Origin of the sequence: Buttiauxella sp. A111 (assembly GCF_014189855.1) — a bacterium.
In the GTDB taxonomy this organism is placed as follows: Bacteria; Pseudomonadota; Gammaproteobacteria; order Enterobacterales; family Enterobacteriaceae; genus Buttiauxella; species Buttiauxella selenatireducens.
Genome location: NZ_BJFN01000003.1, coordinates 57672 through 169751, shown reverse-complemented (window position 1 = coordinate 169751; position 112080 = coordinate 57672). Strand labels below are relative to the sequence as shown.

General features: G+C 50.3%; 124 protein-coding genes and 1 riboswitch (2 of these 125 running past the window's edge). Of the genes, 74 read left to right on the top strand and 50 right to left on the bottom strand.

Annotation, left to right across the window (positions count from 1 at the left end; all coding sequences use genetic code 11):
• From bioF to BSPA111_RS10115, 5 genes are all read left to right on the top strand, one after another.
• Window positions 1-239, top strand: the 3' portion of a protein-coding gene (gene bioF, locus BSPA111_RS10135) for an 8-amino-7-oxononanoate synthase (protein ID WP_183271046.1). Its footprint begins 913 nt before the window's first position; the window shows 239 of its 1152 coding nt (coding positions 914-1152); the start codon falls outside the window, past its left edge; it ends in the stop codon at window positions 237-239.
• A complete protein-coding gene (gene bioC, locus BSPA111_RS10130) occupies window positions 223-981 on the top strand; it encodes a malonyl-ACP O-methyltransferase BioC (protein WP_183271045.1) in 759 nt (252 codons plus the stop codon). Before bioF ends, bioC begins: the two co-directional genes overlap by 17 nt.
• Window positions 974-1657, top strand: coding sequence for a dethiobiotin synthase (gene bioD / locus BSPA111_RS10125; RefSeq protein ID WP_183271044.1), 684 nt, complete (start codon window positions 974-976; stop codon window positions 1655-1657). The genes bioC and bioD overlap by 8 nt, the downstream gene beginning before the upstream one ends.
• Window positions 1658-1828: 171 nt before the next feature.
• Window positions 1829-2092, top strand: a complete 264-nt coding sequence (locus tag BSPA111_RS10120; RefSeq protein WP_183271043.1) for a hypothetical protein — start codon at window positions 1829-1831, stop codon at window positions 2090-2092.
• A 17-nt stretch (window positions 2093-2109) separates the two neighbouring features.
• Window positions 2110-2628: an AlpA family transcriptional regulator gene (locus BSPA111_RS10115; protein ID WP_183271042.1), complete on the top strand. Its 519-nt coding sequence runs from the start codon at window positions 2110-2112 to the stop codon at window positions 2626-2628.
• Window positions 2629-2672: 44 nt separating this feature from the next.
• Here the strand turns inward: BSPA111_RS10115 and BSPA111_RS10110 are convergent, their stop codons facing one another.
• Window positions 2673-3383, bottom strand: coding sequence for an ABC transporter ATP-binding protein (locus BSPA111_RS10110; RefSeq protein ID WP_183271041.1), 711 nt, complete (start codon window positions 3381-3383; stop codon window positions 2673-2675).
• 816 nt (window positions 3384-4199) lie between these two features.
• Here BSPA111_RS10110 and uvrB point away from each other — a divergent pair.
• Window positions 4200-6215 carry an excinuclease ABC subunit UvrB gene (gene uvrB / locus BSPA111_RS10105; RefSeq protein WP_183271040.1) on the top strand — a complete coding sequence of 672 codons (2016 nt, stop codon included), beginning with the start codon at window positions 4200-4202 and terminating at the stop codon, window positions 6213-6215.
• A gap of 57 nt (window positions 6216-6272) precedes the next feature.
• Here the strand turns inward: uvrB and yvcK are convergent, their stop codons facing one another.
• Complete coding sequence (gene yvcK, locus BSPA111_RS10100) at window positions 6273-7181, bottom strand: uridine diphosphate-N-acetylglucosamine-binding protein YvcK (RefSeq protein ID WP_183271039.1); 909 nt, start codon at window positions 7179-7181, stop codon at window positions 6273-6275.
• Between the two features lie 205 nt (window positions 7182-7386).
• Window positions 7387-7515, top strand: a riboswitch (molybdenum cofactor riboswitch).
• Between yvcK and moaA the strand changes: the two genes are divergently transcribed.
• The 6 genes from moaA to BSPA111_RS10070 all read left to right on the top strand — a co-directional run bounded on the left by moaA (window position 7503) and on the right by BSPA111_RS10070 (window position 11051).
• Window positions 7503-8492, top strand: a complete 990-nt coding sequence (moaA, locus tag BSPA111_RS10095; protein WP_183271038.1) for a GTP 3',8-cyclase MoaA — start codon at window positions 7503-7505, stop codon at window positions 8490-8492. Its footprint overlaps the riboswitch before it by 13 nt.
• Window positions 8493-8546: 54 nt before the next feature.
• Window positions 8547-9059, top strand: a complete 513-nt coding sequence (moaB, locus tag BSPA111_RS10090) for a molybdenum cofactor biosynthesis protein B (RefSeq protein WP_183271037.1) — start codon at window positions 8547-8549, stop codon at window positions 9057-9059.
• Between the two features lie 3 nt (window positions 9060-9062).
• Window positions 9063-9560, top strand: coding sequence for a cyclic pyranopterin monophosphate synthase MoaC (gene moaC / locus BSPA111_RS10085; protein WP_183271036.1), 498 nt, complete (start codon window positions 9063-9065; stop codon window positions 9558-9560).
• The gene (moaD, locus tag BSPA111_RS10080; RefSeq protein WP_183271035.1) at window positions 9553-9798 is read left to right on the top strand and encodes a molybdopterin synthase sulfur carrier subunit; all 246 of its coding nucleotides are present in this window, start codon (window positions 9553-9555) and stop codon (window positions 9796-9798) included. Before moaC ends, moaD begins: the two co-directional genes overlap by 8 nt.
• A 1-nt stretch (window position 9799) precedes the next feature.
• Entirely contained in the window at window positions 9800-10252 is a 453-nt protein-coding gene (gene moaE / locus BSPA111_RS10075; protein WP_183271034.1) for a molybdopterin synthase catalytic subunit MoaE, read from the top strand.
• Between the two features lie 88 nt (window positions 10253-10340).
• A complete protein-coding gene (locus BSPA111_RS10070; RefSeq protein ID WP_034456535.1) occupies window positions 10341-11051 on the top strand; it encodes a Bax inhibitor-1/YccA family protein in 711 nt (236 codons plus the stop codon).
• Window positions 11052-11181: 130 nt separating this feature from the next.
• Here the strand turns inward: BSPA111_RS10070 and BSPA111_RS10065 are convergent, their stop codons facing one another.
• The 3 genes from BSPA111_RS10065 to BSPA111_RS10055 are packed head-to-tail and all read right to left on the bottom strand — an operon-like array spanning window position 11182 to window position 14130.
• Window positions 11182-12141, bottom strand: coding sequence for a lysylphosphatidylglycerol synthase domain-containing protein (locus BSPA111_RS10065; protein ID WP_183271033.1), 960 nt, complete (start codon window positions 12139-12141; stop codon window positions 11182-11184).
• Between the two features lie 7 nt (window positions 12142-12148).
• The gene (gene clsB, locus BSPA111_RS10060) at window positions 12149-13375 is read right to left on the bottom strand and encodes a cardiolipin synthase ClsB (RefSeq protein ID WP_183271032.1); all 1227 of its coding nucleotides are present in this window, start codon (window positions 13373-13375) and stop codon (window positions 12149-12151) included.
• Window positions 13372-14130: an endonuclease/exonuclease/phosphatase family protein gene (locus tag BSPA111_RS10055; protein ID WP_183271031.1), complete on the bottom strand. Its 759-nt coding sequence runs from the start codon at window positions 14128-14130 to the stop codon at window positions 13372-13374. The genes clsB and BSPA111_RS10055 overlap by 4 nt, the downstream gene beginning before the upstream one ends.
• Before the next feature lie 132 nt (window positions 14131-14262).
• Between BSPA111_RS10055 and BSPA111_RS10050 the strand changes: the two genes are divergently transcribed.
• Window positions 14263-14664: a YbhQ family protein gene (locus BSPA111_RS10050; protein ID WP_183271030.1), complete on the top strand. Its 402-nt coding sequence runs from the start codon at window positions 14263-14265 to the stop codon at window positions 14662-14664.
• Window positions 14665-14752: 88 nt separating this feature from the next.
• Here the strand turns inward: BSPA111_RS10050 and BSPA111_RS10045 are convergent, their stop codons facing one another.
• From BSPA111_RS10045 to cecR, 5 genes are read right to left on the bottom strand one after another with little or no spacing between them, the layout of a single operon-like run.
• Window positions 14753-15859 (bottom strand): ABC transporter permease, encoded by a 1107-nt coding sequence (locus tag BSPA111_RS10045; protein ID WP_183271029.1) that lies wholly within the window; start codon window positions 15857-15859, stop codon window positions 14753-14755.
• 8 nt (window positions 15860-15867) lie between these two features.
• Window positions 15868-17007 carry an ABC transporter permease gene (locus tag BSPA111_RS10040; RefSeq protein ID WP_183271028.1) on the bottom strand — a complete coding sequence of 380 codons (1140 nt, stop codon included), beginning with the start codon at window positions 17005-17007 and terminating at the stop codon, window positions 15868-15870.
• Entirely contained in the window at window positions 16994-18742 is a 1749-nt protein-coding gene (locus BSPA111_RS10035; RefSeq protein ID WP_183271027.1) for an ATP-binding cassette domain-containing protein, read from the bottom strand. The genes BSPA111_RS10040 and BSPA111_RS10035 overlap by 14 nt, the downstream gene beginning before the upstream one ends.
• A complete protein-coding gene (gene hlyD, locus BSPA111_RS10030; protein ID WP_183271026.1) occupies window positions 18735-19733 on the bottom strand; it encodes a secretion protein HlyD in 999 nt (332 codons plus the stop codon). The genes BSPA111_RS10035 and hlyD overlap by 8 nt, the downstream gene beginning before the upstream one ends.
• Window positions 19723-20418 (bottom strand): transcriptional regulator CecR, encoded by a 696-nt coding sequence (gene cecR, locus BSPA111_RS10025; RefSeq protein ID WP_183271025.1) that lies wholly within the window; start codon window positions 20416-20418, stop codon window positions 19723-19725. Before cecR ends, hlyD begins: the two co-directional genes overlap by 11 nt.
• A gap of 252 nt (window positions 20419-20670) precedes the next feature.
• Between cecR and rhlE the strand changes: the two genes are divergently transcribed.
• The 5 genes from rhlE (at window position 20671) to BSPA111_RS10000 (ending at window position 27707) form a co-directional block, all read left to right on the top strand.
• Window positions 20671-22041, top strand: a complete 1371-nt coding sequence (rhlE, locus tag BSPA111_RS10020; RefSeq protein WP_183271024.1) for an ATP-dependent RNA helicase RhlE — start codon at window positions 20671-20673, stop codon at window positions 22039-22041.
• Between the two features lie 155 nt (window positions 22042-22196).
• Window positions 22197-23129, top strand: coding sequence for a tRNA dihydrouridine(16) synthase DusC (dusC, locus tag BSPA111_RS10015; protein ID WP_183271023.1), 933 nt, complete (start codon window positions 22197-22199; stop codon window positions 23127-23129).
• Window positions 23130-23288: 159 nt separating this feature from the next.
• Window positions 23289-24137: a BglG family transcription antiterminator LicT gene (gene licT, locus BSPA111_RS10010; RefSeq protein WP_183271022.1), complete on the top strand. Its 849-nt coding sequence runs from the start codon at window positions 23289-23291 to the stop codon at window positions 24135-24137.
• 300 nt (window positions 24138-24437) lie between these two features.
• Entirely contained in the window at window positions 24438-26297 is a 1860-nt protein-coding gene (gene bglF, locus BSPA111_RS10005; protein WP_183271021.1) for a PTS beta-glucoside transporter subunit IIABC, read from the top strand.
• A 15-nt stretch (window positions 26298-26312) separates the two neighbouring features.
• The gene (locus BSPA111_RS10000) at window positions 26313-27707 is read left to right on the top strand and encodes a glycoside hydrolase family 1 protein (RefSeq protein ID WP_183271020.1); all 1395 of its coding nucleotides are present in this window, start codon (window positions 26313-26315) and stop codon (window positions 27705-27707) included.
• Window positions 27708-27879: 172 nt separating this feature from the next.
• Here the strand turns inward: BSPA111_RS10000 and BSPA111_RS09995 are convergent, their stop codons facing one another.
• The 3 genes from BSPA111_RS09995 to BSPA111_RS09985 all read right to left on the bottom strand — a co-directional run bounded on the left by BSPA111_RS09995 (window position 27880) and on the right by BSPA111_RS09985 (window position 29874).
• On the bottom strand, window positions 27880-28794 hold the full coding sequence (locus tag BSPA111_RS09995) for a LysR family transcriptional regulator (protein WP_183271019.1): 915 nt from the start codon (window positions 28792-28794) through the stop codon (window positions 27880-27882).
• 151 nt (window positions 28795-28945) lie between these two features.
• Window positions 28946-29029, bottom strand: coding sequence for a small membrane protein YohP (gene yohP / locus BSPA111_RS09990; protein ID WP_072009412.1), 84 nt, complete (start codon window positions 29027-29029; stop codon window positions 28946-28948).
• Window positions 29030-29136: 107 nt separating this feature from the next.
• Window positions 29137-29874 (bottom strand): bifunctional 2-polyprenyl-6-hydroxyphenol methylase/3-demethylubiquinol 3-O-methyltransferase UbiG, encoded by a 738-nt coding sequence (locus tag BSPA111_RS09985; RefSeq protein ID WP_183271018.1) that lies wholly within the window; start codon window positions 29872-29874, stop codon window positions 29137-29139.
• 241 nt (window positions 29875-30115) lie between these two features.
• Here BSPA111_RS09985 and mdtQ point away from each other — a divergent pair, with 241 nt between their 5' ends.
• Entirely contained in the window at window positions 30116-31561 is a 1446-nt protein-coding gene (mdtQ, locus tag BSPA111_RS09980; RefSeq protein ID WP_183271017.1) for a multidrug resistance outer membrane protein MdtQ, read from the top strand.
• A 64-nt stretch (window positions 31562-31625) separates the two neighbouring features.
• Window positions 31626-32399, top strand: a complete 774-nt coding sequence (locus BSPA111_RS09975; protein WP_183271016.1) for an SDR family oxidoreductase — start codon at window positions 31626-31628, stop codon at window positions 32397-32399.
• A gap of 2 nt (window positions 32400-32401) precedes the next feature.
• Here BSPA111_RS09975 and BSPA111_RS09970 read toward each other — a convergent pair whose 3' ends face one another.
• Entirely contained in the window at window positions 32402-32965 is a 564-nt protein-coding gene (locus tag BSPA111_RS09970) for a DedA family protein (protein ID WP_183271015.1), read from the bottom strand.
• Between the two features lie 108 nt (window positions 32966-33073).
• Here BSPA111_RS09970 and BSPA111_RS09965 point away from each other — a divergent pair, with 108 nt between their 5' ends.
• Window positions 33074-33661 carry a Yip1 family protein gene (locus BSPA111_RS09965; RefSeq protein ID WP_183271014.1) on the top strand — a complete coding sequence of 196 codons (588 nt, stop codon included), beginning with the start codon at window positions 33074-33076 and terminating at the stop codon, window positions 33659-33661.
• A gap of 141 nt (window positions 33662-33802) precedes the next feature.
• Window positions 33803-34744 (top strand): D-alanyl-D-alanine endopeptidase, encoded by a 942-nt coding sequence (gene pbpG, locus BSPA111_RS09960; RefSeq protein WP_183271013.1) that lies wholly within the window; start codon window positions 33803-33805, stop codon window positions 34742-34744.
• Between the two features lie 87 nt (window positions 34745-34831).
• Here pbpG and BSPA111_RS09955 read toward each other — a convergent pair whose 3' ends face one another.
• Both BSPA111_RS09955 and dld read right to left on the bottom strand, forming a co-directional pair.
• Entirely contained in the window at window positions 34832-35383 is a 552-nt protein-coding gene (locus tag BSPA111_RS09955; RefSeq protein ID WP_183271012.1) for a GNAT family N-acetyltransferase, read from the bottom strand.
• Between the two features lie 120 nt (window positions 35384-35503).
• On the bottom strand, window positions 35504-37228 hold the full coding sequence (gene dld / locus BSPA111_RS09950) for a D-lactate dehydrogenase (protein ID WP_183271011.1): 1725 nt from the start codon (window positions 37226-37228) through the stop codon (window positions 35504-35506).
• 193 nt (window positions 37229-37421) lie between these two features.
• Between dld and bglX the strand changes: the two genes are divergently transcribed.
• From bglX to BSPA111_RS09925, 5 genes are all read left to right on the top strand, one after another.
• The gene (bglX, locus tag BSPA111_RS09945; RefSeq protein WP_183271429.1) at window positions 37422-39719 is read left to right on the top strand and encodes a beta-glucosidase BglX; all 2298 of its coding nucleotides are present in this window, start codon (window positions 37422-37424) and stop codon (window positions 39717-39719) included.
• A 152-nt stretch (window positions 39720-39871) separates the two neighbouring features.
• Window positions 39872-40783, top strand: coding sequence for an ABC transporter substrate-binding protein (locus BSPA111_RS09940; RefSeq protein ID WP_183271010.1), 912 nt, complete (start codon window positions 39872-39874; stop codon window positions 40781-40783).
• A gap of 13 nt (window positions 40784-40796) precedes the next feature.
• Window positions 40797-41954 (top strand): ABC transporter permease, encoded by a 1158-nt coding sequence (locus BSPA111_RS09935; protein WP_304502622.1) that lies wholly within the window; start codon window positions 40797-40799, stop codon window positions 41952-41954.
• The gene (locus tag BSPA111_RS09930) at window positions 41951-42910 is read left to right on the top strand and encodes an ABC transporter ATP-binding protein (protein ID WP_183271008.1); all 960 of its coding nucleotides are present in this window, start codon (window positions 41951-41953) and stop codon (window positions 42908-42910) included. The genes BSPA111_RS09935 and BSPA111_RS09930 overlap by 4 nt, the downstream gene beginning before the upstream one ends.
• Complete coding sequence (locus tag BSPA111_RS09925; RefSeq protein ID WP_183271007.1) at window positions 42894-43625, top strand: ABC transporter permease; 732 nt, start codon at window positions 42894-42896, stop codon at window positions 43623-43625. Before BSPA111_RS09930 ends, BSPA111_RS09925 begins: the two co-directional genes overlap by 17 nt.
• Here the strand turns inward: BSPA111_RS09925 and BSPA111_RS22670 are convergent.
• The 3 genes from BSPA111_RS22670 to BSPA111_RS09915 all read right to left on the bottom strand — a co-directional run bounded on the left by BSPA111_RS22670 (window position 43606) and on the right by BSPA111_RS09915 (window position 45867).
• On the bottom strand, window positions 43606-43713 hold the full coding sequence (locus BSPA111_RS22670) for a membrane protein (RefSeq protein WP_034494204.1): 108 nt from the start codon (window positions 43711-43713) through the stop codon (window positions 43606-43608). The genes BSPA111_RS09925 and BSPA111_RS22670 overlap by 20 nt on opposite strands.
• Before the next feature lie 74 nt (window positions 43714-43787).
• Window positions 43788-44543, bottom strand: coding sequence for a MerR family transcriptional regulator (locus tag BSPA111_RS09920; RefSeq protein ID WP_183271006.1), 756 nt, complete (start codon window positions 44541-44543; stop codon window positions 43788-43790).
• A gap of 202 nt (window positions 44544-44745) precedes the next feature.
• The gene (locus BSPA111_RS09915; RefSeq protein WP_183271005.1) at window positions 44746-45867 is read right to left on the bottom strand and encodes a cupin domain-containing protein; all 1122 of its coding nucleotides are present in this window, start codon (window positions 45865-45867) and stop codon (window positions 44746-44748) included.
• Window positions 45868-46033: 166 nt separating this feature from the next.
• On the opposite strand from BSPA111_RS09915, the gene dinG reads away from it, so the two are divergent.
• Window positions 46034-48196 carry an ATP-dependent DNA helicase DinG gene (gene dinG / locus BSPA111_RS09910; RefSeq protein WP_183271004.1) on the top strand — a complete coding sequence of 721 codons (2163 nt, stop codon included), beginning with the start codon at window positions 46034-46036 and terminating at the stop codon, window positions 48194-48196.
• Between the two features lie 14 nt (window positions 48197-48210).
• The gene (ybiB, locus tag BSPA111_RS09905; RefSeq protein WP_183271003.1) at window positions 48211-49179 is read left to right on the top strand and encodes a DNA-binding protein YbiB; all 969 of its coding nucleotides are present in this window, start codon (window positions 48211-48213) and stop codon (window positions 49177-49179) included.
• A 133-nt stretch (window positions 49180-49312) separates the two neighbouring features.
• Here ybiB and ybiJ read toward each other — a convergent pair whose 3' ends face one another.
• Window positions 49313-49573, bottom strand: a complete 261-nt coding sequence (gene ybiJ / locus BSPA111_RS09900) for a DUF1471 family protein YbiJ (RefSeq protein ID WP_183271002.1) — start codon at window positions 49571-49573, stop codon at window positions 49313-49315.
• A 361-nt stretch (window positions 49574-49934) separates the two neighbouring features.
• Here ybiJ and BSPA111_RS09895 point away from each other — a divergent pair, with 361 nt between their 5' ends.
• Window positions 49935-50756 (top strand): helix-turn-helix domain-containing protein, encoded by an 822-nt coding sequence (locus BSPA111_RS09895; protein WP_183271001.1) that lies wholly within the window; start codon window positions 49935-49937, stop codon window positions 50754-50756.
• Between the two features lie 121 nt (window positions 50757-50877).
• On the opposite strand, the gene BSPA111_RS09890 is transcribed toward BSPA111_RS09895, so the two are convergent.
• From BSPA111_RS09890 to BSPA111_RS09850, 9 genes are all read right to left on the bottom strand, one after another.
• On the bottom strand, window positions 50878-51183 hold the full coding sequence (locus BSPA111_RS09890) for a PTS sugar transporter subunit IIB (protein ID WP_183271000.1): 306 nt from the start codon (window positions 51181-51183) through the stop codon (window positions 50878-50880).
• Window positions 51158-52627, bottom strand: coding sequence for a leucyl aminopeptidase (locus tag BSPA111_RS09885; protein ID WP_183270999.1), 1470 nt, complete (start codon window positions 52625-52627; stop codon window positions 51158-51160). The genes BSPA111_RS09890 and BSPA111_RS09885 overlap by 26 nt, the downstream gene beginning before the upstream one ends.
• Entirely contained in the window at window positions 52624-53592 is a 969-nt protein-coding gene (locus BSPA111_RS09880) for a N(4)-(beta-N-acetylglucosaminyl)-L-asparaginase (RefSeq protein WP_183270998.1), read from the bottom strand. Before BSPA111_RS09880 ends, BSPA111_RS09885 begins: the two co-directional genes overlap by 4 nt.
• 7 nt (window positions 53593-53599) lie before the next feature.
• Window positions 53600-54907: a PTS cellobiose transporter subunit IIC gene (gene celB, locus BSPA111_RS09875; RefSeq protein ID WP_183270997.1), complete on the bottom strand. Its 1308-nt coding sequence runs from the start codon at window positions 54905-54907 to the stop codon at window positions 53600-53602.
• 161 nt (window positions 54908-55068) lie between these two features.
• A complete protein-coding gene (locus tag BSPA111_RS09870) occupies window positions 55069-56370 on the bottom strand; it encodes a TRAP transporter large permease (protein WP_183270996.1) in 1302 nt (433 codons plus the stop codon).
• Window positions 56370-56867, bottom strand: a complete 498-nt coding sequence (locus tag BSPA111_RS09865; RefSeq protein WP_183270995.1) for a TRAP transporter small permease — start codon at window positions 56865-56867, stop codon at window positions 56370-56372. The genes BSPA111_RS09870 and BSPA111_RS09865 overlap by 1 nt, the downstream gene beginning before the upstream one ends.
• An 86-nt stretch (window positions 56868-56953) precedes the next feature.
• Complete coding sequence (locus BSPA111_RS09860; protein WP_183270994.1) at window positions 56954-57940, bottom strand: TRAP transporter substrate-binding protein; 987 nt, start codon at window positions 57938-57940, stop codon at window positions 56954-56956.
• Window positions 57941-58302: 362 nt separating this feature from the next.
• The gene (gene mcbA / locus BSPA111_RS09855) at window positions 58303-58563 is read right to left on the bottom strand and encodes a DUF1471 family periplasmic protein McbA (protein WP_183270993.1); all 261 of its coding nucleotides are present in this window, start codon (window positions 58561-58563) and stop codon (window positions 58303-58305) included.
• Window positions 58564-58740: 177 nt separating this feature from the next.
• Window positions 58741-59367 carry a flavin reductase family protein gene (locus tag BSPA111_RS09850; RefSeq protein WP_183270992.1) on the bottom strand — a complete coding sequence of 209 codons (627 nt, stop codon included), beginning with the start codon at window positions 59365-59367 and terminating at the stop codon, window positions 58741-58743.
• A gap of 90 nt (window positions 59368-59457) precedes the next feature.
• Here BSPA111_RS09850 and rlmF point away from each other — a divergent pair, with 90 nt between their 5' ends.
• Window positions 59458-60405 carry a 23S rRNA (adenine(1618)-N(6))-methyltransferase RlmF gene (gene rlmF / locus BSPA111_RS09845; protein ID WP_183270991.1) on the top strand — a complete coding sequence of 316 codons (948 nt, stop codon included), beginning with the start codon at window positions 59458-59460 and terminating at the stop codon, window positions 60403-60405.
• Window positions 60406-60569: 164 nt separating this feature from the next.
• Here the strand turns inward: rlmF and glnQ are convergent, their stop codons facing one another.
• The 5 genes from glnQ to rhtA all read right to left on the bottom strand — a co-directional run bounded on the left by glnQ (window position 60570) and on the right by rhtA (window position 65059).
• Window positions 60570-61292 (bottom strand): glutamine ABC transporter ATP-binding protein GlnQ, encoded by a 723-nt coding sequence (gene glnQ, locus BSPA111_RS09840; RefSeq protein WP_183270990.1) that lies wholly within the window; start codon window positions 61290-61292, stop codon window positions 60570-60572.
• Window positions 61289-61948 (bottom strand): glutamine ABC transporter permease GlnP, encoded by a 660-nt coding sequence (glnP, locus tag BSPA111_RS09835; RefSeq protein WP_183270989.1) that lies wholly within the window; start codon window positions 61946-61948, stop codon window positions 61289-61291. Before glnP ends, glnQ begins: the two co-directional genes overlap by 4 nt.
• Before the next feature lie 203 nt (window positions 61949-62151).
• On the bottom strand, window positions 62152-62898 hold the full coding sequence (gene glnH, locus BSPA111_RS09830; protein WP_183270988.1) for a glutamine ABC transporter substrate-binding protein GlnH: 747 nt from the start codon (window positions 62896-62898) through the stop codon (window positions 62152-62154).
• A 364-nt stretch (window positions 62899-63262) separates the two neighbouring features.
• Window positions 63263-63766, bottom strand: coding sequence for a DNA starvation/stationary phase protection protein Dps (dps, locus tag BSPA111_RS09825; protein ID WP_183270987.1), 504 nt, complete (start codon window positions 63764-63766; stop codon window positions 63263-63265).
• Window positions 63767-64171: 405 nt separating this feature from the next.
• Entirely contained in the window at window positions 64172-65059 is an 888-nt protein-coding gene (gene rhtA / locus BSPA111_RS09820) for a threonine/homoserine exporter RhtA (RefSeq protein WP_183270986.1), read from the bottom strand.
• Window positions 65060-65428: 369 nt separating this feature from the next.
• On the opposite strand from rhtA, the gene ompX reads away from it, so the two are divergent.
• Window positions 65429-65935: an outer membrane protein OmpX gene (gene ompX / locus BSPA111_RS09815; RefSeq protein ID WP_183270985.1), complete on the top strand. Its 507-nt coding sequence runs from the start codon at window positions 65429-65431 to the stop codon at window positions 65933-65935.
• A gap of 68 nt (window positions 65936-66003) precedes the next feature.
• On the opposite strand, the gene BSPA111_RS09810 is transcribed toward ompX, so the two are convergent.
• From BSPA111_RS09810 to BSPA111_RS09795, 4 genes are all read right to left on the bottom strand, one after another.
• Complete coding sequence (locus BSPA111_RS09810) at window positions 66004-67590, bottom strand: phosphoethanolamine transferase (RefSeq protein ID WP_183270984.1); 1587 nt, start codon at window positions 67588-67590, stop codon at window positions 66004-66006.
• A gap of 319 nt (window positions 67591-67909) precedes the next feature.
• Window positions 67910-68038 (bottom strand): manganase accumulation protein MntS, encoded by a 129-nt coding sequence (gene mntS, locus BSPA111_RS09805; protein ID WP_183270983.1) that lies wholly within the window; start codon window positions 68036-68038, stop codon window positions 67910-67912.
• A gap of 172 nt (window positions 68039-68210) precedes the next feature.
• Window positions 68211-69251 carry a tyrosine-type recombinase/integrase gene (locus tag BSPA111_RS09800; protein WP_183270982.1) on the bottom strand — a complete coding sequence of 347 codons (1041 nt, stop codon included), beginning with the start codon at window positions 69249-69251 and terminating at the stop codon, window positions 68211-68213.
• An 8-nt stretch (window positions 69252-69259) separates the two neighbouring features.
• On the bottom strand, window positions 69260-69841 hold the full coding sequence (locus BSPA111_RS09795) for a phage repressor protein CI (protein WP_183270981.1): 582 nt from the start codon (window positions 69839-69841) through the stop codon (window positions 69260-69262).
• Window positions 69842-69987: 146 nt separating this feature from the next.
• Between BSPA111_RS09795 and BSPA111_RS09790 the strand changes: the two genes are divergently transcribed.
• Genes BSPA111_RS09790 through BSPA111_RS09775 form a run of 4 tightly spaced genes read left to right on the top strand, consistent with a single transcriptional unit; the run spans window position 69988 to window position 71147 of the window.
• The gene (locus tag BSPA111_RS09790; RefSeq protein ID WP_183270980.1) at window positions 69988-70209 is read left to right on the top strand and encodes a regulator; all 222 of its coding nucleotides are present in this window, start codon (window positions 69988-69990) and stop codon (window positions 70207-70209) included.
• A gap of 30 nt (window positions 70210-70239) precedes the next feature.
• Window positions 70240-70743, top strand: a complete 504-nt coding sequence (locus BSPA111_RS09785) for a phage regulatory CII family protein (protein WP_183270979.1) — start codon at window positions 70240-70242, stop codon at window positions 70741-70743.
• Between the two features lie 9 nt (window positions 70744-70752).
• Window positions 70753-70950, top strand: a complete 198-nt coding sequence (locus BSPA111_RS09780; RefSeq protein WP_183270978.1) for a phage filamentation protein Fil family protein — start codon at window positions 70753-70755, stop codon at window positions 70948-70950.
• Window positions 70947-71147 carry a hypothetical protein gene (locus tag BSPA111_RS09775; RefSeq protein WP_255459257.1) on the top strand — a complete coding sequence of 67 codons (201 nt, stop codon included), beginning with the start codon at window positions 70947-70949 and terminating at the stop codon, window positions 71145-71147. Before BSPA111_RS09780 ends, BSPA111_RS09775 begins: the two co-directional genes overlap by 4 nt.
• 8 nt (window positions 71148-71155) lie before the next feature.
• Here BSPA111_RS09775 and BSPA111_RS09770 read toward each other — a convergent pair whose 3' ends face one another.
• Window positions 71156-71407 (bottom strand): hypothetical protein, encoded by a 252-nt coding sequence (locus BSPA111_RS09770; RefSeq protein ID WP_183270976.1) that lies wholly within the window; start codon window positions 71405-71407, stop codon window positions 71156-71158.
• Between the two features lie 113 nt (window positions 71408-71520).
• Between BSPA111_RS09770 and BSPA111_RS09765 the strand changes: the two genes are divergently transcribed.
• From BSPA111_RS09765 to BSPA111_RS09740, 6 genes are all read left to right on the top strand, one after another.
• Window positions 71521-71901 carry a hypothetical protein gene (locus BSPA111_RS09765; protein WP_183270975.1) on the top strand — a complete coding sequence of 127 codons (381 nt, stop codon included), beginning with the start codon at window positions 71521-71523 and terminating at the stop codon, window positions 71899-71901.
• A 10-nt stretch (window positions 71902-71911) separates the two neighbouring features.
• Window positions 71912-72319 carry a hypothetical protein gene (locus BSPA111_RS09760; RefSeq protein ID WP_183270974.1) on the top strand — a complete coding sequence of 136 codons (408 nt, stop codon included), beginning with the start codon at window positions 71912-71914 and terminating at the stop codon, window positions 72317-72319.
• A 79-nt stretch (window positions 72320-72398) separates the two neighbouring features.
• Window positions 72399-72629 (top strand): DUF2732 family protein, encoded by a 231-nt coding sequence (locus BSPA111_RS09755; protein ID WP_183270973.1) that lies wholly within the window; start codon window positions 72399-72401, stop codon window positions 72627-72629.
• Complete coding sequence (locus tag BSPA111_RS09750) at window positions 72620-73435, top strand: Dam family site-specific DNA-(adenine-N6)-methyltransferase (RefSeq protein ID WP_183270972.1); 816 nt, start codon at window positions 72620-72622, stop codon at window positions 73433-73435. The genes BSPA111_RS09755 and BSPA111_RS09750 overlap by 10 nt, the downstream gene beginning before the upstream one ends.
• Window positions 73428-73652 (top strand): hypothetical protein, encoded by a 225-nt coding sequence (locus BSPA111_RS09745; RefSeq protein WP_183270971.1) that lies wholly within the window; start codon window positions 73428-73430, stop codon window positions 73650-73652. Before BSPA111_RS09750 ends, BSPA111_RS09745 begins: the two co-directional genes overlap by 8 nt.
• 13 nt (window positions 73653-73665) lie before the next feature.
• Entirely contained in the window at window positions 73666-75678 is a 2013-nt protein-coding gene (locus tag BSPA111_RS09740) for a replication endonuclease (protein WP_183271428.1), read from the top strand.
• 85 nt (window positions 75679-75763) lie between these two features.
• Here the strand turns inward: BSPA111_RS09740 and BSPA111_RS09735 are convergent, their stop codons facing one another.
• On the bottom strand, window positions 75764-76801 hold the full coding sequence (locus tag BSPA111_RS09735) for a DUF2806 domain-containing protein (RefSeq protein WP_183270970.1): 1038 nt from the start codon (window positions 76799-76801) through the stop codon (window positions 75764-75766).
• A 279-nt stretch (window positions 76802-77080) separates the two neighbouring features.
• Between BSPA111_RS09735 and BSPA111_RS09730 the strand changes: the two genes are divergently transcribed.
• A complete protein-coding gene (locus BSPA111_RS09730) occupies window positions 77081-77293 on the top strand; it encodes a hypothetical protein (RefSeq protein ID WP_183270969.1) in 213 nt (70 codons plus the stop codon).
• Here the strand turns inward: BSPA111_RS09730 and BSPA111_RS09725 are convergent.
• Genes BSPA111_RS09725 through BSPA111_RS09715 form a run of 3 tightly spaced genes read right to left on the bottom strand, consistent with a single transcriptional unit; the run spans window position 77267 to window position 80384 of the window.
• Window positions 77267-77590, bottom strand: a complete 324-nt coding sequence (locus tag BSPA111_RS09725; RefSeq protein ID WP_183270968.1) for an ogr/Delta-like zinc finger family protein — start codon at window positions 77588-77590, stop codon at window positions 77267-77269. The two genes, BSPA111_RS09730 and BSPA111_RS09725, sit on opposite strands and share 27 nt — an antisense overlap.
• Window positions 77587-78618 (bottom strand): phage portal protein, encoded by a 1032-nt coding sequence (locus BSPA111_RS09720; protein WP_183270967.1) that lies wholly within the window; start codon window positions 78616-78618, stop codon window positions 77587-77589. Before BSPA111_RS09720 ends, BSPA111_RS09725 begins: the two co-directional genes overlap by 4 nt.
• Complete coding sequence (locus tag BSPA111_RS09715) at window positions 78615-80384, bottom strand: terminase large subunit domain-containing protein (protein ID WP_183270966.1); 1770 nt, start codon at window positions 80382-80384, stop codon at window positions 78615-78617. The genes BSPA111_RS09720 and BSPA111_RS09715 overlap by 4 nt, the downstream gene beginning before the upstream one ends.
• Window positions 80385-80548: 164 nt before the next feature.
• Here BSPA111_RS09715 and BSPA111_RS09710 point away from each other — a divergent pair, with 164 nt between their 5' ends.
• The 24 genes from BSPA111_RS09710 to BSPA111_RS09605 all read left to right on the top strand — a co-directional run bounded on the left by BSPA111_RS09710 (window position 80549) and on the right by BSPA111_RS09605 (window position 98780).
• Complete coding sequence (locus BSPA111_RS09710) at window positions 80549-81370, top strand: GPO family capsid scaffolding protein (protein ID WP_183270965.1); 822 nt, start codon at window positions 80549-80551, stop codon at window positions 81368-81370.
• 66 nt (window positions 81371-81436) lie between these two features.
• Window positions 81437-82456 carry a phage major capsid protein, P2 family gene (locus BSPA111_RS09705; protein ID WP_183270964.1) on the top strand — a complete coding sequence of 340 codons (1020 nt, stop codon included), beginning with the start codon at window positions 81437-81439 and terminating at the stop codon, window positions 82454-82456.
• A gap of 3 nt (window positions 82457-82459) precedes the next feature.
• Complete coding sequence (gene gpM / locus BSPA111_RS09700) at window positions 82460-83161, top strand: phage terminase small subunit (RefSeq protein ID WP_183270963.1); 702 nt, start codon at window positions 82460-82462, stop codon at window positions 83159-83161.
• A 97-nt stretch (window positions 83162-83258) separates the two neighbouring features.
• Window positions 83259-83711, top strand: coding sequence for a head completion/stabilization protein (locus BSPA111_RS09695; protein ID WP_183270962.1), 453 nt, complete (start codon window positions 83259-83261; stop codon window positions 83709-83711).
• On the top strand, window positions 83708-84211 hold the full coding sequence (locus BSPA111_RS09690; RefSeq protein WP_183270961.1) for a phage tail protein: 504 nt from the start codon (window positions 83708-83710) through the stop codon (window positions 84209-84211). The genes BSPA111_RS09695 and BSPA111_RS09690 overlap by 4 nt, the downstream gene beginning before the upstream one ends.
• Window positions 84211-84918 (top strand): hypothetical protein, encoded by a 708-nt coding sequence (locus BSPA111_RS09685; protein ID WP_183270960.1) that lies wholly within the window; start codon window positions 84211-84213, stop codon window positions 84916-84918. Before BSPA111_RS09690 ends, BSPA111_RS09685 begins: the two co-directional genes overlap by 1 nt.
• Window positions 84915-86042, top strand: a complete 1128-nt coding sequence (locus BSPA111_RS09680; RefSeq protein ID WP_183270959.1) for a DUF2586 domain-containing protein — start codon at window positions 84915-84917, stop codon at window positions 86040-86042. Before BSPA111_RS09685 ends, BSPA111_RS09680 begins: the two co-directional genes overlap by 4 nt.
• Window positions 86039-86494 (top strand): phage protein, encoded by a 456-nt coding sequence (locus tag BSPA111_RS09675; protein WP_183270958.1) that lies wholly within the window; start codon window positions 86039-86041, stop codon window positions 86492-86494. Before BSPA111_RS09680 ends, BSPA111_RS09675 begins: the two co-directional genes overlap by 4 nt.
• Before the next feature lie 9 nt (window positions 86495-86503).
• Window positions 86504-86734, top strand: a complete 231-nt coding sequence (locus BSPA111_RS09670) for a phage holin family protein (protein WP_183270957.1) — start codon at window positions 86504-86506, stop codon at window positions 86732-86734.
• A gap of 59 nt (window positions 86735-86793) precedes the next feature.
• The gene (locus BSPA111_RS09665; protein WP_183270956.1) at window positions 86794-87135 is read left to right on the top strand and encodes a M15 family metallopeptidase; all 342 of its coding nucleotides are present in this window, start codon (window positions 86794-86796) and stop codon (window positions 87133-87135) included.
• Complete coding sequence (locus tag BSPA111_RS09660) at window positions 87135-87512, top strand: hypothetical protein (protein ID WP_183270955.1); 378 nt, start codon at window positions 87135-87137, stop codon at window positions 87510-87512. Before BSPA111_RS09665 ends, BSPA111_RS09660 begins: the two co-directional genes overlap by 1 nt.
• Window positions 87439-87627, top strand: a complete 189-nt coding sequence (locus BSPA111_RS22665; RefSeq protein ID WP_255459256.1) for a hypothetical protein — start codon at window positions 87439-87441, stop codon at window positions 87625-87627. The genes BSPA111_RS09660 and BSPA111_RS22665 overlap by 74 nt, the downstream gene beginning before the upstream one ends.
• A complete protein-coding gene (locus BSPA111_RS09655) occupies window positions 87614-87871 on the top strand; it encodes a putative phage tail assembly chaperone (protein WP_183270954.1) in 258 nt (85 codons plus the stop codon). The genes BSPA111_RS22665 and BSPA111_RS09655 overlap by 14 nt, the downstream gene beginning before the upstream one ends.
• Before the next feature lie 17 nt (window positions 87872-87888).
• Window positions 87889-88062, top strand: a complete 174-nt coding sequence (locus BSPA111_RS22820) for a hypothetical protein (RefSeq protein WP_373925635.1) — start codon at window positions 87889-87891, stop codon at window positions 88060-88062.
• Complete coding sequence (locus BSPA111_RS09650) at window positions 88059-90227, top strand: phage tail tape measure protein (RefSeq protein ID WP_183270953.1); 2169 nt, start codon at window positions 88059-88061, stop codon at window positions 90225-90227. The genes BSPA111_RS22820 and BSPA111_RS09650 overlap by 4 nt, the downstream gene beginning before the upstream one ends.
• A complete protein-coding gene (locus tag BSPA111_RS09645; protein WP_183270952.1) occupies window positions 90224-90553 on the top strand; it encodes a DUF2590 family protein in 330 nt (109 codons plus the stop codon). The genes BSPA111_RS09650 and BSPA111_RS09645 overlap by 4 nt, the downstream gene beginning before the upstream one ends.
• Window positions 90550-91734: a baseplate J/gp47 family protein gene (locus BSPA111_RS09640; RefSeq protein WP_183270950.1), complete on the top strand. Its 1185-nt coding sequence runs from the start codon at window positions 90550-90552 to the stop codon at window positions 91732-91734. Before BSPA111_RS09645 ends, BSPA111_RS09640 begins: the two co-directional genes overlap by 4 nt.
• Window positions 91727-92326, top strand: a complete 600-nt coding sequence (locus tag BSPA111_RS09635) for a hypothetical protein (RefSeq protein WP_183270948.1) — start codon at window positions 91727-91729, stop codon at window positions 92324-92326. The genes BSPA111_RS09640 and BSPA111_RS09635 overlap by 8 nt, the downstream gene beginning before the upstream one ends.
• 2 nt (window positions 92327-92328) lie before the next feature.
• Window positions 92329-94722 carry a phage tail protein gene (locus BSPA111_RS22660; protein ID WP_183270947.1) on the top strand — a complete coding sequence of 798 codons (2394 nt, stop codon included), beginning with the start codon at window positions 92329-92331 and terminating at the stop codon, window positions 94720-94722.
• A 12-nt stretch (window positions 94723-94734) separates the two neighbouring features.
• A complete protein-coding gene (locus tag BSPA111_RS09625; RefSeq protein WP_183270945.1) occupies window positions 94735-95265 on the top strand; it encodes a tail fiber assembly protein in 531 nt (176 codons plus the stop codon).
• Window positions 95255-95980 (top strand): hypothetical protein, encoded by a 726-nt coding sequence (locus BSPA111_RS09620; protein ID WP_183270944.1) that lies wholly within the window; start codon window positions 95255-95257, stop codon window positions 95978-95980. The genes BSPA111_RS09625 and BSPA111_RS09620 overlap by 11 nt, the downstream gene beginning before the upstream one ends.
• Entirely contained in the window at window positions 95952-96497 is a 546-nt protein-coding gene (locus tag BSPA111_RS09615; protein WP_183270943.1) for a hypothetical protein, read from the top strand. Before BSPA111_RS09620 ends, BSPA111_RS09615 begins: the two co-directional genes overlap by 29 nt.
• A gap of 3 nt (window positions 96498-96500) precedes the next feature.
• Window positions 96501-98177 carry a hypothetical protein gene (locus tag BSPA111_RS09610; RefSeq protein WP_183270942.1) on the top strand — a complete coding sequence of 559 codons (1677 nt, stop codon included), beginning with the start codon at window positions 96501-96503 and terminating at the stop codon, window positions 98175-98177.
• A 111-nt stretch (window positions 98178-98288) separates the two neighbouring features.
• On the top strand, window positions 98289-98780 hold the full coding sequence (locus BSPA111_RS09605; protein WP_183270941.1) for a hypothetical protein: 492 nt from the start codon (window positions 98289-98291) through the stop codon (window positions 98778-98780).
• Between the two features lie 517 nt (window positions 98781-99297).
• On the opposite strand, the gene BSPA111_RS09600 is transcribed toward BSPA111_RS09605, so the two are convergent.
• Complete coding sequence (locus BSPA111_RS09600) at window positions 99298-99522, bottom strand: hypothetical protein (protein WP_183270940.1); 225 nt, start codon at window positions 99520-99522, stop codon at window positions 99298-99300.
• Window positions 99523-99753: 231 nt separating this feature from the next.
• Complete coding sequence (locus tag BSPA111_RS09595; RefSeq protein ID WP_183270939.1) at window positions 99754-101154, bottom strand: PIN domain-containing protein; 1401 nt, start codon at window positions 101152-101154, stop codon at window positions 99754-99756.
• A 363-nt stretch (window positions 101155-101517) separates the two neighbouring features.
• On the opposite strand from BSPA111_RS09595, the gene mntR reads away from it, so the two are divergent.
• Together mntR and BSPA111_RS09585 are read left to right on the top strand one after the other, a co-directional pair.
• The gene (gene mntR / locus BSPA111_RS09590; RefSeq protein ID WP_183270937.1) at window positions 101518-101985 is read left to right on the top strand and encodes a manganese-binding transcriptional regulator MntR; all 468 of its coding nucleotides are present in this window, start codon (window positions 101518-101520) and stop codon (window positions 101983-101985) included.
• Window positions 101986-101987: 2 nt separating this feature from the next.
• The gene (locus BSPA111_RS09585) at window positions 101988-103106 is read left to right on the top strand and encodes an SLC13 family permease (RefSeq protein WP_183270936.1); all 1119 of its coding nucleotides are present in this window, start codon (window positions 101988-101990) and stop codon (window positions 103104-103106) included.
• A 37-nt stretch (window positions 103107-103143) separates the two neighbouring features.
• On the opposite strand, the gene BSPA111_RS09580 is transcribed toward BSPA111_RS09585, so the two are convergent.
• Complete coding sequence (locus BSPA111_RS09580) at window positions 103144-103959, bottom strand: Cof-type HAD-IIB family hydrolase (protein ID WP_183270934.1); 816 nt, start codon at window positions 103957-103959, stop codon at window positions 103144-103146.
• Window positions 103956-105179, bottom strand: coding sequence for an MFS transporter (locus BSPA111_RS09575; RefSeq protein WP_183270933.1), 1224 nt, complete (start codon window positions 105177-105179; stop codon window positions 103956-103958). Before BSPA111_RS09575 ends, BSPA111_RS09580 begins: the two co-directional genes overlap by 4 nt.
• Window positions 105180-105285: 106 nt before the next feature.
• Between BSPA111_RS09575 and BSPA111_RS09570 the strand changes: the two genes are divergently transcribed.
• Together BSPA111_RS09570 and BSPA111_RS09565 are read left to right on the top strand one after the other, a co-directional pair.
• Complete coding sequence (locus BSPA111_RS09570; RefSeq protein WP_183270932.1) at window positions 105286-105831, top strand: TetR/AcrR family transcriptional regulator; 546 nt, start codon at window positions 105286-105288, stop codon at window positions 105829-105831.
• Between the two features lie 158 nt (window positions 105832-105989).
• Window positions 105990-107225: a hypothetical protein gene (locus tag BSPA111_RS09565; protein WP_183270931.1), complete on the top strand. Its 1236-nt coding sequence runs from the start codon at window positions 105990-105992 to the stop codon at window positions 107223-107225.
• A 107-nt stretch (window positions 107226-107332) separates the two neighbouring features.
• Here BSPA111_RS09565 and BSPA111_RS09560 read toward each other — a convergent pair whose 3' ends face one another.
• Complete coding sequence (locus BSPA111_RS09560; protein WP_183270930.1) at window positions 107333-108130, bottom strand: SDR family NAD(P)-dependent oxidoreductase; 798 nt, start codon at window positions 108128-108130, stop codon at window positions 107333-107335.
• Window positions 108131-108422: 292 nt separating this feature from the next.
• A complete protein-coding gene (locus BSPA111_RS09555; RefSeq protein WP_183270929.1) occupies window positions 108423-110105 on the bottom strand; it encodes an aspartate:alanine antiporter in 1683 nt (560 codons plus the stop codon).
• A gap of 299 nt (window positions 110106-110404) precedes the next feature.
• Between BSPA111_RS09555 and BSPA111_RS09550 the strand changes: the two genes are divergently transcribed.
• The gene (locus BSPA111_RS09550) at window positions 110405-110767 is read left to right on the top strand and encodes an inner membrane protein YbjM (RefSeq protein ID WP_183270928.1); all 363 of its coding nucleotides are present in this window, start codon (window positions 110405-110407) and stop codon (window positions 110765-110767) included.
• A gap of 39 nt (window positions 110768-110806) precedes the next feature.
• Here the strand turns inward: BSPA111_RS09550 and BSPA111_RS09545 are convergent, their stop codons facing one another.
• Window positions 110807-111079: a GrxA family glutaredoxin gene (locus tag BSPA111_RS09545; RefSeq protein ID WP_034456459.1), complete on the bottom strand. Its 273-nt coding sequence runs from the start codon at window positions 111077-111079 to the stop codon at window positions 110807-110809.
• 282 nt (window positions 111080-111361) lie between these two features.
• Between BSPA111_RS09545 and BSPA111_RS09540 the strand changes: the two genes are divergently transcribed.
• Together BSPA111_RS09540 and nfsA are read left to right on the top strand one after the other, a co-directional pair.
• The gene (locus tag BSPA111_RS09540; RefSeq protein ID WP_183270926.1) at window positions 111362-111661 is read left to right on the top strand and encodes a YbjC family protein; all 300 of its coding nucleotides are present in this window, start codon (window positions 111362-111364) and stop codon (window positions 111659-111661) included.
• Window positions 111645-112080, top strand: partial view of an oxygen-insensitive NADPH nitroreductase gene (gene nfsA / locus BSPA111_RS09535; protein WP_183270925.1) — the 5' portion only. It continues 287 nt past the right edge of the window; 436 of the gene's 723 nt are visible here — the first part of the coding sequence; its start codon is at window positions 111645-111647; its stop codon lies beyond the right edge, outside the window. The genes BSPA111_RS09540 and nfsA overlap by 17 nt, the downstream gene beginning before the upstream one ends.

The following is a 112080-nucleotide window of genomic DNA, read 5'->3' as shown; positions in this document are numbered from 1 at the left end:
AAAAGTTACCGCTGAAATTAATGGCCTCGCAAACGGCTATCCAGCCAGTGATTGTCGGTGAGAATCAGGCGGCGGTGAACCTTGCTGCCACGCTGCGCGAGCGCGGATTTTGGCTGACGGCAATTCGCCCACCCACGGTGCCACCCGGCACGGCGCGGCTGCGTGTGACGCTGACTGCAAGCCATACCCGCGAGGATATCGACCTGCTTCTGGAGGCGCTGTATGACGCAACACGTTAACAAAGCTGCCGTCGCGGCGGCATTTGGACGCGCGGCAACCACCTATGACAGTCACGCCGAATTGCAACGCACCAGTGGTGAATTGCTTGCCGACATGCTTGAAGGACGACGCATCGCTACGATGCTGGATGCGGGATGTGGCACTGGCTGGTACAGCCGCGCATGGCGCAAAAAAGGCTGCTATGTGACCGCGTTGGATCTCTCACCTGACATGCTGAATTATGCTGCACAACAGGAGTCGGCAGATGGTTATCTCGAAGGTGATATCGAGGCAATCGCACTGCCCGATGGGCAAGTGGATTTAGCCTGGAGTAATCTGGCTGTGCAGTGGTGCAATGATTTACGCAGTGGTTTGAGTGAACTTTACCGCGTCACTCGCCCTGGCGGTTGCGTGGCATTTACCACGCTTGCTGCGGATTCACTAAGCGAACTTCATACCGCGTGGCATGCGGTGGATGAACGCTCTCATGCGAATCAGTTTCTCTCGTTTGAGCAGATTCAGAATGCTTGCGGAGGTTGGCGTTGTTCCCTGCAAGTCCACGAGATTAGCCAGTCCTACGTCAGCGTAATGAGCGCCATGCACTCGCTAAAAGGCATTGGAGCAACGCATCTGCATGATGGACGCAAAGCGTCATTGATGACCCGCCAACAATTACAAAAATTAAGTCTCGCCTGGCCACAAAAAGAGGGGCAATTCCCCCTGACCTGGCAGCTCGTTTGTGGAGTAATAGAACGTGATTAAAAGATGGTTTGTGACCGGAACCGATACCGAAGTGGGTAAAACTGTCGCCAGTTGTGCATTGCTGCAAGCCGCAACGCTCGCGGGTTACCGCACTGCGGGCTATAAACCGGTGGCCTCTGGCAGCGAAATGACGGCAGCAGGTATTCGTAACAGCGATGCGCTTGCATTGCAGCGCAATAGCAGCGCCACATTAGTCTATGAACAGGTCAATCCGTTTGCCTTTCTGGAGCCGACATCACCGCATATTGTGAGCGCGTTAGAAGATCGACCTATCAAGTTTTCGCAGCTATCAGCAGGGCTTGAAGCGCTCTCTTCACACGCTGACTGGTTACAGGTTGAAGGGGCGGGAGGCTGGTTTACACCACTTTCACAGACCGCTACTTTCGCCGATTGGGTTATCCAGGAGCAGTTGCCCGTCATTCTGGTTGTTGGGGTGAAACTGGGCTGCATTAACCATGCAATGCTTACTGCTCATGCGGTGAAAAATGCAGGCCTGCATCTGGTGGGTTGGATTGCCAATGACGTTCAGCCAACGGGGAAACGCCACGCAGAATACATCGCCACGTTGCGCGATGTGTTACACGCCCCCATGTTGGGTGAAATTCCGTTTTGCCCGCAACTTAGCGAGCAAACGGCGCTCGGTCACTATCTGGATATTTCTCTTCTTTCTGCATAACTCGCAGATCTTTTGATCATTTCTGCAACGCCCGGAAAATATTTCGGGCGCGCTTCCTGATGCGTTCAATTGTCCATTCTTCCGCTTGAACATTAAACCGAAGCGAGTAAATTACTTTTAAATTTATGTTGTCACATGACAACTTTTTTGCGAGTATGCTCAGGAGGTTTTATGACACGGCGTTTACACCCGAATAAGGATATCGAAGCCGCATTAAGCTATGCCGAGTGCCAGGGCTGGCAAGTGCGTCCTGGCGGTGCGCACTGTTGGGGGAGGATGTATTGCCCCTGGAATAACAAAGCCTGTCGCTGCGGTGAGTTTTGTATTAGTTGCATATGGAGCTCGCCACGTAGTGCTTATAACCACGCCAGGCAAATACGTCGTGTCGTCGATAACTGTAGCCAACAAGGCATTCCGCCCACCATCAGACATTGAGTTTCAAGGAGCAGAACATGTCAGAATTTAGTTTCACATTGATTTTTACCTTGCCAGAAAAAGGCCAGGATCCCGCAGAATGGGTAGAGGCGTTAGGCGCACAAGGCTGTGATGACGCACTGGTTGGTGTGGGAGTGACCGGGCGCATAGCGCTGAATTTCACCCGCGAAGCGCAAGAGGCAAGGCTGGCCGTGGTGTCCGCCATCAAAGACGTAAAGCGAATTATTCCAAGTGCAGTATTGGTCGAAGTGATGCCCGATTTAGTTGGGCTAACGGATATTGCCGAACTGCTGGGATTTTCACGCCAGTATATGCGTAAAGTGATGGTCAGTCGGGAGGCATTCCCTCAACCCGTGCATGACGGGAAAACCGCTATCTGGCATCTGGAACCGGTGTTACGTTGGATGCGCGAAGCTGGGGTGTCGAAAGTCCCTTTGCCGCTGGTGGAGCTCTCCGCCGTGACACGACAATGCAATTTACAACGGGAACTTGCCGATCTCGATAAAACTGTACAGAAGCAGTTAGGGCAGTTGTGACGGCAAAACCGGACTTTCCATTCTTGCCGTCGGTTGGCTCGCCATCATGGGTCAATCCAACTGGAAACCAGTTTGTCATCTAACTGTGCGACATGACCTTGAGCGACGTTACGTCCACGGTGGAGCAAGCAGAAGCGGTCGGCTACACGGCGAATAAAGGGCAACCGTTGTTCGACCAACAGGACAGTCAGCCCAAAGTCACGGCTTAGCCGCCGAATAATATTACCGAGATCATGAATAAAACGCTGACCGCTACCGAAAGTGGGTTCATCGAGAATCAGCAGTTTTGGTTCGGTCACTAGCGCCCTTGCTAATGCCAGTTGCTGCTGAAGGTCGCCCGACAACTCGCCTGCGCGCACGTGGCGCAAGTTGTAAAGTTCAGGAAACAGTTCATAGATCATGGATGGGATAGCGCGTGGCCGTTCACGGGCCGCCAGCAGTGCAATTTGCAGGTTTTCCTCAACGCTCAGCTGGGAAAATATCCGCCGGTCCTGGGCGACGTAACTCATCCCGAGCGCCGCTCTGCCTTCAATCGGTTGCGTCAGTAAATCTTGTGGAGGGTGGCCAGCCTCAAGCCAGGTCATACTGCCACTCTGAACAGGCAAGTAACCGGTGATGCAGTTAACCAACGTCGTTTTACCCATCCCAGGTGCACCCAGCACACAGGTGCATTGGCCTGGTGTCAGCTCAAGATCCAGATTCCACAGAATATGACTTTCACCATAAAACTGATTAACAGCTCGCAGACTCAACATCGATACTCTCCTTCGGACAGGGTTAAGAACGCGCATTAACATCCGCTATGCGATCCAGGACGAGTAAAACAGTGCAATTCCCTTGCCACTAACCTTTTTGCGCGCTGGAACATTGCAACTTTGGGAAAAGGCTCATGAAAAAGGTTGAGGAAAGTTTCGCCATCTACAACTCGAAAAGCCGAATGCACTGTGTCAGTGCCTGGCCGTAGATAGGTTTGGTGCAATGTCTTCGGGCTGCTCCATGAGAATGCGCAATTCGTGAGCAAGATCATAAGAAATTGCGTGCCTTTAGCAGGTAAAAAAGGGGTGAAAATAATGCTGAAAAATATTTTTTGGGGCCGGCACAGAGATTTTAGGGTTTTTTGCGGTCTGCGCTGCAAAAGGGCTGAGAGCAGTTATCCACTATTCCTGTGGATAACCATGTGCATTAGAGTTAGAAAACTTGCGGTAAGCGAGGGCTGGCGCGGGTTACGCATGAATTGGCGCGAAACCAGACTTTTACAAATAGCTGTTTAAAATTAACGAGTTGAATAAAATCAATCGCTGCAATGAAAGTGCATCAGATGTTCCTTACGCTTTTATGACACTGCTTGACAATTGTTAAAAGGTAAAAAAATCTGGGGATAACCATTTAGGTCAGCTGAAATCGCTGAAAGAGGAATGTTTTACCTCCAAACCAGACGGCAGCGAGAGGCGATATCATAAACAACAGTGCAAGGAACTGGTTTTTCATCCAGTATCTTTTTCTGGCAAAATTTCCTGTGCCGAGTAAAATTATCCTCCGGCCCGCTCGTTTCTTCATCAGGTAGCCTCTTCATGAGTAAAGCGTTCAAATTAAATTCAGCCTTCAAACCTTCTGGCGATCAGCCCGAAGCCATACGTCGCCTTGAAGAGGGTCTACAAGACGGGCTTGCCCATCAGACGTTATTAGGTGTGACGGGCTCCGGTAAGACCTTTACCGTGGCGAATGTGATTGCTGATTTGCAACGCCCTACGATGGTGCTGGCGCCGAACAAAACCCTTGCGGCACAGTTGTACGGCGAGATGAAAGAGTTCTTTCCTGATAACGCGGTCGAGTTTTTTGTCTCGTATTACGATTACTACCAGCCAGAAGCCTACGTTCCGAGTTCCGATACGTTTATCGAAAAAGACTCATCGGTGAATGAGCATATCGAACAGATGCGTCTGTCTGCGACCAAAGCATTACTGGAAAGGCGCGATGTGATCGTGGTGGCTTCAGTGTCAGCGATTTACGGCCTGGGCGACCCAGATCTCTACCTGAAAATGATGCTGCATCTCACCAAAGGGATGATCATCGATCAGCGTTCTATTTTGCGCCGTTTGACCGAACTGCAATACACCCGTAATGACCAGGCTTTCCAGCGCGGGACTTTCCGCGTTCGCGGCGAAGTCATCGACATCTTCCCGGCAGAGTCGGATGATTTAGCGCTACGTGTGGAGCTGTTTGATGAAGAAGTGGAACGGCTTTCGTTGTTTGACCCACTGACCGGGCAGATAGACCAGGTTATTCAACGTTTCACCGTTTATCCAAAATCGCATTACGTCACGCCGCGTGAACGTATTGTGCAAGCCATGGAAGAGATAAAGGTTGAACTGGCAGACCGCAGAAAGGTCCTGCTGGCAAACAACAAATTACTTGAAGAACAGCGACTCACTCAGCGTACTCAGTTTGATTTAGAGATGATGAATGAGTTGGGCTACTGCTCGGGCGTTGAAAACTACTCGCGGTTCTTGTCTGGCCGTGGCCCTGGTGAGCCACCTCCAACACTTTTCGATTACCTGCCCGCAGATGGCCTGCTGGTGGTCGATGAATCACACGTCACCATTCCGCAAATTGGCGGGATGTATCGCGGCGACCGGGCGCGTAAAGAGACGCTGGTGGAATATGGCTTCCGTTTACCTTCAGCGCTGGATAACCGTCCGCTGAAATTTGAAGAGTTTGAAGCGCTTGCTCCGCAAACGATTTATGTCTCAGCAACGCCGAGCAACTATGAGCTAGAAAAGTCTGGAGGCGATGTTGTCGACCAGGTTGTCAGGCCAACCGGCTTGCTGGATCCGATTATCGAAGTGCGTCCTGTTGCGACTCAGGTTGACGACCTGCTTTCTGAAATTCGCAAACGCGTTGAAATTAACGAACGTGTTTTGGTCACCACTCTGACCAAGCGTATGGCCGAGGACTTAACTGAGTATCTGGAAGAGCATGGTGAGCGGGTGCGCTATCTGCACTCCGATATTGATACCGTTGAGCGTATGGAAATCATCCGTGATTTGCGCCTTGGCGAGTTCGACGTGCTGGTGGGCATTAACTTACTCCGAGAGGGGTTGGATATGCCTGAAGTGTCGCTGGTGGCGATTCTGGATGCTGATAAAGAAGGTTTCCTGCGTTCTGAGCGTTCACTCATTCAGACGATTGGCCGTGCGGCACGTAACATCAACGGTAAAGCCATTTTGTATGGTGACAAAATCACACCTTCTATGGCGAAGGCGATTGGTGAAACGGAGCGTCGCCGTGAGAAACAGCAGCGTTACAACGAAGAAAATGGCATTACACCGCAAGGGCTGAATAAAAAGGTCGTGGACATCCTTCAGCTTGGCGAAGGGATGGCGAAAACCAAAGGCCGTATGAAGAGCAAAGCGCGCAGCGTGATTGAAGATGATGAAATTATTCTGACTCCTAAAGCCCTACAGCAGAAAATTCATCAGTTGGAAGGGAAAATGCTGGAGCATGCGCAGAATCTGGAATTTGAAGAAGCTGCGCAGGTGCGCGATCAATTGCATCAACTACGGCAGTTATTTATTGCGGCGTCGTAATTATAAGCCATGAGGTGAGGGCGGGTAAGTCTGGTTTACCCGCCACGTATGAATTGTTTAACCGAGCTGCTGAATGGCTTTTTCCAGCGCCTGGCGAAGCAATTGCCGGTCGTGGCGATAACGAATATCACAAGCTTCCAGCGGTTCCTGAATCACGACCCGGTCGGTGATTTCGGAAACATCTACCTGGGGGCCAACCACCACGGCATCAATGATGCGCTTACCAACACGCTGCTCCATAATGTCCAGCGTTTGCCCAAGCGACAGGCTTGCGGCGGCGGTGCTTAACTCTTTTCCAAGATTACCGATAAACACCACTGGGGCAGGGGTGCGGCGCAGCGCCTGATCCATATCTTCCAGCAACAGTAATGGCATCAAACTGGTATAGAAACTGCCAGGGCCAATCAGAATCAAATCTGCTTCGGCAATCGCCTGTACAGCTTCACGAGTGGCATGGGCTTTCGGGTATAACGATAACTCCTGCGGCGGCGATGAAAGCTGATCAATATTCACCTCACCGTAAATAAAATGGCCGTCTGCATCTGTTGCCATTAAATCAACCGGTTGTTCGGACATCGGGATCAGAAACGCATCCACCTTAAGCAGGTTACGAATGAGATTTATGGCTTCCAAAGGGCGTACGCTCAGATGGTCTAGCGCCTTTAACATCAGATTTCCAAGGTTATGCCCTGAAAGCTCGCCATTACCGCCAAAACGATACTCAAACATCGCTGAAGCCACGCTCTGTTCAGTAATTAACTGATTTAAACAGTTGCGCATATCGCCCCAGGCAATGCCGCCTTCAGAGCGACGAATTCGCCCTGTAGAACCGCCATTGTCCGTGGTGGTCACAATGCCAGTTAAACGTGAGCCTAAAGAGGAGAGGGATGACATAACCCTGCCCAGACCGTGTCCACCGCCGAGAGCAACCACTCGGTCCAAATCAGCAAACGTACGATTGCGCATAACTATTCCTAATGACGAACTATCGAAATAAGGTAGCGTAAAAGATCTAAAAATACGATTCAGGCTCAAACGATAATGATGTATATCAATGCAAAAGTTCACTTTTCGCGTAGTCTGTTGCGAAATTGAGCAATTAGTTCGTTATGTATGTAATTATACAGCGAAAGCGGCTATGGCGAATAATGTCATCACGCGCTACTATCGCTCTAACACACACTAAGCCTCTGGACCTAAGTCGAAAGATACGGTGCTTTGGCCGTGACCTTGAGTCACCAGGGTGCAGAAAGAAATGCCTGCATCTCCCGTATTTGGAAGGTGTACATGGCTACCCAACTTACCGACGCTTACGCTCGTAAGTTTTTTTATCTGCGTCTGTCTATTACCGACGTTTGCAATTTTCGTTGCAACTATTGTCTGCCGGATGGCTACAAGCCTCACGGTGTGGCAAATAAAAGTTTCCTCAACGTCGATGAAATTCGCCGCGTCACGCGCGCATTTGCCGCCCTCGGTACTGAAAAAGTACGCCTGACGGGAGGCGAACCCTCTTTACGTAAAGATTTCACTGACATCATCGCTGCCGTGCGTGAAAACCCTGGCATCCGCCAGATTGCCATGACAACCAATGGCTATCGCCTTGCGCGTGATATCCAGCAATGGCGTGATGCGGGTCTTACCGCGGTCAATGTCAGCGTTGATAGCCTCGATGCTCGCCAGTTCCACGCCATTACCGGGCAAGATAAATTCCGCCAGGTGATGGACGGCATTGACGCTGCATTCACCGCCGGATTTGAGCGCGTAAAAGTAAATACCGTGCTGATGCGTGGGGTGAATCACCACGAACTCGATACCTTCCTTGCGTGGATAAAACCACGTCCTATCCAGTTGCGTTTCATCGAGCTGATGGAAACCGGCGACGGCGGCGAATTGTTCCGCAAACACCACGTTTCAGGAAAAACCATCCGCGACCAGTTGTTGGCTCGTGGTTGGGTTCATCAGCTTCGCAGCCGCAGCGATGGCCCCGCGCAAGTCTTTTGCCATCCGGATTATCAGGGCGAAATCGGCCTTATCATGCCGTATGAGAAAGACTTTTGTGCCAGTTGTAATCGCCTGCGCGTTTCGTCAGTCGGTAATCTGCATCTGTGTTTGTTTGGCGACCACGGCATTTCATTGCGTGATTTGCTGGCGGATGACGGGCAAATCGACGAGCTTGAAGCGCGTATTGCCGAAGCGTTGACGCAAAAAAAACAGACCCATTTCCTGCATGACGGTGAAACCGGCATCACCCAGAACCTGTCCTATATTGGTGGGTAAAGTGGCGGGTTGAACCAATTAAACGGGTAAAACCAGATAAAAAGGAAAATACCAATGAGCCAGGTGAGCAGTGAATTTATTCCGGTGCATATCGCCATTCTGACTGTTTCAAGCCGCCGCGGTGAAGACGACGATACCTCAGGTCACTATTTACGTGAAGCCGCGACTGACGCGGGTCACAAAGTGGTCGCCAAAGCGATTGTGAAAGAAAACCGCTACGCCATTCGCGCGCAAGTTTCCCAATGGATTGCTGATGACGAAGTGCAGGTGGTGCTCATCAACGGAGGGACCGGTTTTACCGATGGTGACCAGGCTCCTGAAGCGCTGTTGCCACTGTTTGACCGCGAAATAGAAGGCTTTGGCGAAATCTTCCGCATGCTCTCTTTTGAAGAGATCGGTACATCGACGCTGCAATCTCGGGCACTGGCCGGTGTCGCAAATCGCACCCTGATTTTCGCTATGCCCGGCTCCACTAAGGCATGTCATACCGCATGGGAAAATATTATCCAGCCACAACTGGATGCCCGCGTGCGCCCTTGTAATTTCCATCCACATCTCAAGAAATAAACTATGTCGCAACTGACTCATATTAATGCCGCTGGCGAAGCGCACATGGTTGATGTCTCCGCCAAAGCTGAAACCGTGCGTGAAGCGCGTGCCGAAGCGTTTATCACCATGCAAGCCGAAACGTTAGCGATGATTATTGAAGGCAGTCATCACAAAGGTGATGTATTTGCCACGGCGCGAATCGCCGGGATTCAGGCGGCTAAGCGCACCTGGGATTTGATTCCACTTTGCCACCCGCTGATGCTCAGCAAAGTCGAAGTGAATTTGGCCGCTGAGCCTGAGCATAATCGCGTACGCATCGAATCTGTCTGCCGCCTGACCGGTAAAACCGGCGTTGAGATGGAAGCGCTAACCGCCGCGTCGGTAGCGGCGTTAACCATCTACGATATGTGCAAAGCGGTGCAGAAAGACATGGTAATTGGCCCGGTGCGCCTGCTTGCCAAAAGCGGCGGTAAATCAGGTGACTTTAAGGCGCAGAGCAAGGTGGGCAGCAATGATTAACGTCCTGTTTTTTGCCCAGGTGCGCGAACTGGTTGATTGCGATCGTCTGCAACTCGATGCCACGTTCAGCGATGTCGAACAATTGCGTCAAAATCTGGCAGCCAAAAGCGAGCGCTGGGCACTGGCACTGGAGTCCGGCAAACTGCTGGCGGCGGTCAATCAGACGTTGGTGAGCTTTGACCATCCCCTTAACGATGGCGATGAAATAGCGTTCTTTCCGCCAGTCACCGGAGGCTGAAATGGAAAACACACGAATCCGCGTCAGCCATGAAAACTTTAACGTCGGTGATGAGTACCAGTGGCTCGCGCAATGTGATGAAGACGGTGCCGTTGTGACGTTTACCGGCAAAGTGCGTAATCACAATCTTGGCGATAGCGTCAGCGCATTAACACTTGAGCACTATCCAGGAATGACAGAAAAAGCGTTGGCAGAAATTGTCGAGGAAGCCCGCAAGCGCTGGCCACTACAACGTGTCAGTGTGATTCACCGTATTGGCGAGTTGTGGCCAGGAGATGAAATTGTGTTTGTTGGGGTGACTGGCGCGCATCGCAGTTCCGCGTTTGATTCCGCACAATTCATTATGGATTATCTGAAAACCAAAGCCCCATTCTGGAAGCGCGAAGCCACCACTGACGGCGATCGTTGGGTCGAAGCGCGCGATACCGACAAACAGGCGGCGAAACGCTGGTAACAGGCACCCTGTTGGAGTTGTGTTAATCTTAAACATGGTAGGCTGTAAAGCCTGAAATCAGGTTAACGTAATACAAAGAGGAAGCATCATGGATCGATTCCCACGTTCCAATGACACTATTGTCCAGCAAGCGCGCACGGGTTTGCAGGCATATATGGCACAAGTTTATGGTTGGATGACCTGCGGCCTGTTACTGACGGCATTTGTCGCCTGGTATGCTGCGAATACGCCAGCTGTGATGGAATTCGTCTTTTCCAGCAAAATCACTTTCTTCGGGTTGATCATCGTGCAGTTGGGGTTGGTGTTTGTGCTCTCCGGCATGGTGCATAAACTCAGCGCGGGTATGGCAACCAGCTTGTTTATGTTGTACTCGGCACTCACTGGCTTGACGCTTTCCAGCATTTTTATCGTCTACACCTATTCATCCATCGCCAGTACGTTTGTGGTTGCAGGCGGGATGTTCGGTGCCATGAGCCTGTATGGCTACACCACCAAGCGCGACCTGAGCGGCTTTGGCAATATGCTGTTTATGGCGCTGATTGGTATTGTGTTGGCTTCATTGGTGAACATGTGGCTCAAAAGCACGGCGCTGATGTGGGCGGTGACATATATCGGCGTAATCGTATTTGTCGGTCTGACGGCTTATGACACGCAAAAGCTGAAAAACATTGGCGAGCAAATTGATACCCGTGATACGCAAACCATGCGCAAATATTCCATTCTTGGTGCGCTGACGCTGTATCTCGACTTCATCAACCTGTTCCTGATGCTGTTGCGTATTTTCGGCAACCGCCGTTAATTTTTGTCGCCCTCATCCCGGCCTTCTCCCCCAGGAGAAGGGGAAAGCTGAACAGCCTCTCTCCCTCAGGAGAAGGGGAAAGCTGAACAACCCCCTCTCCCTCAGGGAGAGGGCTGGGGTGAGGGTTGTTTTACCCGAGTCTTTCCACATTTTTCACCCGCATCTTCTTCGCTCGACTCTCCAGCCATAAATAGCAAACCAACGCCAGCAGCAGCGGGGCAATAAAGTAGAGCAAACGGTAAGCCAGAAGTGCGGCAATAATAGTGCCATTCTTGATATGCTCGCCTGCCAGTAAAGCGATAAATACCGCCTCCAGCACGCCAATTCCCGCAGGAATATGCACAATCACTCCGGCAATACTGCTCACCAAAAGCACACCTAAAACGAAGAAATAATGAATTTCCTGGCCCAGCAACAGCCAGATAATTGCGCCCATCACCATCCAGTTGGCACTTGAAATAGCCAGTTGAATCAGAGCAAATTTAAACGACGGCAGCACCAGACGCTGGCCTTTTATCGTCATGTGACGATGCTTTGCAAAGGCACAAAACCACAAATAAACCGCAATAAACGCCAGCAGTACGCCACCTAAAATCCGCAGCGTTGTCTCATCGATGTACCAGTGAGGCGGTAATTGCACTACACCCACGGTAAAAATCACGCCCGCCAGCAGAATGTAACCCAGCCAGTTAGTTGAAATGCTTAACGAAAAGATGCGAGTAATGGTCGCGCTGGGCAGGCCGAGACGCGAATAAAGCCGGTAGCGCATTCCAATACCACCCACCCAGGTACTGAGCGTCAGGTTGAAGGCATAACAGATAAACGACACCAGCATGACTTGCCGCTTTGCTAATTTATGCCCGCAGTACGCGCGTGCTAACAGATCGTAACAGCCATAAATCAGGTAACTCAGAATAACCAGACCGACCGCGCTAAACAGTGCCGTACGGTTGTAGTTGCGAATCACCTGCCAAACTTCCTGCCAGTCTACTTTCGTTGCATACACGACCAGCAACACAATGACGGCAACGAAAAACAGCCAGGTGAGGACTTTTTTTGCTTTTCGCCATTTAGGATGCGAGTGCGACATTAATATTTCACTCCGTCTCAACCCGGTCCTGGGTTTCGAGTTGTGGCTGTTCTGGCGGCATCACTTGCGCAAGTTTTGCTTTATGTGCGGGAAGCCAGCCAACCATTGCCGGGAAGTGGCGCAAAAAGTGGAACGCCAGCACGCTTTTACCCAGATTCCACCATGTACGTTTGGGGATCATCGACTCATCAACCGGTTTGCAGTCCTGCGCAATCAGGCCGTTAAGATTTTGACTGAGCGCCTCATTGAAATTTCGATCATAAATAATCAGATTGGCTTCCAGATTGAGGGACAAACTCAGCGGATCAAGATTGCTGGAACCGACCGTTGCCCAGTGGTCGTCCATCAGCGCCACTTTGCCGTGCAGCGGACGCCGCTGATATTCATAAATTTTCACGCCCGAACGCACCAGATAGTTGTACAGCAGACGTGCGCCTACTTTGACAATCGGCATATCCGGTTCGCCCTGCACAATCAGTTGTACTAAAACGCCTCGGCGTGAAGCCTTGCGCATGGCATGTAACAGGCGATATCCCGGGAAAAAATAGGCGTTGGCGATAATCACCTCACGCTTCGCTTTGCTGAGCATTTTCAGGTAGTAGCGTTCGATATCATCGCGATGCTGGTTGTTGTCGCGCCAGACGAACAGGGCTTGCGCTTCACCTGGCGTGAGGTTTTCCTGGGCTGGATTGCGATGACGCCGCCACCAGCGGCGCTTAACGTCGTGCCCTGGCAGATTGGAAATAACGTACTGATAAATATCCTCCACCACAGGGCCTTCGACTTTGACGGAATAATCCTGCTTGGCTTCTGGGCCGTAATCACTCATTTGTTCTGCGGAGTAGTTAATGCCGCCGACAAACGCAACGGTGCCGTCGACCACCACGATTTTGCGGTGCATACGGCGGAACAGGTTGGTGCGCATGCCAAAGAGTAATGGGCGAGGGTCGTAGTAGCGGAACTTCACACCCGCGGTGGTCAGTTGGCTGACAAATTCGTCACTTAAATCGGGTGAGCCATAGCCATCGAGCAACACTTCTACGCTCACGCCACGAGAAGCGGCAGTCAGTATCACTTCATGTAGCTTTCGCCCAACATCATCTTCAAACCAAATAAATGTCTCAAGAATCACTTTGCTACGCGCATTGCTGATGGCGTCAAACACCTCAGGGAAAAACTGATCGCCGTTTTCGAGTAACGAAATACGGTTGCCATCGCGCCAGTTATTTTTCATATATGAATCTCCACGGCTAATGGCGCATGGTCGGATAGATGCCGCCAATGCTGTAACGGGAGGGCTGTCGGGGCGCTGGCAGAGGCATTTTTAACGTAAATCCTGTCCAGCCGAAGCACGGGGAAACGGGCCGGGAAGGTACGTGCCGGGCGACCCTGTGCGCGGGTAAATACTTCATCTAACCCGGTTTGCTTGAGCTGATGGGTTGCGCGTTGTTGCCAGTCATTGAAATCACCGGCCACCACTACAGGCTCTCCTTCCGGGAGTTCATTCACCAGTTGGCAAAGCATGTTGAGTTGCGACTGGCGGTGGGCGTCACGTAAGCCGAGATGCACACAAATGACATGCGCACGAATGTTCGCGCCAGGAAGGTTTATCTGGCAGTGCAGCATGCCGCGTTTTTCATGACCTTCGACCGAGATATCGCGGTTGACGAAATGGCTGATGGGGAAACGTGACAACACCGCATTACCGTGATGGCCTTCGGGGTAAACCGCATTGCGGCCATAAGCAAATTCACTCCACATGCTATCCGCGAGGAATTCGTAATGGCTGCTTTCCGGCCAGTTTTCTACCCGCAGGGAGTGTGCTTCGTGGGCGCCCATCACTTCCTGCAAGCAGACAATATCGGCGGAAACGGCGCGTACCGCATCGCGCAGCTCCGGCAAAATGAAACGCCGATTGAGCGCGGTGAAGCCTTTGTGTGTGTTAATTGTGAGCACTTTAAAAGAAAAGTGCTGAGTCTTATTACCCATGCTTCTCCCGGCATTGTTAACATCCCGATGAAAATAAAGTGTAGTCTCTGTCACAAATAGGTGTCGGGTTACGGAATTTTCCGCATACTGCGGTACTCTGAAGGATAGGAAATAGTGGCCAGGAGAGAAATAATGAAATGGCAACAACGCGTACAAGTGAAAACAGGCCTGAGCTGCTGGCAAATTATGCTGCATCTTTCTGTGCTTTGTGCGCTGCTCGTTGGCTGGAAAACCGCCACCCTCATACCGGTCGGCATCGGGTTATGTTTGCTGTATATCGCGACAGTTATCCTGATGTTTGCCCTGCAAGGTGTTCGCACAGGGCGCTTACGTGATATTGGTGATTTTCTTGAAGAGCTGACTACCACCTGGTATTTCGGTTCAGCGATGATTGCGTTGTGGCTGCTGTCACGCGTCGTCGAAAATAAATTCCTTATTGCAGGCGCCGGGCTTGCGATGATTGCAGGCCCGATTATCTATTCGCTGCTTACCAAAGATATGCCCAAAACAATTCGAGTTGCAGGAAGGCGGTGACGCAGTGAGTCCCCAGGAGCTTACTTGAGTAAGTGACTGGGGTGAGCGAGTAAAGCCAACGCACATGCAACTTGAAGGGTGACGGGCATCAGGCAATTTTGCGACGAAACATCCAATACGCCGCTGAACCCGTGGTGGCTGCTATGACCAATAGTGGCCACACACTTCCCCAGACAATATCAAAACTCGCGTTCTTCAAATAAATCTGCTTGGTGATGTCGGTGAAATGCCGAATCGGGTTCACCCACGTCAGGTTTTGCAACCATACCGGCATGTTCTCGACGGGCGATACATAACCCGAGAGCAAAATGGCCGGCATCATAAAGACAAACACGCCGATAAACGCCTGCTGCTGCGTTGAGCAGAGCGCCGAAATCAATAAACCAAAGCCTACCAATGACAAACCGTAAATCAGCATCGTGAAGTAAAACAGCAACAGCGAGCCGGAAAACGGAATGTGATAACCCCAGATCCCGACACCCAGCACAATGGTTGCCTGGCCAATGGCTACGATTTGCGCGGGGACGGCTTTGCCAACAAAAATCTGCCAGGTCGCCAGTGGGGAAACCAGCAGTTGATCGAGCGTCCCTTGCTCGCGTTCACGGGCAACGGAAAGCGAGGTGACAATCATCACGCCAATCGTCGTTATCATCGCAATCAGTGACGGCACCACAAACCATTTGTAATCCAGATTCGGGTTATACCAGTTGCGCACCACCAGCTCGCTATTGTTCGGTTTTGGTTGGCCGGACATCAGTTCCTGTTGGTAATTCTTCACAATCTGTTGCAGGTAATTTGCGGCAATTTGCGCACTGTTTGAATTTCGCCCGTCCAGAATGATTTGCAGTTTTGCCTGTTGTTGGCTGGCAATATCGCGGGAAAACTCTGCCGGGAAGCGAATCAGCAGCAGCGCTTTCTGGTTGTCGATAGTCGGTTGGATTTCCTGCGGGCTTTTCAGCAGTAACACATGACTAAAGGCTTTGGCGCGGGCAAAACGCTGGGTGAGTTCTACGGAATGGCTGCCGTTATCTTCGTTATAAATGGCGATGGTTGCGTTCGTCACCTCAAGGGTTGCGGCGAACGGAAACAGCACCACCTGCAATACCACGGGCAATATCAAAATCGCGCGGGTTTGCGGCTCACGCAACAGGGATTGCAGTTCTTTGCGGATCAGCGTCCAGAGTCGATAAAACATAGCCTTCCTTAATCAAGACGGCGTTTGGTTTTCAAAGCCGTCAGGCCGATAAACATCACCGCCGAGGCAATTAAAAACAGGATGTTGATGACTAATACGGTCGTAATATTCCCCGCCAGAAACAGGCTTTGCAGCGTGCTGACGAAATAACGCGCCGGGATAACGTAGGTCACCGCACGGATAATCGCCGGCATGCTGTCTATCTGGAAGATAAAACCGGACAGCATAATCGACGGCAAGAATGCGGCATTGAGCGCCACCTGCGCGGCATTAAACTGGTTACGCGTAATCGTGGAAATTAATAAACCCATGCCGAGGGTGCTGAGTAAGAACAGGCTGGTGATGAAGAATAAAATCAATAGTGAACCGCGGTACGGCACGCCGAGAATAAACACCGACACCAGCATACACAGCAGCATCGCTAACATTCCCAGCACGTAATAGGGCAGCAGTTTGCACAGCAGCAGTTCGGTGCGTGTCACCTGGGTTGAGAGTAGCGCTTCCATGGTGCCGCGCTCCCATTCACGCGCCACCACCAGCGAAGTAAGAATCGCGCCGATCACCGTCATAATGATGGTCACCGCTCCGGGGATAATAAAATGCTGGCTGATAGCCGCGGGGTTAAACCAGTAGCGCAACTGCACGTCTATCAGCGGATCAAACTTTTCACCCCGATCTTCAGCTCGCTGTTGCTGCCAGATTTGCCAAATCCCCTCCATATAACCCTGCACGAAGTTCGCGGTATTCGGTTCGCTGCCATCGGTGATCACCTGAACGGGCGCAGTCGCACCCGCGCGCGCCATGTTTTGCGCAAAATCAGTCGGGATAACCACCAGGCCGCGAATCTTCCCCGCCTGCATTAATTGAATCAGGTGCTGGCGATCGTCGCTGATGGTCGGCTCGATGTAGGGGGAGGCACTGATGGTGTGAGCGAAATCAAGCGCCTCTTCGCTTTGTTGCTCCAGCAAAACCCCGACGCGCAGGCGGCTGGAGTCGAGGTTGATGCCATAACCAAATATAAATAGCAGCAATAGCGGGATCACCACGGCAATCAACCAACTGCTGGGGTCACGCACAATCTGACGCGTCTCTTTCACACACAGAGCGCGAACCCGTCGCCAGGAAACGGCCTGATTATGCTCGCTCATGTTCGTGCTCCTTATCCCATTGATGGATAAGCGTAATAAATGCCTGTTCCATTGTCGGGTCAGTTTGCGCGTCGTCGGCGGCTTGCTCCTTAAGGTCATCCGGCGTGCCACTAGCAATCAGCTTGCCGCGATAAACCAGCCCAATCCGGTCGCAATATTCTGCTTCATCCATAAAGTGCGTAGTCACCATTACGGTGACGCCTTTTTCCACCATGCTATTGATATGCAGCCAAAATTCACGACGGGTGATGGGGTCGACGCCAGAAGTCGGCTCATCGAGAAACAAAATATCTGGCTCATGCATCAACGAACACGCCAGTGCCAGACGTTGTTTAAACCCTAGCGGCAGCGCATCCGTGGCGCTGTTCATCATCGGTTGCAGGCTAAACGCTTCGCTCATACGGTTAATTTTCTCCTCCTGCGCTTTGCCGCGCAGGCCATAGACACCGGAGAAAAAACGCAGGTTTTGCGCGACGGTGAGGTTGCCATACAACGAAAACTTCTGCGCCATGTAACCCAGGTGCTGGCGGGCTTTCCCGGAACTGGTTTTTAGATCCATATCCAGTACCAGCGCTTTGCCTGAGGTGGGCACCAGCAACCCGCACATCATCTTAAACGTGGTGGATTTCCCGGCACCGTTTGGCCCCAGCAGGCCGAAAATTTCGCCGCGCTGGACCGTGAAATCAACGTGATCGGTGGCGGCGAAATCACCAAACTTTTTGGTTAACGCTTCCGCTTTGATAACCGTCTCGCCCTGTGAGCCTTCAACGGTATGTAAAATTTTACCCAGCGGAGATTCTTGTGTTGCCGCGCCGCCCAGCAGATCGATAAACGCATCTTCAAAACGCGGTTCGGTTTGCGAAATACTTTCAGGAGTGAGGTTGAGCGCCTGGCTGAGTTCGTCAACCGTCGACTCTTTTGCGAGGATAAGGCGAACCGAACGCCCCTGAATCACGCCATCGCTGACCTGCGGCAATTTGAGCGCGCGTTGCAGTAGCTTACGGTTATTTTCTTGTTGATGGCTCACCAGCAGCGAGCGTCCAGCCATTTGCTGGGTTAACTCCTTCGGCGCGCCGTGATACAGCAGTTCGCCTTCGTTCATGAGTAAAACGTCGCGGCATTGCTCGGCTTCGTCGAGATACGAGGTGCTCCAAAGAATCAACATGCCGTCACCGGCCAGCTCATGCACCATTTGCCACAGTTCGCGGCGCGAAATCGGGTCGACGCCAACTCCGGGTTCATCAAGCAACAGGACTTTAGGCTGACCGACCAGGGTGCAGGCGAGGCCGAGTTTTTGTTTCATCCCGCCGGATAACTTCCCCGCAAGGCGCGAGGTAAACGGGCCTAGCGCGGTAAACTCCAACAACCGCTTAAACGTCGCTTCACGTTCTTGCCCTGTGACGCTACGCAAATCGGCATACAGATTCAGGTTTTCCATCACCGTTAAATCTTCATACAGGCCAAATTTTTGCGGCATATATCCCAGAACAGCATGCAGGGCGCGGTCGTCTTTCACCGGATCCAGGCCAATTACCGTAGCGCTTCCTGCGCTGGGCTTTAACAGACCCGCGAGCATGCGCATCAGTGTGGTTTTTCCTGCACCATCCGGGCCAACCAGGCCTGTCACGGCGCCAGTGAGGATCTCACAATTCAGACTGGCCACCGCCGGTTTGTCCTGGCCTGGAAACTGTTTCATCAACCCTTGCAGGTGGATGATGCCATCCTGGCTATTCATGCGGGTGCTCGCTGTTGAATTTCACTGTGACAGGCATGCCCTGGCGTAGCGCGTCGTCGGCATCCGTGACAATAATCCGCAGGCGATACACCAGGTCGGTGCGCAAATCTGGCGTTTCGACGGTTTTCGGTGTGAATTCAGCGGTAGGGGAGACGAAGCCAATTTTGCCGTGATACGGCTTATCAGGACGGCCATCGGTATAAACCAACAGCTCGGTGCCTGGTTTCGCCTGGTTCAGACTCACTTCGTTAACGTAAGCGCGTACCCAAACCGGACGAGTGAGCGAGAGGGTTAATACTGTGCTTCCAGCATTGAGCATACTGCCGGGTTCAACAGCACGGGTGAGCAAAGTGCCATCCGATGGGGCAATGAGCGTGGTGTCCTGCAAATCCAGTTGCGCCTGAGCAAGCTGGGCTTTCGCTTGTTGCAGACTGGCCTGCGCCTGAGCAATTTCCTGCGGGCGGTTACCCGAGCGGTATTGGCTTAATTTATCGCGCGCCGCTTTTAACGTCGCTTTAGCCTGATCGCTTGATGAACGGGCGTTTTCCAGATCGTTGGCGGAAATCACGCGTCGTGCCCACAAACCCTGCTGACGTTGATAAAAGTTCTGCGCGTAATCGTACGCCGCCTGAGCCTGATTCACCTGGGCTGCAACTTGTGCGATTTCTTCGTCACGATAGCCGGCGATAATCAGGTCAAACTTGGCCTGCGCTGCCGCGACATTGGCCTGAGCCTGAAGCAGCGCGTTTTGATACGGCCCCTGGTCCAGCTCGCCCAGGGTTTCACCGGCTTTAATCGAATCCCCTTCATCCACCTGCAAAGCTGCAAGACGCCCGCCGACGCGGAAGCTTAAATTCACGGTGCGAATATCAATATTGCCATATAGCGTCAGCCCTTTATCCTGCTGACTTTGGTACCACATCCAGCCGGCAATCCCTGCTGCAATCAACACCACAATTGCGACGATAATGATCGGTTTCTTACTTTTCATTGCCGTTGTTTCCTTGTTGGCAAGCTAACCCTTGTAAAATGAAGTCGATATGGCTGCCTACCACATCACTGATTTTTTTAACGTTTTCACTATCAAAGGCAGTCCATCCGGCACGAAGCAGAATGGTTTCTCGTCCCAGACGGAAAGCCAGCACCTGCCCGAGCAACGCGTGAGTATGGAGAATTGTTTCGGTGTCATCCGGGTGGCGATGGGTATAACACCCGACGAGGCGGGTGAGATGTGTATGCATTGGCGCAATCACCTGTTGGTGAATGAGCTGATAAGCAGGCGTTGGCGAGAGCTGCTCGCGAGAGATAAATTTGCTGAGATTAAGCGTCTCATCGGCAGTCAGCAGGATAATCATGTGATTGCATGCAGTATGAATCAGCTGCCGAATCTGTGACTTATCGACTTGCGGTTGGCTGAGAATGGCCTCGGCGCGTTCAACGTGAGGCTTAAAATTACGCGTGATGAAATCAGCGATCCATTGCGCGCAGGCCATATACAGCTCTTCTTTTGAGCCAAAGTAGTAGGTGATAGCGGCAATGTTCTGCCCGGCCAGTGCGGCGATATCGCGCGTGGTGGCATGCAATCCGTATTCACCAAATTGCGCGAGTGCCGCAGCAATCAGTGTCTTTTTTGCCTGCTCACCACGGGTCGTGACAGGTGCCGGTGTCGCATTCATACCGACCTCTTAAAAAAGTTAATCAATCGATTGATTAAGAGTAGGCTTGATGCCCATATCTGTCTAGTCCGTGGTATTTATCTTGTGAATGCGTCGGAAAATAGAATTTGTGCGCAAAGTCACAAAACCTGTTACACTGCGCGGCTTACGGCACCGTGGTTTGTGCCCCTCTCTTGCGCCAGAATGACTGGCGTCATACGAACCCCTGGAAACTACACCGCACCTCGCGGTCAGGGCGATTCTGGAGTACCTATGTCTTTTGATTCTCTCGGCCTGAACGCCGATATTCTGCGTGCAGTGGAAGAGCAGGGCTATCGTGAGCCTACCCCTATTCAACGCCAGGCGATCCCGGTCGTCTTAGCAGGTCGTGACCTGATGGCCAGTGCCCAAACCGGCACCGGCAAAACTGCAGGTTTTACCTTGCCGCTGTTACAGCGCCTGGTCAATAAAGAACCGCACGCCAAAGGCCGCCGCCCGGTGCGCGCGCTGATCCTGACGCCAACCCGTGAGCTTGCCGCTCAGATTGGCGAAAATGTGCGTGACTACAGCAAATATTTAGATATCCGTTCGCTGGTGGTTTTCGGCGGCGTGAGCATTAACCCGCAGATGATGAAACTGCGTAGCGGTGTGGATGTGCTGGTGGCAACACCTGGCCGTCTGTTAGATCTGGAACACCAGAACGCCGTGAAACTCGACCAGGTCGAAATCCTGGTACTGGACGAAGCTGACCGCATGCTGGACATGGGCTTCATCCACGATATTCGTCGCGTACTGGCCAAACTGCCAGCACGTCGCCAGAACCTGCTGTTCTCCGCGACCTTCTCGGACGACATCAAAGGGCTGGCAGAAAAACTGCTGCATAACCCGGAAGAAGTGTCTGTTGCGCGTCGCAACACGGCTTCTGAGCAAGTCACTCAACACGTTCATTTCGTTGATAAGAAACGTAAAAGAGAACTGCTGTCCCAGATGATTGGCGAAGGTAACTGGCAGCAGGTGCTGGTGTTTACCCGTACCAAACATGGTGCGAACCACCTGGCAGAACAGCTGGGCAAAGACGGTATCACCGCGGCGGCAATTCACGGTAACAAGAGCCAGGGCGCTCGTACGCGTGCATTGGCTGACTTCAAAAACGGTGGCATTCGTGTGCTGGTTGCAACGGACATCGCGGCACGTGGCCTTGATATCGAAGAGTTGCCACATGTTGTGAACTACGAGTTGCCAAACGTACCTGAAGATTACGTGCACCGTATTGGCCGTACTGGTCGTGCAGCGGCAACGGGTGAAGCGCTGTCTTTGGTTTGTGTTGATGAACACAAACTGTTGCGCGACATCGAACGCCTGCTCAAGCGCGAAGTTCCGCGTATGGCACTCCCAGGCTACGAAGTGGATCCATCCATTCCTGCTGAACCGATCGTTAACGGTCGCCAGCAACAGCGTGGCGGCGGTCGTGGAAACGGCGGCGGTCAAGGCCAGGGGCAACGTCGTGGTGGCAATGGCGGCGCATCGTCCGATCGCAGCAGTGCACCGCGTCGTCCATCACGTCCACAAGGTGATGGCGCGCCAAAACCTGCGGGTGCTAACGGTCGTCGTCGTCCACCGCGTAAGCCAGCGGCTGCAAACTAATCGTTAAGCCCTCACCCTAACCCTCTCCTGGTATCAGGAAAGGGGACTGGCTGATCTTCCCCCTCTCCCTGAGGGAGAGGGTCGGGGTGAGGGTAGTTTTAAGACTCAATCAAGAGGTGCTAACATAGCGCCTCTTTTTTTTACCGGAAAACACTATGCGTGTACTGCTCGCGCCAATGGAAGGGGTTCTCGATTCACTGGTTCGTGAACTGCTGACTGAGGTTAATGACTACGACTTGTGTATCACCGAGTTTCTGCGCGTGGTCGATCAGCTTTTACCGGTAAAATCATTTCACAAACTTTGCCCGGAGCTTCATCACGCCAGCCGTACGACATCAGGTACGCTGGTGCGTATTCAGTTGCTGGGGCAGCATCCGCAATGGCTGGCTGAAAATGCAGCCCGTGCGGTGGAACTCGGTTCCTGGGGCGTTGATCTCAACTGCGGTTGCCCGTCCAAACTGGTTAACGGCAGCGGTGGCGGAGCTACGCTGCTCAAAGATCCCGATTTGATTTACCGTGGCGCAAAAGCGATGCGGGAAGCGGTGCCTGCGCATTTACCGGTGACGGTTAAAATCCGCCTCGGTTGGGACAGCGATGCGCGCCAGTTTGAAATTGCTGATGCCGTTCAACAGGCTGGTGCCACTGAACTTGCGGTACACGGGCGTACCAAAGAAGACGGTTACAAAGCCGAGCGTATTAACTGGGCAGCGATTGGTGAAATCCGCAAACGCTTGTCGATTCCGGTGATTGCTAACGGTGAAATTTGGGACTGGCAAAGCGCACAAGACTGCATGAACGTAACGGGCTGTGATTCTGTGATGATCGGACGTGGTGCGCTTAACGTGCCAAATTTAAGCCGCGTGATTAAATACAACGAGCCGCGTATGCCGTGGCCGGACGTAGTGAAATTACTGCAAAAATATAGCCAACTTGAGAAGCAGGGTGATACCGGAATGTATCATGTCGCACGTATCAAACAGTGGCTGGGTTATTTGCGTAAGGAATACGTTGAGGCGACAGATCTGTTTACTGAAATCCGTACGCTGAAGCATTCTGCGGAAATTGCCCGCGTGATTTGCGCCCATTAATCATCAACTCGCGATCTTCATCACGTTTTTTAATCTCTCTATTTGAGTGATGTTACGAAGCTGATAGATTGTCTTCGTTGGATTGTTACTGCTTCTGCAGGCAAAACCTGATTTTCTGGCCCCGGTCGGAGATCAGGTTTTTTTGTTTCTGGGGTACAGATGAAGATCGCCAAGATACTCAATAACAACGTAGTGGTGATTCTGGACGAAAACGGGCGTGAGCAAGTTGTGATGGGGCGCGGGCTGGCCTTTCAGAAACAAGTGGGTACGCTGCTCGAACAGGACAAAATTGAGAAAGTTTTTGCTCTGCAAAGCGATGAACTGGTGGCGCGTTTAGGTGAGTTATTAAGCCAAATCCCGCTGGAAGTGATGACGACCTGCGACCGTATTATTGAGCTTTCTCGCCAGCGACTGGGTAAATTACAGGATAGCCTTTACATCACGCTGACGGACCATTGCCACTTTGCTATCGAGCGGCAAAAAAAAGGCGTCGCTATCCGCAATGTGCTGTTGTGGGAAATTAAGCGCCTCTACCCCAAAGAGTTTTTGCTCGGCCAGGAAGCATTGACCATCATTGAAAAACGGCTGGATGTGCAACTGACGGAAGATGAAGCGGGGTTTATCGCACTGCATCTGGTTACCGCGCAGCTGAACAGTGAAATGCCTGAAGTGATGCACGTCACCCGCGTGATGCAGGAAATCCTGCACATCGTGAAGTACCAGTTAACGCTGGAATATGACGAAGACAGTTTGAGCTACCAGCGGTTTGTCACGCATCTGAAATTTTTCGCCCAACGCATGCTTAACCGTAACGTTGTGGCTGATGATGACGCCACGCTGCATGTCGCAGTGAGAGACAATTATCCACTGGCGTGGCGTTGTGCGGAAAAGTTAAACCGTCATTTGGTGGCTGAATATCAGCGCGAATTGACCACTGAAGAAATTATGTTTCTCGCGATACACATAGAGCGGGTGCGTAAAGACAGTTTAAATACCCGTCATACTTGAAGTTGTCTCTGCGTTGGCTGCACTCACTCACCCCAGTCACTTACTCAAGTAAGCTCCTGGGGATTCCCGAGTTTGCCGCCTTGATACAACGTCAATTATTTGGGTATTGATTGAAATAAACATCCAAAATAATTCGCGTCGCAGTCAACGCATCTGCGGCTCGAATTACGAAAGATAAAAGGATTGTTACTGCTTCGGCAGGCAAAACCTGAGCTCTGGCTTCCCTCGCGGGAAGCTGGACTCAGGTTTTTTTTTGATTATTACTCAGACACATACGCTGAAAAGTGAAAGGAAACAATTATGGGATATCAAGAAGTTGCGAGAGATATTCTGACCCATATCGGTGGGCGGGAGAATATCGCAAGCCTGGTCCATTGCGCCACGCGCTTGCGTTTTAAGCTCAAAGACTCGAAACAGGCAGATGCCGAGGCGCTCAAAAAAAATCCTGGCGTGATTATGGTTGTGGAAAGTGGCGGTCAATTCCAGGTGGTGATTGGCAATCACGTTAATGATGTTTACAACGAGGTGCGCGCCGAAGCTGGCATTACCGAAGATAGCGACCAGCCATCGCACGTTTCTACTGAAAAGGTCAGTATTCTTAGTCGCTTGATTGATCTTGTTTCGGCCGTGTTCACGCCGTTTATTGGTGTCATGGCTGCTTCCGGTATCCTCAAAGGCTTGCTGGCCATGGCCGTGGTTTTCGGCTGGCTATCTACCGATACCGGCACCTATAAGCTGTGGTTTGCCGCCAGTGACGCGCTGTTTTACTTCTTCCCTCTGGCACTGGGTTACACCGCCGGTAAGAAATTTGGCGGTAACCCATTTATTACCATGGCGATTGGTGGAGCGTTAACCCATCCGGTGGTGCTACAGGCATTTGATGCGGCTAACCAGGCGGGGGCGGTCACAGAACACTTCCTGGGCATCCCCATTACCTTTATCAACTACAGCTCATCAGTAATCCCGATTTTATTCGCCGCCTGGGTCAGTTGCTGGATAGAAAAAGGCAGCAACAAAGTACTGCCGTCTGCGATACGCAATTTCTTCACCCCACTATTTTGCCTGGCGATTACTGTGCCGTTGACCTTTCTACTGATCGGCCCGGCGGCAACCTGGTTAAGCCAGTTGCTGGCTCACGGTTATGAAGCAATCTATGCCTTTGCACCGTGGCTTGCGGGTGGGGTGATGGGGGCCATTTGGCAGGTGTGCGTTATCTTCGGCCTGCATTGGGGCATGGTGCCGTTGATGATCAACAATCTTTCCGTTTTTGGACACGACACGCTGTTGCCGCTGCTGCTACCGGCGATTATGGGGCAGGTTGGCGCGTGCCTCGGGATTTTCCTGCGCACACGTGATACCCGTTTGAAAATGCTGGCGGGCTCGGCCGTCAGCGCCGGTATCTTCGGCATTACCGAACCTGCGGTTTATGGCGTCACGCTGCCTCATCGTCGCCCGTTTATTTTCGGCTGTATCGCTGGAGGAATTGGTGGCGCAATTGTTGGATTTAGCCACAGCAACGTCTATTCGTTTGGTTTTGCCAATATCTTTACCCTTGCACAAATGATCCCTCCCGGGGGCGTGGATGCCAGCGTCTGGGGTGCGGTTATCGGGACTGTTCTCGCGCTCATTATTGCTTGTGCGCTGACCTGGGTTGCCGGTTTGCCACGCACCGAAACCGATGTGCCCGTCATTGCGCAGGTCGCTGAAAACGACATTCTCTCCCCGATGAGCGGGACGGTGCTGGCGATGGATCAGGTGCCAGATTCCACCTTTGCCAGCGGTTTACTGGGGGACGGGGCGGCGATTATCCCGCTGACTGGAAAGGTTATCGCACCGTTCCATGGTGAAGTCGCCTCGCTATTCCAGACACGCCATGCCATTGGATTGCTCAGCGATAGCGGCATAGAAATGTTGATACATATCGGCATTGATACCGTGAAGCTGGACGGGCAATTCTTTACTGCTCACGTAAAAGTGGGCGACAAAATTAAGCCGGGTGATCTGCTGATTGAGTTCGACCGGCAGGCCATTATCGATGCGGGTTACGATCTGGCAACGCCTGTGATTATCAGTAACAGCGATGAGTACCGCGCGGTGACGCGCATGACAAACGATCTCTCAATTGATTCGGGTGCGCCGTTCCTGACGGTAAGCCGCTAAACCAAGGAGAAGTAGATGAAAGCATTTCCTGAGAAATTTCTGTGGGGCGGTGCGATTGCCGCAAATCAGGTAGAAGGCGCATGGCGTGAAGATGGGAAGGGGATTTCAACGTCCGATGTTCAACCACATGGCGTGTTCGGTGACGTAGTCGAGCGTAAGCCGGGTGATTTTGGCATCAAAGACACGGCTATCGATTTTTATCACCGCTACCCGGAAGACATCGCGCTGTTTGCGGAAATGGGTTTTAGCTGCCTGCGTGTTTCCATCGCCTGGACGCGCATTTTCCCACAGGGTGATGAAACCCAGCCAAATGAAGCGGGGCTGGCTTACTACGACCGCCTGTTTGATGAGCTGGCAAAACATAACATCACGCCGATGGTGACGCTCTCTCACTACGAAATGCCATGGGGTCTGGTGAAAAACTACGGCGGCTGGGGTAACCGCGAAGTCATCACATTCTTTGAGCGCTATGCACGTAGTGTTTTCACCCGTTTCCAAAACAAAGTGAAACTGTGGCTGACCTTCAACGAAATTAATATGTCACTGCATGCGCCGATGACCGGTGTTGGGCTGCCGTATACGAGCAACGAAGCTGAGATTTACCAGGCGATTCATCATCAACTCGTGGCGAGTGCGTTGGCGGTAAAAGCCTGCCATGAAATCATTCCTGATGCCCGAATTGGCAACATGCTGCTGGGTGGCCTGGTATATCCGCTGAGCTGTAAGCCGGAAGACGTGCTGCAAACCATGCAGGAAAACCGTAACTGGTTGTTCTTTGGTGATGTGCAGTGCCGTGGCAGCTATCCGGGCTATATGCTGCGTTATTTCCGTGACCATGACATTAAGCTTGAGATCTCAGATAGCGACCGCGACGCGCTGAAATCGACCATTGATTTTATCTCGTTCAGCTATTACATGACCGGCTGCGTCACCTCGGATGAAGAGCTCAATGCTAAAGCTCGCGGCAACATTCTGAACATGGTGCCAAATCCTCATCTGGCGAGTTCCGAATGGGGCTGGCAAATTGACCCTGTTGGCTTGCGCATTTTGCTCAATAAGCTTTGGGATCGTTATCAGAAACCGCTGTTTATTGTTGAAAACGGTTTAGGGGCGAAAGACAAGCTTGAGGCTGACGGTACGGTGCATGACGACTACCGCATTAGCTATCTTAACGATCACTTAGTACAAGTTGGCGAAGCGATTGAAGATGGAGTCGACGTGCTGGGCTACACCTGCTGGGGGCCGATTGACCTGGTGAGCGCGTCAAAAGCGGAACTGTCGAAGCGCTATGGTTTTATCTATGTGGATCGTGATGATCAGGGCAACGGCACGCTTGCGCGTTCGCGTAAGAAAAGTTTCAACTGGTATAAAGACGTGATTGCGACCAACGGCGGGAGTTTGAAGCGCTGAGTTTTTAGTCCGGACGCCCTCACCCTAACCCTCTCCCCCAGGAGAGGGGATTGTCCTGTTTTTCCCCTTCTCCCCCAGGAGAGGGTATTATCCTGTTTTCCCCTTTCATCCAGGAGAGAATCGGTATGGCTTTCCCCTTCTCCCTGGGGAGAAGGCTGGGATGAGGGGGCAATTACCCCACTAACCGCTTGATAAATCCGCGAACCCACATCAGCGCCGCATCACTGTTATGGCGCTGATGCCACAGCAGCGCCACGTCAAACGGGGCCATCTCCAGCGGGACGGGGCTGCTCTGTAACCCCCATATTTGCTGCCAGTTTTCACATAAACCCTGCGGCACCGTTGCAAGCGTTGGCATTTTGCTAAGCAGACCGGGCAGCGCGGAAAAATGCGGCGTGGTGTAGCTAATTTCCCGCTTCAGACCTTGTTTCGCTAACAGCGTATCGATATGACTGCTGGCGGCTTCACGGTAACTGACCAACACGTGTTGTTGTGCAGCATAAACCTCAACAGACAGCGGGGTATCGAGCTGTAACTGCGCGGGGTGCCAGAGCGTAACAAACGGCATCGACGCCAATAATTCGCGTTCCATCCAGCGTGCTGACTGATTTGCCACGCTGATTGCCATATCCAGGTCACCCCCTTCCAGACGCTGCGCATCGGTAAACGGGTCGCTTGAAACCACATTCAAACGCACGCCGGGAGCATGTTCACGCAATGCAGGCACCAGACGCGGCATCAGCCACATTTCCACCCAATCGGTCATACCGATAGTGACCGTCGCTTTGGCGTTGGCGGGATTGAAATCTGCCTGCTGGAACAGTGCGCTTTGCAACTGCTCAAGCAGTGGCATCAGCTCGGTGTGCAGTTCTGTTGCTCGCGCGGTAGGCTGCATGCGGTGACCGCTGCGAATAAACAACGGATCGTCAAACATTTCCCGCAAGCGGGCGAGTGACCCGCTCACTGCAGGCTGACCAAGATGCAGTTTATCCGCCGCCAACGACACGCTTTGTTCGCGAAATAACACCGCAAAGGCAATCAACAAATTGAGGTCGATTTTGCGGAAATCACTTTCTTTGATAGTCATTATGTCTCCAATCAATTGGAGTGATAATAAAGCTTCGCGCAGAGTGTCTGCAAGTTGAACTGCGTTATGCGGGCAAAATGAAGGCAAACTCAAAAGTGATTGTGCAGAAGGGAAAATCAAAAAGGTGCCACAGGAGTGGCACCTTTTGTGACTAGAAAATCATCTTAAACACGCCTGTCACGACCAGTAAGCCAATAATAAAGATAATTAAAACTGCCCAAAGAATAATTTTCATCGAGGTTCCCTGGTGAATGGCTAGTGTTTAATGAGTATAGGCAAGGATGACGGGAAGCGCGGGGAGAAGCCTCCCCGTGAACGGAAATTAAGACAAATTGAAGGTAATCAGATGAGCGGTTTGCGCGCCGCAAGCAGGAAAATCATCGGGCGTTCTTTTTCTTCAGCAAGCGCAGGGTTTTGCGCAATTTGCTCCGCACTAGGCCCCCATTCATCGAGTTTTTCGATAACAAAGCCGCTGGCAATCAACGCGTTAAGCCAGCTCGAAAGTTTGCGATGCTGCTTCTTCACGCCGTCAGAAAACCAGTTACTGATGCGCTCGCCTTCTTGCTGATAATGATTAACCGGCCAGGATTTTTGCCCGGACTGATCGGCAAGCCATCCCTGTTGCAACGGCGCGGTGTAAATCGGATGTTCCGCTGAAAAAACTAACCTGCCCCCAGGAACCAGAGACTGGTAAAGGGTGGCAAATAATGTGTCTATATTTTCCAGATAATGCAGCGCCAGTGAGCTGTAAAACAGATCAACGCTTTGCGCATCAAGATCTAACCGTTCGAGATCTTCACGACGATAAACAATGCCGGTGCCCGCGGTCATCTCACGTGCCTTATCCAGCATTTTTACTGAGACATCCAGACCTACAACCTGTGCTGCACCCTGGTCGCGCGCATAGCGGCAAAACCAACCATAGCCACAGCCTAAATCAACGATCTTCTTGCCGCGAAGTTCAGGTAACAGTGACTGAATGGCTGCCCATTCTGGTGCGCCATCCAATCCTTTAATTGAGCGGTCAAGGGTGGCGTAACCTTCAAAAAAAGCCGGGTTATCATAGATATTTTGTGTCATTAGCACTCCTGTACATTTCCGGTAACGTGGGCAGTTTAATTAAAGAACGTTACGGGTGAAAGTGACCTATCATTATCATGATTATATTTACCTATGATTATTTATTTGACGCTTATAATTACCGTTGGAACTAATTTCAAATTGTATCCCTTATTAACCATTGGTGTATTACCACTGATACCTAAAAGTTTCAGTGCCTGAATGCGTAATCTGAGCGCTTTCTTATACTCTATGGCTATTTATGACTTCCTCACGTTTCCCTCTCGCGGCGACTGGCGTTGCGTTAATGCTGGCTTTATCCGGCTGCGCACCCATGCACAATGACGATGCACCTCTTGCACAAAAAACGCCTCCACAACAACTCGAAACCCAGCTTCCTCCGGAACTGGCGCATGGCTGGCCGGGCAGCGACTGGTGGCGAGGTTATCACGACAGCCAAATAGACCGTCTGGTGGAACGTTCGCTTAAAGATTCGCCGGATCTCGCTGTGGTGCAGCAGCGTATCAAGCTTGCACAAGCGCAAACACAGATGCAGGAAGCTAACGATGGCCCGCAAATGGATTTCTCAGCCAATCTCGAGCGCCAGAAAATGTCCCAGGAAGGGGTGATGGGGCCGTTTGCTCTGACTGATCCCGCGGCAGGCACCACAGGGCCGTACTACACCAACGGCAATTTTGGACTGACAGCCAGTTGGGATCTGGATTTGTGGGGCAAGAATCGCGCAGAAGTGGAAGCGAAAGTCGGCGTTATTCGAGCGAAGCAGGCCGAGCTTGCGCAGGCGAAACAGGTCATTTCTACCAATGTCGTGCGTCTGTATTGGGATATGCAAACGCTGTTGGCGTTAAAAGATGTGAAGCAACAAACGCTGGCGGCACAGAAAAAAATCGTTGATGTCGAAACCAGTCTGTACGCAGAGGGAATTAACTCGTCGACTGACGACGTAGAATCCAATATCGATTTCGTGAAAACTCAGCAACAGATTGATGATATCGACGGGCGCATCAACATCGCTAAAGCGCAGCTTGCTGCGATAACCGGGGATGCGCATGCAGCCTCGACGATAAAACCTGTACCGTTGCCTAAGGTGAGTAGCCGTGCGCCAGATCATATGGGTTATGAACTGCTGGCCCGTCGTCCTGATCTTCAGGAAGCACACTGGTACATCGAATCCTCTCTCAGCAGCGTCGATGCTGCCAAAGCGGCGTTTTATCCCGATGTAAACCTGAGTGCCTTTTTGCAAAATGATGCGTTACATCTGAGCGATTTGTTCCGTGGTTCAGCACAGCAAATGGGCGTCATCGGGGGCTTCACGCTACCTATTTTTGACAGCGGACGCCTGAACGCCAATCTCGATATCGTGCGTGCGCAAAGCAACTTGTCGATTGCCAGCTACAACAAGGCGGTGGTTGGCGCAGTTAACGATGTCGAGAAAGCGGCCAGCCAACTGAATGCGGTTGCGGCGGAAAACGAGCATCAACTTACCATCATGCAGGGTACGCAAAAGCTCAAAGCCCTGGCGCAGGCAAAGTACCATGCAGGAATTATTTCCGGTGCGCGGATGAGTGCGGCGACATTGCCGGATTTGTCAGAACAGGCACACGCCATCCAGCTTCACGGCCAATGGCTTAACGCCGATGTGCAGTTAATCTCCGCATTAGGCGGCGGTTATCAGGCCGGTAAAGCGTAACGTACGGGATTCTCGCCACCTCCTATAATTAGATGCAGCTTGAAGTATGAAGAGGAGTGGAGGGATGAGAACGGCTAACAAAGTGGCTATCGTCACGGCGTCGGATTCGGGTATTGGCAAAAAATGTGCGCTGATATTGGCCCAGCAGGGGTTCGATATCGGCATCACCTGGCATTCGGATGAGCAGGGCGCACAAGAAACGGCACGATTAGTCGGCGGTTTTGGTCGTCGTGCTGAGACAGTGCAACTCGATTTAGCCCATCTTCCTGACGGTGCGGTGGGGATTGATGAATTGATTTGCCGTTTCGGGCGCGTGGACGCGCTGGTGAATAACGCCGGGGCAATGAGCAAAAATCCTTTCCTGGATGTCACGCTGGAGGAGTGGCGTGAGCTGTTCACCGTGGATGTTGATGGCGCATTTGTCTGTTCGCAGAAGGTGGCGCGCGCCATGATTGCCCAGGGCAGTGGCGGCAGAATTGTTAATATCACGTCGGTTCACGAGCACACCCCGCTGCCTGAAGCGTGCGCCTACACCGCAGCGAAACATGCGTTGGGCGGGTTAACCAAATCAATGGCGATGGAGTTGGTACAGCATAAAATTCTGGTTAATGCCGTCGCGCCTGGAGCCATTGCCACGCCGATGAATAACATGAGTGAAGGTGACGGAAGCAAAAGCAGAATCCCTGAGATCCCCTTAGGTCGGGCGGGGGAAACTGAAGAAATTGCGAGCCTTGTCGCATGGTTGTGTTCTGATAGCGCCAGCTATACCACCGGACAATCGTTTATCGTCGACGGCGGTTTTATGTTCGCCAACCCGCATTTTAAGCCGAAAGGGTGAGCTTATTTATCGCTCTCCCGGCGTTTAAACCAGTACCGCACCAGCCACACCACCGCAACCACGCCTACCAGCCAAATCCAGTGCTTAATATGTTGGTCCAGGTTATGTAGCCATGGGCCAACAACTTCACCGCCCAAATACCCCAGGGTGGTGAAAATGGTTGCCCAAAGTAGTGCGCCTACAATGTTGAGGGGGAGAAAGATTTTGGGAGGCAGGTGACTGGCGCCAATCAAAATAGGGCTTATCACCCGAAAGCCGTACATAAAGCGCGATCCAATGACAAACCAATAGGGATGGCGGTTGATCAGATCCTGGGCTTTGGTGATTTTCTTTTTGTGCTTATTAAAACGTTCTGGAATGGAGCCGCGAAAACGTCTGCCAATCAGGTACAGCAGTTGGTCGCCAATCATTCCGCCCAGTGCGACAGACAGCACCACCAGCGGATACTTCAGCAACCCCTGGTGTGCAGCAATGCCACCCAACAGCGTCACCGTTTCCCCTTCAGCCATGCTGCCCAGAATCAGAGCGGCATAACCGTAATGCGCGATGAGATTATTGATATCCATAGTGAATCTGGTCACTCCAATTTATAACTGATTAAAAAACAATCCAGCCGTTGTGCATTATACTTTATCTGTGCTTAATCGATTTTTTTTGGCATCTCAGGAGGCGTTATGAGTCATGTCTGGGGGCTTTTTTCCCATCCTAATCGTGAAATGCAGAACATAAAACGCGAGAACGAAACGGTAACACATCACTACACGCACCATGTGTTAATCATGGCGGCCATTCCGGTTATCTGTGCGTTTATTGGCACAACCCAAATTGGCTGGAATTTTGGTGATGGTACCTTCGTTAAATTGTCGATGTTTACCGGATTCTATTTAGGCGTACTGTTTTATGCACTGATGTTGGCTGGTGTTGCCGTGATGGGACGTGTCATTTGGTGGATGGCTCGTAACTATCCTCATCGTCCGTCATTGGCGCGTTGTATGGTGTTTGCCGGATATGTTGCGACTCCGCTGTTTCTAAGCGGCCTTGTGGCACTGTATCCACTGGTGTGGTTATGTGTTTTAGTTGGTGCTATTGCGCTGATTTACACCGGCTATTTGCTGTACGTCGGTGTGCCTGAGTTCCTGGGTATCAATAAAGAAGAGGGGATGAGCTTTTCAAGCTCCACGCTCGCCATTGGTGTACTGGTTCTTGAAGTGCTTTTAGCCATGAGTGTCATTTTGTGGGGTTATGGATACCGGCTGTTTTGAAGGGTATAAAACAATTACGATTCAATTGTGGTAGTTCTCCGGGGCGTCAGAGTATTATGCTGGCGCCTCGCTCTATTCATACGTGCTGTGAACAGATTCGATGGACACATCACATACCTGAATCATTACAGAAGTGTCACCATGCCGACAAAAATTCGTCTCTCGTTGCTCAGCCTCGCGCTGATGATTGCCGTTCCATTCGCTTCTCAGGCTGCGACAAAAGCCACTGTACAACAGGTTAGTGCCGGGCAAGAAATCGCTTCCGGCAGTGCCATGATCGTCGATCTGCAAACCAATAAAATTTTGTATTCCAGCCATCCCGATCTGGTGCGCCCCATTGCCTCGATAACCAAATTGATGACAGCGATGGTGGTTCTGGATGCGAACCTGCCGATGGATGAAATGCTGAGTGTCGATATCAGCCAGACACCGGAAATGAAAGGTGTTTATTCGCGCGTACGTTTGAACAGTAAGATTAACCGTAAAGACATGATGTTGCTGGCGTTAATGTCGTCAGAAAACCGTGCGGCTGCAAGTCTGGCTCATCATTATCCTGGCGGGTATAACGCATTTATTCGCGCAATGAATGCAAAAGCCAAATCCCTGGGCATGACACACACCCGTTACGTTGAACCAACCGGGTTGTCGATTCAAAACGTTTCCACCGCGCGTGACTTATCCAAACTGCTGATTGCTTCCCGGCAATATCCGCTGCTTGGCCAGTTGAGCACGACGAAAGAAGATATGGCGACCTTTGCTAATCCGGCCTATACGCTGCCGTTCCGCAATACCAACCATTTGGTTTATAACAACAAATGGGATATTCAGCTCACCAAAACGGGCTTTACCAACAACGCAGGGCATTGCCTGGTCATGCGTACCATGATTAACAGCCGCCCGGTGGCGCTGGTGGTGCTGGATGCCTTCGGGAAATATACCCACTTTGCCGATGCAAACCGTTTACGTAACTGGATGGAGACGGGCAAGGTGACGCCTGTTCCTTCATCGGCTCTGGCGTATAAAAAGCAAAAATCTGCACAGATGGCAAATAACAGTCATCAAGGCAATGCAATAGACGACTAGCGATAAATACCCTAAATAATTCGAGTTGCAGCAAGGCGGCAATTGAGAGAGCAGCCAACAACCCTGCAACTTGAAGTATGAAGGGTATTACGGCAGCGTCCTGTCTCCATCATTGAGCGGGCGCTGCATAATCAAGGTATCTCGCCAGCCACCCAGCTTGAATCCCACATTGCGAAGTTGCCCAGCCACTTCGAAACCGAGCTGTTTGTGCAGACGACACGAACCTGAATTGTTCTCACCATCGCCGATCACTGCCACCATTTGCCGCCACGGGCCCTGTTCGCAGCGGGTAATCAGCGTGCTTAATAGCTCTCGCCCTACGCCTTTTCCCGTCATACTGGCGTCAATATAAACCGAGTCTTCAACGGTAAAACGGTACGCTGAACGTGAGCGATAGGGCGTCGCATAGCTAAAACCCACTACAATTCCGCTGTACACCGCGACCAACCATGGAAGCTGCTGGACATGAACCGCAGTAAGACGTTCGGCCATTTGAGCAAGTGTGGGCGGGACTTCCTCGAAAGAACTGCGGCCATGCAGGACATGCCATTCATAAATGGCAGCGATGGCGGGAATGTCGTCGGCGGTGGCATCACGAACGTGTAATCGTACACTCGGCACGGTTTCGAGCACTGACATCTCTGGCTCCTGTACGCAAGATAGTAAAGTGGCATGTGGTCACACCACTTTGTGTCGCATCTTAATCTAGTACAAAAAACAAGCGAGCAACAACTCAATCCTGTTATTTGGCGGCATAACTTAATGAGGGCCGTGGTGATGCGTATGGTTACAGTCCTTTTCCTCCCACCATTTATGCTTGGTGGTTTTACCAATGCCTGGGTTCATGCTGTTAGTCGGGTCATTGGCCTGATAAAACTGTTTTAAGCTGTCTGGCGCTTCATACAAATGCCCGACGTTATGTTCAGCCGGATACTGCGCCCCGCGCGCGCGAAGCAGCTCGAGCATCTGCTCTTTCAACGCATGAACATCAACCCCTTTCTTCACAATGTAATCCTGATGGAAGACATGGCACATGAAGTGGCCGTAATACAAGCTATGGCTTATCTGGCTGCTGATTTCCGGCGGTAAATGCTCAAACCACTCCTGGTCGTTACGACGCAGAGCGATATCCAACGCCAGGATATCTTCGACTTCGTTAGCATGTACCGCGTGATAACGTATCGCGGCACCCGCTGCGGCGAAGCGGTGTAAAAATGCTTTCGCCCCTTCCGTTGGCGTACAGACGAAAAAGCCACCTTCCGCCTGCTGGAAATAACTTTCCAGCCAGTTGCGTGCTTCAGCAATCCCTTCACCGGACATCTTCAACAACAGATGATGTTCGTATTTTCCACGCCACTCTTTCATACGCGGCGGTAAATGGCCCGGAGTCCAGCGACTCAGGCGCTGTAAAACACGATCGGTGAAGTGAGGCTTAACGAACGGGACTTTTTCAAGCCACGCATCCGTCCGGCCCTTCAGGGTGAAGAACATCGGCAGTTTGTCGGTACCGAGTTTATCGATCATCATGAACGTGTCTTTTCCATACACCTCGGCAATATCGTAAATATCCCGGTGCATGTATTCGCCCGCGACGGGCAGGTTTTCAAAATTTGCCAGGATATGGCGGCGGATTTCGGTCAGGACTTCAGGTTTGTTGGTGCCGATGTAAAACACTTCGTTTTGCTTTTCGGCAACAAAGGTGTCGAGGCGTACAGCAAAGACGGCGAGTTTCCCGGCACAGCCAGAGGCTTCAAATAGGCGGCTTGGATCAGCATTAAAGCGTGATGGCGTGTCCGCATCAACGTTGCGCACGCGCTCGGCATAGTCTTTATCTGATGCCTGGCGCTGGTCGTGCAGCACATTTTCTGGCTTCACTCGCTCGTCATCGAGCTTGCCGAGAATTTGCTCCGGTGTGGCACCGAGGTCGATTCCCAGATGGTTCACCAGGGTTAATTTGCCTTGCTCATCAATACGCGCATACAGCGCCATCTCTGTATAGGCTGGCCCACGTTTTACCAGGGAGCCGCCGGAGTTATTACAAATCCCGCCAATGACCGAAGCCCCAATACAAGACGAACCGATAACGGAGTGCGGCTCACGTCCAAGGGGTTTAAGCGCTTTTTCCAGTTGATAGAGTGTGCTGCCGGGAAACGCGAGTACCTGCTTTCCACCATCCAACAACTGTAATTTATCCAGACGCAGCGTGCTGATGATGACAATTTCACGATCGTAATCGTTGCCATTTGGGGTTGAGCCTTCGGTTAAACCGGTATTAGCCGCCTGCATCAGAATGATTTTGTCGGTGCTGACACACGCGCTCAGCACTCGCCATAACTCAAGCAAAGTACCGGGGAAAACGACCGCCAGCGCATCGCCCTGGCCGGAGCGGAAGCCTTTACGATAACGTGCCGTTTTTGCCGCATCGGTTAGCACATGTTGACTGCCCACCAGGCGGCTTAGCTCATTAATAAACGGGTTAGACATCTATCCACTCCTTGTGAAAATAGTGAAGTCTTCAAGCATAGCCTGAAAATGGGTAATGAATCTTCCGAAACGCTCGAAAAATCAGCATATAACATCAGACTCGCTCTTCTTACCGACATGACGTTGTGGCACACTGCATCTCTTAACACTTCGTGCTGCCCTGGGTGGCGGCTTGAGCAAGAGAGTAATGTCGATGAAATGGCTCTGTTCTGTAAGTTTCGCAGTTAGCCTTGCGCTGCAACCTGCGGTAGCGTCTGAAATGTTTGGCCCGCACCCGTTAACGCCAGAAGCACGTGACGCCTTCGTCACCGATTTGCTGAAACAAATGACCACTGACGAGAAAATCGGTCAACTGCGGTTAATCAGCGTCGGGCCGGATAACCCGAAAGAAGCCATTCGCGAGATGATCAAAGACGGGCAGGTTGGGGCGATTTTCAACACCGTAACCCGCCACGATATCCGTGCCATGCAGGACCAGGTGATGAGCCTGAGCCGTCTGCACATTCCATTATTCTTCGCCTACGATGTCGTGCATGGTCAACGTACCGTGTTCCCGATAAGCCTGGGTTTAGCCTCATCCTTTAATCTGGATGCCGTGAAAACGGTAGGGCGCGTTTCTGCTTATGAAGCCGCAGACGATGGCCTGAACATGACGTGGGCACCGATGGTTGACGTTTCCCGCGACCCGCGCTGGGGCCGTGTGTCTGAAGGATTTGGTGAAGATACTTATCTGACTTCAATCATGGGGCGCACCATGGTGGAAGCGATGCAAGGCAAAAGCCCGGCAGAACGCTACTCGGTGATGACCAGCGTCAAACACTTCGCAGCCTATGGCGCGGTCGAAGGTGGCAAAGAGTACAACACCGTGGATATGAGCACCCAACGCTTGTTCAACGACTATATGCCGCCATACAAAGCTGCGCTTGATGCGGGCAGCGGTGGCGTAATGGTGGCGCTGAACTCGCTGAACGGTACACCGGCATCGTCGGATACCTGGTTGCTCAAAGATTTGCTGCGCGATGAGTGGAAATTCAAAGGCATCACCATTTCTGACCACGGTGCAATCAAAGAACTGATCAAGCACGGTGTGGCGAGTGATCCGAAAGATGCGGTGCGTGTCGCACTGAATTCCGGCATCAACATGAGTATGAGCGATGAGTACTACAGCAAATACTTGCCTGAGCTTGTGAAAAGTGGCGCGGTGCCGATGGCGGAACTCGATGACGCAACGCGTCACGTGCTGAACGTGAAATATGATATGGGTCTGTTTAATGATCCCTACAGCCACTTAGGGCCGAAAGAGTCTGACCCGGAAGATACTAACGCTGAAAGCCGCCTGCATCGTAAAGAAGCTCGTGAAGTGGCACGCGAAAGTATGGTTCTGCTGAAAAACCGCCTGCAAACCTTGCCGCTGAAAAAATCGGGCACTATTGCCGTGGTGGGGCCGCTGGCCGATAGCAAACGCGACATGATGGGAAGCTGGTCTGCTGCGGGTGTGGCCGATCAAACCATTACCGTGTTGCAGGGCATCAAAAATGCGGTGGGTGACAACGCTAAGATCGTGGTCGCCAAAGGCGCTAACGTCACCGACGAAAAAGACATTGTGGCATTCCTGAACCAGTACGAGCCGGCGGTGAGTGTCGACAGCCGTTCTGCCCAAGCGATGATTGACGAAGCTGTCAACACTGCGAAATCAGCTGATGTGGTGGTTGCCGTAGTGGGCGAGGCGCAAGGTATGGCGCACGAAGCCTCCAGCCGTACCGACCTCGTCCTGCCGCAAAGCCAGCGCGATTTAATTGCCGCGCTGAAAGCGACCGGCAAACCGTTAGTTCTGGTATTAATGAATGGTCGCCCACTGGCACTGGTCAAAGAAAATCAACAGGCTGATGCACTGCTGGAAGCCTGGTATAGCGGCACCGAAGGCGGTAACGCTGTTGCTGATATCTTGTTTGGCGATTACAACCCTTCAGGCAAATTGCCGATGTCCTTCCCGCGTTCTGTCGGACAGATCCCAACGTACTACAGCCACTTAAATACCGGGCGTCCGTACAATCCGGAGAAACCGAACAAATACACTTCCCGTTATTTCGACGAAGCTAACGGCCCGCTGTTCCCATTCGGTTATGGCCTGAGCTACACCACATTCACCGTTTCTGATGTGAAAATGTCTGCGCCTTCGATGAATGCTGACGGCAAAGTGGAAGCGAGTGTTGAAGTGAAAAACACCGGCGACCGCGAGGGTGAAACCGTTGTGCAGATGTATCTGCGAGATGTCACCGCTTCAATGAGTCGTCCGGTCAAAGAGCTGAAAGGCTTTAAGAAAGTGTCGCTGAAACCGGGTGAAACTCAGACGGTAAGTTTCCCGATTGACGTTGAAGCACTGAAGTTCTGGAACGCGCAGATGAAGCATGTTGCTGAACCAGGCAAATTCAATGTGTTTATTGGGCTGGATTCAGCTCGCGTGAAACAGGGCGAGTTTGAACTGAACTAGTTCACGCTAGCCACTTTTCCTTTTTCCAAATAAAGGGCCGGCTTACCGGCCCTTTTCTTATTCTGCCCCCCATGCGCCCACAACCACTTAATTTTCGGCTAAACTTTTGCGACTCCATGATTTTTAAGAGAGAACAACAGCGAGGAAGCATAATGAATTTATCAGCGCGTTGGGGTGTGGCGGGATTAGTGTTGTTGGCCGCAGGAGTGCAGGCAGCAGAACCCGTGAAAGTGGGTTCTAAAATCGATACCGAAGGTTCATTGCTCGGTAATATTATTTTGCAGGTGCTCGATAGTCACGGCGTCAAAACCGTTAATAAAGTCCAGTTAGGGACCACTCCGGTTGTGCGCGGGGCCATTACTGCGGGCGAACTGGATATCTACCCGGAATATACCGGTAACGGGGCATTTTTCTTTAAAGATGAAAACGACCCTGCCTGGAAAAACGCTCAACTTGGCTATGAGAAAGTCAAAAAACTGGATGCTGAGAAAAATCATCTGGTGTGGTTAACCCCCGCTCCGGCGAACAATACCTGGACCATCGCTGTTCGCAAAGACCTGGCTGAGAAAAACAAACTTACCTCGCTTGACGATCTCGGCGCTTATCTGAAAAAGGGCGGTGAATTCAAACTGGCGGCGTCCGCTGAATTTATTGAGCGCTCCGACGCACTTCCTGCCTTTGAAAAAGCCTATGGTTTTAAACTCGAACAGCCGCAATTGCTGTCACTGGCCGGGGGCGATACTGCCGTAACCATTAAAGCTGCCGCGCAGCAAACTTCGGGTGTCAATGCAGCCATGGCTTACGGTACCGATGGACCTGTGGCCGCGCTCGGTTTGCAAACTCTGAGCGACCCAAAAGGCGTGCAGCCGATTTATGCCCCAACGCCTGTGGTACGTGAAAGCGTTCTGAAAGCGTATCCGGAAATGGGCGAATGGTTAAAACCTGTTTTTGCCTCGCTTGATGAGAAAACCCTGCAACAGCTTAATGCCAGCATTGCGGTGGACGGCCTGGATGCGAAGAAAGTGGCTGCTGATTACCTGAAACAGAAAGGTTTCGTTAAATAGACAGGATGTGCGTTTGCTAAAGATTCATAACCGCGTCCTGCTGCTGCTGGTGATTTTACTGGTGGTGGCGGGCGCGGTACTGCCGTTTATCAACTTTGCACCCAACCGTCTGGTTTCCGGGGAATCTATTGCGCTTAACCAACTCCCCGCCCATGCCTGGTTGATTCTTTCCATTCCGGTTTTCATTCTGGCATGTCTTACTCTCTTTCCGTGTCGGCCAACCTCCCTGGTGTCGACGTTGCTGGTGGGCGAACTGTTGTTTATTGCCATCTTGTTGGTGATGGGGCGTACCGCATCGCAATTCGCCGCGCATGGCAGCACGCTTGCACGCACGTCTCCAGGCAGCGGGCTGTGGCTTTCATTAACGCTCTGCTTGTTATTGTGCGCCGATGCTATTAGCCGCCTGACGCCTAAAGCACTCTGGCGCTTGCTACTGAATCTGCAAATCTGGATTGTGCCGGTGGCGCTGCTGGTGAGTGGGTATTTTGATTCACTCTCGTTGCTAAAAGAGTACGCCAATCGTCAGGACGTGTTTAATGACTCACTGTCTCGTCATCTGGCTCTGCTATTGGGGACGTTATTGCCCGCATTGGCGATTGGCGTGCCCTTGGGCGTACTGTGTTACAACCGCCCAGGCTGGCAATCATCTGTATTTTCGGTGCTCAATGTGATTCAAACGGTGCCTTCGGTGGCGCTGTTCGGTTTGTTAATCGCACCGCTGGCGGGACTGGTCAAACTGGCTCCATGGTTAGGCTCCCTGGGCGTGAGTGGGATTGGCGTCGCGCCTGCGTTGATCGCGCTAGTGCTGTACGCGTTGTTGCCGCTGGTACGCGGCGTGGTGTCAGGGTTGCAGCAAGTTCCGCGCAATATCATTGAAAGCGCTGAAGGTATGGGGATGTCGCGTTGGCAGGTGTTCTGGCAGGCCGAAGTGCCGCTCGCGCTGCCGGTTTTATTACGCAGCCTGCGCGTCGTGTGCGTACAAACCATTGGTATGACGGTTATCGCGGCCCTGATTGGTGCGGGTGGTTTCGGGGCGATTATCTTCCAGGGATTACTCAGTAGCGCGCTCGACCTGGTGTTGCTCGGCGTGATCCCGGTGATTGCGCTGGCGGTTATCCTGGATGCATTTTTTAAACTGTTTATCTCATTACTTGAGGAAAAACAGCCATGATTGAATTTGAGAATGTCAGCAAGTCTTTCCAGGGCAAGGCGGCAGTCAGTAACTTGTCGCTGAATATCAAGGAAGGGGAGTTCACTGTGCTCATTGGCACCTCTGGCTCCGGAAAATCCACCACGCTGAAAATGATAAACCGCCTGATCGAACACGATAGCGGGCGTATTCGTTTTGCCGGAGAAGAGATCCGCAACTTTGACGCGAAAGTCCTGCGCCGCCGCATGGGGTATGCGATTCAGTCAATCGGCCTGTTTCCTCACTGGAGCGTGGCCCAAAATATCGCCACCGTACCGCAATTGCTGAAATGGCCGAAAGCGCGAATCAGTGCGCGAATTGACGAATTACTGCATCTGCTCGGGCTTGAGGCGGCGCAATTTCGCGACCGTTATCCGCATCAACTTTCAGGTGGGCAACAGCAACGAGTCGGCGTGGCGCGTGCGCTGGCAGCCGATCCGGAAGTGTTGCTGATGGATGAGCCTTTTGGTGCGCTTGATCCGGTGACACGCGGCGCGCTGCAACAAGAGATTATCCGCATCCATCAACTTCTTGGGCGCACAATTGTGTTGGTTACTCACGATATCGATGAAGCACTGACGCTTGCCGACCGAATTGTACTTATGGATAGCGGGCAGGTGATTCAGCAAGGCACGCCGCTGGAGCTATTAACGCGCCCGGCGACAGATTTCGTGCGTGATTTCTTTGGTCGCAGCGAGCTTGGCGTGCGGCTATTGTCACTTCGCCAGGTCGCCGATCGCGTGCGAGTCGAGGAGCGAATGGCGGGCGAACCCATCAGTGAAACATTAAGTCTACGCGAGGCGTTGTCGTTATTTGTCTTCCGCCAGTGCGAGCAGTTACCGGTGGTGAATCAGCATGGCGAACCTTCCGGTGTTTTGCATTTTAGCGATCTGGTTCAGGGGGAAAAAATGCGAGGTGAAAATGCGTCTGCTCCGTGATCCCTTGTTATGGCTCATTGCGCTATTTATCGGGCTGTTAGTCGTGATGCCCTACAGCAGCCCTTTGTTCAGTTGGCTTTTCCCGGATCTTGAAAGGCCGTTGTATCAGCAAGACAGTTTTGTAGCGCTGGCGCTAAAGCACTTCATGCTGGTGGGGATTTCCAGTCTGGTCGCCATTGTGATTGGGGTAGGGCTGGGAATTGCGGTAACTCGACCGGCAGGGCTTGAATTTCGCTCACTGGTTGAGACTATCGCGGCGGCTGGGCAAACTTTTCCGCCCGTCGCGGTGTTGGCAATTGCCGTTCCGGTGATGGGATTTGGTCAACAGCCTGCGATTATTGCGCTGGTGCTGTACGGCCTGCTGCCGATTTTACAGGGGACGTTGGCCGGAATGGGGGCGGTGCCAGAATCGACAAAAGAGATTGCGTTGGGGGCCGGGATGAGCCGCTGGCAAATGCTGCGAAAAGTAGAATTCCCTCTCGCCGCGCCGGTGATTCTGGCGGGGGTCCGCACCTCGGTAATCATTAATATCGGTACCGCAGCGATTGCCTCAACCGTCGGTGCCAGTACCCTGGGTTCGCCGATAATCATCGGGCTGAGCGGCTTTAACACCGCCTATGTGATTCAAGGGGCTTTGCTGGTCGCGCTGGCGGCAGTGGTGATCGACCGCCTGTTTGAGCGCCTGTTACGTTACATCACGCGCCATGAAGGATGACGATATAGCCTACCAGCATTACGCCGCCAATCCCGCCGATAGCCATGACCAGCATACCGCCCACCAGGGCAATTTTACTTAATTTCATATTCAGTTCGCTCCAAATGTTACAGGGGCGATTATAAGACGAAGCAGGCTTGTTAATGAACTATTAAGTTTGTCTTATGCGCGTTGAGTCGAATGCCCATTGCTCATCAGTGGGAAGATTTGTAATCCAGCACAGCGCCAGAGTTCCAGTTGATCAAGCTGGTTATGGGTCGGCGTATCGCCACACCACACTAATAACGTTTGTTGAGCGAAAAGCTCGGGGCGCAGCTGATGCAGTGGATGTGCCAATACATCAATACGCCAACCCTGCTGTATTGCCATCCATGCTGCCATCCACAAACGGGTGGTGTCAGGTGTATCCCATCCGACCAATAACGCATCTTTACCACTGCGCTTGCGGGCCGATGCCAGACACAGCGCAATGTAATTGATCAGCGCGCCATCCAGCAGGCTGAGTAGGGTGTTAAGGGTGACTTGATGGCATTGCAGGCGACGACGCAGAGGGATGTAGAGCTGGTTGACGAGAATTTCTGCTGGGTAGTCGCGGCCAATGTCGGCAATCCAGCTGCGTAACCGGTTCGGGCTGCCGCTTTGTAATTGCTGAAGCAATTGCTCCTGACGTTCACGCCAGCCGCTTTCCAGATCCTGAAGTTCACCGCTCAACAAGGCTTTCACTTTGCTGACCTGAACGCCGTTCTCTATCCAGTGTTTGATTTCGCGAATACGTTCGATGTCGGCATCGTCAAATAATCGATGACCGCCATCCGTGCGCTGAGGTTTCAGTAGCCCGTAACGGCGTTGCCACGCCCGCAACGTTACGGGATTGATATCACAAAGCAGAGCCACTTCACCGATAGTATAAAGCGCCATGTTATCCCCAAAGTCTTCCCGGGAAGCCCCCGTATAACTGTAGTCAGTGGCAAAGACTCTGTGGGATTTTTAGTTACGGAGCGCAACTAAAAGTGTTTTATGAGTACATTGAGGGGAAATGGGGAATGTTTCTTGCGTTAATCCGCCCTACGAAAAGATAACGTAGGGCGGATTCGCGTAGCGGTAGCTGACATTAAATGTGTTAGTCGTCGAAGTACCAGTAACCCTGGTTAACCAGTTCAGTCAAAACACTAACAAATTCCGGGTTCTGCAATGCGTCACCCAGTTCAGTTTGGCTCAGCGTGGTGTAACGGCACAGCGCGTCAGCGGCTTGTGGAACCGGCGCTTCCATCGGTTCGCTATTGACGAAGAACTTTCCATCCACGTTCAGCACGCGTAATCCGCTCAAACGCGTCAGGCTTTCACCACCTTGTAATGCATCGAGGATTTCATCTTGCTGATATGGCGGCTCTGCTGGCGCAACGTCCAGTTCATGACGTGGAGTGGTGATAAAGCGGCCAAACCACTGCTTGAAATCTTCCGGCTGGTTGATGACGTCCATCATCATGTCGCGCAGGCGATTTAGCTCATAGCCTTCAACTTTGCCTGGATGCTCACGGCAGGTTAAATCAGGGTCGCTGTAATGCTCGCCACCCAAATCGTTTTCCAGCGCGTAGTCAGCAAAGCTGCTGATCAGATCGCGGCCATTTGGCCCACGGAAACCCACGGAGTAGTTGAGTGCAGTTTCATGAGTGAAGCCATCGTGCGGGAAACCAGGCGGAATATACAGAATGTCGCCAGGTTCCAGATCTTCATCAATGATCGGTTCAAATGGATCAACGTGCAGCAATGCTGGATGTGGACAGAACTGACGCATTGGCAGTTTGTCACCGACACGCCAGCGACGGCTGCCCATGCCCTGAATAATAAACACATCATATTGATCGATATGCGGGCCAACGCCACCACCCGGTACGGAGAAGGAGATCATCAGATCGTCCAGACGCCAGTCAGGTAACACGCGGAACGGGCGTACCAGTTCAGCAGACGGCGCATGCCAGTGGTTAACGGCTTGTGCCAGCAGTGACCAGCCCGTTTCACCCAGGTTGTCAAAGTGTTCGAAAGGCCCGTTCGCAGCCTGCCATTGACCATTGGTGTGGCTGACCAGTCGGCTATCCACCTCTGCTTCCATAGCAAGACCGGCTAATTCATCCGGCGTAATCGGATCGACAAAATTAGGAAACGCATTTTTCAAAATAACCGGCTTTTTCTGCCAGTATTTCGCCATAAACTCAGGCCAGTCTAAATTAAGTTGATAATCCATTTTTGACACCAGTGGAGGATAAACGGGCTTAATTATAGAGAGGGTCGCTTGCGGGTCGCCTTGTCATGCGTCAAGGCTTGCTGTAACACCGGATCAGAAAAAACAATACAGCCCATCTTCAAAAAGTGGGACAATAGTGGCTGTTTATACAGTAGAAGTGGTTTTTATGGCTTTGTCCTCTGCGCAAAAAGCGCAAATCGCCGCCTGGTATAAGGCGCTACAGCAACAGATCCCGGACTTTATTCCGCGCCCACCGCAACGGCAAATGATTGCCGAAGTGGCGAAAACGCTCGCGGGTGAAGAAGGGCGTCATCTGGCGATTGAGGCTCCCACCGGTGTTGGGAAAACCCTTTCTTATCTGATCCCCGGGATCGCCATCGCGCGTGGCGAGCAGAAAACGTTAGTCGTCAGCACCGCCAACGTTGCCCTACAGGATCAAATATTTAGCAAAGATTTACCGCTGCTACGCAAAATAATCCCCGACCTGAAATTTACCGCAGCCTTCGGGCGCGGGCGCTATGTTTGCCCACGAAACCTGGCAGCACTTGCGACGGATAACCTGGCGCAAGGCGATTTGCTGGCATTTCTTGAAGATGAACTGGCCCCAACCAGCAAAGACGAACAGCAGCGCTGTGCAAAGCTGAAAACCGATCTCGACGGTTACAAATGGGACGGATTGCGCGACCACACATCGCAATCCATTGATGACGATTTGTGGCGACGTCTGAGCACCGACAAAGCCAGTTGCCTAGGCCGCAATTGTCACTGGTATCGGGAATGCCCGTTCTTTGTAGCACGGCGTGAAATTGACGATGCCGAAGTCGTGGTGGCGAATCACGCACTGGTGATGGCCGCCATGGAAAGTGATGCGGTTTTGCCAGAAGCGAAAAACCTGCTGCTGATTTTAGATGAAGGCCACCATTTACCGGATGTCGCACGCGACGCGCTGGAAATGAGCGCGGAAATCACTCCCGGCTATAGCCGTTTGCAGTTTGATCTGTTCAGCAAACTGGTAGAAACCTGCATGGCGCAGTTTCGTCCGAAAAGCCCGCCGCCGCTGACGAACCCTGAGCGCTTGACCAATCATTGCGATGAAATCTACGAATTGCTGAGCTCGTTTAACAGCATTGTGTCGTTGTGGCTGCCGGGTGAGCACGAAGCCGAACACCGTTTTGAAATGGGCATTTTGCCAGATGAAATCATGGCGATTTGTAAGCGTCTGGCGAAACTCATGGAAGGGCTACGCAGCCTGGCAGAAGCGCTGCTTAACGATCTTAGTGAAAAAACGGGCACTCATGACATCGTGCGTTTACACCGCTCGTTATTGCATATGAACCGTGCATTGGGGTATTTCGAGACGCAAAGCAAACTGTGGCGACTCTCGGCAATGGAACAGGCATCGGGCGCACCTGTATCAAAATGGGTAACGCGCGACATTCGTGAAGGGCAGCCGCATCTGTTCTTCCATTGCGTGGGTATCCGCGTCTGCGACCAGCTCGAGAAACTGGTGTGGCGTAATGTGCCGCACGTTATCGTGACATCGGCGACGCTTCGTTCGCTCAATAAATTCGACCGCCTGCAAGAGATGAGCGGTTTAAGCGAAAAAGCGGGCGATCGTTTTGTTGCGCTTGATTCACCGTTTAATCATGTCGAACAGGGAAAGCTGGTTATTCCACAGTTGACGGTAGAACCGACTATGGAAAACGAAGCCCAACATCTGGCTGAAATGGCGGCGTTTTTCCGTGCTGAATTGGCTAAAGGTGAGCATAAAGGGATGCTGGTGTTGTTTGCCAGCAACCGAGCAATGCAGGTGTTCCTGACTCATGTCACCGATCTGCGCCTGACCCTGTTAGTGCAGGGCGACCAGCCACGTTATCGTCTTGTGGAAACGCACCGTAAACGCGTTGAACAAGGCGAAACCAGCGTACTGGTTGGCCTGCAATCCTTTGCAGAAGGTCTGGATTTAAAGGGCGATTTACTCAGCCAGGTGCATATCCATAAAATTGCCTTCCCGCCTATCGACAGCCCGGTCGTGGTGACTGAAGGGGAATGGTTAAAAACCCTGAAACGCTATCCTTTTGAAGTACAGAGTTTACCGAGCGCTTCATTTAATCTTATTCAACAAGTCGGGCGTTTAATTCGCAGCCACGGCTGTTATGGTGAGGTGGTGATTTACGACCGACGCCTGTTGACCAAAAATTATGGTCAGCGTCTACTGGGGGCGTTGCCGGTATTTCCGATAAGCCAGCCTGAAGCGCCAGCAGCTAAACTGATTGATACCAAACCGAAAAAGACCACGGTGCGGCGCAAACGTACGAGTAAGAAATAGAAAGGAGACTGTGAGTGGATTACCGTAAGATCATTAAAGAAGTCGGGCGGGGTAAGAACCACGCACGCGATCTGGATTTTGACACCGCTCGCGGCTTATATGCCCATATGCTCAGAGGTGAGGTGCCGGAACTGGAGCTCGGCGGCGTGCTGATTGCGCTGCGTATCAAAGGTGAAGGCGAGGCGGAGATGCTCGGCTTTTATGACGCGATGAAACATCATCTGATCTCCCTGACGCCACCGATTAACAAGCCGATGCCCATTGTTATTCCTTCTTATAACGGTGCCCGCAAACAAGCCAACCTTACGCCATTGCTGGCGATGCTGCTTAACCGTCTCGGTTTCCCGGTGGTGGTGCATGGCGTTAGCCACGATCCAACGCGCGTGTTAACAGAAACTATTTTTAAGCTGATGGGCATTGAGCCGACGGAGCATGCCGGCCAGGCGCAAGCCCGGCTGGATTCACATCATCCGGTCTATATCCCCATCAGTGCGCTATGTCCGCCAATGGAAAATCAACTCGCCATGCGCTGGCGGATGGGCGTGCGTAACAGTGCGCATACTCTCGCAAAACTGGCGACACCGTTTGAAGAAGACGCTGCACTGCGTCTGGCAAGCGTTTCACATCCTGAATATGTCCCGAAAGTGGCAAAATTCTTTGCAGACATTGGTGGGCGCGGCCTGTTGATGCACGGTACGGAAGGGGAGGTGTATGCCAATCCGCAACGCTGCCCGCAGATTACGCTTATCGACTCGTTGGGCGCACGCGTCGTCAGCGAGCGTCAAACGGAATTCAGTGACGAGGAAGTGGTGCTGCCTGCCGGGAAAGATCCGGAAGTGACCGCTCGTTGGATAGAACGCTGCGTTGCCGGCGTTGAGCCGATTCCGCAATCCTTAAAAACGCAAATGGCCTGTTGCCTGGTTGCGACGGGTGAAGTGGCTACCCTTGAGGATGGTTTTACTCGCGTGAATCAAACTTTCTGACCCGGAGCGTTTTAACGGGAGAAAGGCAAAAAAAAGCCCGCGGTAAATGGCCGCGGGCAACAAGGGTAATAACAGAGTGAGCAGGGTGGAGCAGCGCTCCAAAATGAGGGTAAAACTGGGTAATACTGCAGGATTACTTGTAGATAACAGCAGTACCGCTCATCTTGCCGTTAGTATTAGCAGAAGTGATGGAGTACGCTTTTGCGCCTGCTGCTTCTGCTTTATCAGCCAGTTTTGCTTCCAGTCCATCCAGAGTTGATGCGCCGTCTGCAGATACCACGCCTACTTTGTTTAAATTCTGAGCTTCAGCAGGATTGATAGATTGTGCAGCGAACGCGCCGAAAGAAAGAGTTGAAAGAGCGATGGCGGCTACAGCATATTTGATGGTTTTCATAGTTAATTTCTCGCAGGTTATTCTGTTTAGGGTGACGATGCTCCGTCGATGTGATTATGGTCACACTTTTAAGCAGAATAATAAATCGAATAGAATTGACTGCCTTGTTCAAATAATTTGAATTTATGTTAAATCATTGATATAAAAAATGATTAGCGTGCGAATTATCATTTCACTTTATGTATCTTTACATCCGCTTCGTTTACCGCACCTTTTGCTACTTTTTTTATCAGCGTTGCCCCGCTCTGGTCTGCAATCGCTTGCGCGCTCTTTTTACGATAATGTGGCTATTAGCTCTTTGCGTGAGCTAACTTACTTTTATAATGAAGATCTTAATTAACAGTTTGCCACAAGAGGTTTGATGGAGATTAAGCTGCACTCCAACGCCACCACGACGCCGCGTACCCGTAAATATATTCAAAGCTCTGACAAGAGCGACAGCGAGCTGGCGGAAGAGCTGAATATTTCAGTGGATACCGTAAGGCGCTGGCGCAAACGGGATGACTGTTATGACAAATCTCATCGACCTAATACTATTCATCGCGCATTGAGCCATGAACAAGAGTCCATGCTGGTCTTTTTGCGTGTGCGTTTATCTCTTTCGCTTGATGAGCTTCTGGAAGCGGCGCAATTGCTGGTACAGCAGGGGATTTCTCGTGCGAGTGTCAGCAGAACACTGCAAAACTGGCAACAATCACGCCTGACTAAACCCGATTTAAAACAGCCTACCGGTCATCTTCGTCTTGATGTTTTCCCGCTGCCGGAAAGCATTAGCCATAAGCACGGCATGTTGCTGGCGTTTAGCTGCCCGGTTTCAGGTTTTCTTGCCGTAGCGCTGCGGGAGCGTAATGATGAGCAATCACTTGATGCGTTGGTGGGCTTTTTGCAACATGGCTTGCTGTTGCAGGTGCGGTCATTGACGGCGAATACTGGTGAACTTGCCAGGCAACTGACGCAAAAACTCCAGGTTCCCTTGCATGAAGCACAACCTGAAGCGTGGCAGGAAAGGGCAGCAGGTGGTGAATGGGCGCAGCCTCTGGAGCAGTTGCTCAATGGTGAACGGTTCGATAAACGGTTAGGGTTTGGAGCCGTGTTACTGGAATTTGAGGATTTGCTGAATCATCGGATTATCCGCAGCCGGTTGAAGAATCTCACACCGGCTGCATGGCTAAAATCTCGCTAAACTCGTCATACTTCAAGCTGTAGGTGCGTTGGCTGCACTCCCTCGCCTCAGTCACTTACCTAAGTAAGCTCCTGAGGACTCACTCCCTTGCCGCCTTCCTACAACTCGAATTATTTAGAGTTTAATTACAGAGGGATAGTGCGTGATCGAGGATCTTCTCTCCATTGACCATTCCGTAATCCATCATGTTAATGGTTTCAACGCGTTTGTTGAGCGCGGCGGCGATTTGCTTGCAATCAGCGAGTTTATAAGCAATCTGCGGGCCGAGCAGCGCGCAGTCAAAAGCCGTAATCGCGTTTTTAAAATCACTCATTCCTTTCGCCTGGATCTCAACCTCCAGCTCACGTTTTGCGGCAGCTTCTTGCATCCGTTTGACGACCAGACTGGTCGACATCCCTAAATCACATACCAGTAGAATCTTTTTCATTGGAGTTTCCTTTGCTCAGATCGAGTAAGTATTGCGTCAATAGCAGAGCGGGACGGCCGCTGGCCTGCGTGAATTTACCGCGGCTGAGTGCGGTACCGCTGACATCTAAGTGCGCCCATGGCAACTGATGGCAGAACTTACTTAAAAAATGAGCGGCTGAGACGGCAATCGCCGCGTTGTTAGGGGGGGTATTGGTCAGATCGGCAATATGACTTTTGACCTGCGGATCAAAACTTTCGTCCAGCGGTAGCGGCCAGATCCGGTCTTGGGTTAAGTCGGCCGCCTGCTGTAGTTGTTGGCTCAATTTCGGGTTATTACTCATCAGACCCGAAATGTCGTAACCCAATGCTTTGACTACTGCACCTGTCAGCGTGGCGACGTCGATTAATGCCGCCGGTTTAAATCGTGTTGCGGTGTAGCTGAGCGCATCTGCCAGTACCAGGCGACCTTCTGCATCGGTATTAATAATTTCGACGCTATGGCCTGCATGCGATTTCACCACATCACCCGGCAGCATGGCATTTTCACCTGGCATGTTTTCTGCCAGCGCCATCACGGCGACCACGTTCAGCGGCAGTTGTAGCGTTTTAACAATCTCCATTAGCCCGAAGACCACGGCGGCACCACACATGTCGTACTTCATGGTGCGCATCCCTTCGCCTTCCTTGAGCCACAGCCCGCCGGTATCGAAAGTAATGCCTTTGCCGACAAAGGCATAATATGGCGCGTTTTCTGCCGCGCCTTGCCAGCGAAGTGTCACCAGTCGTGGAGGATTCTTGCTGCCTTTCCCTGTGGCATCAAGGCAGCCTAAACCCAGCTCACGGAGGGTGTTTTCATCCAGAATATCGCAGTGAGTTTGCGGATGGGCGCTCGCCCAAGCTTGCGCCTGCTGCGCAACATCCTGCGGACGGCAGCCATTTGCAGGTGTGTCGGAAAGTTTGCGCGATAGAAACATGCCTTGAGCAATAGCCTGAGTTTGCGCGGCCAACTCATCGGCAAGCGTGTTGTGCTCTGTGCTCAAAAGCCAAAGCTGCCCGTTGCTTTCTTGCTGGCCTTGTCGAAAACCCAATTGTGGGAGCTGATAAAAGCGGTTCATCAACGCAACCAGCAGCGTACGCAGGCGAGTAAATACGGTGCGGTCTGCCAGATTGAAAGCGGAAATATCCAGCGCGACGGGATGCAATACGGGGCTGGGCAAAAGAGTATTCAGGCTTTCGGTTAGCTGGCGCAGAATTTCGGGGCGCTCAATCTGGCTCGAAGGCAAAAGAGTGAGCTGCTGGCAGAGGCCGTTTAAACCAAAGCGGGTGGATTGTGGCTCATCACCGTGCGTCATTTCAGCAAGCAGCGGGCGCAATGCTTCTGGCCACGCATCCGTATGCGCTTTCCACAACATTAAATGGGCGTCTGTCCGGCATTGTGCAAGGGTTGTTATCTGGCATTTCATACAATCACCTCCGCAGTTATGCGCTGCAGGTAGGCATCAAGCCAGGCCTGATCTGCGGGGCGAATGAGCGTGTGCTTGCCTTCGCGAGTGGTCAAAAACACGGCTGGCGCTTGTGCGGGCGTGGCGACCGAAAACGAGAAGTTATCAATAGTGGTTGCGGCACCGTATTCACCGTGATTATTCATGCAAACGACAGACAAATCTCCTGCTCGGCCATAGCGGGCAATCAGTTGGCTTTCCAAATCGTAAACTGCGGATTCTGCCGCCTGTTGAGGTGACATGCCGCGCCCCATGCGGCTGACAATTTCGTAGCTGATACAGCCTTTCATTAGATCTTCGCCAAGACCGGTGGCTGTTGCGGCACCAATCTGGCTATCGGCATAAAATCCTGAACCGGAGACGGGGGAGTCACCGACGCGGCCAGGGCGTTTCATAAACAACCCGCTGGTTGAGGTGGCGACACACATTTGCTGATTTTGGTCGAGCGTGATAACGCCGACGGTGTCGTGCCCGGTGTACGGACTTAAACCACGATCCAGTGTTTCACGTTTGCGTTTCAGGTAATGCTGATGGGCGCGGTCCGTCAGCATGTTTTTGCGTTCAAAGCCGTGGGCAAAAGCCCAGGTTTGAGCACCTTCGCCCACCATAAAACTATTAAAGCGTTCGCGGCTTAATGCCTGGGCCACCAGAATGGGGTTAGCGATGTCGCGGATACTGGCGACTGCGCCGATGGCAAGCGTTGAGCCGTCCATAAACGCAGCGTCGAGTTCGACAACGCCTTGCTCGTTTGGCAAACCGCCGTACCCTACGGATTTATAATATGGGTAATCTTCCACACAAGTTACGGCCCGTACTGCAGCATCGCTGGCATTATTTTTATCTTGCAATAATTGCGCGGCTTCACTGACCCCTTCCCAGGCCATGCGCCAGGTCGCTATCACGCCCCAGTTTGTCGATAACGTCATGTTTTACTTACTCCGTGGCGGGTTTGGTTGATGGGACAAGCGCCGGGGTTTCATTGGCCCGATATTGCTTATCCACCACTTTAAGGAATGGCAGATAGATGATGGCGCCGATCAGCAGGTTAATAAGCTGAATGATGGCACCGCTGAGATGTCCGGTAACGATAAAACCGCTTAGCACCGGAGGCAGTGTCCATGGGATATACACTCCAGTAGTGGTGGCAACCCAACCTATCGACATCGCGATGTACTGCACGGTAACCAGCACCAGCGGAACCAGGTTGAATGGGATGAGCATGATGGGGTTCATGATAACCGGCAGGCCAAAGAGCACCGGTTCGTTAATGTTGAAGATGGAAGAGCCTGCGGCAAGGCGTGAAACGTTTTTAATGTGCTGGCTGCGGGCAAAGAGCAGCATAGCAATCACCAGAGACAAAGTTGCACCGGCACCCCCCATCCAAATCATGTCGTAGAACTGTTCGGTTACCACATGCGGTGGCAGCAAACCGGCTTGAGTTGCCGCCAGATTTTCCATCTGGTTTTCCATCCAGAAAGGACGCAGGATGCCATTGACCATCGAGCCGGAGTTAATACCGACCGACCACAAACTGGTAATGCTAAAGCAGGTAAACAGCGCCCCGATATAGGAGGTACCAAAGTGACGAATTGGCGTTGCGAGGACTTCATAAACAAACTGGTGAATGGTGTGGTAATCCGTTTTGGCGAACAGCACACGAATTGCGAGTGCAATGACCAGTATCAGCAGTGATGGGATCAGTGCGGCAAATGATTTCTGTACTGCTGGTGGCACGCCGTCTGGCATACGTATCACCCAGTTTTGACGTAGCATCCAGGCAAATAATTCCGTGCTGGCAAGCGCCCCCAGCATCGCCACAAATAACCCCTTTGATCCCAGCCATTCCATCGGGATCAAGTTGCCAATCTCCTGAGTTTTAGCAAAAGGTGTGAGGATCAAAAAGCAGGAGAGCGACAAAATACCGGCTGACATTTTGTCAATGTCATAACGCTCGGCCAGACGGTAAGCGACCAAAAAGCTAATAAACACCGCCATGGTAGAGAAAATGGCATTAAACGGAATTTCTATAGTGGCAGACCAACCTTCACCAAAAATTGATGCCATAAACTGTTGATAAGCAGTGCTTGGGAAAGAGGAAATAACCAGCAGAATAGAACCCACAATAATAAACGGCATAAACGAGATATACGCATCGCGAATGGCTCCGAGATGGCGTTGTTGTGCCATTCTTCCCGCAAGCGGCATCAGCTTTGCTTCTATTGCGGCCATCAGGTTTTTCATTATTACCGCTCCGTATGTAATCACAAGAGACAATTCTTGTGCCACATACAGTAGACATTGTTAGCGGTGAATAAAGTGAGATAATTCACAGATAACTGATAAAAGTATCATGTGATTGCTTAAAGTAAAAAAGCGGTCAGAAACCGCTTTTTTATGTGGGTTTACATTAATCCCAACAGTTTTGGAATAAACAGAGAGATCTCTGGGATATAGGTAATCAGCATAAGCGAGACAAACAGCGCTGCGTAGAAGGGGAGTAGCGGTATGATCAGATTCTGAATTTTAACCCCAGTTATCGAGCATCCGACAAACAGTGCGCTACCGACGGGTGGCGTCAGTAATCCGACGCATAGGTTCGCTACCATCATGATGCCGAAATGAACGGGGTCCATACCTAACTCTTGCGCAATCGGCAGGAATATTGGCGTAAAGATCAGCACCGCTGGTGTCATATCCATAAAGATACCGACAATCAGCAGAACGATATTAATCAGCAGCAGAATAACCAGCGGGTTATCCGAGATACCCATCAACGAGTCACTGATCATGTACGGAATATCTGCGTTGGTCATAGCCCAGGACATGCCAACAGAGAAGCCAATCAGCAGTAGAACAATGGAGGTGGTGACGACCGAATCCAGAATGAGTTTTGGCAAATCGCGCCATTTCACTTCACGATAAATTAGTACGGAGAGCACGAAGGTGTAGACCACCGCGATAGCTGAGGCTTCCGTTGCAGTGAACACACCGCCAAGAATCCCGCCCATCACAATCAGTACCAGCAGCAAACTTGGTAGCGCGTCGAGGAACGCTTTCGCTGCCATGGCACAGGTTGGACGTTCAGATACCGGATAGCCGCGTCGTTTGGAAATAATCCAGCAGACCAGCATGATCGACAAGCCCATTAATATGCCAGGCAAATAACCGGCCATAAATAGCGAGGCTACTGATACGCCACCCGCGGTCAGCGAGAAGACAATCAGAACGTTAGAAGGAGGGATCAGCAGCCCGGTAATACAGGATGAAACGTTAACCGCAGTTGAGAATGCCGGGTCGTAACCCTCTTTATTTTGAATGGGAGAAAGCGTCCCTCCGACGGCTGCTGCTGCTGCGACCGCAGAGCCGGAAATCGAACCAAACATCATGTTCGCCAGCACATTAACGTGGCCCAGTGAACCTGGAATTCGACCAACCATAATTTGCGCCAGGTTAATCAGCCTCATGGCTATTCCGCCGCTGTTCATCAGCGTTCCGGCAAATATAAAGAACGGAATTGCAAGCAATGCGAAGTTATCCAGACCGTTTGCCAGACGCTGTGAAACCGTGATCACCGCAATATCCCACGGGAACATCAACAACATCGAAGAGACGGTGGCAATCCCTATCGCAAAGGAGATGGGAACGCCGATGAACACCAGTACGAAGAACGCGCCAAATAAGGTGAGGGCGATGTAAGTATCCATTATTGACCCTCTTTGCAGACTAATGACTGAGCGTCAGTCAGGATGAAATAGAGTGAGTAAAACATCATGATTGCCCCACTTAACGGCAGCACAATGTAGACATAACCCATAGGGATTTGCAGCGCCGCAGAGAGCTGTGAGGTGGCTAATGTTTTTTCAATGAGCTTCAACCCGCCGTTGACGATAACCATTCCGGAGAACAGCAGAATCAGCGTGTTGATGAGGATATTAAGCAGTGGTTTTTTATTATCTGGCAACATCATTGCAAGAAAATCGATGGACAGGTGACGTTGTGCGCCAACCGTATAGGACGCGCCCAGCAGCCCGACCCAAATCATCAGAAAACGCGCCAGTTCATCCGTTAATGTGCTGGGCTGGTTAAGTACGTAGCGGCTGAAAACCTGCCATACCACGCAGAAAACCAATGCTATCATCACCAGTATTGAAAATGTGGCAATAGTCCGGTCTACCACAAGCTTGATGGGCTTAAGTATCATTTTGCATACCTGAAAAAATTAGCTTTGCCTGTGCGGGGGAAATTGCTTCATTTCACCCGCAAGATATCTACACTACAACGTCGAAATTACTCAGCCGCAGCTTCGAATTTGGCCAGCAGTGCAGCTTGTTTTGGATCTTTGGCGAAGTCGTCATACAGAGGTTTTACCGCTGCGCGGAATGGGGCTTTATCAACGGTCAGGATAGTTGCGCCCATTGCTTTAGCCTGAGCACGTGAATCTGAATCGACTTTTGCCCAAAGTTTTTGTTGATACGCTTCGGAGTTTTTCGCCGCTTTGATCAGAATTTGTTGCTGTTCCGGAGAGAGCTTGGCCCAGGTTTTAGTGGAGATAACGAGGAAGTCTGGAATTGAAGTATGTTCATCTTCGGAGAACACTTTAGCGATTTCGATATGGCGAGTTTGAACCCATGACGGAACGTTATTTTCCGCACCATCTACCACACCTTGCTGCATGGCTGTATACACTTCACCAAATGAAATTGGTGTTGGTGAACCGCCCATCAGCTCAACCATTTTTAATGTAGTTGGGCTTGCCTGCACACGAATTTTAAGCCCTTTTAAATCTTCAGGTTTGGTAATAGGTTTTTTTGCGTAAAAACTACGAGTGCCAGCGACATAAGCAGAAATGGCAAAGAAGCCTTTATCTTTTGTAGAGTCCATAATTTCTTTGCCGACCTCACCAAAGACCACGCGATCAAAATGAGCCTGGTCTTTAAATAAGTACGGCAAATTATAAATAGCATAAGTATTGTCGAAAGATTCTAAATCACTGGCAGAACCTTTTGTCATATCCAGTGCGCCATTTTGCAATAGTTCCAATGTTTCTCGGGCGCTGCCCATTTGGCTGCCAGGGTAAATACGAATACGCATATTGCCGTCAGAAAGTTGTTGTACCTCTTTGGCAAGTTCTTCAAAAGCTTGGTGTACTACATGGCTGCGCTCAAGATTATGAGCGAGCTTTAAGGTTATTTTGTCTGCAGCATTTGCACCTGTTGCGCATAGTGTAATAAGTGAGGCACAAAGTAGTTGGCGAGGAAAAGTGAGAAATTTCATGAAAATGCTCCCTGCAATAATGTTAAGTAACGATTAGAAGTTCACATTGCTGTATGACAGCTTATGATATTTGTCTGATAGCAATGCTATGTTGACTTCACATTTTTCAAGTAACTGAGATGCTTTTGCTATTTTTGTGCTCTTGCTCACCCTCTTATTTTTATTTGGTCAATATTTATTGCTTATCAATGGAGGCTATTTAATTGTCAAAGAAAAGATAATAAGAAATTACCGATGTGTCACCTCGGATTTACCAGTGTTATTTATTTCGGAAATAATATGACTTATAAAGGCGACCATAAAAAACGGCCTCCTGATAGAGAAGCCGTTATTACTTATACCCCGGGGACAAACTATTCAGACTATTTATAAATAGTCGCGGTGCCAAACATACGTTCGTCACCACTGGCAGAGTTAACAATAAAACCTTTTGCACCTTCTTCTTTCGCTTTCTCACCAAGTTTGGCTTGTAGATCGTCAAGATTAGCTGCGCCAGAGACAGAGACGGTCCCTGCCGGACGCAGTTGACCTAGGTTGTCTTTAGAAAGTTGATCGGCGGCCATGGTAGCAAACGGTAATGTCGCAAGGGTGACAACCGCAGAAAAATACAGCAATTTTTTCATAATCACATCCTCTCGCTTTAGGGGTGCTGATAAAAAACAATCAGCACTTGAAGTGTAGGTGCAATGCGGTAAATAAAAGACGCAAAAAATTGATTAACTTATGCTCATTTTTTGAACAACATAACTTGACGGAATACTTACAAATCATGCAGATACAGGATCATGATTTCGTTGGTTTTATCGCGCGTCAGGGCGAATTAAGTCAAAGCGATGGGATTCATCAATGGTGTAATAAGCTGATGGGCCGCCCGCGCGCAGCACCGGTTTTGCCAATGCAGTTTGGTAAATGCCCTCGATCAGCAGGGACTCATCGATATGTACCGCGACGACTTCACCCAGGACAAGCCAGGTATTGATAGCCGTCCCGTCAGCACCCGTTAGCTGAATGCACTGAGACAAGCGGCACTCGAAATTGACCGGACTTTCTGCCACCAGACTGGCTTTGACTTTTCGTCCTGCAACAGCGGTCAATCCGGCGCGAGTAAACTCATCTTCACCGTGCGGGATAGAGGCGGAGGTTTCATTCATCTGTTCGGCCAGTTCACGCGTGGTCAGGTTCCAGACAAACTCTTTGGTCTCAAGAATATTTTGCACGCTGTCTTTCCAGCCGCTACTGGCGTACCCAATAATCGGTGGTCGATAATTAAAGCAGTTAAAGAAACTGTACGGTGCCAGATTTCGTTGGCCTTGCTGATTGTAGGAGGCAATCCAGCCAATAGGGCGGGGACCGATAATGGCGTTCAATGGGTCGTGGGGCAAACCGTGGCCGTCGGCAGGTTCGTAGTAATAGCGTTTCGCGGACATAAGACCTCATTCAGTGATGAAATTGGCGTGGCGTATTTACCCCGCAGGTTTCACAGAGTATCTTACGCGACCACACAAGGAGAAGCCGCAATGAAAACCCCTGCCACCACTAAACCAGGTTTGCACCCACGTAACCGCCACCGTAACCGTTATGATTTCCCGGCGCTGACGCAAAGTAGCCCAGCGCTGAGCGCGTTTTTACGCCCAGGCCCACATGGCGATACGACAGTTGATTTTGCCGACCCTCTGGCAGTTAAAGCGCTCAATCAGGCGTTGTTGGCGCATTTCTACGGGGTGAAACAGTGGGACATTCCAGAAGGTTTTCTTTGCCCTCCGGTGCCAGGACGTGCCGACTATATTCACCATCTGGCCGATTTACTGGCTGAAGGTAACGGCGGTGTGGTGCCTTCACAGGCTTCGGTGTTGGATGTGGGCGTTGGTGCGAACTGTATTTATCCACTGATCGGCCAGCACGAGTACGGCTGGCGCTTCACTGGGACAGATGTGGATGCTGAAGCTGTGCGTAATGCGACGGCGATTATTGATGCAAACCCAGGGCTGTCGCGTCTTATTCGTGTGCGTCGCCAGAAAACGCCAACGGCGATTTTACCCGGCGTGATTCATAAGAATGAAATGTTTGATGCCACACTCTGCAATCCTCCGTTCCACGACTCTGCACAAGCTGCTCGCAGCGGTAGTGAGCGTAAACGCGTAAACCTCGGTCAGGACAAAGACGCCGCATTGAATTTTGGCGGCCGTGAGCAAGAACTGTGGTGTGAAGGTGGCGAAGTGGCATTCGTCAGCCAGATGATTAACGAGAGCAAAGCGTTTGGCCGCCAGGTTCAGTGGTTCACTTCGTTGGTGTCCCGTGGCGAAAATCTGCCGCTGATTTACCGCGTATTGCAGGAAGCGGGTGTCGAGAAAGTGGTGAAAAAAGAGATGGCTCAGGGGCAGAAACAGAGCCGTTTCATTGCCTGGACCTTTATGAATGACGCACAACGCGCTCGTTGGGCTGCAACACGTTACAAGCCGTCTTAATCCAATAGAACACCCTCACCCCGGCCCTCTCCCCCAGGAGAGGGAGAAGACGGAACCATCCTCTCATTCTTGAGGGAGAAGACTGAATCATCTTCCCATTCTTGAGGGAGAATTCCGGATTATCCCCTCTCCCTTGAGGGAGAGGGCTAGGGTGAGGGGGGAAATCAAGACACGTGCTGCAAGAATTCCTGCAAACGCTGGCTTGGTGGGTTATCAATCAACTCTTGCGGATTACCATCTTCAGCAATGCGCCCTTTATCAATGAAGATCAGGCGCGAAGCGACTTTGGCGGCAAATCCCACTTCGTGAGTTACGATAACCATCGTCATGCCTTCTTCTGCCAGATCCTGCATAACCTTCAACACTTCGTGACGCAGTTCCGGGTCAAGTGCTGAGGTAGGCTCATCAAACAGCATCATTTTCGGCTTCACAGCCAACGCACGGGCAATCGCCACACGCTGTTGTTGGCCACCGGAAAGCTCTGACGGATAGTGATGTGCGCGTTCAGCAAGGCCCACTTTTGCCAATAGCTCTTTAGCCAGTTTATCGGCCGCGTCTTTTTTCAGACCACGCACACGAATCGGACCAAAGGCGACGTTTTCCAGCGCAGTCAGATGTGGGAACAGATAGAACTGTTGGAATACCATCCCAGCTTCCTGGCGAATCAGGCGCTCATCCACTTTCGGATCATTCACTTTCAGACCGTCAACGAACAGGTCGCCACTGGTGATGTCTTCCAGTTTGTTAATGCAACGCAGCAACGTGGATTTGCCGGAGCCTGACGGCCCGATAATCACCACCACTTCGCCCTGTTTAATGTTGAGGTCGATGTTATGCAGCACCTGGGTTTTGCCAAAGTGCTTAGAGACGTTTTTAAATTCAATCACAGGATTTTCATCCTTCTTTCAAGGCGACGCAGCACGAAGCTTAGCACCAAAGTAATAATCAGATAGAAGACTGCAACGGCGCTCCAAATCTCTAGCGCACGGAAGTTTCCTGCAATAATTTCTTGCCCCTGACGGGTCAGCTCAGCCACACCGATAACGATAAACAGCGACGTATCTTTGATGCTGATAATCCACTGGTTACCCAGCGGCGGCAGCATACGGCGCAGAGCCAGCGGCATAATGACGTGGCGGATGGTTTCGCGCTTGGACAGACCGAGTGCAAGCCCGGCTTCCTGGAAGCCTTTATGAATCGACAGCACCGCACCACGGGTAATTTCCGCAATATAGGCGCCGGAGTTGATCATAATGGTCACGACAGCCGCAGTGAACGGGTCGATGCGCAAGTCAGGGACTGCCATAGGCAGCGCGAAGTAGATGAACATCACCTGTACGACGATTGGCGTACCGCGGATGACTTCAATGAAAACTAATGCGATGTGGTTGGCAATCCAGCCGCCGTAGGTACGGGCGAAACCGGCCACCAGGCCAATGATCAGACCACCAAATAACCCGATGACCGAAATCAGCAAAGTCATTTTGGCGCCTTCAATCAAAAGCGGGATTGCAGGCCAAATGGCACTCCAGTCGAACTCCATGATTAATTCCTGTTGTTATCCCTTCATATCTGCAAGCTGCAACGGTGTTGACTGCGTCTATTCACCCCATCACATATTTTTGTCCGTGGTGGGTTCTTTTGCCGCTGCGATGCAACTCGAATTATTTAGGGTAGTTACCGTGGTTCAAAAATATCAGGGGCGAAAGCCGCCCCTTAGGTCTTGCTTACATCATTTTAGATTTATTATTTTGGTTCAGTGCCGAACCATTTTTTGTAGATTTCGTTGTACTTGCCGTTCTCTTTCAGTGTTTTCAGCGCGCCGTTAACTTTAGTGCGCAGTTCATCACTTCCTTTAGGGAAGGCGATGCCGTATTGCTGCGCTTCCAGAGAATCACCTACAGCTTTGAACTTGCCCTGGCCTGCAGTTTTGATGAAGTACAGAATGTTTGGTGTGTCGTGCAGTACGGCGTCAGCACGGTTAGTGCCCAGTTCCATATATGCGTTATCGATGTTCGGGAACTGACGCAGGTCTTTAGTTTTGATGTTAGCTTTCGCGTAATCAACGGAGCCGGTGCCGCTCTTCACAGCAACCACTTTACCGTCGAGATCTTTTACGCTTTTAACGGTGTCGTTGTCCGCTTTAACCATCACTAACAGGCCGCTTTTGTAATAGCCGTCAGAGAATTCGATAGCCTTTTGACGCTCAGGGGTAATGGTGATCCCCGCCAACGCCAGGTCAATGTTTTTGGTTTGCAGCGCAGGAATGATGCCGCTGAAATCCATAGGCTTGAGGGTGTAATCCAGTTTTAATTCTTTTGCTACGGCATCCCATAAATCGATATCAAAACCGACGTATTTGTCGCCTTGTTTGAATTCGAAAGGAACGAATGCGGTGTCGGTCGCAACGACCAGTTTCTTATCAGCGGCGTGGGAAGAAACCGCAAAAGCCAGGGTGAGTGCTGCCAGTGAAACTTTCAAAATCGACTTCATAGCATTTCCTTATTTATCCATGGGGCAATCCCCTGCATCAGCAAACCGTAACATGAAAAAATCATGCCAAGTTTTCAACTTACTGTTTTTGCAAGGATGTGAATATGTAACATTGCACAATAATGGTTGCAAGCCAGTTACAATGCACTGTTATGGTGCCCAGTTTTGGTGCGTAAAATGGGGAGAAATGTTGAAGCCTATTTTTACCGCAGATTGAGGTGGTAAAACAATCATCTGTTAACGATTGTGTGAAGTGATTATTACAAATAAGTAACTTTTGCGGTGGGGATTAACAAATTAATGCGCTAAAACAGTGCAAACATCCTCCCGAAGACGGGAGGATGAAGTCACTAATCGCTAGCAATTAATCAATATTTGACTCGATAAACCACAGGAACTTGTCCAAATCGCGCGAAGCCGCAGTCAGGATATCAGCGGTATCTTCGTCTTTGGCTTCACTGATTGCCTTACGCACATCGTTAGCCACAATTGCGTAACGATCAGCTAATTCTTTCAGATGATCCTGAACTGAGTGGATATCCAGCGGGTAACTTTTCAGCGGTGTTTTACTGTTAATGACTTGAGTTGTACCCAGCGCTACGCCACCAAGTTGAACGGCGCGTTCAGCCATCGTGTCGAGGTGGTCAGTGAGGGCTGTGCGGAAACCGTCAAGCATCTCATGTACTGCAATAAAGTTTGCGCCACGCATGTTCCAGTGCGCTTGCTTGGTAATCAACGACAAATCAATGAACTGGATGACCTGGCGATTGAGCAGCTCAATGGTAGCTTTCTTTTCGCTGTCTGCAACATCGTTACGGGTAAACAGCAGATTGGTAGATTTGGTTTTTACCAGTTTAGCGGTAGTCATAATCTTTCATCCTCTTGATGTTATGTCCAATGAATTACCGGAAATAAGTATAGCACCGGATTTCATGTTCGCCGGAGTCGTTAATACCTATCAGATAAATAGAGATTAATTAATGGAATTTAGTAACTCATTGTTAATAAATGATTTTGAATATTATGTTGCAGGCGGTAAGAGAAATAAAACAAACATGAATATTGAATGGTAATAATTATTGTTTTCGCATAAATGTAATGAAAAATAATCTTGAAATAACACGCGCTACATTGCTGCCAGGACGTAGTGAATCCTCGGGAATTACGCGTGAAATATTACGGTCATATAACTCGTTGAACGAAGAATCAGATTTCAATAGATGAAATTATTTACCGTGATAACAATAACCACGGTAAATAATAATAGAGAAGGTTAATTTACATCGACGCTAGTAATCTGTGTTTCGCGCTTGAGTGTAAGCGTCGAGCCGACAGATGCGGCAATAATTGAGAGCAGTGCCAGCCATTGCACCAAAGTCAGATGTTCACCAAGGAACAACATCCCTGACAGTGCTGCGAGCCCGGGTTCCATACTCATTAGCGTGCCAAAGGTGCGTGTCGGTAATCGCGTGAGCGCAATCATTTCCAGCGAGTAGGGCAGAGCCGTCGATAACACCGCAACGCCTAGGCCTAACGGTAAAAGTGACCAATGCCAGAGGAGTTCCCCTGACTGCCATGCGCCAATTGGCACAAAGACAATTGCCGCAATAAGCGAACCAAATGCCACCGTTGCTGGCCCATGGTCGGCCCCCGCTTTCTGCCCAAACAGGATGTAAACCGCCCAACAAGCCCCGGCACCCAAGGCATAGGCGGCCCCCGCGAGATCGACATGCGAAATTGATTGCCCGAGTGGTAACAAGAACCAAAGGCCCAACACCGCCAAAATCACCCAGATAAAATCCACCGCTCGGCGTGATGAAAACAGAGCCACCGCAAGCGGGCCGGTGAACTCAAGCGCGACGGCAATCCCGAGCGGCACTGTTTGGATAGATAAATAAAACAGGTAGTTCATGCCCCCGAGCGCCAGCCCGTACATCAATAAAGGGATGCGTTGCTCAGCTTTGAATCGGAGTTTCCACGGCTTAAAGACAACCACCAGAATCAATGTTCCCAGCGCCAGGCGTAACGCCGTCACCCCAGGTGCACCGACTAGTGGGAAAAGCGATTTTGCAAGTGATGCACCACTTTGAATGGAGGTCATCGCAATCAAAAGAACAACAATAGGTAACCATATGGGGGTTTTACGTGGCGATAACGGCATCCAGCATCCTGTCAGTCAGTGTCTGTTTGGGTCAAGAAAGTAAAAGTGACTCCAGTGTAAATGATTAAGTTATGGCTGGTTGAGATTTCATTGAAAAAAATAATGGCCCGATGCAGTAAGATAACTGTGTGAATGCATAAGATTTGTTCGAAATTGTTTAAGAATTATCTGGATGACTATGTTGCATTTTATGCCAACAATTACGTCGCTTTCTGACAAAAAGTCTATGAATTTAAGGTAGTAGGATGTAATGGAAATGATCTGTTACATGAAAGGGTTCATTAGACAACGTAAATGTCGAAGAGTTTCTGACACAATTTTGATATATTAAAAACTTAGAAGTTACTTGAAGCACATTTGAGGTGGATTATGAAAAAAATTGCATGTCTTTCAGCACTGGCTTGTGTTCTGGCCGTTTCCGTTGGTACCGCATCTGCAGCAACTAGCACCGTAACCGGTGGCTACGCACAGAGCGATATGCAGGGCGTTGCTAACAAAGCTAGCGGTTTTAACCTGAAATACCGTTACGAAAACGACACCCCACTGGGTTACATCGGTTCTTTCACTTACACCGAGAAAAACCGTACTGAAGATGGCGTTTATAACAAAGGCCAATACTACGGTATCACTGCTGGTCCTGCTTACCGCATCAACGATTGGGCAAGCATCTACGGTGTAGTGGGTGTGGGTTACGGTAAATTCCAGAACACCGCTTTCCCTAACAAATCTGACACCAGCGACTACGGTTTCTCTTACGGCGCAGGTATGCAGTTTAACCCAATCGAAAACGTTGCTCTGGACGTTTCCTACGAGCAGAGCCGCATCCGTAACGTTGATGTTGGCACTTGGATCGCGGGCGTGGGTTACCGCTTCTAATTTCACTCTTTTATCGAGTGAAAAAAAATCCGCCCTTAGTGGCGGATTTTTTATATCTACAATTTGAGTTACCGAGTCTTTGTTTCAAACACATCCGTCTGAAGGTGAGTATAGTCCACCTTTTTGAGCTTAAAGTTGGTGATGTAGATTGGCCCGGCATTTTGCTCAGAAATGAACTTATACTTCGGCGTTAATTCCTTGGTTTTAATGCCAGTCCACGCAGAGAAGAAGTTCAGGAAATCATTTGCTGAACGGCGTGCTTTTATCTGGCGATGCACTTTATCGTCACTGGACAGCACCATAAACGGTACCTGGAAGTTTTGTTGGAACGCATCATCATGCGCCAGATACTGCACATCAGTACCGCGTTCTTTGACAGCCAGACCGTGGTCAGAGAAGTAAACCATCGAGAAACTCTCGCCGCTATTTTGTAGCTGTTGGTAGAGTTGTTTTAGCAAATCGTCGGTTTGCGTCATGCTATAGATATAACAAGACGTCTCTTTCGACTGGACGAAATCTTTATACTTACCTTGCGTTCGGTCGCATGCTTGTGGATGCGAGCCCATCAAATGCAGCACAATTAATTGCGGCGTGGTTCGCGGTGTCGCAAACACTTGCGCCGTCATTTTGAGCAAGGCTTCGTCACGAGTATTTTTATCTGCTTCAAAATCACCGCTTTTCAGGAACTGCACTTCATCGGCGCGTTTGGCGATACTGGCAATGGCGGTATCGTACTCACCAATTTGCCCCTGATTTGAGAACCACCAGGTCTGGAAACCTGCACGGTTAGCAAGCGTAATAATGTTGTCTTGATATTGCGGTTTGCCATCAATCACACGGTTAAGCGTCATGCCCAGTGATTTCTGCGTCGAGCCGCTGGCTGCCACATAATCCATAAACAGATTGCCGTTGACCTGGCTGGCAAACGGGGTGTTGTCCCAATGGCCGCCGAATGCCCCTAACACGTCGCGGCGCGCGCTTTCACCAATTACCACCACGTAAGTTTGATATTTTGGTTTAACTGCCAGCACATTCCAGGTGTCCTTCATTTGCGCGAAGGCCTGCATGCGCGTTTGCTCGTCAATAACTTCCTGATTATTGACTACAACATCTTTAACGAAGCGGAATACCGGGTAGCCGGAATCTTTGATTTTAAATACGCCGCCATATGCCAGGTTTTGTACCGGAGCGACAAAGAAACACACCACGCTAACGACCAGACATAAACTATCAAAATGGCACCAGAGGCGTTTATTCGGCGCAACTTTGCGGCGCAAAGCAATAACACCGAGCGCAAGAATAAATAGCGATACTAAATAGCTGTACCACGGGAAGATGGTCATCAATTCCGTGGACTCTTCGAAATTAGTCGAATGCAGGGCAAGCAGGGTATTAAAGTTTGGCGAGCCATAGGCCTGGCCAAATGGGAAATACATAGCAGCAATCAGGCTGCAAATCGCCAGTAAACCTTTTTGTAATTTGGGCGCACTGCGCCACAGCAGCAGTAAGACACAACTGAAAGCCACTGCATACAGAATGCTAAATTCGTAACCGAGAGCAAAGTTAATCAATAAAGACTGAAGGAAATAAAAACCAGTCCACGGATTAAGCGCAACTGCGCGAATCGTCAGGGTATCTTTAACCGTTAAATTCATGTTTATCGAGATCTACTAAACGCCATGCGAAAACCCTGGCGACGAGGGTAAGAACCTGCCTGACAGACGGAAAAGAAGGGAGACTGGACCGCATCTGCGAGCCGTTTCATGTGCAGGGCTGCAAGAAGATAGAGCGGTACGATAAGAAGATCAACTGATAAGAGAAGTGTGTTTTGCGAAACAGGTAGCAAATCCGACAAATGGTAGGGTTTAAGCGCCTCAGCGCGAGGTATTCCCTGAATCTATTGAAATGAACTGTTACAAACAAGCTGCGGTTAAATTTCTGAGAGACTGAAGCAGAAGAAGGCAGGGCGGCTGCCTACGACTTAGGTTTTTCGCCCTGCTCTGGTTTCCCGGAAACCCAATCACATAACATGTTCAGCAGCATAAGCCGCACTTGAAATGGGGAATGTGTAAACACTTTCATGCACCTTTTAAATTCGCTCATTATTTCCTCCCGTTCACTTCTGCTGCCCTTGATTCCCTTTAGGGCTGATTGCATTACATACAGATATAGCACAGGCTATATTGTAAAGCATTAACTATCTATGAAAAACAATGATTTATAATGTTATCAATGAGTTAATTAAAGTAATATTCGTCAGTATTAGGCAGTGTTTCTAAGCTGGCGCGACAATTTTGCGACATTTCAGGGGGTTGAGTCGTGATGCTTCTTCCAGGTGACTTGGGGCAAAATGCGCGTAGCGCATAGTCATTGTGATGTCTGCATGCCCGAGAATTTTTTGAAGAACAAGAATGTTACCGCCGTTCATCATAAAGTGGCTTGCAAAGGTGTGCCGTAATACGTGGGTTAACTGGCCAGCAGGTAATTCAATACCAGCTCGCTCCAACGCTGAGCGAAACGCGTTGTAACAGGAGTTTGGGAATAACGCGCCGTGCTTGTCCGGTATCTCTGCCAGTAATTCTGCGTCCAGTGGGATTGTTCTGTTTCGCTTACCTTTGGTTTTTATGAACGTGACCTTACCGGCTGCAATCTGAGATCGCTTAAGAGATTCTGCTTCATTCCATCGTGCACCAGTAGCCAGACATAGTTTCACAACCAGCTCAAGGTAATCGACTCTGCTACGACGGCACTCAAGTAATAGCTGGTCTATTTCTTCAAACGTGAGAAAGGCCATCTCAGTTTCATCGGTCCGGTACTGTCTGACGTTTTCCAGTGGGTTGGGGGCTGACCATTCGCCTATACGTTTCAGTTCATTGAACATAGCCAAGAAGTAAGCATGCTCAAGGTTCATCGTTTTGGGGGAAACCAGTGATACTCGTTTTGTTCTGGAAAATTGGCCGTCTAGCCTTTTTGCGCGGTATGCGGTGAATAGTTGTGCATTAAATTCTGAGGCAAGCGGAAACCCCATACATTCAGCCGCCCAGCTCATTGCATCCTTACGTTTTAAACCGTTACGCAATGCTACGCCGTGGCGTTCATGCCACATGTTGATCAGGTCTATTAACGTGCGATGATCTTTGCCTTCGCCCAGCCAGGGGGATTGCTCGATTTGTTGCAGTGTGTAGTTTTCGAAAGCAAGCGCTTCCCCTTTAGTGGAGAACTTCTTGCGGATACGCTTGCCCCGTTTGCCATTACTTCTATCTGTCGTGTAGAAATCGGCAATCCACTGGCCATCTGGAAGCTTTCTTACAGGCATCTCAAAACCTAATTTATGGTCAAAACTACACGGCCAATAACCTTGATGTCGTCAATACCACAATCAAAAGCCATGCCTACGCCGCTGACCCGAACTTTTTTTACAGGAATACGAGTTAGAGTCCGGATACTGGTTTTTCCTTCAATCTCTACAAGCCATTCATCGTCATAAACTTCTGTGAAAAGCTGCTCTATTACGTATTGAGCATTACCGTCAATTACCCAGATCGGGTTCTGAGGTAACGGTTTACCTGGTAAAAAGGTGACTTTATCCAGCATGACCATCCCTGCTTCATAGAGCTGCCCATCAACAATTTTGCGGCGGGGAACTTTGAGAATATCCAATTCCTCATCGTCAAACTTTCGTCCTGTACCAGTTGCAAGCCATTCAAGGTTTGCTCCTGTTTCAGCTACACATCGAACCACCATATCGGCGGGGAAGCCACCTCGCTTATATCGTCCAGCCAAGCTGCTAGAGGCCATGTCGAAGTGATCCGCAAGCATCAATTTTGATGTGAATCCGTAAGCTTCAATGATTCGGTCTAGGACTTCGCTGCTATGTCCGATCTGCTCAAAGATAAATTTGCTCATTGCGTGTACGGTTTGTCGTAAAATGCGAAAAAACAATTTGCATTGTCGCATTTTGCGATATAACCTCTCCGTTGTTGTAGTTTTATACGAATATCAACTGACATAAACCTGTATTGCCGTACAGGTTAACTAACGGAGTTTGCCTTATGCGCCCCAACATTACAATTGTCATCCCAGAGCCTTACCTACCATTAGAAGAGTATTGCCGCCGCACTGGTACCAACAAAGAAACCGCCAGAAACCTGATCGAATACGGGAAGTTGCCTATTAAGCCGAAGGGTAAGCAAAAGAAAGGCCTAGTTGAAGTGAACATGGCCGCGCTTACCGTTATGGCCTTAAGCGAGTGTGATATTTCGCTTAATGCGTAATTAATCGTATCAATTAGGGTGGCACGAACAATGTTTGATTATCAGACCTCCAAACATTCCCATTTTGATGCAGCTTGCCGAGCATTTGCGCAAGCTAACAACCTGGAAGAAATTGCGCTGGCTTTGGCTATGCGTCCCCAGGTTCTGCGTAACAAGCTAAATCCAGACCAGCCGCACCGTATGACTGTGGATGAATTGCTGGCCATTACTGATTTTACCGAAGATGCCCGCTTGCTGGATGGCTTGCTGGCGCAGATTAACTGTCTGCCTTCAGTGCCAGTAAACAACGCCACAGAAAACAGCATGCAGATATGCGCACTCACTGCCACCGCAAGTATGGGCGCGATTGCTGGGGAAGCTGTATTAACGGAGAAAATGACCGCCTCGCGTAAAAACGCAATCCTTGACCGGGCAAACGATGCAATCAGAAATCTTTCGATGCTGGTTTATACCGTCGAAGCCCGTTTTCAATCCGCTCCCGTGCTGGCCGCTGCTGTCGATCTTGTGACAAGCAACGCCACTGGCCTGATGTGAGGGAAAACCATGCACAACAAGCCTTTTGTTGCCTACCTGAAAAACCAATCACCAACACCACAGCTTAATGCGCATGGTCACGGGTGGATTGAGTTACCGAATGGCCAACTGTGGAACCCTGCAACAAAATTCAAATTTAACGCCAGCAGTGTGGCACGGCGATCATCAACATGGTGTATGGCCAGGTGGATTCGGGGGGCGAAGTGAATAATACGATTACTTACATATTTCAGCATCAAGGGGAGAAATTCGTTCTGGATGAAAGTGAAATCGCTTTTTGCTATCCGTCTGTTATTGGAGATGGAAGTTATTTTTTTACGCTGAAAGACGGCCAGAGGTTTCGGGGTGAGCAAGTTAAAGAGCTTACTCAGTCAAAACAATCACCTCTGGCTTTATGTAGCTAAAAAGGTTCTTACGCTTGGGAGGCATCAATCAATTTCTGAATTTTATGGAAGTAATCTTGCTGCTTAGTTGTGCTGTAACATTTTTTAGTTACTGCATTTCGCAGCCCAACAGTGAATTTCTCAATCTGATCTCCCTCGGGGGTGTAGAGGCGGGCAATCAGGCCAGTAATGACAATTCGCTGAATATTCAGTTCTTCACGAAGTTGATGAATGGTGTTTTCAAGATCTTTGATTCGTTCTCTTTCTGCATCGTTGAGCATTTTATTTTCCGGTGTGTAGTCATGAGTCTGAGATAGCCAATTATGCAATTTTTTATTGGCAAGACAAATGGCAACTGTTTTAGGAACAACAACCTGGTGTGGGGGTATGCACTATGAAAGATCATAACCACTGGCTGGCCGTGTGCCGCCAGTTAATTACTGAACATCACAGTAAAGCGCGTAAAGCGTGGGAGGGAATGAACCAACGCCAGCGTGGTGTAATTCTTCATTCAGCCGGGCTAAGTGCGCGTTTCTGCCCGTATGACTGGAAAGATTTTAATAATCGCGAGTTACGGCAGCTAAAGCGAGGAATACAGCGTTTACGAGCGCTTGCCAATGCTTTTGGATCGATAAGTGATCTGGATTTTGTACAGCCAGTTTTGCCGGTGGTTGTTGCTGAAGTCAGTAAGCCAGAACAGGCTTCCTTAGTTATTCAGGCTGTATTGGAAGCCCGCAACAAACTTAAAACCGGCGCTATTACGCGTAATCACTGAGGGACGAAAAATGAAAGCCATTGCAGTAGAAAGGGAAGGCCTGTTGGCAGATATGCGCGATTGGGGAGTTGCTCCTAATTATGTACATAAATTTCTGGCCAAAAATAATGACACTGGCCGCACCGTTGAACTGACAGCATTCCAGTTTAACGACACTCAACATTTGAATAACCCGCACCAGTGGCTGGCTGCTTATGCCGCTTTCTGGTGTCGTGTCTACCGTGAAGCTGAAGTGGCCGCAGACCAGGCACAAGCGCTGGGGGCAATTCAGTCATTGAATGTCATGGCTGGCATGTTGGGGCAAAGCCAGTTCGTACTGATGTTGCACCGTTGGTGGGACATGAGTTTTCCCGTCCATCAACTGCCAGCGCTTAATGTCCGATTTACCCCAGAACCGGCACCCGCAGCGCTCCACTAACCCTTAATTAATCCCTACAACCCTACGGCCTTCATTCGTTGGCCGGGGATTCGTCTTGCCTAAATTTGGAGTTTTAAACATGAAAATGGTTCGCCAGGACATACCAACCGCCCACGGTGTTGGGTTGCCGCAGTTGCTGAAGCAAGCAACCAACGACGGTAAGAAAGCTGCCGCTGATCTCTGTTCAACTCGCCTGGATAAGCTGGCTACCCATGCAGCTAATTACGGCCTGAGTGCCAATGAAATCATTGAGCTGATCCGCCAGGAATCTGAAAGTCTGAGCAGCAAAGGCGGTGCAGCATGGCAGTAAAAACACCATTGAAATGGGTCGGGAGCAAAGCTCGCCTCATGCCGCAGTTGCTTCCGCATTTACCCAAGGGCAAGCGCCTTGTTGAGCCGTTTGCCGGTTCCTGTGCTGTCATGATGAACACAGATTATGAAGAGTATCTGATTGCTGATGTGAATCCTGATTTGATTCACCTTTACCAGTATATCCAGATGGATAAAGAGCAATTCATACAGGATGCCCGGCGCTTTTTTGAGCTTTCTAACGAAGAGGTCGCTTACTACAAACTGCGCGCAAGTTTTAATATTGAACCGGAGTGGCAGTGGCGCGCAGCGATGTTCCTCTACCTTAATCGCCATTGTTATGGTGGTATTTGCCGCTACAACCAGCGCGGGCATTTCAACGTGCCTTATGGCTGCTATAAAAAGCCATATTTCCCTGAAGTGGAGATCCGCGCTTTTGCAGAGAAGGCAAAGCGGGCTACGTTCATCTGCGCCAGCTTTGAAGAAACCCTGCAACTGGTACGCCCTGGTGATGTCGTATATTGCGATCCACCGTACATCCCGGTAAACCCAACGGCGAACTTTACTCAGTACCACACCGATGGTTTCACACAAGATGATCAGCTTCGGCTGGCCAGCTTGCTCCATCAGCTATCTGCGGATATTTCTGTTGTTGCTTCAAATAGCGATACCCATGAAGCGCACAATCTTTATTCCCATTTCACGCGGCACACGCTAACAGCTCCGCGCAGTATTGGCGCAGCAAAGGGCAGTGATTCCTCTGTTGGTGAATTGCTTGCCGTTAGTGGGGAGAATGCTCATGTCTGATATCGAGCTGTTAGTTTCCACTTTCTACATTGTGGCTGCGGTTATCTGCTTTGTTTACTTTACATGGCATGAAAAGCGAATAAGCAATAAAGATGCTGATTTTGGGGATTATTGCTCTACGGTTTTTCAGGCTGTTATCTGGCCTTTAATACTGCTGGGCAGCCTCTTTTGCCTGATTGGTGATACCTGGATCAAGTGGGTAAATAGCGGTGAGTGAATCAACTCTCACTATGGGCAACTATCACGCCGTCAATGAATGGCGGCGTGAAACCTTTGCGCCAGGTATCCCAAAAGATGTGACTCTGACAGAGCGTAAGCTGTGGACGGTTAACCCTGCCGATCATGATTTTCGCAAAGAGTACATTCACGAAATACCCGACTGGTTAGCCGGGTATTTTGGCCAGCGTTATGAAAAACTGTTTAACGCCCCTCGTGGCGGACGTCGCCGTGCCAATACATTTTTACGCCAGACTATCGGCCAGAATGTATTGCCACGTCTGCGCAATGTCATGGCTCGCTACAAGCTGCCGGTTGACGTTGACGATCTTCCGTTTGGCAAAACACTGCAACGTTTGCCCGCTCTGGACCGATTCGAAATCAAAAAGCTGGCCACAAGGGTTTCCATGTGGCTGGCTGAGTCGTTTTACGCATTTACCGAAACCGCAATTGAAGGGGCAACTAAGGACGCTGCGGAAATGCACCGCCGAACTTTGCTGAGTTACGAACACCTTTGCGAACTGTGCATGATGCTGGGCAACAAGCCGCCATATTGGGCAGAATATCAGTCTAATGAAGACGAGCTGGATACGCGCAAAGCGGAATCTGGCTTGCTGCGTATGATGGCTCCAGAGTGGTGGTATGGCCGACTGAAACGCATGCGTGATGTTCAGCGTGAACATCTGGCCATTGCAGTGGGGCAGGTGCAAAAAGCGGCCAGTGCATACGTTTCACGTGGCGCACTGGGTGAGTGGCTGGAGCAGAAGAAACGCAATGCGGAGTTTTTTAAAAAGTTCGACCTGATTAACGATATGGGGGAACGGATCGCGCTGGCCGATATGGTCTATAAAAGCGTGTCTAACCCTGCAATCCGTCGCTCTGAATTAATGACAAGAATGCGCGGATTTGAAGACCTGGCCAATGAGCAGCAACTGGCCGGAGAGTTCTACACCATCACGGCACCATCCCGTTATCACGCGGTACACAGCAAGGGCGGTTTCGTGTCTCAGTGGAACGGGAGCAATCCCCGCGACACGCAGAAGTATTTATGCGGAGTCTGGGCAAAGGCTCGCGCAGCACTTTCCCGTGCCGGTATTCATGTGTTCGGTTTTCGGGTAGTAGAGCCGCATCATGACGGTACCCCGCACTGGCATATGTTGCTGTTCATGCGCCCACAGGATGTGGACGCTGTGCGTGACATCCTTTGTTATTACTCCCGCATTGCTGACTCTGAAGAACTGCAATCCCTCCACGCGCTAAAGGCGCGTTTTCACGTTGAGCCTATCGATCCCGCTAAAGGTTCAGCCACTGGCTACATCGCTAAATACATTTCCAAAAATATCGACGGTTATGCACTCGATGGAGAAAAAGACGGTGAAACAGGTGAGAGCTTGCGGGATATGGCTAAGGCCGTTTCTGCTTGGGCATCCCGCTGGCGTATTCGTCAGTTTCAGCAAATCGGTGGCGCTCCGGTTACGGTGTGGCGTGAGTTACGCCGTCTTGGTGATCAGCGGTTAGCCGATCAGCGAATGGATGCCGTGCTGGCCGCAGCTGATGTTGGATGCTGGGCGTCATACACACAAGCGCAGGGCGGGGCGCTAGTCTCGCGTAAAGATTTGGTTGTTCGCCTCGCCTATGAAATCACAGAGCAGGGCAATGAATACGCTGAAGATATTCAGCGCGTCCAGGGTATCTATTCACCTTTGATCCCTGATTCTGAAATCGTTACTCGTCTGGTTAAGTGGGAGAAGGTGCCGAAGTTGGCCGAAGCGTCAGCGGAGGCTGGTTTTTCTGGCGGCAACGCCGCCCCTTGGAGTTCTGTCAATAACTGTACGGAGGGAACCCGGAGGCGGTTAACACTGGAGCTAAATCGAAGGGGTTTTGAGGCCACTGATAGTGAATTGGCCATCCTAATCCGAGGGAGTGGGCTGGCGCTTGGTTGTGGTAACTCCCTGGTTTACAGAAACGGGAGGTTAAACGAGAGGAAAAATGAACCTTTGAAGGAGCAATGGCCGGGATGGTCTTGAATAATGATTATTCAGCTGGTTTTTTAATCGAAATTTGATACCAATATAGTTGCCCATTAAGCATAGCTGTTAATGGGCACAAGGTTTAAACCTCTACATTATTGGATGAGAATTTCTGTCCATTTTCATCCGTGGTTAAATCACCAATGGTAACTTTAAATCCTTTCCCTTTAATATATTTAATTACGAAGTTCAAATAATGTGAATTTATTAATATTTTGCATAATGAACTTAACTCGACTGCGAGAGGCGTGAACAGAAATACTGAAATTTCGAGCTTTTTTTGTGCATTATCATTTGTGACAGTCATGACCTTTTCATTATAAATGAAATGTTGTATGAATAAATCTTCCGATTTTGAAATGAAGGTTGTCTGTACTCCTAAAGACTCAAAGCCACTAATTAACCCAAGAGATTGCATCTCCGAAAGAAAAGTATAGTTTAGTTCATTTGCTATAACTTCATCATCAAAGCTTTTTTCGAGACCGTCACTTTTAATTATTAAGTTTATGAATGAATGTGAGAATAATTTCTCAATATCTTTAGCTTCTCGTTGAGTCAGGTTTTTAATAAATTCTAAAGTTCTTAAGGAATAGTGGCCCGGTGATTTTATTTCACCAGCCAGAACCCTTCCCCAAAGCTGTTGAAGATGCTCTGAACTTGTTGTAGCGGCACTGTCTCTCCAACGGATAAGCCAGTCCGCTTCAATTTCATCATCTAGTGGGTCAGACTGGTCAAGCGAAAGTATGTCTTCGGCTATATATAATGCTTTTGTAACATTTATCTCTTTTTGTATTTCGTTTGCGATGCTGTAGTTATTTGCATTGAGCATTAATGATTTAATGTCTAGATGAGGTTCTTTTTTGTCATCAAAATGAAAAGAATCGGGATCCTTCATAGATATCAACTTAGGATTGTTTATATCAGTCAAAGATACGATGACTTCACCTTTTTTAATGCCCTCAATATCCTTTTCTGTTTGGGCAATGATAAGCATTTCTTTTCTTTTTAGCTCAATGCTAGTATTCCCCTCACGGCGCATCTGCCAAGGCTTAAAAAGTCCTCCAATGCCTTTTTCCGCAGCTGTTTCCCACATCTTAGTCGCAAGTTTTGAACCAAACATAAGAAAAAATCCTTCCTTCAAAAGTGGTTATGTCCTAATCCTACAATCTTTTTTATGTCGCCTACAACTAAACAAAGTTATTGAAAACTTCGTTGGATGGTTGCCTCTTTCCCGGTGTGTTATGTGTATTACGTGCTCATAAAGCATCCAGTTTAAGATGCTCTCCAAGTGTGGATTAACACAGCATGCAAACATCAAGAAAATGGAAAAAATTGTTTTAAAAGGAATTTATCACTATATACTGTATGTGCATACAGTGCTTTTAAAGGTGGAGGCAAGATGGATTTGTTAGAGCAGTCAGCGGTATTAGAACGAATTGAGCTACTGGCGAAATTCGCATGCGTTGACGATAGTAGCTCCAGGGAGCGCCAGGTGGCATTAATTTGGATTGCTGAAATGGCTGAAGAAATTAGACAGGGGGTTGTTTCAGAAATGAACAAGCCACCGGTCAGAGGTGGCTTTGAATCATGCGGCGGGGGCGGTTTTCAGTAAATCAAAAGCCATTTGCCGCTGTTCCGGTGACATTGTGCTGAGTAGCTTTTGTACCAGAATATCGCCGGTTTTAGCGCTTGGACTGAGGGTGTGCGAAAAAGTCAGATTCATAACAAAAGTATGCCCGCATTCCACATCAGCACAGGCGCAGTAAATATCTGCAATCTGGCGGTGTTTGCGGTTCGTTTTGCGAATAACAGCTTTAGAGCCGCACTCCGGACATTCTATTTTTAAAACACGCATATTCCATGCTCCAGCTGTTAAAACATGCCTGGATTTTAGCCTGTTTCGCCTCATGCTGCACCCTTATCCGTTGTTTCTGCTGCAAATACCAGGTGTAAATGTGCCGGGATTTCAGGGTCATTACTGATAGCGGCCATCAGGCGGCGCTGCACGGGTAACACTTCATCTTTGCGGTAGGTGTTTCGGGCTTTTTCCGGGTCGCCCAGTCCCGCAGTATTTTGCGGAACGATGCCCGCAAGCCCTGCCGGGAAGCGGTGGGCGTTAAGAACATCCTGGGCGCTGATATTCTTAATGTTGGCAAATTCATCCTTGGCAGAAATATCCCCCATCTGAATAAATTTAACGCCTTCCGGGTCGCCGTTCGGGATGTTCACCAGAATGGTAGAGAAGTTACCGATACCCTTGCTGTCAGCCAGGTTGCGTTCAATTTCTTCTTCCATTTCATCCGTCATGCTAGGGTCACGGGTATAGAGAATCCCGCCAGTGTGCGCCCCGTTGTGGTAGTAGCGGCGGCGGAAAATCACAGCTTCGCTGTTGAGCAGCGCGGAATGAATCCCACCGATGTAATCCGGCAACCCATAGATATGCTGTTGCGGGTCGTACATCTTGATAAAAACGATATCGTCCGGGCTGTACACCAGGGGTTCACCATCCTGTAGAACCACAAATTCCCCCGTTTTACGCATCCGCATGTACAGCCCAGGCAGCGGCACAAGAGAAGCCACTTCTCCCCAGCCGTTACGCACTTTCAGAATGGCCACATCACCGAAGGTCAGAAAATCAAACACTCCGGCTTCCAGATCGTCATGATTCAGCCCGCCATGCTGGTAATCAGAGGTGATCATGTTTTTGCGGGCATGGATAATGCCGCCATGCTGGCCGTTAAGGTTAATCAGCTGCGCCAGCGCTAACCGGTCAATTGGCAGGGTGTAATGGTCTGCGTTGCTGTCGTACCAGATATCGTGGTAATCGGTGCCAGTGGTCAGCACGGGTTCGGGTTTGCCGAACCGTAATACGCTCATTTTTTTAGCGGGCTGGTCTTTGTCGATGCGCTTTGCGGTGCGTTTGTTGTATTTTTTCATGCTGCTTTCTTCAGCCTCCAGCGGGACTGTGGTTTATTTTCGTAGTTAAGCGGTTCGTTATGCAGGGCATGAGTGATTGCCCAGAATGCTTCTGCGTGGCCGGTTTCAGGGCTGCGGTCAGCAACGAAGGTCATGGCATTACCGCTTTGCGTGGTGGTATGCCTGATGGCCATAAAACTGGCCGGAATTTCTTTCTGGTCTTTATCCCATTCAATGCGCTGGCTGCCGACCACATCGGAAGCCTTTAAAACCAGCTGGTTTTTCGTGTTGCGGTCATAGCGAATCGCCACGGCCACGCGCAGGGCAAAGTGCTGGATGTTGTCGAAAACACCCTGTCCAATGCCGGTGACGTCAACACCCAGGTAAGTGAAGTTGTACTGTTCAAACAGCTTTTTGATTTCCTTGGCTTGCCAGCGAAAATTCATCCCCTGCCAGTTAAAAATCCGCAGTACGCGGAACTTCTCGCCGTCGTGCTGGGGTGGGGCGATGATGACAAAGCAGGACAAATCACCTGAACGTGCCGGGTCAAACCCGCCCCACACTGGTCGGTTTCCAAAGGGGCGCGCTTTGCCGGGGTGATGGTCTTGCCACATTTCCACATCCACGCCACAGGCTTCCAGATCGGCAAAGCTGAAAACGGAATCCTTGCTGTCCACAAACACGCACATATAAAGCATGTTGAATGTGTCAACGTTGTAGCGGTTGCGCAGTTTGTCGATGCTGGCCAGATTAAAGCCACCGGCAATGGCATCTTCCATCGTAATGACGTAACGCCACTGGCCATCCGGGCATAAACGCCCGCCGTCGCGCAGCTCGTCAAAGTCCGGGAATTTCACGGTGCCGCGTTTCTTGCTTCCCTGTTTCCATTCCTCGCCTGTCCAGAACGGATAGCCCTGGTGTGTTTTGGCCGAAGGGGTGGAAAAGTAGGTGGTGCGCCATTTGTCATGGGTGGCCATGGCGCTGGCCACTTCATTCAGGCGGGCAAAGTTCGGTACCCAAAAATATTCGTCACAATACAAATGGCCACTGTAGGACTGGGCTGTATTTTTGTTGGTCGATAAGAAACGTAACTCCGCACCGTTTGATAAGCGGATAGGGTTGCCGGTAAGCGTTACGCCAAAATACTGCTCTGCAATGTTGACGATATAAGAACGGAACACCTCCGCCTGGGCGCGGGATGCGGAAAGGAATATTTGCGGATCGCCGGTCAGCACGGCATTTTCAAATGCCTCAAAAGCAAAGTACCAGGTCGCCCCAATCTGGCGGCTTTTGAGGATGTTTCTCACCTGTCGGGCAAGATTCAGGCGCAGGTGTTTCTGGTACCCGAAAAGATGCTCATCTGCCCAGGCGTCAAAATCTTCTTTTGTCAGCCCGTCGATATCATTTTTGCGGTATTTGCGCTTTTTCGGCTGGTCGTCCTGCTCTCCACGCGCCGCAGCTGCGCCACTGCCTTTTTCCTTCGCCAGCATTTCTTTGTGCTTGTTGGACTGCGCACGTAATTTTGTGGCGTGGGCAATCAGCAAATCCATTTCTTTTAAATCAAGGTCGCTTTTCCCGTCACGTCCGGCAAGCAGCTGGTAACGGCGTTCAATGGCCTCCTCGGTACTTTCATGGCTGAGCAAATCCGCCCAGCTGTGTTTTTCCGCCCAGTAGTAAATGATCCGCACATTCGGCAGATTTAAATCAGCGGCGATTTCTTTTGGTGTGCTTCTGCGTAAATAGAGAGCACGCGCAACGCCTTTAAGTTCTTCAGAGTATTTAGCCATAGCCTTTATTATGCCCGCGTCAGTTATTTATATTTACGGGTGTAATTCGTACTTATTCGATAAAGGCGTTATATCCGAACTGAGAAGAATTAATGCGGGTGCGTAGCGAAAGTAATTCCGCAATAATTCATTTGCTGGAACACAACAAGCAATCAGGAAAATGAATGTCGCAATTACGCACTGAATGGCTTTGTGTTGCTACCGAAGGAGATACAGTAGACGGCAGGGTATTAGAACGGCAGTGGTTAATTGATGCTGCTCAATTATATGACGCCGAATTATATGGTGCGCTTATCTGGCCTGAACATTGTAAGGATTACGGTAATTTTGGCGAAGTCCTTACCGCGATGTATCAGGAAGGGGATGACGGACTGGTCAGGCTTTATGTCCAGCTTTGTCCCAATGCTTATCTGCTGGAAGCCAACCGTTACGGGCAAATGATTTTCTTTTCTGTTGAGCTTACGCCAAATGGAAACTGGCGTGGAACGGGACGGCATTATCTGGAAGGGCTGGCGGTCACGGATACACCGGCCAGCGTGGGAACAACACGACTGCGTTTTAGCAAACGCAAAAACGTTAAACCCGGTTATTACGGATGCACTATTACCCGAGCCGGAACTATTACACAGGAAATGGAAATGAAAAAAGACTGGCAGAGCTGGTTTGGTATTCAACCAAAAAAATTCGCTGAAGAAGAAACAGAAGAAGTTCCAGGCGAAGAAGATAAATTGCAGGTATTGGCCAATGCGGTCAATGAAATTGAATCGCGCCTTTCAGCCATTGAAACAAAAATGGCAGGTGTGGAAGGTGATGTGGAAACCATTGCCGGTGTCGTGGATACCGAGGATTTTGCAAAGCTGCGTGATAACGTCGGAACCATTGTGGCTAATTTTGGCAAGCTGGATAAAAAAGTGACTGAAATCCCGGCGCGTAAATTTGCTAATAAAGACAATTCCGGCAAAGACAAAAAATTTAAGTTTCTCTGATTAAGTATCAGCCCGAAATTTATTTGATTCTGATTAATCTATTTCGCGTTAACGCGAGGGGAATTTATGCAACTTAATCACCGTGCGCTGGAATTTATTGATGCTTACTCTGCTGGTCTGGCAGGGCATTACGGCGTCACTAACCCGTCCCGCGCATTCAAACTGACTGATCCCCAGGAAACATCACTGCGTGGTGCGCTGCTGGAGTCGGTTGAATTTCTGAGCCTGATCACCTGTGCCGATGTAGACCAGCTGAGTGGCCAGGTTGTTTCCGTTGGCGCATCTGCACTTCACACCGGGCGTAATGCTGACGGGCGTTTTATTCGTCGTGTTGGCGTGGACGGCAATGATTACAAGCTGGTTGAAACGGATTCCTGTGCCGCACTGCGCTGGGATCTGCTGTCTATCTGGGCTAATGCGGGCAGTGAAGAGGAATTTTTCCAGCTGGTACAGGCGTTTTCTAACCAGGCATTTGCGCTGGATATGCTGCGGATTGGCTTTAATGGCAAAACCGTTGCACCGACCACTGACCCGGTGGCCAACCCGAACGGCGAAGATGTGAATATTGGCTGGCATGCCCGTATGAAAACCTTCAATGACGGCAAGCAGATTATTACCGATGCCATCACCCTGGATGATGCCGGTGATTATCACTCGCTGGATGCCATGGCATCCGACCTTATCAACAGCAAAATTCCGCAACAGTTCCGTAATGACCCGCGTCTGGTGGTGTTGGTCGGTGCCGATCTGGTGGCTGCTGAGCAATACCGACTTTACCAGGCCGCAGACCGTCCGACTGAAAAAATCGCCGCGCAAATGCTGGGGAATACCATTGCAGGACGTCCGGCCATCGTACCGCCATTTATGCCAGGTAAACGCATGGTGGTTACGCCACTGAGCAACCTGCATATCTACACCCAGCGTAATACCCGCCAGCGTAAAGCGGAGTTTGTTGAAGATCGTAAACAGTACGAAAACAAATATCTGCGCAATGAAGGTTACGCGGTTGAAGTGCCGGAAGTGTATGCCGCTATCGACGAAGCGGCGGTGACCATCGGCAAAATCACGGAACCGGCAGAGGGCTGATAAATGTCACTTTCACCCGCCCAGCGTCATAACCGGCGCGTTGAGATGGAGCAGCAACTGAAGCGGCAATTGTCTGTGGCCAGTGCTGACAGTCTGCATGTACAGGTCAGGGCGCTCAATGACGATGTGCAACGGGTAACGAATCAGCCAACCATGGCAGACCGTATCACCTTTAAACGTGATGTGTTGCTACCACGCTGGCTGCCGACTGCGGAGGATTATCTGAAGGGGGGCAACGTTCACGCTAACCCGATTTTAGCCTGGTGCATCGTGTGGCTGTTTGATGTGGGGGAGTTTGACCAGGCGCTGGAATGGGCTGATATCGCCATTGAACAACAGCAACCCACGCCGGAGGCATTCCGCAGTAATTTCCCCACGTTTGTGGCGGATACGATGCTGGACTGGGCGACGGGTACCGCTGAGGCGGGTGAAAGTGTGGAGCCGTATTTTTCACGCACCTTTGAAAATGTTGCCAGTAAATGGCGTCTGCATGAGGAGGTGACCGCCAAATGGTTCAAGTTTGCCGGTTTGCTGCTTCTGCGAGACGACAGCGGGCGACCTGTGGCCGCAGCGGTGGATGATGTGGAAACACTTCAGAAAGCCGATGCCCTGCTGGCCAGTGCGGAAGGGTTCTATAAAAAAGTGGGCGTGGGTACCGTGCGCAAAACCATTGCCGCCCGGCTTCGCGCACTGACCAAAGAATAACAACGACTACCGACAGCCGGGTGGGCGCGGCGGAGGGCAGAACGCATAAGCGTAATGCGCCATGGATGCCGGTCAGCCCACCTTTTTCGGGGGATAAATGTTTAGCGGAACACCGATAGATTTTCAGGATGAGCCGCTGGAGAACAACGGATTCTGGCCAGATCTGAACTTAAAGGACTTCCAGAGCCAGCGAACCATCCCTGCGGATATTGATGCAGACACCATCGCCCAGGCATTGATTGTTGCCGTGGCGGAAGTGAATGCGGAGCTGGAAAGCGTGGAGTATCAGCAGCGGGCAAAAGGGTATGAATCAGCGGCAGCAGTACCCGGCGTAAAAATGTCAGGGCTTAACGCGTTATGTGCGCAGTACACCAAAGCGGTATTTGCCAGGGCAAAAGCCGATCTGCTGGGTGAGTTTGCCACTATTGGACAGCGTGAAACCCATCCGGGGCAGGAAAGCACGGAAACGCGCGCTGGACTGCTGGCGGAAGCCTCGGTAGTGATCCGACGCATGAAAGGGCTGAAACGGGCAACGGTGAAAATGGTATGAGCCAGACGCAACTTGAATCACTGACGGCATTTTTTAAGAACAACGTACCCGCGCGGGCAATGGCGGAATTTTCCAGCGTCGTGGATGAGATGCAGTTTATTCCGGCTGCCAAAGATTTAGGGCTGGAACAGTACCGCCAGGCGGTGATTCGTTATGACGCGCTACTGAGCTGGCAGCGCTTCCCGTTCCGCCTTTGCCCGCCACAGCTGCTGATGTCGTTGCTGGCGGCGTGGCTGGATGATGCTGACCGGGCGTTGCTGGACGAAATCGGGTTAACCGATGCTGAGCCGGACTGGGATGTTTCGGTGGAGTCGGAAGAAACGGCCACCATTGTTTTGACCGTGCCAATGGCCGAAGAACTGGTGATTAAACCTGATGCAAAAGGCGCAATTCCATGGAACGGAAAACGCTGGTCACTGGTTGAGCCTGAAATCTGGACAGCGATAACCGCACAGATTTACGGCGTGGATGAAACCGGTGCACCGGTAGGGGCTGACTGATGTTTGCGGGCGGGGAGCTGAACAAAAAGCAACTGGCCGCGCTGCGTGAAACGCTGGCAGGTCTGGATTTGCCACCGAAAAAGCGCCAGCGCCTGATCTGGCGGTTGGCTAAATACGGATTGATTGCTGCCGCAAAGCGTAATGTCCGAAACCAGCAAAGCCCGGATGGTCAGGCATGGGCAGCCCGTAACACCGGGCGCAAAGGGAAGATGCTGCGCAACCTGCCAAAGTTGCTTCATATCCGCGAGATGCCAGAAATTCAGGCCGTGCGGGTGTATTTGCAGGGTGGAGGGTACCGCAACGGTGAAAAACCGGTACCGGCTGGCACGGTGGGGTACTCACAGCAAAACGGCATGCGGGTGCGGGTAAGTCGCAGCGAGAAATCCGCCAGTGTTCAGACAGGGCGGATGGCCACATTAAAACAGGCCAAAAAACTCCGCGCTCTGGGTTATCAGGTGCGCAAGGGCAAGCGGATGAAAAAGCCCACGTACCGGCAGTTGATGGACACCATGCCATACAGTCAGGCCGGGTTATTGATCAGAAAGCTAAGCGGGAAGGTGGTGAAAACAAGCTGGACAGTTGACCTTCCGGCGCGTGAGTTCCTCGGTATGAGTGACGACGATTTTAATAAAGCGCTAGCGCGACAGCTTCAGGCCATCGGCTTTGGCTGGGACGTCAACGCACAGGACATAAGGGGTGGGGCATGACCTGGCCAAATGTGACAGTAAACCAGATTAACCAGTTGCTGGGCGAAACCAACGAAGTGGAACGCACTGTGCTGTTTATCGGGACGGGTACCGTGAATGTGGGCAAAACGCTGGCCGTGAATGCCCAGAGTGATTTTGATGCACTGCTGGGTGAGGATGAAAGCCCGTTAAAAAGTGATGTGCTTGCAGCCCTGGCAAACGCTGGCCAGAACTGGTGGGGCTTTGTGCATGTGCTGGCGGCTGAAAGTGCGCCGGATGCGTGGGTGGATGTGGTGCTGGCCGCACAGCTTTCCTGTTCGGTAGAAGGGGTGGTGCTGTCAGATGATATCACCGCAAAGACCACCATTAATCAGGCCGTCACGCTTCGGGCAAATCTTATCGCCCGCTTTGGACGCTGGGTGTGGTTCATCCTCGCAGTTCAGGGAATGCAGGATGAAGAAGGCCAGGCGGGTTATCTGACACGTTTGTCCACGCTTCAGGATGGCATTGCTGAAAAGGCGGTGCAGTTGGTACCGCGCTTGTGGGGTAACGAAGCGGGAGTGCTGGCCGGACGCTTGTGCAGTCGCGCCGTCACCATTGCAGACAGTCCGGCGCGGGTGAAAACCGGGGCGCTTATCAGTATGGGCAGTGACGAAACACCACAGGACGGGATGAACGTGCCGCTCTCGCTGGCAACGCTTCAGGCTCTGGAAGCACAACGCTTTAGCGTCCCGATGTGGTACCCGGATTATGACGGTCTGTACTGGTCAGATGGGCGCACACTGGATGTGGAAGGCGGTGACTATCAGAGCATTGAAACGCTGCGTATTGCGGATAAAGCCGCTCGTCGCGTTCGTCTGCTGGCCATTGCGCATATTGCAGACCGTTCGCTGAACAGTACGCCTTCCAGTATCGCCGCGCATGAGCAGCTGTTTGCAAAGCCGTTGCGTGAAATGTCAGTGAGTTCGGCCATTAACGGCGTGACGTTTCCGGGGGAGGTGAAGTCTCCACAGGATGGGGATGTGTCGATTGTCTGGAAAAGCAAAAAGGCGGTGGAGATTTACATTGTGGTACGCACCTATGAAGTACCGCTGCAAATCACTATCAGCCTGTTACTGGATGCCAGCCTGGAGGCGAGCGCATGACAAAACGAATTTCGGGTATGTCGTTTGATACCCATATGGGTGGTCAGCTGATCCACGTTGAAAAAATCAGCCTGGATATCACCGATAACAGTGCTGCCGCGCAGACACGTGGTGTGCCGGATGGCCACGTTGATGGCGACGTTGCTGCTGAAGGGGAGATTGAACTGAGCACGAAAGCGCTGGCCATTGTCACCGGTCTGGCTCGCCGTGCTGGTTCATGGCGTGGAGTGGAGCCACAGGATTTTCTTTTCTATGCCAAAGCGGGCAATGAAGAAATGAAAGTGGAGGCGTTCGGCTGCAAGCTGCAACTCAATAACATTCTGGATGTTGAACCGAAGGGCGGCAGCATTACCACGCACAAAATTAAATACTTCGTGACCAGTCCGGAGTTCGTAAAAATTAACGGTATTCCGTATCTGGAAGCAGAAGCCACGGCAAACTTGGTTGGGTAAGGGAGTCAGATGCAGGAGCACGAAAAAAGCCTTTATACCCTGATTGTGATTGGTGCGCTGATTGCCATCGGGAAGGTACTGACCAGCAATGAGCCTATCACGCTGCGTCTGTTTGTCGGGCGCATGATTCTGGGATCGGCGGTATCGCTGGCGGCGGGTGGGTTATTGATTCAGTTCCCTGATATTTCCCCGGTAGCCATTAATGGCGTGGGGGCTGCGCTGGGCATTGCCGGTTATTAGGCGGTTGAAATGTGGTTGCGTCGCCACGCAGCCGGGAAAAGTAACGGGAGCGAAACACCATGACACTGAGCGAAAAGCAGCAACTGCTTGCTGTGAAAATTGCACAGCTGATTTTATGGGCTGATGAACGTGGTTTGCGTCTGACATTCGGTGAGGTTTACCGCACCCCGGAACAGGCAGCGCTGAATGCGAAGAAGGGCAGCGGCATTTCAAACAGCCTTCACACCCAGCGTCTGGCCGTGGATTTTAATCTGTTTGTTAATGGCCAGTACAAAACCCGCACGGAAGATTATCTGCCGCTGGGTGAATACTGGGAATCCCTGGGTGGCAGTTGGGGTGGGCGCTTTAAAACCAACCCGGACGGCAATCATTTCAGCCTGGAACATAACGGGGTGCGCTGATGAATCGCGCCACCGTGCTGGCAATAGCGGCGCTTGTGCTGGCCTTTCTGGCAGGCTGGAAAGTCGCTATCTGGCAGCGGGACAGCCTGGAGCTGGTGATTGAAAAAAGTGCCACTGCCACCGGCAAAAAACTGGAGGCCGCCGCCAGTCAGTCAGCAAGAGAACTGGAAGGAAAACTGGATGAGATCCGTAACGCGCCACCACGGGAAATCCGCACGGAGCTGGTTAAACCGGTCTTTACCAATGTTTGTCTGTCTGCTGAGTTTGTCAGCATGTACAACGATGCCGCCGCCAAAGTCGAACGTGCGTTATCAGGAAAACCTGAAAACAAAATGCCCCGTGCAACTGCCACGCCTGACGGGCAATCAGGGAAGTAGTGCGGCAGACCTGTTAATTATTTATTTAGATATTTATGGCCAGTGTGCTGCACGGCATAACCAGCTGGTTGATGAAATTAATTTAAGAGAGAGTTTATTAAATGGAAAAGATTAAATTATCTGTTGCAGGTGCTGATATTTGTTTTGAGCCTAATCAGTCGGCATATAATAAATTTATTAACGAAATGGCCATGGATAACAAAGTTGCCCCTGCGCACAATTATCTGATGCGTATTGTGACGGCAGAAACCAAAGAAGCACTGACGGAAGTATTAACCCGTCCGGGTGCTGCCATTCAGTTGGCCGGTAAGGTCAATGAAATTTATGCACCTGATCTGGAAATTGAAGTAAAAAACTAACGGCGCGGGTTCGCGCAATTGATAACAACGCCCTTGAGCAATATTTAATTCTACGTCGTCATTATTTACCCCGTGGTGAAGATAATACGGATGATATTGCCGCTGCCGTCTGGCTGGATAATCGTTTCTGGGAATATATGCGTGTGGCCATTGCCAGCGGTATTGGCACAGCATTTAAAGGCGCTGAATGAAACAGCTTGAATTTACATTAAGCCTTATCGACAAACTGACCCGCCCGTTAAAACAGGCGCAGGGCAGCGTGACGGGTTTTGCTGATGCCTCAAAAGAAGCCTTTACCCGGATGGGTGGTGGTGCGCTGGCATTGTGGGGTGTTGGCCAGACGGTAAAAGGGGCGTTGTCACCGGCTATTGAAATGTATGACGCGCTGAGTGAGGCGTCAGCGCGGGGAATCGATAACACAGCGTTAGAATCTGTACAACGTGACGCACTACGCTTCAGTACCACATACGGTGCCAGTGCCGTGGAGTTTGTTAATTCAACCAAAGACATTAACGCCTCCATTGCCGGGCTGAGTCGTGATGAGCTGCCAAAGGTCACGACAGTCGCCAATACACTGGCGTTTGCCATGAAATCCACCGCAGCAGAAGCCAGTGAATTTATGGGGCAGATGTTCGGTAATTTCAGGCGTGAAGCGGATGCGCTGGGCAAAGTGCCTTTTGCTGAGCAACTGGCCGGGAAAATGGCTTACATGCGCCAGACGTTTGGCACGGAAATGGCCACTATCAAAGACCTGATGGAAGGTGCTCGCGGTGTGGGTTCTAACTACGGTATCGGGCTGGATGAACAGCTGGCGGTGCTGGGGCAGCTTCAGCGCACCCTGGGGACGGAAGCGAGCAGCGCCTATGAAGGCTTTATGACCGGCGCGATTGAGGGCGCGGAAAAGCTGGGAATGTCATTTACCGATTCCACCGGGAAAATGCTTTCCATGCCGGAGATGCTGATCAAACTTCAGGGTAAATATGGCAAAAGCCTGGAAGGAAACCTGAAAGCACAGGCGGAGCTGGATGCCGCATTTGGTGACAGTTCTGCCGTGGTCAAGCAGCTGTATGGCAACGTGGGATTACTTCAGCGCAATATTACTGAACTGGGTGGTTCTGATGGACTGAAACGTACACAGGAAATGGCAGCAAAGATGGTCAAGCCCTGGGATCGTTTTGTGGAAATCCTCAAGGCCATTCAGACCGTCATTGGTTTGACGCTGATCCCAGTTCTTTATCCGTTGCTAAACCGTCTGGCCGATATCGGACAGACCTTTGCCCGCTGGATGCAGATGTTTCCCAACATTGCCCGCGTGGTGGGGTATGCCACGCTGGCTTTACTGGGATTCGCCGCTGTGGGGGCGACAGTCAATATTGTGATGGGAGTTTCTTCTTTCATCATGATGGGGCTTACGGGCATTTGGAAAGCCCTGGTTACCGTCGTTAAGTCTTATACCCTGGTTATCTGGCTGGCACAAAAAGCAGTAATTGCCTGGAATGTTGTGCTGAAAACGCTGCGCGGTGTCTTACTGGCCGTGCGCATGGCAGCCATGCTTGCAGGTATCAGTATCAACCTGCTGAGCTGGCCGGTACTGCTGATTATTGGAGCGATTGCGGCGCTGGTAGTCGGTTGCTATTTACTGGTGAAACACTGGGATGCTGTCAAAGCGGCGGCGATGGATACCGCAGTTTTTAAGGGTGTTGCCGGTGTGGTGCAGTGGCTGGCCGGAGTGTTTGCTTCAGCCTGGCAATTTATCACTGATGGCTGGAACAGCTTTGTTCAGGTGCTGACGGGCTTTTCACCTTCTGACGCGCTGGCTGGCATGGCCACGGGGATTATCACCCTGTTTGATAACGTCTGGGAGACTATTAAAGGTGGCTTTCTTAAATCATGGAACTGGATTGTAGGGAAGCTGAATAACATTCCAGGGGTGGATATTTCGCTGGCAGGAAATAACACCGTAGAGCAGGTGGCCAGTAGACCATTGCCCGAAGGTATCCCGACTTCACCCGTTATCGGTGTTGCAGGTAAACCGGTGGCACAAAATGCGACTGTTCCGGAAATTAATCTGGGCGGGGTTCCACCTCCTGTAATAAATAACAAAATTGCAGGTGCGCCAGTGCCTGTTATTAACAACACGGTCTTACCATCGCCACCTTCTCCCGTCGTTATGCAAAATACATTATCGACGGGTGACAAAATTAAAAACATTGATAAGGGTGGCATAAGTAAAACCATAAACAGCAACAGCCGTTCAGTGACTGATAACAGCAAAAAAATCGACACGGTAAATATTTACCCGAAAGAAACATTAACGCCCGGGCAATTAATGGAATGGCAGGAGCTGAATGGATGAGTGAAGTATTTTATATAGACCTGCTGATTCAGAATGATGATTTTTTACTGAACACCGGGCAGGAGCCAGAACTGTGCAATAACCGACAAAGTATTGGGCAGGATATCGTTCACGCAATATTAGAAAGCGGGCTTGCCACAGAATTAATTGCTGAGCGCAGCCCGACATTACGCGCAGATATTTTCACCCGCCTGGAATTACTGGTGGAAGGGGATGAACGTATTGTGCCGGGTACCGTGACAGTTTCAGAAGAAAGTCGATCGCGTCTTTGGGTGACGGCGGAAACGGAAGCCTTTGGCGTGATTTCGGCGGGGGTGATGCTATGACGGAAAAGCCGCAGATTGATTTTGAAGAAGTGGTGAAAGAAAGCGGGATGCCCACGACGGAAGAAGAAGTGCGTACCCGATTTAACGCCATCGTCAAAGCGGAAGGGCTGATCACCAATACATCCCGTATGTCACCGTTCTGGCGGCTCATTACTGCGATTGTTACCGCGCCGGTGATGTGGCTGAAAGACGCCCTTGTTTCCACTGTGCTGGCCAATATGTTTGTGGCCACAGCCAGTGGCCAGATGCTGAGACTGTTGGCGTGGGCGGTGAATCTGACGGCTAAACCCGCCAGTGCCGCCGAAGGGGTGATACGTTTTTTTAAAGAAGATGCCAGGGCTGTGGTCACGGTGAACGCCGGGACAGTGATCCAGACGGAACGGATTAACGGCACAGTCTACGAACTGGTCACGGTGGGAGACATCACCATTCCCGCAGGAACAGCGGATGCCCTGCTGCCCGTTAAAGCTACGGGTGCCGGTGGAGCATACAACCTTGCGCCGGGGTATTACCGTATTTTGCCGGTTGCAGTGACGGGGATTAGCCATGTGGCCAGTGAAGAAGACTGGCTGACCGTGCCGGGAGCCGATGAAGAAAGCGACGACGAATTACGCGAACGCTGCCGCAATCAGTTCAATCTGGTGGGTAACTACCACACCGATGCGGTTTACCGCTCCATGATTGCCGGAGTTGTCGGGTTGAGTGTCGAGCGTATTTTCTTTTTGCATGATGCACCGCGTGGACCTGGTACGGCCAATGCGTATTTGTTGCTGGACAGTGGTGTGACGTCTGAGCCGTTTATTGAAGCCGTAAATCATTACATCAACACGCAAGGTCATCATGGCCATGGGGATGATATGCAATGTTTTTCGATGCCAGAAACCCGGCACACCCTTGCAGTGGACGTGTTTGTGATGAATCCGGACAACATGACGGACGAGGAACAGGCAAGGTTGGTGGCTGGCGTGGAAAATCTGATCCGCTGTGCCTTCAGGGAAAACAGCAATTTCAACGTAAAAAAGACATGGCCATACTCGCGCTTTTCCGTTTCGAATCTGGGGCGTGAGGTGCATCGTCAGTTTGCGGTGATCGATTCCCTGCATTTTTCCCTGGGCGATATCGTCAGTGAACTGAATGTGCCGCGCCTGGACGCGCTAACAGTGAGCCTGAAACATGAATGATTTTATGAAAAAGATGGCCTCGCTGGCATTACCTTTCTGGATGAATAAAGGCGAGCCGGGGAAATTACTGAAGGCGTCGCAGGTGTTCTGGTTTCAGGCTTATGAGTGGATCACATGGCCACTGAAGCAGTTTGATCCACTGACCTGCTCGGAATCCTTGCTCAACCTGATTGCGTATGACCGCGATATCACTCGCTTTAATGGCGAACCGCTGACCCTGTTCAGAAAGCGCGTGGCGTATGCGTTTATTAATGCCAGTGATGCCGGGAGTGTGGCCGGTTTTATCAGTATTTTTCAGCGGCTCGGAATTGGGTATGTGGAGTTGCTGGAACGCCAGAAAGGCATCGACTGGGATGTGATAACCGTCAGGGTGACGGATAGCCAGCTGTCAGATAACCCGGAACTGATGCTGGAGATTATCCGCCAGTACGGGCGCACCTGCCGCCGTTACCGCTTTGAAGTTATCACGACCAGCGATCTGTTTATCCGTGCGGGCTGGTTTGACGGGGAATACATCTGCTATCCGGCACGCCTTGAGGCTACCGGCACCAATAACGACAGCGCCACCTATGGCGCGAAACTGGAGAATTAACCATGTCACAGACCGCCATTACCCTGGCATTTGAACGATGGAAAGCGCAGCAGGGTGCTAACAGTCAGCCGGTTGTTCTGGATGAATTTGTGCTGGCCAATGTGCCAGGGCTTGATCCCTCATTGCCCATTGACCGCAACGAAACGTTGCCACCGGCTGGCCAGATTGTGCATCGTCAGGCGGTAGGTATGACTGGCCTGGTGAATGAAAACGCGGTGGTCTATTCGGTAACGCTGGGTAGCGATGTGGGCGACTTCTCCTTTAACTGGATTGGTCTGATCAACAAAGCAACCGGCACACTGGCTATGGTCATCCATGCGCCACTTCAGACCAAATATAAAAATGCATCTGGTCAGCAGGGTAACGTACTGACGCGTTCATTCCTGATGGAATACAACGGGGCTGCGACGGAAACGCAGATCACCACACCGGCAGAAACCTGGCAGATTGATTTCACGGCACGTCTGGCGGGCATTGATGAGCGTCAGCGCCTGGATAACATTGATATTTATGGTCCGGGTGCGTTCCTTGGGGATGGTTTTTTGGTCGCTAAAACCGGAAATCAGTATTTTGTGACGCAGGGCGTGGGATACATCGGTGGATTACGTGCAAACCTTGCGGCTAACAGCAATATCACAGTAACAACCAAACCCATTAAAGTCTGGGCAGATGTGAGCTATCACGGCACGTTAACCAGTGCTTTCCAGACGGATATCAAACTAACTCTGGCCACGGCACTGGATAACTACACGCAGTCAGGGATCGCGCATTATGTTTTTGCGCTGGCCAGTATCGACGCCAATGGCGTGATCACGGATTTACGCCCAAAGGGCAGTTTGGGAGAGCAGCAGGGAGGCCGTGATTATCTGCGTAAAGATAAAAACTTATCGGATGTGAAGGACGTTCCTGCCGCGCGCAAAAGTCTGGGGTTGAAAGGGGCTGCGGTACTGGATGTGGGTGCCACTGCCGGAACGGTGACAGCGGGCGATGATCCACGCATCGTTAACGCCCTGCAAAAAGGCAATAACCTTTCCGATGTGGAAGATAAAGCTCAGGCACGTGGCAATCTGGAATTGAAAACCGCTGCTTTACGGGATGTTCAGACCGCACGGGGTGACGTAACAGCAGGCCGAGTTCTGGTAAACGGTGGCACATTTGCGATTGGCGCCAATCAGGTTGAAATGCACGTTGGGGATCTTGATTTTCAGTTTGGCGGCAGCGGGACATTTGTTTCCCCTGGTGGTGTCAAGGCCTTTAATGGTGCAACTGAATTAGCCGCTAACGGCATCTATGTACGTGGAACAGGCAACAAACACATCTGGTTTTATGATCCTAAAGGCGCGGAAATGGGGCTGGTGTATGCCTCTGACGATAAAGTTATTCATATGAGAGCCGGGCAAGGACCGTCATTTGATGTGAACTCGGCAGGGGATGCCACGTTGCAGGGGACTGGCACCCTGTTTGCGAATAACGTCTACGCCAAACGCGCTATTTGTATTGGTGATGATGATACCGGTTTTCTGGCAAACGGCGACGGCAGCGCATTTATCCGAGCCAATAATACGAATATTGGTTGGTGGGATAGCAGCAAATTTGTACTGGACAAGTCACTTCGGGCAAGGGGCGGCTTAGAAACATCAAGTATTGAACTGACGGGCGGCGCATCGGTTATCGACTTCCATTTTAATTCTGATGCCGATGACTTCAACGTCCGCCTTTATAACAATGCGCACAATCAGCTTTCTATGCAGGGCGTGGCAGCCAACCCACTTTTTAACCATTCTTCCGGGCAGTTTGTCGGCAAAGGGGCGGCAGGTGGATGGGGGGCTGAGTGGGGTAATTATAAGACCGCGCCGTTTAATGCCTCTGATGTTTATGCCTCTGGTGGTGATGCCTGGTGTCCGATGATTAAAGGACACGGCCAGAAAGGAACGGGTTATGCCACCAGTGTTTCCTTTGGTTTCTACATCCCGCCCAACAATGCTTTCAACAACCCCGTTGTCTATGCAAAAAACGACAATGGTTCGTTTGGGTGGTGGATGTTCAATAACCAGAGCGGGGATATTAACTACGCCAACGGCAGTAGCGGTTTTACGATGGCAACCCAACCCTGGGTTAACGGGCGTGTATCGGATGTACAGGCCTGGGTAAATGGCAACTTTTGCACCATCCCGCAACGTGATGCGAAAGCCGATACTTCATGGGTGCGCTCCTGGTTTGTTCAGAGCATACGTTTCGGGGCGTCGGGTGAATATCAGGAGCGCAGTAATAACGAACGTGTCGGCGGCGGCGTCGTGACCTCTTTTGCTGACAGGGGGAGTTCAAATTACTGGATACGTATCCGCCCTTTGCAATATCTCATTAATGACGTCTGGTATACGGCTTCATATTCATAAGGATTAGTGACAATGAAAACAATGAAGAATTTCACCTCATCGGTTAAACAACTGGATGATATCGCGGTACTGGTTTTTACCGATGAAGACGGGAACGACTGGTATGAAGCGCAAAAGGAATTTTCGAAAACCAGCCTGAAATTTATGTTTGACGACAGGGGCAATATTGTTGCCGCATCATGGGATGTTTCCATGCTGGCACCCGATAATTTATCGGTTTCAGAAATTAAAAAATCCAGTGTTCCCGTAACGTTTTTTGACGAGGGTACACGCTGGGTTTTTGATGGTAAAAAAATCCGCGCATTCAGCTATTCGCCAGAAGAATTGCAGCAACAGGCTGAAGATAAACGCGCCCGTTTAATCAGTAATGCGAAAGAAAACATTGTTGTCGGGCAGACAAAGTTAGCCCTGGGCAGGACTTTAACCGATAAACAGTTTAACGAGCTGAATACCTGGCTTGATTACATTGATCTGCTTGAAGTCGTAGATATTTCAACGGCACCTGATGTTAAGTGGCCGGAGGTACCGGGTCATGTGGCGTGAAGCAAAGGTGGCCTTTTCTGATTCACTGGCCGCGCTCAATTGTTCAATTGTACCGGCTCATCCGTGGATTTATGGGCTGGGGCAGCAAACGGATAACGGTGCCTATTTAAGCCCGGTTAATGCTGTCTCTTATCTTTCGGGCAAGCTGGCCAGTGTGGGGGGAAATGCTGACGTGGTGGTTTTCCTTGTGACCGGTTTAACCCATAACAGTTTCATGGCCAGCCTGAATGCGTTGACGGCAGTTTTTCCCGCGCCCGTATTTACACAAGTTAGCCGTCTGGTGAAGTCTGCCGCTGAACTGGCCACAATCAGAATGCAGTTACCGGCTAAAAGCACGGGGGGATTACCTGCGGCCATACCGCTATCAGTGCCAACATCCCGCGCAGCGTTGAATGCCATGGCTATGGCTGATGCACAAAAGGCAGTCAGTACTGGCTCCAGTCTGGCCAGTATGAAAGGCCAGCTAACGGAATTTATCAGCCAGCATGCGGCACTGGTTAGTGATGCGGCCAGCGGGCTGGCTGATCTTCAGACAAAAAGTGCCAGAGCGTGGGTATTTACGGCCAGCGGTGATGTAGCGACCACCGTCAAGCAGCTGCTTAACGGCATCCCTCAGCAATCAGCCGTGTTCAGCGTCGGCATGATGCTGGTTGGCGATAATCTCGATGGTGTAAAAGGAATGATCCATGAATTCGACCCCGACACTGGCACTTAATGGCGAAGCCATCCCACTGCAAAATATGCGTGTGACGATCAGCATGCAGTTTCAGGATAAAGACCAGTCCGGCCAGACGAGTGCCACGACCAAATCAGAGCAGGGTATCAAGGGTAAAGAACTGCGCGTGGTGGGAGAAGTACCGTTTAAAAAGCCGGAAATTCTCAAGCGCATATTTGAGCTGGCCAGCGCCCGTGATGGTGCCGGAAAACTGCAAACGTATCGTGTGGCGCATGATGTTGCCCGCGCCGTGAATTTACGGGAAGCCACATTTACCGGCACGCTGGATGCGCCCCAAAATGATGGGAAAATGTCGTGGCTGGTGACGTTTACCCTGAGTGAACATGTCAGCGTCCAGGAAAAACGTGAAGCCCGCGCCAGTGCTAAAACAACAGCCAGAAAGCAGGGTGCAGCGAATAGCGGTAATCCCGCAGGTCAGCCAGCGGGTGAAGATGCCGAAAAACTGACGTGGTTTGAAAGCAAGGTGCTTAAACCCGTCAATGATGCGCTGGGGTAATTGATGAAACCGATTAAACGTCTTTACCTTTCAACAGATGAAGTTCATCTGGCTGATGTGAATCTGGTGCTGGAGTTGAACAGCTGTGGCCGTGGTTTTATCACGGCCAAAACCGATACGGATTACACCGGGAAAGTGGTGCGCGTGGATGTGGGTTATACCGATTTGCTTTTACGCTGGTTCACCGGATATGTGGAACGCTCGCAACCGGCAGAAAACGGCTATCAGCGTCTGTTTGTGCGGGAGCTGGCGGGGGTATTTGAACGGAACTGGCCATGCTCATTTCAGCATCCCACTTTACGGGATGTGGCCACCTGGTTGACAGAACACAGCGGGTTGGCCATCACCGTTCCCGATGTCGCCTACAGCGATAAACCTATCCCCCATTTCACCCATAGCGGCACTGGCTACCAGTTGTTAGACAATCTGGGACGGGCATTCAGTATTCCTGATTATGTCTGGTACCCGCTGCCGGATGGTGATGTGTACGTGGGTGGGGCGGAAAAAGCCCTGTTTGCAGGTCGCCCGGTTGAGATCCCCCATGAATTTGGCCAGAACGCGGCAGGGGGAAATACGATGGCCATTCCCATGGTGCAGAGTCTCCGCCCCGGCGTGGAAGTTAACGGCCAGCGGCTGACAAAAGTTAATCTGCATAATGACAACATGAATATTACCTGGACGCCGCGCAACAAAGCAACCGGTGCAGCACTGCAAAAAACGCCGTTGCAACGCCAGATGGAAAGCCATTTTCCTGAACTGGCTTCCGGACTGCATTTACCTAAGTTTGCCAGGGTAATGGCACCCACTGAGCATGTCACCAGTGGCAATTTTTCCGACCCATTCCGCCCGCGCTATGCGGTGGATGTACAACTGCTTGATGCGGATGGCCAGCCGGACAAAGAAACTCCGGTTTACTCTGCTGTTCCGCTGCCGGTACCGATGGCGGGGAATGATTCGGGCATGTTTCAGTTCCCGCCTGAAGGGACGCTGGTTGAAGTCGGATTTACGGGTGGGCGACCCGATAAGCCCTTTGTACGTCAGATGGTGGCGGATGGTACCAGTCTGCCGGATGTGAAACCCGGTGAGCAGCTGCAACAGCAACGAGAAGAAGTCTCACAGCGTGTCACCCAGGCAGGTGACTGGGTGCGTAAGACAGACCAGACAATCAGTGAAACATCCATGGTGCGGGAAGTGGTTGCCGATACAGAGCGCCGCCAGTTGGTCAGCCGTGAAACCACGGTGAAGGCGAACGATAAAACCACGGTACTGGGGGCGGCGCAGTTATTGGCCGGAACCATCCAGCATATGGCCACTGGAGATTACAGCCAGGCAGTGCAGGGCAACATGCTGGCCAGCGTGGGCGGTAATGCTGAAACAGATATTACCGGCAGTAAAACGACGACAACCGGCAAAGACCTGATAGAGCAAATCGGGACAATACGCCGTAGCGTGGCCGCACAGCGTCAGGAGCTGATTGCGCCGGTTATCTGGCTGGGCAGCGAAAGTATCAACGTGGCACAGCTGATGCTGGATACACTGGATGTGGTGAAGCAACTGGCCGAACTAACCGCCGCGCATACGCATCCGAGCGTTGGCACCCCAACCAATGCCAGCGCTATTTCGGGAACGGGTACAGCAGCTGATGTGCTGAAGAATAAATATGATCCTGTAATAGGCTAGTTAACTGATGCATAGGATAAAAAATCTGCTTACTTCTGCGGAAGTCACTTTTCTTTTATCGCCAATAATCCACTATGGGAGGGGATTTTCCTGACTGTGAGAGGACAATATATGGACGATGATGATTTTTTTTACCCGGATTCATTTGAATTTAAAGGGATTAGCTATAAAGGACAGCGTAGTAACAACGAGCTACTAATTTTGATTGATACAAACGACTGTCCTTTTGATATTAGCGAAGTTGTTACGCAGAAAATTGGAAGTAAGGAACGGTTCTTTGAGGTTGCAGACTGGAGTGTTCAAAGCAGTGAGGGTATGGGTGGGAAACCATATCTGGCGGTTCTAAATGTACGATCTTTGGATGCGCTTCCAAAAAATAACCCCATAAGTCAGACATTTAATTTTAATGCTTCTGTGACTGCCAGCAATTTGCAAGCAGGGAATAACAATTCGATCAAACAAGAGATAACCATTCAGCAACTAGCCGATGAGATCCGAAAAAGTGGAGATGCCGAGGCTAAAGGACTTCTCGATAGGTTGTTAAACAATCAAACTGTAGCTGGCATCCTTTCTGCTGTTGCTGGCGCTTGCATCGGTAGTTAATCTAACGTTTAGATACATATTAGACCCGCCACTGTGCGGGTTTTTTTACGTCTTAACCACACAGCACAGGAAGCCCGTGGTGCATTCCATGCGGCAATCTAACGAATCACCAACCATGAAATAGATCTGTATTATGCCGTCTCGCTGGTAGCTCGACAGGCTGACAAAATAAAACCTTTCGCGACAAAATCGGCACTACACCGCACCCGCCTGCGGGTTTTTGATCATAAAAATTTTTCAGTTTTATTTTTCTACAAAAGTATATGCCTGACCGCGCTGTAACTGGGCATCCTGTGCATATAAGAAACTGAAAAGATTGAAAAGAATTTCAGTGTTTTTCAGTTTCAATGCATCGTATAGGATTTTAAATTATTGTTAACTATCAGATATATAAGGGAAAAATTTATATTGGTTATGGCGAGCGGTTATCGATTGTTGTATGAAATTTGGAGTAAAACCCGCGACATCAAGAGTGACGCGGGTCGAAATGGTGCGATATAATCGTAGATTCTGAAATTTACAAACTAGACATTACGCGCTCTACCCAGGTATTGGATATGACTTCACTTTCACGGGCAAAGAATCGAACAGTGTCTTTTGACTGATACATTTCAATCGGCCTTTGCACATCTTCTTTTGGGAACACATCCTTTAAAGTAAATTTCCATTCTGTCAGGTTATTTGCAGCAAATACTTTTTCAGTAGTTTCGTTTGTATAAATTAAAATTACTTCCTTGCTCATTTTGCATCCAATAATAATGAGAAAACATTCCTCAATTGTGTCATGGATAACGTATTTGTGGAAGCCTATATAACTCATTCGTGGCAAGGCGCATTTGGGAATACGAAATTCATTTCGTACAATCAGGTTAACCAATTGAAATTTAAAGAAAAGATTGCATGACTTACTTGAGTTACATAGGTGGAACCACTGAGGTAGACCAATTTCGGTCTACCCTCTATAACTAGATTTTTAAAGAATATATTTTAAATACTCATTTCCTTTTTCAATCAGCGAATCCATCAGGAAATTAAAAACACGCAATTCTCTAATAGTATCTTGGATCTCTGGCACATCGTTAAAACCTGTATGTTGTATTTGTTTAATAAGAGATGTTAGTTTTTCACTACATGCTTCCATTTGAGATATTTTTAATTTTAATACTTTAGTAAATTCTGAGAATACATCAAGATCAATATAACTCAATAACTCATTTTCAAAAACGTAGAAATCAGACAGCATTGATGAACCCTGATGTTTTTTATTCTCGGATTCATGTAATGCCTCATCCGCAAGTTGGATTAATACTAAAGCTGATGGGTTCTGGTGCGTTTTATTATTACGATGTGATGTGAGTTTTTTGAAGAAGCTTAATTGATCGTTAAAGTTCTTATTATAATTATCGTGAATCAAATTAGACCATGTATAGCGTTCTTCATCATTCTCCACTGAAATATGAGATAATTCTTCTACTTCTTTTAAAGATGATTCACGTATTTCTATATTTGCAAGATTTTCTTTTGATTCATGAAGGAAGGTAAGTTGACTAATAAGTTTGAAGTTTTTAACGTTTGCTTTTTGGCATATCTCAGTTTTAAGAGCAGCTAAAGCTCCATGTGTTTTTCCATCATGAATAAACCACCAGTCTTCTTTTAGGTCATCACAAATGAATATGACATTATGAATATTATCTGATTTTGATTTTTCTATTATCTCTTTCCATAAGTATAAATCTCCATATTTGGCTTGAATTTCCACTCCAGAAAAGAAATATGAGTCACTTTTTTTTATATCCATAAAACCAGGTGGGATTTTATTTTTATAACGTTGATCACCTTCAGTGTTTATAGAATTTATTTTCTCTTGTGTTGGTCTGGACCCAACATTATCTAATATTATAGAGTCAATTTCATCTCGAATGAAATCATGTTGTGAAATTTGTTGTTTGCTTTCGATACGTGGCGTAATTTTAGTGTTTATATAGTCTTCTATTGGAGTCTTAATTTGGTTTTGTAATTCTGATATTTCATCATTTAAAGAGTTGTAAAGATGTTTTTTTACCCCACCGGAAGATAAAATGTTTTGGGAGTGAATTTGTTGCAGCTCATTTTTTATTTTTTTTAAACTGGCTATACTGTCTTCAATTACAACTCGTCTTTTTCTTTGATATTCAAGTCCTACTTGAAAAGGTATCCAAGTTCTTGATGAAATTTCTTTCATTACTTTTAGAATATCTTCTCTAGTATGATCTTCGCATCTATAAAGATTAAGTAAGCAATTAGTATCAAATACAAATAATGTTGAATCAGACAACCAAATATCTCTGAGTGATTCATTTGGTGTGCTGTAGAAGCCCGAAAAAGCTGATTTCAAGAGTAACCTCCGTATTAGTGTCATTAATTTTATGCGAACTAATTTAGATCATGTTTCATAGACCTTACAATCAATGTTTACATGATTTAAGCAGATGTGTGATCTTGTAGTACAAAAAATCAGGCAATCTTGAATTATTGAGACATTTATGCGACACATAGTACATATCAAACAATTATTTGACTGAGTTTAATTTTCAACTGTTTGTAATTAATGACATTAATTTTATGGTCAATTTTATGAACAGGCTATATTGTATAGCTATTGCTAATTCGTTAAATTTTTGTGCTTACGTGATGCTGGTTTACAATGGGGCCAAACGTCGTCATTGGACGATGCCGCGCCACTGCATGAGGAAGCATCATGAGCCGTACGCCTGGCCAAAAAAATAAACAGAAAGTGACGCAGTTGGTAAATGTTGAAGAGCATGTCGAAGGCTTTCGGCAGGTGCGGGAAGCGCACCGTCGTGAATTAATTGATGACTACGTAGAGTTGATTTCAGATTTGATTCGCGAAGTTGGGGAAGTGCGCCAGGTAGACATGGCGGCGCGACTCGGTGTTTCTCAGCCGACCGTTGCAAAAATGTTAAAAAGACTTGCTTCGGTTGGGCTTATAGAGCAAATACCGTGGCGTGGTGTGTTTCTGACTGCCGAAGGTGAAAAGCTGGCGCAAATCAGTCGTGAACGTCATCAGGTCGTCGAGAACTTTTTCCTCGCATTGGGTATTAGCCCGGAAACCGCAAGGATTGACGCTGAAGGGGTAGAGCATCACGTCAGTGAAGAGACCCTGGCAGCATTTCGCTTGTTTAGTGAGCAGCGAGGGTTCAAGTAGGAATGTTGTTAACCCTGGTTCGCCCTTTTGCTCGCGATCGATTCCTTCATCTATTGCTACTTATTGGTGTGGTTCTGAGTTTTATCGCGCCTTTTCATCCAACCCTTTGGGCTAATGCCATTGATTGGCACACCATTATTACGCTTGCGGGCTTAATGATGTTGACCAAAGGCGTGGAACTGAGTGGCTATTTCGATGTGCTGGGCCGTCGGATGGTGAAACGTTTTGATAATGAGCGAACGCTTGCCCTGTTTTTAATCAGCGCGGCGGCATTGCTCTCAACGTTTCTGACCAACGACGTTGCACTGTTTATCATCGTGCCGTTAACCATCACGCTGAAAAAAATGTGCGCGATCCCCATTAACCGGCTCATTATTTTTGAAGCGTTGGCGGTAAATGCAGGCTCAATGCTTACGCCAATTGGTAATCCGCAGAATATTTTGCTGTGGGGGCGTTCGGGTTTATCGTTCGGGGAATTTAGCTGGCAAATGGCGCCGCTGGCGCTGGCTATCATGCTCAGCCTATTGGCGCTTAGTTGGTTCTGTTTTCCCAATAAAAAACTCATTTACCAGAGTCATGATAAAAAACATGACTGGCAGCCAAAACTGGTACTGAGTTGTATTGCGCTGTATGGGGTATTTATTGTCGCGCTGGAGCTAAAACAAGAGATCTGGGGACTGCTCGTCGTGACCGCGGGGTTTCTTGTGCTGGCCCGCAGAGTATTGCTGAATATCGACTGGAGTTTGCTGTTGGTATTTATGGTGATGTTTATCGATGTGTATCTGATAACGCAGCTCCCGGTGTTACAGCACGCATTAGCAGGCATTAATCAGCTTTCTACAGGGGGGCTATTCGCGCTGGGAATCGGTTTGTCGCAGGTGATTAGTAATGTTCCCTCGACGATTTTGCTGCTGAATTATGTGCCCGCGTCAATGTTGCTCGCTTTCGCGGTAAATATTGGCGGTTTTGGTCTGCTGCCCGGTTCGCTGGCGAATCTGATTGCCTTACGTATGGCCAACGATCGCCGTATTTGGGTACGTTTCCACTACTATTCATTGCCGATGTTATTGTGGGCGGCTGTGGTGGGATACGGTTTATTGTTGTTGCTTAAAGCGTTGTAAAGTAAAAAAGAGGGGCATATTTGCCCCTCTTTTCGAATCACTCGTCAAACGGCGACTCTTTCTTCAGAACTTTTTCAATCACATCCAACACACCTTGCTGATTGCAATGTCCAGCCTGATAAGATGCAACGTGTTTAATTTTTTCAGGAGCATTGGCCATAGCAAAGCCGAACCTGGCCTGACGCAGCATCTCAATATCGTTACCGCCATCGCCAAACGTGACGACTTCGCTGTCATCAATACCCCATTTTTCTTGCAGTATCCGCAAGCCGTTAGCTTTGTGAATGCCTGGAATGATAAGGTCAATCGAGCCATGGCCGCTGGAAACCGGCACCATAATGCCTTCGAATTGTTCTGCCAGCGAACTCATGGTGTCTTCCAACAAACTGTCGGGCAAATTCAGAGCAAATTTAAAGAAGATATCGTCGAGTCTTGAGAAATTGTCGACTAATTCCAGGCGGTGATAATACATGCGTGCCAATTTTTTGAACGCGTCGTCATAACTTTTCAGGGTATAACCGTTGCGCTTGCCACAGGCGATAATCTCCACATGTGGCAGTGTCAGCAGATGGTCGATAACGGTATTGAACTGCTGTTGTGTCAACTCACCGTTGAACGTATCTTTGCCCTCGTTAACGACCCATCCCCCGTTGTCGGCAACGAATGAAATCTCGTGGGCAATCTCCGGGAAAAACGAAATTAACTGGTAATACTGGTTGCCACTGGCGACCACAAACCGAATACCTTGCTCTTTCATCTGCGCATAGAGTTCAGCAAAACGTGCGCGGTTGTACTCTTTATTATCGTCCAGGAACGTTCCATCCATGTCGACGGCAATTAGTTTCACACTCATCGATTTCTCCGTTGAATTAACTCGGGTACAAGGTCTGTAGGTTTAGCGACGGCTTTCGCAACCAGGGCTGCAACTACCATCAAACTCAGTACTACCAGCATGGCCAGACGCAGGCCGTAATGCTCACCGAGGAAGCCCAGCAAAGGCGGGCCTACAAGGAACGCAATATAACCTGACGCGGCGACGACACTGACGCGAGTTGCCGGGTCTGGCCCGGTATCACCTGCGGCAGAGATGGTGAGCGGGAAGCCAAGTGAAGTTCCCAATCCCCATAGAATCACGGAAATGCCAGCCACAAAGGCATTATCAACAAAGATGATGAGACCTATACCTAAAATCCCCATCACTGCACAGGCACGAACCACCGTCACGCGGCTGTAGCGGTCGATAAACCAACCGCCGGTAAAGCGCCCAACGGTCATTCCAAGCGTAAAGCCGACATAAATCATTGAGCCGGATGTGGGGCTAAAACCATGACCGTCGACCATCAGCAGGGGTAACCAGTCATTGGCGGAGCCTTCTGCAAACGCCATCGCCAGCACAATAGTGCCAATCAGTATCAGCTGAAGATCTTTATAAAACGGCGGGTGCGGTTCGTGCGCATCAACAGAGTTCGCATCGGTATTGTCCTTTCCTACGCCATGGGGGATTGCGGTAATCGCGATAATAATCGGCGCAATCACGATTAGGCCAATCACCAACAGATGCCCATAAGCAGTGACGTTAAAGGCCGTCAGACTCATGCCAATGCCCGCGCCAGCAAGTGTTCCCAGACTGTAAAAACCGTGCATCATCGGTAGCACCGTTTTTTTCAGCAGGCCTTCCACAATGGCGCCTTCTACGTTCATCGCCACTTCAGACGAGCCAAGCCCTGCGCCTAAAATCGCAAGCCCCAGAGCAAACAACCAAGGTGACGAAAGGAACAGCGCAACCCCCATCACCAACATGCCGGTCACCATTAGCGTCATGCCGCTACGGATAATATTGCGCGTACCAAAACGCTTAACCAACCAACCGGAACAGAGAATACCGCTCATCGATCCAATCGACAGGCCAAACAGCACGATGCCCATACCCGCGGTCGACACGCTGAGCGTGTCCCGAATAGCAGGAGTACGTGTAGCCCAGGAGGCCATAACAAGACCCGGCAGAAAGAAGAAGGCGAATAATGCCCAGGTGCGACGTTGTGTCGCTTTACGTTGGCTAATAGCGGCAGACATGGATATACCGGTTGGCGATGAATGCGAATTACACTAGCAAGATTGTGTACATATGTACACATTGCCTGGTAAACTCTTTTGAGTCCGGTTTAAACGAGCGAAAATAATGAGCAAAGCCCCGCGCCGTAACGATCCTTCACGACGTGAACGCATTCTGCAAGCGACACTGGATATGCTGGTAGAGCATGGAATTAGCCATATTACGCACCGCAAAATTGCTGAGGCAGCAGACGTTTCGTTAGGATCAATGACCTATTATTTCAACGGCATAGAATCATTGCTGAGCGAAGCATTCACGCAATTTGCCCATCAGATGTCAGATGAGTACCGCAGTCGCATGGAGCAAGCCAGCAATCGCGCCGAGGCTTGCGAAGCTATCGTCGATATGATTTGCGGTGAGAAAATGGCGACGTCCTACAACCTGCAAGTGATGTATCAACTTTATGCCTACGCCAACCGTAACCCCGCCTTGAAAATCATCATGCAAGACTGGATGTGCCGTAGCCAGCAAGTGCTGGAAGCCTTCTTTGACCCGATAACCGCCCGAACGCTGGATGCTTTTATCGAAGGCATGACACTGCATTATGTGACTGACAGGCATCCGCTGAGCCGCGAAGATCTCAGCAGAATGCTGGCAAAAATTGTGGGATAAATTTGGCAGGTGATTTTCTGCGTATTGTTAGCTAGAGTTTGAAGCAGTTTCTTAATGTGGGTCTGTTACCAATGTAGTTTTTCCCTTCGCGATAAACACAGTTTTAAAACCGACGAATCGTCGGCGACTACTTTGTGCTTGTTGATAAGGGATAACCCATGTTTTTTCTCATTCTGCGTACGCTTCGCCAGCACCGCTGGTTTGCCCTGCTTGGGGCGGCATTACTCCTCTCTTCAGTCGGAAACGGGCTGACTTACGTCATCGTTTTTGGAAAACTCCTCGCTCTTGAGGCGAAACCTTCGGTACTCACTCTTGCCTATATTCTCGCGCTAGCTCCCGGCTTTCCGGGAAGTTATCTGGCAGAAAAGTTGCTCACCAAAATGTCGTCTATTCCAGTTATGATTTTGTGTGAAATCATTGGGTTGATGGGGCTGGGATTGCCTGTATGGTCGTTATTTAGCGATAACCAGATCTTGCTACTTTCAAGTCAGGCAGTGGCGGCTTTTGCGGGCGGTATGATGGTTCCGGTGCTCAGCCAGACGTTAAAGAGTGGCCTTAAATCCGCAGAATTACCCGCTGCGTCTGGCCTGGAGACGTTTATCTTCGCGGCAAACGTTATTCTTGGTATCGGCATCGGCACATTGCTTTATGGACGTATGGCAACATCGGCAATTCTCGCACTGGATGCGATGAGTTTTATTCTCGGGATAGTTCTGCTGTTCGCGGCACACAGGGCGTATCGCCCAGTTTGTACTCCGGGACATGTTGAGGTTTTACCCAACCTCAACTGGCGGGAACTCACGCAAATACAGCGTCGCAGCTTACTATTTCTACCGGCAATCGCATTCGTTGGTGCACCCGCAATGGCCCTGTTACCTGCATTGGCACCAAACTTTGGCGGCACATCTTCTGACTCTGGATTGATGTTGTTACTGGCTCGCAGTGTGGGACAGCTCATCGGCCCGTTGCTGTTGTCTGAGGCACAGTTGCAGCGCCATACAGGGAAACTCAATGTGCTTATCATTTCGCTTGCTCTGTTTATTTGCTGCTACGCGCTGGTCTCAATCACTGATAAGCAATGGGTGGCGATGTTATTGATAGTCATGGCGCATATCTTTACTAACATCGTCTACGTGTTGGCAACGCTAAACATCATGCAGATTTTTCCTGCTTCAATAACCGGCAGAGCGATGGCAAAGGCCTGGCGCTTCCAACTGGTTATCACCTTGATTTTACCCGTAATAGCAGGCTTTGCCGCTGACACGTACGACCCGGCATGGGTGCTATATCTCAGTTCCGGCGGTGGGTTTGCAGTAATGATTTGTATGCTGGTCGCAAACCAGAGAGTGGGGCGAAATGGAGGTAATGCTTTGAATTTTAAAAAGAGTGGGTAATCCTGGGCAATAAATTAATAGGATACTCATATCTAAATTCATTCGACTTGTGGGATGGCGGCAGAAGGAAATTACCCACCTCTGCCGTCATCAAACTGTTCTACCTGTCAGTGGGTCGTCGTACCTGCAGTCATGTTGACCACTGTTGCCGTCATTGCGCCGGCATGATCTGATGCCAAAAATGTCATTAGCTCGGCCACTTGAGAAAGTGTGGGCAAGCGTTTGAGCATGGTACTTTGTGCAGCGCCACCGACCCATTGTTCAACCGTCAATCCCATTGCTTGAGCCTTGGGTGCGAACACCTCACCGGTATAGGAACCTGCCTGCACAGCGCCGTCTATCGCATGCGAACGCACGCAGATAACTCGAATATTCCTCGGTGCAAGTTCGCTGGCAAGGGCCTTGACGAAGGCTTCCGTACCCGCGCAACCGACGACGTGACCAAGGTGGCCCGGAATCGCCATTGTGCTTGCGGGGGCGACGACCGTGATGATTGCGCCTGCGCGTTCACCGCCCATGTGTGGGGAGACTGCTTTTGCTATGTTGAATTGTGCTGTCAGAAACGGGTCAATTCCTTGCCTGAACTCGGTGAGTGACAACTCCGCAATGCCTTTGCCCTGAACATGCATAAAACCGATTGTGTTTATTACCACGTCAAAGCCGCCGACCTGCCGGGCCAGATGATCCGTCTTCTCGAGGGTTGACTCCTCATCGAGTACGTCGATAGTAAATGTCTCGGCCTTACCACCCGCCGTGCGGATTTCGCTGGCAACTCGCTCCAACTTTTCCTGGTTGCGAGCCCCAAGAACCACATGCGCCCCCTCGCGCGCCAGAGTATGTGCAACGGCGCTGCCGATAGCACCACTACCACCGAAGATCACGGCTACTTTGCCTTTAACCAACATAGCGCTTTTCCCCTCACCAGAATGCATCAGTAAAAATTATGGATGAAGTATTGAGATTCGGCTCAGACCATCACGCATTTGAGTCAGGGGAGGGGAACTAACTTTCTGATTTAAAAGAAAACACAAAATTCAGGCAATAAAAAACCCATCAACCTTGAACCAAAGAGGCGGGGTTGATGGGCTCCACAAATTGGGGACATCAAAGAAAAGCAGTGGCACTAATTAAGACTTTGTCCCAATCAAAAAGTTCGCTCTGTCATAAAAAATCTTTTTTCTTTGTTTGCAACAGGGGTCACAAACCCGGCCATATGATTACGATTAGCGTCCCCGCGAGGGTTAGCAACACGTTGGCGATAGCGTAAGTCCCGGCGTAGCCCAGTGCCGGAATGTTGCTACGTGCGGTGTCGCTGATGATTTCCATTGCCGGTGCGCAGGTTCGTGCGCCCATCATTGCGCCAAACAGTAATGCGCGGTTCATGCGTAAAACGTATGCACCAAACAAGAAGCAGATCACGACCGGAACCAGGCTGACGATGAGCCCGGCGATCAACATTTGCCCGCCAACTGCACCTAAGCCGTTACCAATGCCGCTGCCTGCGCTTAAACCAACGCCGGCCATAAACACCATCAAACCGAACTCTTTCACCATATTCAGCGCCCCTTGCGGGATATAGCCAAAGGTAGGGTGGTTGGCTCGCAGGAAGCCCAACATAATCCCGGCGAACAGTAAGCCTGCCGCATTGCCCACACCAAAACTAAATGAGCTGAACTGGAAGGTGATCATGCCGATCATCAAGCCAATAATGAAGAAGGCGCAGAAGGCGAGTAAGTCGGTAATTTGGCTGTGAATGGAGATAAAACCGATGCGCTCTGCAACGGTTTTCACGCGACGAGCATCACCGCTGACTTGTAAAACGTCCCCTTTGTTGAGCACGATATTATCGTCGATAGGCATTTCAATCTGGCTACGGATAACACGGTTGAGGAAGCAGCCATGATCGGTCAGCTTTAATTGCCCGAGGCGACGGCCCACGGCATTGTGATTTTTCACCACAATTTCTTCGGTGACAATGCGCATGTCCAGCAGGTCGCGGTCGAAAACTTCTTTACCGTTACGGAAACTTGGGTCGAGACGGGAATGGGCATCCGGATAACCCACAAGCGCGATTTCGTCACCTTTTTGCAGCACTGCGTCGCCATCTGGGTTTGCCAGAATGCCATTGCGGCGAATACGTTCGATGTAGCAACCGGTCTGGCGATAAATACCGAGCTCACGCAGATTTTTACCGTCAGCCCAGGCGACCAGCTCAGAACCTACGCGGTAAGCACGAATAACCGGCAGATAAACTTTGCGAGCGGCGTCAGTATCCAGCCCGCGTTCCCGAGCGATTTGTTGCGCGCTGGTTTGTAAATCTTGATGCTGAAGTTTAGGTAAGTAGCGTGCGCCAACAATCAGGCTAACCAGGCCTATAAGATAAGTCAGCGCGTAACCGAGGCTAAGGTTATCCAGGGACGCGGCAAGTTGGGTTCCTGCGACCCCCGAATGGCGCAACGTATCACCCGCACCCACCAGTACCGGGGTGGAGGTCATTGAACCCGCGAGCATCCCGGCGGTAAGGCCGATATCCCAGCCAAAGAGTTTCCCCAAGCCTAATGCCAGCAACATGGCGGTGCCGACCATGACCAGGGCCAACATCAGATAATTTTTGCCATCGCGGAAGAAAATTGAAAAAAAGTTTGGCCCAGCTTCCACGCCGACACAAAAAATGAACAGCATGAAACCCAAATTTAGGGCGTCAGTGTTAATCGAAAAATGTTGTTGGCCGAGTATTAAAGAGACCACCAAAACACCAATGGAATTACCCAGTTGGACGGGCCCAAGGCGTAATTTCCCCAGGCATAAGCCCAAGGTCAGAACAACAAATAATAACAGGATGTAATTCCCGCTTAACAAATCTGCGACGTTTATATTCACGAAGGCTAACTTCTTGTTTACTAGTAACTTGTTGAAAGGGATGGTTTTTTGGTTTAAGGTTTCTACTATTAACGACGCAATTTGATGTATTTTCTTTGCATTAAAATATCCAGTGCGCAGACCTGATAATGGCCTTTAGTTTAATCTTTATAAAGATTAACGGCTAGTAAGAATATTGTGCTAATTGCGCTATCTATTTTTTAGCAAGGATTGCTGAAACTTATCTCAATCGGGCCGGTTCTCATGCAGAACTGTAATTTTAAGTTCGATATAGGCGATTGTCAGGAGGATGTGTGTTCATGCGTGGACAACGTTGGTTTGGAGTCATTTGCTGCTTCGTGTTGTTTGTTGGCGTGTTTCTTTCGCAGAAATTAATGGGCGCCAATAGCTACCCGGGTGATAATCATTCTGAGTGGGGGATGCTGTTTTTTATCCTGCCGGGTATTATCGCTAGCGTGTTTTCCCGCAATGGCCGAGTGATCAAACCGTTGATAGGCGCAGTACTGGCTTCACCGCTTTGTCTGCTCATCATTCAGTTTTGGATGTCGCCAACGCGAACGTTCTGGCAAGAAATGGCCTGGATGTTTAGTGCTGTGTTTTGGTGTGCGCTTGGGGCATTGTGCTATCTGTTTTTACGTAGCGTGCTCCGCCGTCAGCGGTAAAAAAAACCGGCTCATTGAGCCGGTTTTTTTGTCTGTTGCTTATTCCGCGTTCTGGAACAAACTCAGGTGTTCTTTCGCGTAAGCTTCGAAATCTGTGCAACCACCGATGTGTTTCTGGTCGAGGAAGATCTGTGGAACAGTTTCAACAGGCTTACCGACAGTTTTTTCCAGATCGGCTTTGCTGATGCCTTCTGCATGGATATCAACATAACGGAAGTTGAAGTCGTCACGCTCAGCGGTCAGTTTCTCAGCCAACTCTTTAGCACGAACGCAATATGGGCAGCCTGGGCGGCCAAAAATCACTGCAAACATGGTATCTCCTTCATTTTTTATGGCCGAACGAACCGGCGAATGGCAACTATAATGCCGCTAACGGTTACGAATGGGAAGAAGGTATTACCTGTTAGTCTGATACTCCCCACCTATCCCCTTCATACTTCAAGTTGCCTCATTGTTGGCTGCGAGAACTCACCCGAATTACTTTAGTAAGCTCATTGGACTCCTTCTCTTGCCGCCGCGATGCAACTCGAATTATTTTGGGGAAGTAATATGCGGTCGTATACTCAACCCATAATTGCCTCTGGAGACAAGCGGATGCGTTCACTCGGTGCCTTGCCGAAACCTGTGTTAGTCCTCGAAGTTATCGGTATTGCTTTTTTGCTTCTTTCATATCTTTCCCTGAACGGTTACGTGACATTGCCAGCGCCCGTTGGAAGTGCCACCGCGGCTATTATCATGGTATTTTTGGGTATTGCCCTGATGCTTCCCGCGGCAGCCTTCATGGTATGGGCGATGGCGCAAAATGTTGCGCCACTGCTGACCAAAGGCCAGCCACCCGTTGATAAATCTCTTACAAACAAGCCAAAGGATAAACGCGATGACGCCGACCATTGATCTGCTGCGTTCACACCGTTCCATTCGTCGATTTACCGACGCGCCTATTACAGATGAACAGCGTGCAGCGATTGTTGCCAGTGCCCAGGCGGCCTCCAGCTCCAGTTTTTTGCAGTGCAGCTCGATTATTCGCATCACCGATAAATCATTGCGTGAGCAGCTTGTTCCGCTGACAGGTGGTCAGCGACATGTTGCGCAAGCGGCAGAGTTTTGGGTGTTTTGTGCCGACTTTAATAGGCATCTACAAATCTGCCCGGAGGCACAGCTTGGGCTGGCGGAGCAATTATTGCTGGGCGTTGTTGATACCGCGCTGCTTGCGCAAAATGCTTTTACGGCTGCGGAATCGTTAGGATTAGGCGGTGTGTACATCGGGGGCATTCGCAATAGTATCGAGGAAGTGACTGAATTATTGGCCTTGC

Coding starts and splice junctions, on each gene's coding strand:
- ompX (WP_183270985.1), top strand. CDS start 65,429: ATGAAAAAAATTGCATGTCTTTCAGCACTGGCTTGTGTTCTGGCCGTT.
- BSPA111_RS10070 (WP_034456535.1), top strand. CDS start 10,341: ATGGATCGATTCCCACGTTCCAATGACACTATTGTCCAGCAAGCGCGC.
- BSPA111_RS09685 (WP_183270960.1), top strand. CDS start 84,211: ATGTTTGCGGGCGGGGAGCTGAACAAAAAGCAACTGGCCGCGCTGCGT.
- BSPA111_RS09725 (WP_183270968.1), bottom strand. CDS start 77,590: ATGAGGCGAAACAGGCTAAAATCCAGGCATGTTTTAACAGCTGGAGCA.
- BSPA111_RS09640 (WP_183270950.1), top strand. CDS start 90,550: ATGACGGAAAAGCCGCAGATTGATTTTGAAGAAGTGGTGAAAGAAAGC.
- BSPA111_RS09695 (WP_183270962.1), top strand. CDS start 83,259: ATGTTTAGCGGAACACCGATAGATTTTCAGGATGAGCCGCTGGAGAAC.
- BSPA111_RS09560 (WP_183270930.1), bottom strand. CDS start 108,130: ATGTTGGTTAAAGGCAAAGTAGCCGTGATCTTCGGTGGTAGTGGTGCT.
- glnP (WP_183270989.1), bottom strand. CDS start 61,948: ATGGAGTTCGACTGGAGTGCCATTTGGCCTGCAATCCCGCTTTTGATT.
- BSPA111_RS09680 (WP_183270959.1), top strand. CDS start 84,915: ATGACCTGGCCAAATGTGACAGTAAACCAGATTAACCAGTTGCTGGGC.
- BSPA111_RS09705 (WP_183270964.1), top strand. CDS start 81,437: ATGCAACTTAATCACCGTGCGCTGGAATTTATTGATGCTTACTCTGCT.
- BSPA111_RS10110 (WP_183271041.1), bottom strand. CDS start 3,383: ATGTTGAGTCTGCGAGCTGTTAATCAGTTTTATGGTGAAAGTCATATT.
- BSPA111_RS09710 (WP_183270965.1), top strand. CDS start 80,549: ATGTCGCAATTACGCACTGAATGGCTTTGTGTTGCTACCGAAGGAGAT.
- BSPA111_RS09580 (WP_183270934.1), bottom strand. CDS start 103,959: ATGAGTGTGAAACTAATTGCCGTCGACATGGATGGAACGTTCCTGGAC.
- rhtA (WP_183270986.1), bottom strand. CDS start 65,059: ATGCCGTTATCGCCACGTAAAACCCCCATATGGTTACCTATTGTTGTT.
- moaC (WP_183271036.1), top strand. CDS start 9,063: ATGTCGCAACTGACTCATATTAATGCCGCTGGCGAAGCGCACATGGTT.
- BSPA111_RS09670 (WP_183270957.1), top strand. CDS start 86,504: ATGCAGGAGCACGAAAAAAGCCTTTATACCCTGATTGTGATTGGTGCG.
- clsB (WP_183271032.1), bottom strand. CDS start 13,375: ATGAAAAATAACTGGCGCGATGGCAACCGTATTTCGTTACTCGAAAAC.
- BSPA111_RS10050 (WP_183271030.1), top strand. CDS start 14,263: ATGAAATGGCAACAACGCGTACAAGTGAAAACAGGCCTGAGCTGCTGG.
- BSPA111_RS09965 (WP_183271014.1), top strand. CDS start 33,074: ATGAGTCATGTCTGGGGGCTTTTTTCCCATCCTAATCGTGAAATGCAG.
- BSPA111_RS09985 (WP_183271018.1), bottom strand. CDS start 29,874: ATGACACAAAATATCTATGATAACCCGGCTTTTTTTGAAGGTTACGCC.
- dusC (WP_183271023.1), top strand. CDS start 22,197: ATGCGTGTACTGCTCGCGCCAATGGAAGGGGTTCTCGATTCACTGGTT.
- BSPA111_RS09650 (WP_183270953.1), top strand. CDS start 88,059: ATGAAACAGCTTGAATTTACATTAAGCCTTATCGACAAACTGACCCGC.
- BSPA111_RS09655 (WP_183270954.1), top strand. CDS start 87,614: ATGGAAAAGATTAAATTATCTGTTGCAGGTGCTGATATTTGTTTTGAG.
- BSPA111_RS09625 (WP_183270945.1), top strand. CDS start 94,735: ATGAAAACAATGAAGAATTTCACCTCATCGGTTAAACAACTGGATGAT.
- mdtQ (WP_183271017.1), top strand. CDS start 30,116: ATGACTTCCTCACGTTTCCCTCTCGCGGCGACTGGCGTTGCGTTAATG.
- yvcK (WP_183271039.1), bottom strand. CDS start 7,181: ATGCGCAATCGTACGTTTGCTGATTTGGACCGAGTGGTTGCTCTCGGC.
- BSPA111_RS09925 (WP_183271007.1), top strand. CDS start 42,894: ATGCGTCTGCTCCGTGATCCCTTGTTATGGCTCATTGCGCTATTTATC.
- BSPA111_RS09790 (WP_183270980.1), top strand. CDS start 69,988: ATGCGCCCCAACATTACAATTGTCATCCCAGAGCCTTACCTACCATTA.
- BSPA111_RS09605 (WP_183270941.1), top strand. CDS start 98,289: ATGGACGATGATGATTTTTTTTACCCGGATTCATTTGAATTTAAAGGG.
- BSPA111_RS09675 (WP_183270958.1), top strand. CDS start 86,039: ATGACAAAACGAATTTCGGGTATGTCGTTTGATACCCATATGGGTGGT.
- BSPA111_RS10065 (WP_183271033.1), bottom strand. CDS start 12,141: ATGTCGCACTCGCATCCTAAATGGCGAAAAGCAAAAAAAGTCCTCACC.
- BSPA111_RS09770 (WP_183270976.1), bottom strand. CDS start 71,407: ATGCTCAACGATGCAGAAAGAGAACGAATCAAAGATCTTGAAAACACC.
- BSPA111_RS09600 (WP_183270940.1), bottom strand. CDS start 99,522: ATGAGCAAGGAAGTAATTTTAATTTATACAAACGAAACTACTGAAAAA.
- hlyD (WP_183271026.1), bottom strand. CDS start 19,733: ATGAAAAGTAAGAAACCGATCATTATCGTCGCAATTGTGGTGTTGATT.
- mntR (WP_183270937.1), top strand. CDS start 101,518: ATGAGCCGTACGCCTGGCCAAAAAAATAAACAGAAAGTGACGCAGTTG.
- BSPA111_RS09785 (WP_183270979.1), top strand. CDS start 70,240: ATGTTTGATTATCAGACCTCCAAACATTCCCATTTTGATGCAGCTTGC.
- moaB (WP_183271037.1), top strand. CDS start 8,547: ATGAGCCAGGTGAGCAGTGAATTTATTCCGGTGCATATCGCCATTCTG.
- licT (WP_183271022.1), top strand. CDS start 23,289: ATGAAGATCGCCAAGATACTCAATAACAACGTAGTGGTGATTCTGGAC.
- moaA (WP_183271038.1), top strand. CDS start 7,503: ATGGCTACCCAACTTACCGACGCTTACGCTCGTAAGTTTTTTTATCTG.
- BSPA111_RS09745 (WP_183270971.1), top strand. CDS start 73,428: ATGTCTGATATCGAGCTGTTAGTTTCCACTTTCTACATTGTGGCTGCG.
- BSPA111_RS09585 (WP_183270936.1), top strand. CDS start 101,988: ATGTTGTTAACCCTGGTTCGCCCTTTTGCTCGCGATCGATTCCTTCAT.
- rlmF (WP_183270991.1), top strand. CDS start 59,458: ATGAAAACCCCTGCCACCACTAAACCAGGTTTGCACCCACGTAACCGC.
- celB (WP_183270997.1), bottom strand. CDS start 54,907: ATGAAAAACCTGATGGCCGCAATAGAAGCAAAGCTGATGCCGCTTGCG.
- BSPA111_RS09860 (WP_183270994.1), bottom strand. CDS start 57,940: ATGAAATTTCTCACTTTTCCTCGCCAACTACTTTGTGCCTCACTTATT.
- BSPA111_RS09885 (WP_183270999.1), bottom strand. CDS start 52,627: ATGAAATGCCAGATAACAACCCTTGCACAATGCCGGACAGACGCCCAT.
- BSPA111_RS09615 (WP_183270943.1), top strand. CDS start 95,952: ATGAATTCGACCCCGACACTGGCACTTAATGGCGAAGCCATCCCACTG.
- BSPA111_RS09810 (WP_183270984.1), bottom strand. CDS start 67,590: ATGAATTTAACGGTTAAAGATACCCTGACGATTCGCGCAGTTGCGCTT.
- moaD (WP_183271035.1), top strand. CDS start 9,553: ATGATTAACGTCCTGTTTTTTGCCCAGGTGCGCGAACTGGTTGATTGC.
- BSPA111_RS09750 (WP_183270972.1), top strand. CDS start 72,620: ATGGCAGTAAAAACACCATTGAAATGGGTCGGGAGCAAAGCTCGCCTC.
- BSPA111_RS09850 (WP_183270992.1), bottom strand. CDS start 59,367: ATGTCCGCGAAACGCTATTACTACGAACCTGCCGACGGCCACGGTTTG.
- BSPA111_RS10035 (WP_183271027.1), bottom strand. CDS start 18,742: ATGAATAGCCAGGATGGCATCATCCACCTGCAAGGGTTGATGAAACAG.
- BSPA111_RS09665 (WP_183270956.1), top strand. CDS start 86,794: ATGACACTGAGCGAAAAGCAGCAACTGCTTGCTGTGAAAATTGCACAG.
- BSPA111_RS09720 (WP_183270967.1), bottom strand. CDS start 78,618: ATGAAAAAATACAACAAACGCACCGCAAAGCGCATCGACAAAGACCAG.
- BSPA111_RS09715 (WP_183270966.1), bottom strand. CDS start 80,384: ATGGCTAAATACTCTGAAGAACTTAAAGGCGTTGCGCGTGCTCTCTAT.
- BSPA111_RS09550 (WP_183270928.1), top strand. CDS start 110,405: ATGCGTGGACAACGTTGGTTTGGAGTCATTTGCTGCTTCGTGTTGTTT.
- BSPA111_RS10115 (WP_183271042.1), top strand. CDS start 2,110: ATGTCAGAATTTAGTTTCACATTGATTTTTACCTTGCCAGAAAAAGGC.
- BSPA111_RS09565 (WP_183270931.1), top strand. CDS start 105,990: ATGTTTTTTCTCATTCTGCGTACGCTTCGCCAGCACCGCTGGTTTGCC.
- BSPA111_RS10000 (WP_183271020.1), top strand. CDS start 26,313: ATGAAAGCATTTCCTGAGAAATTTCTGTGGGGCGGTGCGATTGCCGCA.
- BSPA111_RS09940 (WP_183271010.1), top strand. CDS start 39,872: ATGAATTTATCAGCGCGTTGGGGTGTGGCGGGATTAGTGTTGTTGGCC.
- BSPA111_RS09735 (WP_183270970.1), bottom strand. CDS start 76,801: ATGTTTGGTTCAAAACTTGCGACTAAGATGTGGGAAACAGCTGCGGAA.
- BSPA111_RS09740 (WP_183271428.1), top strand. CDS start 73,666: ATGGGCAACTATCACGCCGTCAATGAATGGCGGCGTGAAACCTTTGCG.
- BSPA111_RS09610 (WP_183270942.1), top strand. CDS start 96,501: ATGAAACCGATTAAACGTCTTTACCTTTCAACAGATGAAGTTCATCTG.
- BSPA111_RS09570 (WP_183270932.1), top strand. CDS start 105,286: ATGAGCAAAGCCCCGCGCCGTAACGATCCTTCACGACGTGAACGCATT.
- BSPA111_RS10120 (WP_183271043.1), top strand. CDS start 1,829: ATGACACGGCGTTTACACCCGAATAAGGATATCGAAGCCGCATTAAGC.
- dps (WP_183270987.1), bottom strand. CDS start 63,766: ATGACTACCGCTAAACTGGTAAAAACCAAATCTACCAATCTGCTGTTT.
- BSPA111_RS09870 (WP_183270996.1), bottom strand. CDS start 56,370: ATGGATACTTACATCGCCCTCACCTTATTTGGCGCGTTCTTCGTACTG.
- BSPA111_RS09880 (WP_183270998.1), bottom strand. CDS start 53,592: ATGACGTTATCGACAAACTGGGGCGTGATAGCGACCTGGCGCATGGCC.
- BSPA111_RS09760 (WP_183270974.1), top strand. CDS start 71,912: ATGAAAGCCATTGCAGTAGAAAGGGAAGGCCTGTTGGCAGATATGCGC.
- uvrB (WP_183271040.1), top strand. CDS start 4,200: ATGAGTAAAGCGTTCAAATTAAATTCAGCCTTCAAACCTTCTGGCGAT.
- BSPA111_RS09995 (WP_183271019.1), bottom strand. CDS start 28,794: ATGACTATCAAAGAAAGTGATTTCCGCAAAATCGACCTCAATTTGTTG.
- BSPA111_RS09970 (WP_183271015.1), bottom strand. CDS start 32,965: ATGGATATCAATAATCTCATCGCGCATTACGGTTATGCCGCTCTGATT.
- BSPA111_RS09730 (WP_183270969.1), top strand. CDS start 77,081: ATGGATTTGTTAGAGCAGTCAGCGGTATTAGAACGAATTGAGCTACTG.
- BSPA111_RS10045 (WP_183271029.1), bottom strand. CDS start 15,859: ATGTTTTATCGACTCTGGACGCTGATCCGCAAAGAACTGCAATCCCTG.
- glnH (WP_183270988.1), bottom strand. CDS start 62,898: ATGAAGTCGATTTTGAAAGTTTCACTGGCAGCACTCACCCTGGCTTTT.
- BSPA111_RS10055 (WP_183271031.1), bottom strand. CDS start 14,130: ATGGGTAATAAGACTCAGCACTTTTCTTTTAAAGTGCTCACAATTAAC.
- gpM (WP_183270963.1), top strand. CDS start 82,460: ATGTCACTTTCACCCGCCCAGCGTCATAACCGGCGCGTTGAGATGGAG.
- BSPA111_RS09545 (WP_034456459.1), bottom strand. CDS start 111,079: ATGTTTGCAGTGATTTTTGGCCGCCCAGGCTGCCCATATTGCGTTCGT.
- BSPA111_RS09890 (WP_183271000.1), bottom strand. CDS start 51,183: ATGAAAAAGATTCTACTGGTATGTGATTTAGGGATGTCGACCAGTCTG.
- BSPA111_RS09920 (WP_183271006.1), bottom strand. CDS start 44,543: ATGGCGCTTTATACTATCGGTGAAGTGGCTCTGCTTTGTGATATCAAT.
- cecR (WP_183271025.1), bottom strand. CDS start 20,418: ATGAATGCGACACCGGCACCTGTCACGACCCGTGGTGAGCAGGCAAAA.
- pbpG (WP_183271013.1), top strand. CDS start 33,803: ATGCCGACAAAAATTCGTCTCTCGTTGCTCAGCCTCGCGCTGATGATT.
- BSPA111_RS09800 (WP_183270982.1), bottom strand. CDS start 69,251: ATGCCTGTAAGAAAGCTTCCAGATGGCCAGTGGATTGCCGATTTCTAC.
- BSPA111_RS09865 (WP_183270995.1), bottom strand. CDS start 56,867: ATGATACTTAAGCCCATCAAGCTTGTGGTAGACCGGACTATTGCCACA.
- BSPA111_RS09635 (WP_183270948.1), top strand. CDS start 91,727: ATGAATGATTTTATGAAAAAGATGGCCTCGCTGGCATTACCTTTCTGG.
- moaE (WP_183271034.1), top strand. CDS start 9,800: ATGGAAAACACACGAATCCGCGTCAGCCATGAAAACTTTAACGTCGGT.
- ybiJ (WP_183271002.1), bottom strand. CDS start 49,573: ATGAAAACCATCAAATATGCTGTAGCCGCCATCGCTCTTTCAACTCTT.
- bglX (WP_183271429.1), top strand. CDS start 37,422: ATGAAATGGCTCTGTTCTGTAAGTTTCGCAGTTAGCCTTGCGCTGCAA.
- BSPA111_RS09575 (WP_183270933.1), bottom strand. CDS start 105,179: ATGTCTGCCGCTATTAGCCAACGTAAAGCGACACAACGTCGCACCTGG.
- mcbA (WP_183270993.1), bottom strand. CDS start 58,563: ATGAAAAAATTGCTGTATTTTTCTGCGGTTGTCACCCTTGCGACATTA.
- dld (WP_183271011.1), bottom strand. CDS start 37,228: ATGTCTAACCCGTTTATTAATGAGCTAAGCCGCCTGGTGGGCAGTCAA.
- BSPA111_RS09620 (WP_183270944.1), top strand. CDS start 95,255: ATGTGGCGTGAAGCAAAGGTGGCCTTTTCTGATTCACTGGCCGCGCTC.
- rhlE (WP_183271024.1), top strand. CDS start 20,671: ATGTCTTTTGATTCTCTCGGCCTGAACGCCGATATTCTGCGTGCAGTG.
- bioC (WP_183271045.1), top strand. CDS start 223: ATGACGCAACACGTTAACAAAGCTGCCGTCGCGGCGGCATTTGGACGC.
- BSPA111_RS09690 (WP_183270961.1), top strand. CDS start 83,708: ATGAGCCAGACGCAACTTGAATCACTGACGGCATTTTTTAAGAACAAC.
- BSPA111_RS09780 (WP_183270978.1), top strand. CDS start 70,753: ATGCACAACAAGCCTTTTGTTGCCTACCTGAAAAACCAATCACCAACA.
- BSPA111_RS09645 (WP_183270952.1), top strand. CDS start 90,224: ATGAGTGAAGTATTTTATATAGACCTGCTGATTCAGAATGATGATTTT.
- BSPA111_RS09975 (WP_183271016.1), top strand. CDS start 31,626: ATGAGAACGGCTAACAAAGTGGCTATCGTCACGGCGTCGGATTCGGGT.
- BSPA111_RS09755 (WP_183270973.1), top strand. CDS start 72,399: ATGAAAATGGTTCGCCAGGACATACCAACCGCCCACGGTGTTGGGTTG.
- BSPA111_RS22660 (WP_183270947.1), top strand. CDS start 92,329: ATGTCACAGACCGCCATTACCCTGGCATTTGAACGATGGAAAGCGCAG.
- BSPA111_RS22670 (WP_034494204.1), bottom strand. CDS start 43,713: ATGAAATTAAGTAAAATTGCCCTGGTGGGCGGTATGCTGGTCATGGCT.
- BSPA111_RS09915 (WP_183271005.1), bottom strand. CDS start 45,867: ATGGATTATCAACTTAATTTAGACTGGCCTGAGTTTATGGCGAAATAC.
- BSPA111_RS09660 (WP_183270955.1), top strand. CDS start 87,135: ATGAATCGCGCCACCGTGCTGGCAATAGCGGCGCTTGTGCTGGCCTTT.
- BSPA111_RS09795 (WP_183270981.1), bottom strand. CDS start 69,841: ATGAGCAAATTTATCTTTGAGCAGATCGGACATAGCAGCGAAGTCCTA.
- BSPA111_RS09895 (WP_183271001.1), top strand. CDS start 49,935: ATGGAGATTAAGCTGCACTCCAACGCCACCACGACGCCGCGTACCCGT.
- BSPA111_RS10040 (WP_183271028.1), bottom strand. CDS start 17,007: ATGAGCGAGCATAATCAGGCCGTTTCCTGGCGACGGGTTCGCGCTCTG.
- BSPA111_RS09930 (WP_183271008.1), top strand. CDS start 41,951: ATGATTGAATTTGAGAATGTCAGCAAGTCTTTCCAGGGCAAGGCGGCA.
- BSPA111_RS09540 (WP_183270926.1), top strand. CDS start 111,362: ATGCGTTCACTCGGTGCCTTGCCGAAACCTGTGTTAGTCCTCGAAGTT.
- mntS (WP_183270983.1), bottom strand. CDS start 68,038: ATGAGCGAATTTAAAAGGTGCATGAAAGTGTTTACACATTCCCCATTT.
- yohP (WP_072009412.1), bottom strand. CDS start 29,029: ATGAAAATTATTCTTTGGGCAGTTTTAATTATCTTTATTATTGGCTTA.
- BSPA111_RS09955 (WP_183271012.1), bottom strand. CDS start 35,383: ATGTCAGTGCTCGAAACCGTGCCGAGTGTACGATTACACGTTCGTGAT.
- dinG (WP_183271004.1), top strand. CDS start 46,034: ATGGCTTTGTCCTCTGCGCAAAAAGCGCAAATCGCCGCCTGGTATAAG.
- BSPA111_RS09765 (WP_183270975.1), top strand. CDS start 71,521: ATGAAAGATCATAACCACTGGCTGGCCGTGTGCCGCCAGTTAATTACT.
- bglF (WP_183271021.1), top strand. CDS start 24,438: ATGGGATATCAAGAAGTTGCGAGAGATATTCTGACCCATATCGGTGGG.